We start from the raw sequence: 115343 nt of genomic DNA on the forward strand, positions 1-115343 counted from the left end.
CTGAAAAAACAATGAATTTTCAGACGGCCTTTTCTTAATTTAAATACGCGGAACCCGATTCATGAATCCAGCCTATATCAATCAATAATTATCTTGGCTCAAATCCACTTCTTTCAAAGGCACTTTACGGGTTTTATAGCGCAGTTTGTGATAGAAATAGAATCCCAAAAATACCGGTAAACCCATATAGGTAATAACCAAACGGTCCCAATCGAAACTGCCTTTCAACACCAACTCGGTATCCTGACCGACAATCACCAAAATACACAAAGCCAACGCCAACAAAGGACCGAACGGGAACCACTTGGCACGGTAAACCAAAGCATTCAAATCCTTACCTTGGGCAATATAAGCACGGCGGAAACGATAGTGGCTAACCGCAATACCCAACCAAGCGATAAAGCCGGTCAAGCCGGAAGCGGCCAAAATATATTGATACATCTTATCGCTGGCCAACTGCAATAGGAAAATTGCCAGCACCACCACACCGGTTGCGATCAAAGCAAACACAGGAATACCGTTCACATTGGTACGCGCAAACTGTTTGTAAGCCAAACCCTCTTTCGCCATCGCATACAGCATACGGGTGGAAGCATACATACCGGAGTTTCCGGCCGACAAAATAGAAGTCAGAATCACCGCATTCATCACTGCCGCTGCAAACGCCAAACCGGCCTTTTCAAACACCAGCGTAAACGGAGATTTGGCAATTTCATCCACATCCGCACCCAACAGCTGCGGGCTGGTATAAGGAATCAGCAAACCGATCACCAAAATCGCCAAAATGTAGAAAATCAAAATACGCCAGAAAACCTGTTTTACCGCTTTCGGAATACTCTCTTCCGGGTTTTCGGACTCACCCGCCGTCACACCGATCAACTCGGTACCCTGGAAAGAGAAACCGGCAATCAGGAACACGCCCAACATGGTCAGAAACTTACCGGCCATACCGTCGCCCAAAAACGGCGCATCGCCGACCGTCATATTGGTCATGCCGACATAACCGCTGCCTAAAATACCGAAAATCGTCAGCACGCCGACCGCCAAGAACACAATCACGGTAATCACTTTAATCAGTGCGAACCAGTATTCCGATTCTCCGTAAGCCCTTACCGACAAAGTATTCAACAGGAAAATCACACCGAAAAACAGCAGACTCCACGCCCACGGGTCCAAGAAGCGCATCGGCTCCCAATAAGTAATGACGACGGCGGCAATAATCACGTCGGCCGCAACCGTAATCACCCAGTTGAACCAATAATTCCAACCCAAGGCAAAACCGAGCGACGGGTCAACGAAACGGGTTGCATACGTACTGAACGAACCCGAAGTCGGCAGATAAGTCGCCATTTCACCCAAAGAAGTCATCAAAAAATAAACCATCATACCGATTGCCGCATAGGCTAATAAAGCACCGCCCGGACCTGCATCGCTGATGGCCGAACCGCTGGCCATAAACAAGCCGGTACCGATACAGCCGCCGATCGCAATCATCGACAAGTGCCTCGTTTTCAGATGGCGTTTTACTTGTGTATTGTGTTGATTATTAGACATAATTGAGCAAACCTTTTGCATTAACCGTCAAATATTGGCTTTTTTTTGTTAAAAACGCAAAACAAAACGCAACAAAATAGAAGGTTATCTTTACTTTAATAAATAAATAAAATCGCGATATGATACCAAAAACTATTTAGAATGGGTTGTTTTGTTTACAATAAAGCACCGATTTATATCCGCTTGTCATGAAATTCAGCCTATACGGCATGAAGTACTTGCAAATCCTGCAAAGCACCCCCATAGTTTCAACCAACACTACCAAACACATGAAAGTCCGCCATGCAAACCGTCCATATCAAAATGTATACCGGCCCTTATTGCCCGTATTGCACGATGGCCAAACAGTTTTTGAAATCACAAGGCATCACCGAAATCGAAGAAATCCGTGTTGACCGCAGTCCCGAACTGTTTGCCGAGATGCAGCAGATTACCGGCCAACGGTCCGTACCGCAGATTTTTATCGGTGAAACCCACGTCGGCGGCTTTACCGATCTTTACGCCCTGCATAATCAAGGCAAGCTCGACGAGCTGCTGGGCAAATAATATTTCCATTAACCCGTCCGCTGCATTGGCAGCCAACAATCTGATAAAGAGAGAGCGATTATGAGCGAAGAATTACAACCCGTTTTCAGCATTGAAAAACTGTATGTTAAAGACATGTCTTTGGAAGTGCCGCACGCACCGAAAATTTTCTTGGAGCAAGGCGAGCCTGAAGTGGATATGCGCGTTTCTACCAACAGCACCAAGCTGGAAGAAGATTTTTATGAGGTTGTGGTTACCGTTACCGTAACCGCCAAATTGGGCGAAGAGCGCGTCATGTTCCTGAACGAAGTATCGCAAGGCGGTATCTTCCGTTTGTCCAACATTCCTGAAGAAGATGTTAACCTGTTGCTGGGCGTTGCTTGTCCGAACATTCTGTTCCCATACGCGCGCGAAGCGGTTTCTTCCGAAATCACCCGCGCAGGCTTCCCGCCCGTATTGTTGGCTCCGATCAACTTCGAAGCGATGTATCAGCAAAACCAACAAGGCAATGCCTGATTAATCTGACCGATTCCATGCGGCATTTCCCTGCCGCGTCCGAAACCGGATACTGCAACCGCAGTATCCGGTTTTTTATTCGGCGATACCGGGTTTTCAGGTTTCAGGCCGTCTGAAAGCGCGTTAAAATAACCCTCCATATCCCATACGGTTGGTTTCATCATGTCTGCACCCATTACCCTTGTTTGGTTCCGCAACGACTTGCGCCTTGAAGACAACACGGTTCTGCAATCCGCCCTGACACTCGGTTTACCCGTTGTCGGCGTTTTTGTTTTCGACAACGCCGTCGAACCGCATGCCGCCGCCAACCACCGCCGCCAAAGCTTTATCTACGACAGCGTCTTAAAATTTCAGACGGCCTTATCGCAAAAAAACATTCCGCTCTGGATTCTTCACGGCGATACACTCCGACAGCTCACCGAATTAGCCGGAAAATTAAACGCAGCCCATCTTGTCAGCGGCGAGGATTACCATCCGAACATCACGGCTTTGGGCGAACGGCTTTGGCACGCCCTAAACCACAGCAACCGAACCTATACTCGGATCAGCGATCATGTCGTCCTGCCCAAAGCCGCCGTGATGACACCTCAGGGGCGTCCCTATCACGCCTTCTCGCATTACAAAAAATCTTGGCTGCAAACCTATGCCCAACGCTACCGCAACGGGCAGCCGCGCACCGATTGGCACACGCTGGCCGAACTGCAAAAACGCCTGCCTGAAACGGCAACACAGCTTCCGCCTGTCCCCATGCCGTCTGAAATCGGTTTCCAATACTGCAACTATCCTTTACCGGCCGGCGAAGCGGCAGCCCAAAAACAGCTTGATCACTTTATCGGTCAGATTTCTTCATACCACCTGACCCGCGACTTTCCCGCAAAAAAAGGCACGTCCCAACTGGCCGCCTACTTAAATCAAGGCATGTTGTCGGCACGAAGCCTGGCTCACCGTGTTGCCTCCATCAGCAACGAAGGAGCGGAAAAATGGCTGGAAGAACTGATTTGGCGCGAATTTTACCAACAAATCCTGTACCACAACCCCGATGTCGTCCACCAAAGCTTCCGCCCCGAATACCACCATCTGCATTGGGAAAACCGCGAGGATTGGTTTGAACGCTGGAAAAACGGCGAAACCGGCTACCCGATTGTCGATGCCGCCATGCGCCAATTAAAGGCCTGCGGCATGATGCACAACCGCCTGCGCATGATTACCGCCGGATTTTTGGTCAAAGACCTGCTGATTGATTGGCGTCTCGGCGAAGCCTGGTTTGCAGAACAGCTGCTCGATTACGACTTGGCCGCCAACAACGGCAACTGGCAATGGTCGGCCGGCACGGGTTGCGACGCCCAACCTTATTTCCGCATTTTCAATCCGGTATTGCAGTCGCAAAAATTCGATCCGGACGGCCTGTATATCCGCCGCCATCTGCCCGAACTGGCCCACTTGGGCAAAGACGTCATCCACGCTCCCTGGCTGGCTAAAGACAGTATCGACACCCACGGCTATCCCGCTCCGATGGTTGACCACCGCACCCAACGCGAAAAAGCCTTGGCCATGTTTAAGCTGTCTTAATTGGATTTTCAGACGGCCTTTCTCAACAAAGCACATTAAACCATGCAAAACAAAACCGCTTATTTCAAAACACCTCAACCTTACCGCAACTTATCCGCATTTATTGCCGTTGTCGGCACACTCCTGCTTTGGCGGCACGGGCCGGCGCAAGGCAGCGCGGCCTTTGCCGCCATTCTGCTGCTGTTTGCCGGCGCATTGATTGCCATCGGCACCGTCTTTCTCGCCCTGCGCCGCAAAGACAGTGCAACCGTTATCCAATCCCTGCTGCTGATGTTGTGGCAAATCGGCTTTCCTTTGGTTTGGATGGCCAAGCTGTACCATCAGGCCGTCTGAAAAAACGCAACATCATGTTTTCCAATCCGCATACCCGATAAAGGACATTCCCATGACCCTCCGCACCGCCATTCTCGGCGGCGGCCTTTGCGGCCGGCTGATTGCCTTCCAACTGGCCGAACAAGGCATCGCTGTCGAATTGTTCGACAAAGGCAGCCGCAACGGCGACCAAGCCGCCGCCTATATTGCCGCCGCCATGCTCGCACCTTCCGCAGAATCCGTTGAAGCCACGCCCGAAGTCACCAAGCTGGGCAGACAAAGCACAGCCCTGTGGCAAGACTTAACAGGCCGTCTGAAAACCCACATCTTCAAACAGCAAAACGGCAGCCTGATTGTGTGGCACGGCCAAGACCGCCCCTTAGCCGTACAGTTCGAGCAACATTTACGCCGCGCACATCAAGGCGGGCAGCCTGCCGAACGCTGGCAAGCCGCAGACATTGCCGAACACGAACCGCAACTGCAAGGCCGCTTCGGACAAGCCCTTTATCTTCCCGAAGAAGGCCAACTCGACGGCCGCCAAGTCTTAAACGCGCTGGCCGACGCCTTAGACGAATACCGTGTTCCCTGCCACTGGCACAGCGAAACCGATACCGCCGCTTTGCATCAACAATTCGACTGGGTTATCGATTGTCGCGGCTTCGGTGCCAAATCCGCATGGAACAGGCCGTCTGAAATTCAGACGGCCAGCAAACTGCGCGGCATACGCGGCGAAGTAGCACGGGTTTACGCGCCCGAAATGACTTTGCACCGCCCCGTCCGCCTGCTCCATCCGCGCTATCCGCTTTATATCGCCCCCAAAGAAAACCATATTTTTGTCATCGGCGCGACCCAAATCGAAAGCGAAAGCAACGCTCCGGCAAGCGTACGCTCCGGCTTGGAACTGCTGTCTGCACTCTACGCCGTCCACCCTGCGTTCGGCGAAGCACAGATTTTGGAAATTGCTACCAACCTGCGCCCAACGCTCAACCACCATAACCCGGAAATCCGCTACGACCTTAAACAGCAATTGGTCGAAGTCAACGGCCTGTTCCGGCACGGCTTTATGATTTCCCCGGCCGTTACCGCCGCTGCCGTTCGCCTGATTACCCGATTAATCCGCGGCCAAGCCGTTCCCGAATCCGACGACATCAGCGGCCTGCCCTATCTGCCTTTAAATTAAACAGCCATACGGCAGGCCCATACAAAAAGGCCGTCTGAAAATTCAGACGGCCTTTTATATTTAACATTACCGGCAATCAATAATGCGGCGGAATTTCATCTTTCAAACTGTATTCCTCACGCCCGCCATTCGCAGCCTTATCCTGCATTCTCTGATACAGCAAACGCAGCTGCGCCTGCTGTAAATCCAAAGTCTGCTGCATTTTGGCAACGGTGTCGTTCAAACTGCCGATCAAATCTTCCTGCAAGGCCGTCTGAATTTCCAACTCGGTAATGCGCGCTTCCAATTCGTCCATCTTACAGCACCATCGCCGCAATCCAGCCCGATACCATCAACGGCAAGTTGTAATGCAGGAATGTCGGAATCACGCTGTCGCGCACATGATCATGCTGACCGTCCACATTCAAACCCGACGTCGGGCCCAAAGTCGAATCCGAAGCAGGCGAACCGGCATCACCCAACGCACCGGCCGTACCCACAATCGCCAGCGTCGCCATCGGCGAAAAACCCATGCTGATGCACAACGGCACATAAATCGTCGCAATAATCGGCAAAGTCGAGAACGAGCTGCCGATACCCATCGTAACCAGCAAACCCACCAGCAACATAATCAATGCCGCCATGCCTTTGTTTCCGGCAAACATTTCCGCCGAAGCCTGTACCAACGGCTCGATTTGACCGGTCGCCTTCATCACTTCCGCAAAACCCTGCGCCGCAATCATAATAAAGCCGATCATCGCCATCATTTTTACGCCGTTGTTAAACACGGTATCCGCTTCACCCCAGCGCACCACACCGGCAGCCATAAACACGGCAAAACCGACCATCGCACCCAGCAGCAGCGAATCCGCCCACAACTGCACCACAAACGACACCACAATCGCCAACAACGCCACCGCACTGCGGTAAGTCGAAATTTTCGGCATCGCCGCCGCCTGCTGATGCGCATTCACATCCACAGCCGTATGTTGGTACGCACGCGGACGGCGGTAGCTGACAAACACCGCAATCAGCAAACCCACCACCATACCCAAAGCCGGAATGGTCATCGCCTGCATCACATTGATACCGTCCACATTCAAGCCCGCTTTGGTCAGATTGCCCACCAGAATCTGCTTCAAGAAAATTTCACCGAAGCCCACCGGCAGCCACATATAAGTCGTCACCAAACCGAAAGTCATCACACAGGCCAACAAACGGCGGTCGATCTGCATACGGTTAAACACCAGCAGCAGCGGCGGAATAATCAACGGAATAAACGCAATATGAATCGGAATCAGGTTTTGGCTCATCACACTCATCGCCAACAAACCCAACAGCAAGCCCCACTTCACACCGTTGAAACGGCCCGGCACATTATCCCGAACCTGTTTGCTGTCCAAACGGCGGATAACCGCGTTGGCCAAAGTTTGCGGCAAACCCGAATGCGCAATCGCCACCGCAAACGCACCCAACATCGCATAAGACAAAGCAATCTGCGCACCATTGGCCAAACCGGTTTGGAACACTTCCATGGTTTTCGCCAAACCCAAACCACTCATCAGACCGCCGGCCAACGCGCCCAGCAGCAAACTCAGTACCACGTGCACACGGGCCAGCGACAACACCAACATCACCGAGACCGCAATCACCACTGCGTTCATTCTTCTCTCCCAAACGGCTGCAAAAGCCGCAATAAAATCATTATTTCAGCATCAAAAAAGGAAAATATCATAACCTAACATGATTTTACATGCCAGTTTATTTACACCTTAACAGCCAAAGGCCGTCTGAAAATCCTGATTTTTTCAGACGGCCTCATCATCAAACTATCCAAGCTATACATTATCGGACTCTTCCGCTCCGACCGAAACGGCACGCCCGTGCAGACGCGACCACCCCGCCAAACGCCAAACGCACAAAAACGCAATCAAAGGCTGGCAAAACGCCACCAGCAAATAACGGACATCATCAAACGATACCAAAGGCTTACCGCCCAACAAACCCGCCAACGCCCAAAACCATTCCCAAACCGACGGCACCGAAAACAGCAGCACCGCCAACAAACCCAAAGTACGGAACACGCCCAACGGCAGAATTTCCCCCGCCAACACCGTACGGTTCAGCTTCAACAACACCAGCAGCCCGAAACCGACCACCAAAATCATACCGCCGTTGGCCAATACCTGCAGACCGCCGAATGCAATTTCCGGCGACACCGGCAAACCGTCATTCGGCAAATCCGCCCGCTGCAGATTCAGACTCTGAAAAATATTCAGCACAAACCCGAATACCATGTCCGCCAACACCACCCACACCGGCAAAGAAGTCCAAACCCGTTTCATCACCACTCCGCAAACCGTTTCAAAAACGCATAGCTTAACACCGCAGGCCCTTTCCGGCAGCATTTACATGCGAAGTTCGGAAACGAACCGGAAAAACCCATTTCAAACAAATATATAAGCGGTTTCTTTAAAAAAATTATACAAATTTTCACAAATTATTATAAAATCGAGCCGATATTCTAAAAAGAACATGCCTTTTAGATTAGATACCGTGCAAACCGGCGGCTTTCACCAAGCCGCCTTTCCTTAGAAAACCGTCCGAATTTCAGACGGCCTGTTAGAAACCAAAATAAATTTTTCAATTCAATATCAAAATATTATGAAAAACATTCGTCCCATCACTTTGATTTTGGCTTCGGCATTTGCCGCCAACGCCGCCTACGCTTCAGGCTACCACTTCGGTACACAATCCGTAAGCTCACAAAGCACCGCCAACGCTTCCGCCGCCGAAGCCTCCGATGCCTCCACCATTTTCTACAACCCGGCCGGTCTGACCAAGCTGGAAAACAACGAAATCACCGCCGCCATCAACCTGGTTTCCCCCAGCGTCAAATACCACGACGGCAAAGCCACCTACAACAACAGCCCGCACTACAACGTAATCAACAGCAGCAACAGCGGCAAAATCACCAAAGATCTGGTGGTTGCCCCCCACGTTTACGGCGCTTACAAAATCAATGACAACCTAACCGCAGGCTTGGGCGTTTACGTACCCTTTGCCTCCAGCACCGAATACGCCAAAGACTCCGTTTTGCGTTTCAACCTGAACAAAACCGAGCTGACCACCTTGGCCGTCGAGCCTGTATTGGCCTATAAATTCAACGAACAGCATTCCGTTGCCGTCGGCGCCGTTGCCCAACACAGCGATGCAGGCCTGCGCAAATATGCCGACTGGGCAGCCAGCAAACGTCCCGCCCACCATATTGACCAACTGGGCGGCGTTGAAGGCCATGCCGACGTAAAAGGCAAAGACTGGGGCTTCGGCTACCACTTGGCATGGATGTGGGACATCAACCCGCAAACCCGCGTCGGCATCAACTACCGTTCGCATGTCAAACACAACCTGAAAGGCCATGCCGAATGGTTGCCCGACAGCAAATTGGCCCAAAGACAATACAATGTCAAACCCGATCCGCAAAACAAAGATTTCCCGATCGGCAAACCCATTTCCGAATACGGTGCCGGCTATGTTCCGAATGAAAAAGCCAGCCTGAAAATCGTTACCCCCGAATCCTTATCGGTACACGGCATGTATCAAGCCACACCGAAACTGAACCTGTTCGGCGACGTTACCTGGACGCGCCACTCACGCTTCAACCGCGCGGCATTGAAATTTGAAAACGCCAAAATGACCATCAGTGGCAAGCCGTCCAACGAAACCGTGATTACCCCGAACTGGCGCGACACCTACAAAGTTGCCGTCGGCGCCTCCTACCAATACAGCGAACCGCTGCAGCTGCGCGCCGGTATTGCCTACGACCAATCGCCCGTACGCAACGACAAAGACCGCTTGGTAACCATGCCGGATAACGACCGCATCTGGCTGTCGCTGGGTACAAAATACGACTTCGGCAAAAAGCACACTGTGAATGCCGCTTACAGCTACATCCACATCAAAGATGCCGCTACCGACACCCGAAACAAACCGGCCAACAAAGACGTTACCACTGTGGACAGCAACGTATCGTCTTCGGCACGTTTCAAGAGCCACGCGCACATCTTAGGCTTGCAGTACACCTATAAATTCTAAGCCGTGCCGTTATAAGCAAAGGCCGTCTGAAATTTTCAGACGGCCTTTGTTTTTCAGACGGCCTTAATCATCAGGGCACGCCGGAATCAGCGTACGCGCACGGTTTCCACACCGCCTTTAATCTCACCGTACATCTGCGTGCTTCCGCCCGAACCGCCGGCACAAGCCGCCAGCAGCAATACCGCAGCCAACCCCAAATAACGCATCATCATTCCTTTCACATAAACTTATCTATACCACCCGTGTGCGGATAAAACCTTAGCGCACAACTTTTACCTGCAACGAATCGGTCGAACCCTGCTCGCACATACGCGAACCGCTGGTAATAATATACACGTCGCCGCTATCCAGCAGCTTGCGTTCCATCAGCGTCTTTTCCACTTCCTGCAACGCCGTTTCATGGTCGCAGCTGGGCGTGAAACGCAGCGGACGCACACCGCGGTACATTGCCATTTTCCGCTGCACGGCCTTGCTCGGCGTCAACGCAAAAATCGGCAGCTGGATACTGTGGCGGCTGATTTCAAACGCAGTCGAACCGCTTTCGGTTAATGCCACAATCGCTCTGGCGTTCACTGCTCTGGCTACATGTACCGCACCGCTGGCAATCGCCAAATAAGGTTTGGACACGGCATCGGCATGGCTGGAATCCACGCCGTTGAGCGAATCCTGTTCGGCTTCGGCCGCCGCACAGATAATCGCCATTTGGCGCACGGTTTCAAAAGGATAAGTGCCGATTGCCGTTTCCGCCGAACACATGACCGCATCCGTACCGTCCAACACCGCATTGGCCACATCGCTCACTTCGGCACGGGTCGGCACGGGGTTGGTAATCATGCTTTCCATCATCTGCGTGGCGGTAATGCTGAAACGGCGTAAGGCGCGGGCGCGCTGAATCATGCGTTTCTGCAAAGCAGGCACGGCGGCATTGCCGACTTCCACCGCCAAATCGCCGCGCGCAACCATAATGCCGTCTGAAGCCAAGATGATTTCATCGAGATTGGCAATGGCTTCAACACGCTCGATTTTCGCTACCAAGCCGGGGCGAACCGCACTGCTGCCGGCCATTTCCTGTTCGACCAAACGGCGCGCGGCGTGCATGTCTTCGGCGGATTTCACAAAGCTCACGGCCAAATAATCGCAGCCGATGGCAATCGCGGTTTTCAAATCCTGAAAATCTTTTTCGGTCAACGCGCCTGCCGACAATCCGCCGCCCTGCTTATTGATGCCTTTATTGCTTTTTAAAATGTGGCTGTTGCGTACCGTCGTACGGATTTCGCTGCCGTTCACTTCATCTACCGTCAAGCCCAACAATCCGTCGTCCAATAAAAGAATATCGCCGGCTGCCACGTCTTTCGGCAAATCGCGGTAATCCAAACCGACCCGTTCGCGCGAACCTTCGCCCTGATATTCGGCATCCAGCAGGAGCGTTTCTCCGGCCGTCAATGCCACACTGCCGCCGGCAATCTTTCCGATACGGATTTTCGGCCCTTGCAGATCGGCCATAATCGCCACTTCTTTTTCCGCCCGCTCGGCCGCTTCGCGCACGATACGCGCATTTTCCATGTGGAATTCCGCCGTGCCGTGACTGAAGTTGAAGCGGACGACATTCACGCCGCCGACACGGATCATGTCTTCCAACAGGCGGACATCGTTGCTGCCCGGGCCCAGTGTGGCAATGATTTTGGTATTGTGGCGGATTCGGGTTAAATCCCGTTGCGGCGTATTCATACTGTTTCCCTGTTATCGTTAACTCGTTTAAAAGCGGTAAATTGTACCTGAAAACCCGTTTCTACAATGTCCGTATACAGTAAAACCAAACAGGCCGTCTGAAAATTCAGACGGCCTGTTCGAATATCTATTTATTCTTTTCCGGCCTGCATGGCTTCGGTTTTGCGGTAATTTTCCGACACGCGCATATAGTGCGCCGCCGAATAAACCAAAAACGCTTTTTCTTCGTCGGTTAGCGGACGGACCTGCCTTACCGGCGAACCCACATACAGAAAACCGCTTTCCAAACGCTTGCGCGGCGGAATCAGGCTGCCAGCGCCGATCATCACGTCATCTTCAATCACCACATCGTCCAACACCGTCGTCCCCATACCGACCAACACGCGGTTGCCGATGGTGCAACCGTGCAGCATCACCTTATGGCCGATGGTAACGTCTTCGCCGATGGTCAACGGCGAACCCTGCGGTTTGGCTTCGGTTTTGTGCGACACATGCAGCATACTCAAATCCTGAACATTACTGCGTGCGCCGATAGTAATACTGTTCACATCGCCGCGCAAAACCGCAAACGGCCAAACGGAAACTTTTTCACCCAGCGTCACCTCGCCGATCACCACCGAAGCCGGATCGATATAGCAGCTGGAATCAATAACAGGTGTGTGCTCCAAATAAGGGCGGATATTCATATTCTTCTCCTCTGACAGGGTTTGGCGGCCGAAATATTTTCAGACGGCCTCGAACGGATTGTAGCAGGATAATCGCAGGCCGTCTGAAAGCTTTATAATAGCCGTTCACACACCTTAACGAGTCGCCATGAATACCGTTGACCATCTCAAAACCCTGATTGCCTTCGACACCACCAGCCGCCTTTCCAATCTGGCCTTAATCGAACACGTTGCCGCCTATCTAGAACAACACGGCCTTAAGCCTTGGCTTTCCTATAATGCCGAACGCACCAAAGCCAACCTGTTCGCCACCGTGCCCGCCGCAGACGGCAGCATCAACGGCGGTCTGATATTCAGCGGCCACACCGACGTCGTTCCCACAGACGGCCAAATCTGGCAAAGCGACCCCTACACCGCCGACATCCGCAACGGCCGCCTGTACGGGCGCGGCGCCGCCGACATGAAAGGCTTTATCGCCGCCGTCTTGGCCGCCGTTCCGCACATGAAACAGACCCGGCTCGCCCGCCCGCTGCACATCGCCCTTTCCTACGACGAAGAAGTCGGCTGTCTCGGCGCACCCGTCATGCTCGACCAACTCCGTGCACACGGCCTGTCGCCCGAACACTGCATCGTCGGCGAACCCACCTCCATGAAAATGGTTGTCGCCCACAAAGGCATCCAAACCTACACCTGCCGCATACACGGCAAAGCCGCCCATTCCTCGCTCACACCGCAAGGCGTCAACGCCATCGAATACGCCGCCGAGCTGATTACCTTTATCCGCCAACTCTCAGGCCGTCTGAAAAACCGCAGCGACAACGACCCCGCCTTCGACGTACCGTTTTCCACCCTCAGCGTCAACACCATACACGGCGGCAATGCCGTCAACATCATTCCCCAAAGCTGCGAACTGCAATTCGACTGCCGCAACCTGCCGCACATGAGTGCCGACGAAATCCTCCGCCCCATCGAAGACTACATCCGCCACACCCTCGAACCGCATATGCAGGCACAAGACAGCCGCTGCCGCATCGAACTGCAACAAAACGCCGCCGTCCCCGCCATGCCCGCTGCCGAAGCCGAAACCCTGCACCGCCTGGTCGCCTCACTTACCGACAGCCAAACCGCCGAAAAAGTCGCCTACACCACCGAAGGCGGCCAATTCAAACAAGCCGGCATCCACACCGTCATCTGCGGTCCCGGCAGCATCGAGCAGGCACACAAACCCGACGAATACATCGAATTGGAACAACTGGCACGCTGCGACGCCTTTCTGGAAAAAATGATTGCCGCCCACAGCGTCCGGTAAACATAAAGGCCGAGACCTTTGCAAAATAGCCCCTTTACCCAACAGCCGAAAACCAAACACAGGATTTCGGCTGTTTTCCGTTCTAAATATCCCTTCATTCCCCTCAAATACCCGATAATCGGGTATCTGAGCTGCCTTTCAGACGGCAACAGGCGCACGTAGCCTGTTGGCTGCTTTCAGCAGGTTCAAACACATCGCCTTCAGATGGCTTTGCGCACTCACTTTGCTCAGACCAAAATAAGTTGCCCGGGCATGGCGGAATTTACGGTGCAGCGTACCAAAGCTTTGTTCGACCACATAACGGGTTTTCGATAAGTGTCGGTTACGTTTGGTTTGCGCTTCCGTCAACGGCCGGTTGCGGTGGGATTTGCACATGATGCCGTCCCGCAACTGATGTTCTTCCAGATGTTGCCGGTTTTCCATACTGTCGTAGCCTTTATCGGCATAGACAGTCGTGCCTTTGGCTAGGCCTTCCAACAAAGGCAGCAGGTGTTTGCACTCATGGGCATTGGCGGCAGTGATGTGCAGTTTCTCAATATAGCCTTCCGCATCGGTACGGGTATGTTGTTTGTAACCCAGTCTGTATCGGCCGTCTTTCTTTACCCAACGGGCATCGCTGTCTTTACTCGGTGTGGTTTGGCTGTTGACCCGCCCTTCGTCATCCACTTCTATGGCCTGACGCTGTTTGCCGCCGGCCGTCTGAATAATGGTAGCATCAACGATGGCGGCGGATGCTTTCTCTACTTTTAAGCCCTTGTCAGTCAGTTGGCGGTTAATCAGATCCAGTAGTTCGGCCAAGGTGTTGTCTTGCGCCAGCCAGTTGCGGTAACGGCATAAGGTGCTGTGATCGGGGATGCTCAGTTCGTCAAAACGGCAAAACAGATGGAAATCGATGCGGGTAATGAGGCTGTGTTCGAGTTCGGGATCGGAAAGGCTGTGCCATTGGCCGAGTAAAACGGCTTTGAACATGGACAGCAGGGGATAAGCTGGACGGCCGCGGTGGTCTCGAAGGTAACGGGTTCTTTGATGGTTGAGGTAATGCTCGATCGGTTGCCAATCAATCACCTGCTCCAGCTTCAGTAGAGGAAAGCGGTCGATGTGTTTGGCAATCATGGCTTGTGCGGTTTGCTGAAAGAAGGTGCTCATGAAAAATCCCCTAAATGTCTTGGGAGGGAATTTAGGGGATTGTGGGGAATTTTGCAAAGGTCTCAGATAGATTAAATTTAAATTGCCAAAACAGCCGTGACATCACTCACAGCAGAATAAAAATCTTGCAAATTCAGCCCTGCCCTGACCAATCAAACAATTTCTTATCAATAAATCGACATAATAAAAGCAATCAGAAAAATTGATACAGCAAAGCCAAGCCATAAAGATTAGGTTTAAAATACATAGAAAAACAATATTAATTGGCTTTTAAAAATTTCCGCCTCGAAAAAATAAACCTTTTATTCAAACCCAAACTGTCCACATCAATTTTTAGTAAATTTACTCTATATTAAAACAATCAACCAAGCAACTTAAAATATACGAATCAAGAACCAATATAAAAAAATGTATCGTTTAACCAAAAAAATTTACAATGCACCACTACCCAATCCACTTTAAAAATATACCTATATCATTTAAATGATATAGGCATAACAAATATATTTATCAAAAAAATCTGCAAAATATAACTTTTCCGGCAACAATTCTCTCTATATACCTTCCTGCCAATGCTCGCGTTCGCATCGGGCCATTCAAACCTTGCATCCCAAAGTAATCCTATCCAAACCGGCCAAGTCCTGCAGCGTTACCACGCCCGACCAGCCTTGTCCGGTAAAAATCTGCCGTGCCGCTTCGCCCTGATTGTAGCCGTGCTCCACCAACAGCCAGCCGCCTGCTTTGAGATGTTTTCCGGCTTCCGCCGCCAGAATGCGGATACAGGAGAGGCCGTCTGAAAAATCGGTTAAGGCGGTTTGCGGTTCGAAGCGTAAATCGCCCTGTTGCAAATGTTCGTCTCCGGCTTCGATATAGGGCGGGTTGGACACAATCACATCAAAGGCTTTTTTTTCAGACGGCCTCTCTGCTTCAAACCAAGAGCCTTGCAGAAATTCGACTTTCGCGCCCAGTTGTCGGGCATTTTCTTCGGCCACTGCCAAAGCTTCGCGGCTGATGTCGCTCGCGCGCACCGCCGCATCGGGGCGTTCGCAAGCCAAAGTGACGGCAATGGCGCCGCTGCCGGTTCCCAAATCCCATACCGAGCCGCCTTGCGGCAAGCGTTCCATCACGGCTTCGACCAAATGTTCGGTTTCCGGACGCGGTATCAGCGTGGCCGGTGTGGTTTTAAACCAGCGTCCGTAAAACTCTCTGCCGCCAAGCAGATAAGCCATCGGTTCGCCTGCCGAACGGCGTTGGGCCAATGCGGTCAGTTTTGCCCATATTTCAGACGGCAGCGGGGCATTATCTTGGGTAATCAGTTGGGCGCGACTGAGTCCGGTCAGATGTTGAACCAGCATGCGTGCTTCCAATTTGGGCAGGTCGGTGTGTTTTAGAAATTCGGCGATTGTATTCATTGTATTGTTTGCGGTCATATTGGGAAAGGGGTTGAGGCCGTCTGAAAAATGACGGCGGATGTTGTCGGTTTTAATCTCTGCTGCTTGTTGTTGGTCGGCCGCATCAAGCAAGGAGGCCGTCTGAAAATTTCAGACGGCCTGTTGTGTTTTACAGTAGGAAGATGGTGGCTAATCCTAAGAAAATCAGGAAACCGCCCGAATCGGTAACGGCAGTAATCAAAACGGAACTGCCCAGTGCGGGATCGCGTCCGGCTTTTTCCATAGTAATCGGAATCAGCACGCCGACTGTGGCGGCCAACAGCAGGTTAAGCGTCATCGCTGCCACCATGACCAGTCCGATACCGGGGCTGTCATACAGCAGCCACGACACCATGCCCATCACCGAACCCCAAAGTACGCCGTTTACCAAAGCGACGCCGACTTCTTTTTTCAGCAAACGTCCGGCTTGTCCGCCCGACAATTGCCCCATCGCCATTGCGCGGACAATCATGGTAATGGTTTGGTTGCCGGAATTGCCACCGATACCGGCCACAATCGGCATCAGTGCGGCCAAAGCAACGATTTTGGCAATCGATCCTTCAAACGCGCCGATCACGCGGCTGGCCAAAAAGGCGGTACATAAGTTAATCGCCAACCACATCCAGCGGTTTTTCACCGAATCCAACACCGGAGCAAACAAGTCTTCTTCTTCCTGCAGACCGGCCATGTTTAACATATCGGCTTCGGTTTCTTCACGGATCACGTCTACCATTTCGTCAATGGTGATACGGCCGATCAGTTTTTGGGTTTCGTCCACCACCGGCGCGGTTACCAAGTCGTAACGCTCAAACGCTTGTGCCGCTTCTTCGGCATCGTCTTCAGGGCGGAAACGTACCACTTCGGTAGCCATGACGTTTTCGACCAATTCGTCGGGATCGGCAACCAACAGTTTGCGGATCGGCAATACGCCTTGCAGGATCTCGTTGTCATCCACCACAAAAATTTTATCGGTATGATCAGGCAAACTGTCGAAACGGCGCAAATAACGCAGCACCACTTCACAGGTTACGTCGGCGCGGATACTGACCAATTCGAAATCCATCAAGGCGCCGACTTGGCTGTCTTCATACGACATGGCCGCCTGAACTTGCGCCCGCTCTTCTTCGTCACGCGTTTTCAGGGCTTCGTAAACAACTTGGTTTGGCAGGTCGTCCGCCAATTCGGCCAACTCGTCGGCATCCAAATCTTCAACCGCCGCGAGCAGCTCTTCTTTATCCATCGTTTCGATGAGCGTTTCGCGGACGGCGTCGGAAACTTCCAGTAAGACTTCGCCGTCTTCTTCGGGCGCAGCCAAATGCCACACCAACATCCGTTCTTTTTGCGGCAGGGATTCCAATACGGTTGCTACGTCTGCAGGATGCAGCTCGTGCAGTACCGACATCAGCTCGACAATATCGGCTTTGGCTTGTTCGTCTTCCAGCGGCAAATCGCTGCTGATCTCGGCATGAAACGGCAGCAGGCGTTCCGCCAGCCCGTGGATGCGTTCGATATCGGAAGGCAGGCGTTCCAGATTGACTTCGGTAGTTTTATCTTGTTGTTCGTGTTCGATGCTCATAAATACTCCGCCCGCCTAAGATACGGGAACAGTATTCAGGCAGGATGATTAAGAGAAATTCGGTTTTATTATTTGAGAAGATGAACTGGGAAGGTCCATAATGTTTGCCTGCAAAACACAGGTCTTATTGTTAAAAACGGAAAACATTTTAACACAATTACACTGCTTTCATAAAAAAGGCCGTCTGAAATTTTCAGACGGCCTCCGTATAAATAAGCGTTGTTAATCAAAGCGGACGGTGTATTTCAACTCTCCGCCCCACGACAGAGAACCGACTCTGGCAACCGCTTGCAGCGCGCGGGTGAGCTGGTACACAACCTTCACGGATTGTTGTGCGCTGTTCACACCGTATTCATAGCCCAAATACAATTCGTTGGTCAGCTGCTTGCCTACCGTCAACACTTGTTCGGCGGCATTCAACTCGCCGGTCTGCGCATTGCGGCTGCGCTTGCTGGTAAAGCCGAAATCGTCGACCAAACCGATTTTGTCGTTAATGCTGCCGGCCAAGAATGCGCCTGCGGCTGCCGACAATGCGGCTTCATCGCCGTCGCTGCCGCTGCTGGCACGGTTCAGAATCAGCCAAGACAGTTTGTCTTTCTCGCTCATCGGTTCATTGGCCACCAACGTAATGCGCGGCGAATTCAGATTACCCAACACTTCCACACCGGCTCCTACGGCAGACAGGCGTCTTTCCGCGCGGATATTCAGGTTCGGATTGGCTAACGGGCCGACAAAGGAAATATTGCCTTTGGTAATGTCCAAATCCTGACCATAGGCTTTATAGCGGCCTTTGACCACTTTCACCGTACCGATACCCTGAACATCTTGACCGGGCTTGGCTTTCAGGCTTAACTGTCCACCGAGCGTAACGTCCAAACCGGCTCCGCTGAAGCGGACGTTGTCATTCAAATCGAGCAGCAGATCCATATTGATGGCCAAAGGTGCGGACTTCTCCTTCGGCTTTTCGCCCAACACCACCACATCGTCATCCAAAGTGGGCATCGAAGATTTTTGGAAACCGAAATGTCCGGAATCCGCCCTCAACTTGCCGACCAAGCCGACACCGTTTTTCTCGGTATACACCAAATCGGCATTGCCGCTTAGGGTCAAACGGCGGTTGGCCTGATCCAGCGTTTGATAATGATCGAAAACCGCCGATACGTTGACATCGGGCGTTGCGCCGCTGAAACCGACGCTGCCTTTTAAATCAACCGTTCCGCCACGATGGAAACGCAGGCTGTCAATCAGCCATTTTTGTCCCTGCATTCTGGAGCGCAGTGTACCTTTATCCAAAATCAGGCCGAGATCGCGGTTGCGGTAATACAGGTTATCGCCGTTTAAAGTACCGTTAAGCAAAGGTTGTCCGACACGGCCTCCGATGGTTGCCACGCCCAACAGATTGCCGCGCAAAGTCTGCCCCAACGGCAGGAAGTTGCGGAAACGCTCCAAATCCGGTGCACCGATACTGATTTTGCCGTTAATCGGCGCCAAGCTGATGTCGTTGCCGAACTGCTGGCTGATCACAACATTACCGTCTACATTGCCGTAAGCCGTTACCCCGTTCAATACGCTGTCGATACGGCCGCTTTGGAAGCGGGTATTCAGGCTGAAATTACCCAAGCCCAGCATCTGTTTACGGTGCGGCAACACCACATCGCCGCTCTGGCGGCGGATATTCAAGTATCCGCGCGCATTTTGGCTGTACGACAAATCCCAATCACCGCTTAACACCAAGTTATGCTCGACAGGGGGCGTATAAAAATTGTGCAGTTGCGACACGGCCAGATTCTGCGCGTTGCCTTTGGTCATAATCCCGTTTTTCTTGTCCCACAGGAAGCTGTCCAAATTCAATTGTCCGCCCATCGCCGACCAACGCGCCGCGCTCATGACCACACGCTCCTCACCGGCTTCCAGATTCATGCGGTTTTGCAGTTTCAGATTAAACGCACCACTGATATCCAATATGCCGACCGAGCCTTTCCATTGGTTTTTATCGTTCAAACCGCCGTCTGCGTTGATATCCAGCTTATAAGGCTTACCTGACAGCACCATATTGCCGCCGCCGCGAATGCTGTGACGATAACCGGTTCCGCGCATTTGCATATCCACGGCATCAATCACGGTCGGTGCGGATTTTCCGGGAATTACAATCTTATTGCCTTTAACCGTTACATTCAGCGGTGCAGCATAATCGGGCGATCCCTGTAATTTGAAATCCAATTGGTTGATTTGTACGGCGTTCTGCACACGCAGGTTTTGCGCGCGGCCGTCGATATTGGCTTCTAGTTTTTTCGGCTCGCCCGATATATAGCCTTTGGCGGTAACCAAACCGCTCAAGCCGAAACCGAACCTTGCCAAATCGGGCGCGTTGACATCGATATTCAAACGGTCGCCGCGTTTACCGAAGCTGCCGTTGGTTTTAATACTGTTTTGCCCCAGCAGAATATTGGTCAACGCCCGGCTCAGATGTTGGTTTTCATACAAAACATCGGCCGTTCCACTCAAAGGTACGCCTGAAAGCGTACTTTGCCCGAATTTCATTTTGCCGCCGAAACGCTGATCGGCCAACACGCCGTCTACATCAATCGTACCGTTAATACTGCCGGGCGGAAGCTGCGGATGGAATTTGGAAGGGTTGAAATTTTTACTGTCTACGGCCAGCTTCAGAATCTGCTTTTGGAACAGCTCCAACTTGCCGCGCAGATTCATCTCGCCGCCTTTGTTCGGCAACAGACGGGCTTGGTGCAACAGCAAGGTTTTTTGTCCGTCTTTAACATCGGCCTGAATACCGAGCTTACCGTCGATTTTGGCAAAACCGCTGTCAAGCAGCCAATTGACTTCGGGTTCGTTAAACGTTCCTTTGGCATACACCGTACCGTTCAGACGGCCTTCCAGCTTTTGCTTGGCAATGTCGTTGATCCCGACATCGGCCAACTGCGCGGCCAAATCCAGCTTCTGCCCAGCCGTATCGATATGACCGCTGAGAGAAACGCTGCCCGAACGCATCAATGAAGCGTCCAGCTTGCCGATATGCACGGCACCGTTGTCATCCACCGTAAAACCGCCCAATAGAGTGCGTACGGGAATGCCTTTGTCTTCCACGGGTGCTGCCAACACATTGGCAAGGTCAATCGATCCTTCCAACACTTTACCGCCGCTCATCAGTGGTACAACCGAAGCATCAAACTCCAAACGCGCTTTCGGCAGCGAAGTAATAAAGGCGTGGGGGTTGATATTGAAGCCCTTAATCTGAATCAGATCGATTTTTTCGTTGAGTTTTTCACGGAACGGATGCAGCGCAGTGTTGGCGTTTAAACGCAAATTGTTGCCGTTTAAGGCAACGTCGGCCTGAATGCCGTCCAAGCTGCCCCACATGCTGGCTTTGGTATCGATGGGTTCGCCGTCCAATTCGCCCGAGCCGGTTAACGAGCCGGTTAGCTTAAACGGCGTGGTTACGCCCAATGAAAATTCGCCGCCGGCCGTCGCCCAAGGCAGGCTGATTTCCGGCATGCTCAGGTGGTGAAGCTGGTGGTTATAGCGGTAGGCAGCGGTCAAATGCTGCAAAAATACAGACGGCCTTTCTGCCTTGCCCGTGCTGATGCTGCCCACTTCCAGTTTTTCTACCACTACTTCAAACGGCAGGTTGACGCTCTTAGGTAAACCTTCGGAAGGTTTGCGCTCTTTAGGCGGCGTACTTTTGCCGTCGATATGGATATCGCCCAAAACAATGTGATTGATGTGCAGTTTTTTCTTCAACAACGCTTTGGGCTGCCAAGCAAAGCTTATTCTGCCGATATCCAAATCCGCACCTGCGGTTTCAATACGCCATTTATCGCCGTCAAACCCGTCGAGCAGCGTACCTTTCAGATTTTTGGAAGTAATGTTGACGCCAAACCAAGCAGGCAATTTGTATACGCCGAAACGCAAGCCCGACTCCGTACCGATCAGCCAATACACGAAAAAGGCCAATGCGGAAAAAACGGCGGTCAAAACAACGGCTATACGCAGCCACCAACGGCGGCGCGGTTTCGGAGCAGGCGGTTGTTGTGTAGCGGCATCTTCCTGAGGCGGTATATTTTCAGACGGCCTCTTGTCTTCAAATTCTGTTTGTGTATGTTTCATATATTTTAGAACCGTGTGCCCAAGCTGATGTGCCAGCGCAATTTTTTATCTGAATGTCCGTATGCGATATCGAAAGAAAACGGCGCAACCGGGCTGAACCAGCGGACACCCAAACCCGAACCGTGTTTGATCTTCATACGCTTGAAGTTGGAAGCCACATCGCCCATATCGTGAAACACTGCCGCCGAAAAACTCTTGGTAACCGGATATTGGTATTCCAAACTCGCCACAGCCAAAGCACGATCAGGCAACACCGCCCCGCCTTGCCCCGCCAAACCGATGCTGTCCAACTCATAACCGCGGATCGAAGTAGCACCGCCGGTACGGAATTGCAGGCTCGACGGCACTTCATCATTTTCACGGGCATAAACATAGCCCAAACGTCCGCGCGCGATAAACGTACCGATTTTCTTATTCTCGGGCGTGAAGTAATAACCGGCATTGGCACGGGCACGGGCAATGGTGGTCGAAGACAGCAATTTGCCTAAAGTCGCACCGCCTTTGATGTCGAGATAATAGCCGTTTTCAGGACGCAAAGCCGTTTCGATCGCCTGTCTGCGCCAAGAAGCGGTCAACATGGTGGCATGGCTGCGGCCCAAGTCGTAATCGGTATCGGGAATACGGCGTTTTTCCGTGATGTATTCGATACCGATGCGCGATTCAATGTCGTTGCGGTCGCGCACCCGCCAAATACCGCCGTTTAAAGCCTGTTTTTCCAACTTCTGCGTTGTCGAACGGTTATAGGAAATATTACTGGTCAAGTAATGGCCGTTGCTGTTTCGCGGCTGGCTGACACCGGCGGCTACGGTAGTTTCGTATTTATCCGCATCCACCACCAGCGAGCCGATATATCCGCGCCCGAACAGATTGTAATGGTCGTAGCCGACACGGCCGCCGATGCCGTATTCCGAATCGAATCTCAAACCGGCTTCCAGCTTCTGCCGCTTCACCTCGGATACGGTTACCTTTACCGGCACTCGGTCGCCGGACAGATTATCGAAATCCGCCTGAACCGATGCGCCTGAATAATGCCCGTCCTGCTCCAATGCCTGCTGGTAATCGAGCAGTTTGTCCAAATCATAAGGCGAGCCGGGAGCAAACTGCGCCATGCCGCGAACCACGCTTTCGGGATAGCGCTGTATGCCGCTGATGTGGAAATCGCCGAAATAAATCGGGCGGTTACTCTCGACCACCACGTTCAAATCCGCCGTCTGTGTATTCGGATTAATCGTAGCCTGCGTTTGCACCAGTTTTGCCAACGGATATTTTTTGCGTGTTACCGCCGTCAAAACCGATGTTTTGCTGCTGCTCCAATCGCTTTGGCTGAACGCATCGCCGACAGGCAGCTGCCAATTGTCCAATGCTTCTTTATAGTAGCGGCCCAAGTCGCCGTCCTGCAGAATATCGCCCACAATCGCAACGCCGACATTATCGACTTTGGTTTGCGGCCCCAAAGACACGTCAACCAAATATCCTTCGCCTTTTTGACGCACATCGATACGGCTGTTGAAATAGCCTTTCGTACGCAGCATGGTATTGACCTGTTCCGGCACGTCTTCAATCAGGAAGCCCATCTGCTCTCTATCCAGCTCTTCCTGCTGTTGCTGGGTAATCAGTGGCAAATGCTCTTTCAGCATTTTCTTGACGTCACTGCTGTCTACTTTGATTTCGACAGGATATTTCAACGGCAGCACTTTCTCTTCAAAAGCCGCGCTTTCTTCCGATTTTGCAGCTGCTTTATCCGCCTCGGGCGTATCCGCCCAAGCCTGCATACAGGCAAGCGACAGGCCGGTCAGTAAAAAAGCTGCGGTATGTTTTTTCATGCGTTGTACCATCTAAAATTCTATAAAACAGTCGGGTTGTGCTCTGCAGGGCAAACCGGAAAATACGGCCGTCGGTTTTCAGACGGCCTCTTTGATATGGTTACGTATTACAAACAGGCTTTCTCGTTTTCCAGCTGCTGTTCCAGTGTTTCCCGTTTGCGGATCAACTTGACTTCTCCGTCCGCCACCATCACTTCGGCGGCACGGTTGCGGGTATTATAATTGCTCGCCATGCTCATAGCATATGCCCCTGCGCTCCGTATGGCCAGTAAATCGCCGGCCTCACACGCAATTTTTCGGTCTTTACCCAGAAAATCGCCGGTTTCGCAAATCGGCCCCACCACATCGGCTTCTACCGCTTCACTGCCGCGCGGTTCGACCGCTTCGATATGATGGTAGGCTTCATAGAGCGAAGGGCGCATCAAATCGTTCATTGCGGCATCCACGATAATAAAATTCTTCTCTTCGCCCTGTTTAACAAATTCGACACGCGTCAACAGCGTTCCGGCATTGCCCACCAAGCTGCGACCGGGCTCCAAAATCAATTTCAAACCGCGGCCTGCCAACTGTTTCGCAACATTGTCGGCATAAGCTTTCAAATCCGGCACGTCTTCATCGCGATACACGATACCGATACCGCCGCCCAAGTCGATATGCTGCAAAGCGATACCCTCTTCTGCCAAACGGTCAACCAACAGCAAAATACGTTCGCAAGCCTCGGCCAACGGGCTTAAGTCGGTCAACTGCGAGCCGATATGGCAATCGATGCCGACGATTTTCAGACGGCCTAATGCAGAGGCATAACGGTACGCTTCCAAAGCATCGGTATAAGCAATACCGAATTTATTGGCTTTCAAGCCGGTTGAGATATAAGGATGGGTTTTGGCATCGACATCGGGATTCACGCGCAGCGAAATCGGCGCGGTTTTGCCGAGCCGTTCGGCGACGGCATTGATACGGTCCAATTCGGGCAGGCTTTCCACGTTGAAGCATTTCACACCGGCTTCCAATGCAAACCCGATTTCCGCTTCACTTTTGCCGACGCCGGAAAAAATCGTTTTACCGGCATCGCCGCCGGCCGCCAGCACTCGCGCCAACTCTCCGCCCGACACAATATCAAAACCGCTGCCCAAACCGGCAAAATGCTTGAGGATACTTAGATTGCCGTTGGCCTTCACGGCATAACACACCAGCGTATCCAATTCGGAAAACGCATCGGTATAAGCTTGAAACGCTTCGGTCAGCGCGGCTTGGCTGTACACATAAACAGGCGTGCCGAACTGCTCGGCAATTTGGGAAAAGGGAACGTGTTCGCAGGTCAGGGCTGTCATTATGGCTCTTGAGATGTAGGTTCTTTGGATTCGAATTGCAAACCGGTTTGGATCACGCCGAACCGGGCTTTATCGTTTTCTTTCGGCAGATAGAGATCGCCTTTATAACCGCAGCCGCCGAGAATCGAAACGGCTGCCAGCAGCAAAACATAAGGTTTCATGATTGGCTTTCTTTGCACGGATGTGGCAAGATTCAGTATCTTAAACAAAAACGCAATAATGCACAAAGCCATCATGACCGAAAGTGAATTTTTACAGCATTCCGATGCCTTATTCGCCCACATTGAAGACCAAATAGACGAAGGCGGTTGGGATTTCGACTGCCAATTCAGCGGCAACGTACTTACCATCGAGGCCGACGACGGCACGCAGATCATTGTCAACCGCCACACGCCGAACCAAGAATTGTGGATTGCCGCCAAAAGCGGCGGTTATCACTTTGCCGAACAAAACGGAAGCTGGGTTGCCACCCGCGACGGCAGCGAATTTTTCGCCGTGTTGAACCAAGCACTCAGCGACGCTGCCGGAGAACCGGTCGACATCGCCGCCTATCCGGTCTGAATATCCTGAGGCCGTCTGAAATTTCAGACGGCCTTCTGCATTCCCCGCAGATGCTTTATCATTTCCGAGCATACCGTACGCATTAACCGAACACATGAAAGAACCGCCATGTCCTACCGATACCGCCAAACCCTGCCCGATGCACCTTTAGACATCGTCGGCGACGTACACGGCGAATGGTCGGCACTGCAGGCTCTGCTGCACCATTTGGGCTATCGGGACGACGGTTGTCATCCGCAAGGCCGGCGGCTGGTTTTTGTCGGCGACCTGTGCGACCGCGGCCCCGACAGTCCGCGCGTGTTGAAATGGTTCAAGCAGGCTTACGACAACGGCTATGCCTATATGGTGTTGGGCAACCACGAACTGAACCTGCTGGTACACGACCCCAAAGACGGCTCGGGCTGGTATTTCCCCCAACGCGAATCCAAAGACCTGCCCTCTTACGCACCGTGGCAAACACAGCCCGAACACGAAAAAAGCGGACTGGAACAATGGCTGGCCGAGCAACCTTTGGTTTTGGAACGCGACGACCTGCGCATTGTCCATGCCGCCTGGCTTCCCGACAGCTTGGCCGTATTGGAACAGGCAAACGGCGAAAATCTGGTCGGCCAATACCGCCGTTATGATGCCGAGCTGGTTGAAAAACTTCAGACGGCCTCTTGGTTTCCCAACTATCTCCAAGAGCAGAAACAATACGCCGAAGCCTGTGAAGATGCCCGCACGCCGCCTCCGCCCATGCCTGCAACCACACGATACGAATTCGAACGCAGCCGCCTGCACCCGATACGCGCCTTAACCAGCGGCGTAGAACACATCGCCAAGCAGCCCTTTTACGCCAGCGGACGTTGGCGCTTTACCGCACGTTGCGCCTGGTGGCACGATTATACCGACAACATTCCGCTGTTTATCGGCCATTACTGGCGCACTTGGCAGCCGGTGCCGCCCTCTCCCCACCGCGAAAACCTGATGCCGCCCGAAGGCAATGCCTGGCTCGGCACACACCAAAATGTTTTCTGCCTGGATTATTCCGTCGGCGCACGCTGGCGCGACCGCAAAAACGGCACACCGCCCCACCGTTCGATTTTCCGTCTGGCTGCCCTGCGCTGGCCGGAACAGGTTTTGGTATTCGACAACGGCGACTGCGAACCTTTACAGCAGACATTCCGCCGCTAAAACCGCAACAGAATACAAAATATTTAAGGAGTCTCCCATGAACATCACCCTAAACGGACAAGCCTTCGACTTTCAAGGCCGCACCATAGAAGACTTAATCCGCGAAACCGCACCGCAAAAACCGTTTGCCGTTGCCCTCAACACCGCCTTTGTCGCCAAGTCCGCCTATGCCGACACGCTGATCGGCGACAACGACCAAATCGAAATCGTCCGCCCCGTTGTCGGCGGATAAAAGCAAACCCAAAGGCCGTCTGAAAAAAACGACTTGGAAACATCATGACACAACAAAACCCCGAAATCCGCACCGAACCCAAAGGCAGCCTGCTGCTGCGCACACTGGCCATGCCGTCCGACACCAATCCCAACGGCGACATTTTCGGCGGCTGGATCATGTCGCAAATGGACATCGGCGGCGGCATTCTCGCAGCCGAAATCACACAAGGCCGGGTGGTTACCGTCGGCGTGCAGGAAATGGCGTTTATCAGCCCCGTCAACGTCGGCGACATCGTCTGCTGCTACGGCCGCTGTCTGCGCGTCGGCAACACCTCGCTGCAAATCAAAATCGAAGTGTGGACGAAAAAACTCATGCACGACCGCCAAGAAAGCCTGCGCCAACTGGTAACCGAAGCCGTGTTTACTTATGTTGCCATCGACAATGCCGGCAACAAACGCCCCGTTCCGCAAGACAACAACCCCGATTTGGAACGCGCCCTGAAAGCCTAAACCTGCAACGGCAATAAATCGGGTTGTCATACCGTTTATTGCCGCAACCGTTTTTTTCAGACGGCCTCAGCCGACGCGCCAACCAACCGGTCAAACGAAAGAACCCCATGAGCCTCTTAAGCCTGTACAACCAAACCTTCCCTTCCCGCCTTCTGCTCGGCACCGCCGCCTACCCGACCACCGAAATTCTGCGCCAATCGGTTGAAGCGGCGCAGCCGGCCATGATTACCGTTTCCCTGCGTCGAGCCGGATCGGGTGGAGAAACCCACGGACAAGGCTTTTGGGAGCTGCTGCAAGCCCTAAACCTGCCCATTCTGCCCAATACCGCAGGCTGCCAAAGCGTTCAAGAAGCCGTAACCACCGCGCAAATGGCACGCGAAGTATTTGAAACCGATTGGATCAAACTCGAACTGATCGGCGACGACGACACCCTGCAACCCGACGTTTTCCAACTGGTCGAAGCCGCCGAAATCCTGATTAAAGACGGCTTCAAAGTCCTGCCCTACTGCACCGAAGACCTGATTGCCTGCCGCCGTCTGCTGGATACAGGCTGCGAAGCCTTGATGCCGTGGGCTGCACCCATCGGCACAGGCTTGGGCGTAGTACACGAATACGCCTTAAAAGTATTGCGCGAACGCCTGCCCGACGTACCGCTGATTATCGATGCCGGCCTAGGACTTCCGTCTCAAGCCGCACAAGTCATGGAATGGGGGTTTGACGCCGTACTGCTGAACACCGCCGTTTCCCGTTCCGGCAACCCGATCGACATGGCACGCGCCTTTGCCGCCGCCGCCGAAGCCGGCCGTCTGGCATACGAAGCCGAACCCGTCCAACCGCGCACACAGGCTCAAGCCAGCACACCGACAGTCGGCCAACCGTTTTGGCACAGCTCAGAATACTAATCCCCGATTGTTCACTGAAACAGCAAAAGGCCGTCTGAAAATTTACCGATTTTTCAGACGGCCTTTTACTGTCAAATTTATCCGGCTACCTTATTCACCGGCCAACCGAACTGCCCGCCTCCAACAGCAAACGGATACGCGCCTGCCCGGCCTCGTCCAACCGCCCTGCCGCCAGTTTCAAAGTTTCTTCCGCATATTTGCAGTAGATTTCCCGCTCACGCTCATTCATACAAGCCAAATGCGCCGCCACCGTCGAATCGTCGCCGCGCACAATCGGCCCCGTCAACGCCTGCAAAGGCAGCTTGCCCATCAAATTATCCACACTCTGGCGCATCAATCCGGCCACCAACTCCCGTGCCAACACCCCATCCAACGCCAACGGATTCAGCAGCTCCTGTGCAAACGCCGCCAACGCCACCGTAAAATTAGAAGCCGCCGACAAAGCCGCGTGATAACGCGCCTTATGTTCAGACGGCATATCAAACGCCCGCAAACCCAAATCTTGCGCCAACGCATACAAACGCACCTTTGCCGCCGCATTGGCCGCCTCCGCCGCACACAAACTTCCCGCCAGCGTCCGCACCGACAAATCCACATCCGCAAACGCAAAAACAGGATGCAGACAGCCCGTCAACGCTCCTTTTGCCGCCAAACAATCCAAAACCCCGACCGTTTGCGAGCCGCTGCAATGCAACACCAGCGTTTGCTCCGACAACCACGGCAATCCGGCCAACTGCTCCGCCACACCGGCCAGCGCATTGTCCGACACCGTCAACAACACCAAATCCGCAGGCGGAAGCTCCGGCACCGCCGCAACCGTCCGCCCCGCGCCTGCTTGCGCAACCAGCTGCGCTCCATTGCTGCGGCTGTATACCGACGACAACTGCCAAGCCCCGCCGGCCTGCAATATTCGCGCCAAAGTCTGACCGACTTTACCCGCACCGATAATATGAACGCTTTTTCCCATTTTTCAGACGGCCTGCAAAGATTGAAAGATTGAATCACTCAAGTGAACACGGTAAACTCCCATTATATTGAATTTTCTAACGGTACAGACACAGCATGGAATCTGCATTCGAAGTGAAGTCCGCCCGGCTGGACGTTTTCGCGGTACAACCGAACACCGCCGACACCGCCGCTCTGGAAACTCTTCTCCAACAATACACCAAAAAATATCCGGAACTCGGCGATTCACTTTTCACACTCGATATGCAGAATTTCACCGACCCGGCAGCCGTCAAGCTATCCGAAATCATCAGCCTGTTTGCCCGTTACGGCTGCCGCATCGTCAGCCTGAGGCATCCCGATTCCCGGTGGAATGAACCTGCCCGCCAAAACGGACTCTCATTTACCACACAGTGCGGCACAGCCAAACCGGCCGCCGCCCAAACACAGCCCGCCCCCGAAACCAAACAAAGCGCACCTGCCGAACCGCAAAACGCACGTCCGGCCATACTCATCAACACACCGGTGCGCACAGGTCAGCAAGTTTATGCCGAAAACGCCGACCTCATCGTTACCGGCATGGTCAGCGAGGGCGCGGAACTCATTGCCGACGGCAACATCCATATCTACGCCCCCATGCGCGGGCGGGCTTTGGCAGGTGCGGCAGGTAACCGCAACGCAAGGATTTTCATTCACTCCATGCAGGCGGAATTGGTTTCCGTGGCCGGCATTTACCGCAACTTCGAGCAAAACCTGCCGCCCCACCTGCACAAGCAGCCGGTACAGATAGCGCTCCAAGACGACCGCTTGGTCATCAGCGCCATCAGTACGGAATAAAATCGGTTTATAGTTATCTCTTTCTCAAAATAAGGAAATATCGTGGCAAAAATCATTGTAGTAACATCAGGCAAAGGCGGCGTAGGTAAAACCACCACCAGCGCCAGCATCGCTTCTGGCTTAGCCTTACGCGGCCATAAAACCGCCGTTATCGACTTCGACGTCGGCTTGCGTAATCTGGATTTGATTATGGGCTGCGAGCGCCGTGTCGTATACGACTTCATCAACGTTATTCAAGGCGAAGCCACGCTCAACCAAGCACTGATTAAAGACAAACACTGCGACAATCTCTACGTTCTGCCCGCATCGCAAACCCGCGACAAAGACGCCTTAACCCGCGAAGGCGTAGAAAAAGTCCTAAACGAGCTGACCAACGAATTAGGCTTCGAATACGTTATTTGCGATTCCCCCGCCGGTATCGAACAAGGCGCACTCATGGCCTTGTACTTTGCAGACGAAGCCATTGTTACCACCAATCCCGAAGTATCCAGCGTACGCGACTCAGACCGCATCTTGGGCATTCTGCAAAGCAAATCCCGCAAAGCGGAAACCGGCGAAACCGTTAAAGAACACTTGCTGATCACCCGCTACTCCCCCGAGCGCGTCAACAAAGGCGAAATGCTGTCCGTACAAGACATCTGCGATATCCTGCGCATTCCGCTGCTCGGCGTGATTCCCGAATCCGAAAACGTATTGCAGGCTTCCAACGCCGGCTCTCCCGTCATCCATCAAAACGGCGCGGCGGCAGCCGAAGCCTACAAAGACGTTATCGCACGCCTGTTGGGCGAAAACCGCGAAATGCGCTTCCTGGATGCCGAGAAAAAAGGCTTCTTCCAAAGACTGTTTGGAGGTTAAACCATGTCCCTGATCGATATCTTGTTCGGCAGAAAACAAAAAACCGCCGAAGTGGCGCGCGACCGCCTGCAAATCATCATTGCACAAGAACGCGTCAAAGCCCAGGCTCCCGACTATCTGCCGACTTTGCAAAAAGAGCTGTTGGAAGTATTATCAAAATACGTACACGTTTCCTTGGACGATATCCGCATCTCCCAAGAAACCCAAAACGGTGTTGACGTTTTAGAACTCAACATCACCTTGCCAGAAGCTCAAAAAAAGGTGTAAACAATGACCCTGACCGAACTGCGTTATATCGTTGCCGTGGCGCAAGAGCGCCACTTCGGTCGTGCTGCCCAACGTTGTTTCGTCAGTCAGCCGACGCTCTCCATTGCCATCAAAAAACTGGAAGAAGAGTTGGCTGTTTCACTCTTTGACCGCAGCAGCAACGAAGTTTTGACCACAGAAGCCGGCGAGCGCATCATCGCCCAAGCACGCCGCGTACTTGAAGAGGCCGACCGCATCCGCCTGCTGGCCAACGAAGAGCAAAACGAATTGGAAGGCGCATTCAAACTCGGTCTGATTTTCACCGTTGCCCCCTATCTGCTGCCCAAGCTGATTGTTTCCCTACGCGACACCGCACCCAAAATGCCCCTGATGTTGGACGAAAACTACACCAACACCCTAACGGAAAATCTCAAGCGCGGCGATTTAGACGCCATTATCGTCGCCGAGCCTTATCAAGAACCCGGCGTCGTCACCACACCGCTTTACGACGAATCCTTTTTCGTTATCGTCCCCAAAGGACACCACTTTGAAGAACTCGATGCCGTTACCCCGGCCTGCTTGGCCGAAGAGCAAGTACTGCTGCTCACCGAAGGCAACTGCATGCGCGACCAAGTCTTAGACAGCTGCTCCGAATTGGCATCCAAGCAAAAAATCAGCGGTTTAACCAACACCCTGCAAGGCAGCTCCATCAACACCATCAGACACATGGTCGCCAGCGGCCTCGCCATCAGCATACTGCCCGCCACCGCACTCACCGAAAACGACCACATGCTGTTCAGCATTATCCCCTTTGCCGGCGAAGCACCGAGCCGCAGAGTCGTATTGGCACACCGCCGCAACTTCGTCCGCCCCAAAGCACTGGCCGCCATCCGCACCGCCATTCTCCAATCCAAGCTGAACGGCGTACAATTTATCAACTCATAAACACAGCAAAAACCAAACCGGTTTTTACCCACATACCAAAGGCCGTCTGAATTTTCAGACGGCCTTTCCATCATCGCACAATCAATATCCGCCGATTCGGCAGCACAACTCCCCCCCCGAGCAAACCCCGCTCACAGCCTGCAAAAAGCCGTCTGAAAATTCAGACGGCCTCAACCATATCAACCCGCTATATAAAACATCGACTTAGCCAAAAACACAATCGCCGCCATATGCAGCATAACCGCAATATGGATATATTTAGAAAACCCGGCCGTCATCGTTCCCTTACGCATTTTTCTAACCGCCGCCACAAAATGCCCCAACACACTAAACGCCAACACAATCTTCAAGCCCAGCTGAATACCGAACGCCGAAGCAAAAGGATCCGCCAACACACCACCATAACGGTGCAACATCACCAAGCCCGACAAAAACAACGTCCCCACCACCCACGGCATCACACGGGTCGCACGATACGACAAAGCCCGCTCCACCTCCCGTCTCGACTCACGCGAAACACGCTTGGTATGCAGCACCGACAACACCAACGCCTCAAAAAACACACCGCCCACAAACACCACCGCACAAAACAAATGCACAATGTGCGCCACCGCATAATGTCCCACAATCACCCCTTTAACAATCTTTTCCGGTTTTAACAGTATTTATATCTAAGATATAAACATCTTGCAAATCTTCTGCCATACTATGCCACACATCACATCAAACCACTTCTTATTCTTACAGGAGTATTCACATGAAATCAATTATGTTTAAAACCATCGCCCTGGTATCCGTTGCCGCTTCATTAACCGCATGCAGCAACATGAACACCACCCAGCGCAACGCAGCAACCGGCGCCGTAATCGGCGGCGTAGCCGGCAACTTGTTGGGCGGCGATACCGGTTCGACTCTCGGCGGCGCAGCCTTGGGCGGTGTAATCGGCAGCCAAGTAAAATAACAGTCTGCCACACAACGGCGGCCTAAATTCAAAACACACCGCCGTAACCGCACCCAAAAACATCAATCACGCTTCACAAATAAACACAACAAAGGCCGTCTGAAAATTCAGACGGCCTTTCATCTTCCCCAACTACTCAAACCCAAACAAAAAGCCGGGCAAAACACCCGGCCTTTCCACGCATCACAGTCTGAGCCTATTCAACCGTGAGCTCGCCCAAACCGTCCACCTCGATTTCAACACGGCGGTTCGGCTGCAAACAAGACACCAACTCCGCATGAGACAAATGCTTGCCGCACTGCTTAACCGGCTGACGCTCGCCCAAACCGCGCGCACTCATCACCCCCGCAGGCACACCCTTGCTCACCAAATAACGGCGCACCGTTTCCGCACGGCGCGCAGACAAGCCCGAATTATAGCCCCGCTCGCCCAAACGGTCGGTATGCCCGATAACACGGATAGAATGCACGCGCTCAAAACGCTTCAACTCCTCCGCAAACTTATCCAACTTCTCCTTACCCGTCTTCCGGATATCCCCCAAACCGCTCTTATCGAAAGCAAACAACACATCCGCACCCAACACCACACGCTTCAAACGGTACTTAGGCGAAGCCGGCTCCGGCGGACAAACCGCATCTTGCGGATCCACAGCCTTCCAGAAAAAACTGCGCGTAAACTTATCCTTATCGTACAACACCTTAAACTGACAAGTCGTTACCCCGTCCGTACCCTGGCCCGGCGTATGGAAATGAAACAGATAATCCCATTCCCGCACACCAAACATACCTTCATCATAATGCGGACGGCCAAGCAGCTTATACAGCTCGTCTTTAGTCATTCCCGCTTTCACATTCGCCAGCTCGTCGGCAGTCGGAAACGTCCCCCTATCCTGATTGAAAGTAACCGAATAAGGCTTCGGAAACACCGGCTCATCAGTCGTACCGTCCGCCTTCACCACGCTCTTGGTCGCACAAGCCGACAACAGCGCCGTCGCCAACAAACCCAACGCCCCTTTGGCATAACCTTTATATTTCACAATATCCCCCTATTCAAAAACATAAAAAATATCCGGTCTTATCGCAGACACCATAAACCAAGAATATAACAATATCCTAAGAAATAAACAATTGAATAATAATTATTAAGGGAATTTTAAAAACAGAGTGTATGATGCAAGCAAAAGAAAAGGCAAAGCAGAAAACACAGTAGAAAAACAGACGGCCTAAAACCCGCACAACTGGATTTTAGGCCGTCTGAAAAATCAATATCACAACGAAAAAACCCAAACGGCTTTAATAAAACATAAGATCTATCAAACCGAATGAAAGCGTGCGGAACTAAATAGCAAATTCATTTTTATATTTATTTTTAAATACAAAAAAAGCGGGAAAACCCGCTTTTTTTGTAAAACATTTATTTAATTAAGTAGAAGCTTTAGCAGCATCAGGACGGCAAACAGATGGCAGGAATTTCGTTGGAATACCATTAGTTGTATCCTTTGTAGTATCACATTCCCACTTAAATGAACCGCCGGCTTTTACTGCTTTTAAGGTTAAAGTTTTACCTTTAATATCTTCATTTACACCGCTGCCTTTCATCTTTGCAGTAATGTAGCCTGTGCTATTTGCTGTAGAAACCTCTACAGATTCAACATATTTACCATTAATGTCAGCTTTAGCAGCAACACCTGCCGCTGCATTATCAGCAGGCCATGCACCTTTATCGGCATAATATTCGGTTACCGCAGATTTTTGGCCTTCAGCCAAAGAAAACGCTTCAGAAACTTGTGCACGCGCTGTGTAATCTTGGTAAGCAGGCAGCGCAATCACCGCCAAAATACCGATAATCGCAATAACGATCATCAACTCGATCAAAGTAAAACCTTTTTGTAAAGCTTTCATAGTTTATAAACTCCCAAAGTGAAAAAATTATATTTATTTAATCCGTAATATGTTTGGCTTTGTCTGGTGTAACAAAACATTTAGAGAAGGAATATTCAGCTTGCCCGCCGATACCATCCCCTTTTTATTTAATACAGTACCAAGCGGACAACTTTATACATGCATATACCGTGCCAATTTCAAAAAAAATACAAAAAATCATAACATATTGTTTTCAATAGAATTAAATAAAATAAACGCAGACACTATCACAAACAGAAAAAACTGAATGACATTTTCTGTCATGCCAAGTAACGATTTATGTATGTTACTTCTCTTATAGTTGGAAACTGACTTATTTTGTCATACACAATTTTGGCATAAAACATCAAGAATACAACCAAAAATGATTATTAAATATTCATTTGTCAATTTTAAACACAAAAACCCTAAAATTAATCCAACCAGCATAAATCCACACCACCAACCACCCGAAATCCAAAAACAGAAAAAGAGCACAATTATGCCAAAAAATATCGAATTTAACGTAAATTATCAATTCCGATAAACCAAAATGGAAATAACTGCCCGAAAATAAAAATCCCTAACAAAAACAACCAAAAACCAACCCACCAAACCAGCACACACATCCCAAACCCCACCAATACAGAATAACCAAATCCCCCCTAACAAAAATCGGCACATAACCTTTATCCATATTTCCCATTCCGAATATTACCGTTAAAAACAAGGCCGTCTGAAATTTCAGACGGCCTCTAATCCCAACACATTACCCCTATCTCCAAACACAATAAAAATAACTTCCTTGTTCTAACTAACCCGCCAACCCAACCCGATTCCCCCATACCGATCACCCACCCGCCGTTAACCAGCACCCATATCCGCCAACACCCCCACTATCTTTACCCACCAACGGCAAACGGCAAACCGATATTAATAGATAGACACACTCAAATCTTTTTATAGACGGCCTAACCCTTTTCAGACGGCCCAACCCCATACAAACAAAGCCGCCCCTAAGGACGGCTTCTCCGACAGATACGTACCAACCCGGTACGCCCCCGGACAGACTGCGCGGACCCTCCGTCCGCTTAAGGTTTTTTGCTTCCGTCTTTCTTCGCCAGCGGCTTCGCCTCCTTCTTCTTCACCTCCGCCACCGTCGCCTCATCCTTCAGACGGCCGTACACGCCTTCGCCTATCCCCTTCACCTTCTTCAAGTCCTCCACCGCTTTGAACGGACCGTTCGCACTGCGGTAGGCCACAATCGCCTCCGCCTTCGCCGGACCGATACCCGGCAGCGCCTTCAATTCCTCCGCCGTTGCGGTGTTGATGTTCACCGCCGCCAAGGACAGCGCCGACAGCAGCACTCCGGCCAAACCCAACAGATATCGTTTCATCGTCTTCCCCTTTCTTAAATCCGGTTGGCATCACGGTGCGCTTCCGGCATCGGTATGCAGAAACCGCACCTCAAGCCGTCTATCATAAAGAGATTCCGGTTCGGATTCAACCGTTTTATTCATTTCGGAAACTGTTACTCTAATTATCCAACACCGGACGGGGCTTCCGCCACGTTTTCACCACCTCACGGCCGTTTGCAGCACCCGCCCGCACGATAAGGACGGCACAGCACAGAAGAGAAGGTATGCAAATGAAGAAACCCCTGACGGCAAATGCAGTCAGGGGTTCGGAATGGGTGTCTGGCAGTGACCTACTTTCACATGGGTATCCACACTATCATCGGCGCTGAGTCGTTTCACGGTCCTGTTCGGGATGGGAAGGCGTGGGACCAACTCGCTATGGCCGCCAGACGTAAACTGTACAAATCGGTAAGCCGTCCGAATTACTTGAATTCAGAACCAACAATCAATATTCGGTAATGTTTGTATCGTATCCTGTCAGGATACAGTAAGCTTTCATCTGAAGTTCTTCAAATGATAGAGTCAAGCCTCACGAGCAATTAGTATCGGTTAGCTGCACGCATTACTGCGCTTCCACACCCGACCTATCAACGTCCTGGTCTCGAACGACTCTTTAGTGCGGTTAAACCGCAAGGGAAGTCTCATCTTCAGGCGAGTTTCGCGCTTAGATGCTTTCAGCGCTTATCTCTTCCGAACTTAGCTACCCGGCGATGCGACTGGCGTCACAACCGGTACACCAGAGGTTCGTCCACTCCGGTCCTCTCGTACTAGGAGCAGCCCCCGTCAAACTTCCAACGCCCACTGCAGATAGGGACCAAACTGTCTCACGACGTTTTAAACCCAGCTCACGTACCACTTTAAATGGCGAACAGCCATACCCTTGGGACCGACTACAGCCCCAGGATGTGATGAGCCGACATCGAGGTGCCAAACTCCGCCGTCGATATGAACTCTTGGGCGGAATCAGCCTGTTATCCCCGGAGTACCTTTTATCCGTTGAGCGATGGCCCTTCCATACAGAACCACCGGATCACTATGTCCTGCTTTCGCACCTGCTCGACTTGTCGGTCTCGCAGTTAAGCTACCTTTTGCCATTGCACTATCAGTCCGATTTCCGACCGGACCTAGGTAACCTTCGAACTCCTCCGTTACTCTTTGGGAGGAGACCGCCCCAGTCAAACTGCCTACCATGCACGGTCCCCGATCCGGATGACGGACCTGGGTTAGAACCTCAAAGACACCAGGGTGGTATTTCAAGGACGGCTCCACAGAAACTGGCGTCTCTGCTTCTAAGCCTCCCACCTATCCTACACAAGTGACTTCAAAGTCCAATGCAAAGCTACAGTAAAGGTTCACGGGGTCTTTCCGTCTAGCAGCGGGGAGATTGCATCTTCACAACCATTTCAACTTCGCTGAGTCTCGGGAGGAGACAGTGTGGCCATCGTTACGCCATTCGTGCGGGTCGGAACTTACCCGACAAGGAATTTCGCTACCTTAGGACCGTTATAGTTACGGCCGCCGTTTACTGGGGCTTCGATCCGATGCTTGCACATCTTCAATTAACCTTCCAGCACCGGGCAGGCGTCACACCCTATACGTCCACTTTCGTGTTAGCAGAGTGCTGTGTTTTTAATAAACAGTCGCAGCCACCGATTCTCTGCGACCCTCCAATGCTTACAGAGCAAGTCTTTCACATCGAAGGGCATACCTTCTCCCGAAGTTACGGTATCAATTTGCCGAGTTCCTTCTCCCGAGTTCTCTCAAGCGCCTTAGAATTCTCATCCTGCCCACCTGTGTCGGTTTGCGGTACGGTTCTGATTTAGCTGAAGCTTAGTGGCTTTTCCTGGAAGCGTGGTATCGGTTACTTCATGTCCGTAGACACTCGTCATCACTTCTCGGTGTTAAGAAGACCCGGATTTGCCTAAGTCTTCCACCTACCGGCTTAAACAAGCTATTCCAACAGCTTGCTAACCTAACCTTCTCCGTCCCCACATCGCACTAAATCAAAGTACGGGAATATTAACCCGTTTCCCATCGACTACGCATTTCTGCCTCGCCTTAGGGGCCGACTCACCCTACGCCGATGAACGTTGCGTAGGAAACCTTGGGCTTTCGGCGAGCGGGCTTTTCACCCGCTTTATCGCTACTCATGTCAACATTCGCACTTCTGATACCTCCAGCAACCTTCTCAAGTCACCTTCATCGGCCTACAGAACGCTCCCCTACCATGCACTAGGTGCATCCGCAGCTTCGGTTATAGATTTGAGCCCCGTTACATCTTCCGCGCAGGACGACTCGACCAGTGAGCTATTACGCTTTCTTTAAATGATGGCTGCTTCTAAGCCAACATCCTGGCTGTCTGGGCCTTCCCACTTCGTTTACCACTTAATCTATCATTTGGGACCTTAGCTGGCGGTCTGGGTTGTTTCCCTCTCGACAACGGACGTTAGCACCCGCTGTCTGTCTCCCATGATTGCACTTTCCGGTATTCTTAGTTTGCCATGGGTTGGTAAGTCGCAATGACCCCCTAGCCATAACAGTGCTTTACCCCCGGAAGTGATACATGAGGCACTACCTAAATAGTTTTCGGGGAGAACCAGCTATCTCCGAGTTTGTTTAGCCTTTCACCCCTATCCACAGCTCATCCCCGCATTTTGCAACATGCGTGGGTTCGGACCTCCAGTACCTGTTACGGCACCTTCATCCTGGCCATGGATAGATCACTCGGTTTCGGGTCTACACCCAGCAACTCAGCGCCCTATTAAGACTCGGTTTCCCTACGCCTCCCCTATCCGGTTAAGCTCGCTACTGAATGTAAGTCGTTGACCCATTATACAAAAGGTACGCAGTCACCCAATTAATAGGCTCCCACTGTTTGTATGCATCAGGTTTCAGGTTCTATTTCACTCCCCTCCCGGGGTTCTTTTCGCCTTTCCCTCACGGTACTGGTTCACTATCGGTCGATGATGAGTATTTAGCCTTGGAGGATGGTCCCCCCATCTTCGGACAGGATTCCACGTGTCCCGCCCTACTTTTCGTATACTTAGTACCACCAATTTGCTTTCGAATACGGGGCTGTCACCCACTATGGCCAAGCTTCCCAGCTTGTTCTTCTAGCATATCGGTTATTATATACAGGCTCCTCCGCGTTCGCTCGCCACTACTTACGGAATCTCGGTTGATTTCTTTTCCTCCGGGTACTTAGATGGTTCAGTTCTCCGGGTTCGCTTCGCTTATCCTATGTATTCAGATAAGGATACCGTACAGAATACGGTGGGTTTCCCCATTCGGACATCACCGGATCATAGCTTTATTGCCAGCTCCCCGATGCTTTTCGCAGGCTTACACGTCCTTCGTCGCCTATCATCGCCAAGGCATCCACCTGATGCACTTATTCACTTGACTCTATCATTTCAAGAACCTCTCTGACTTCGTTGTTTCGGCGTTGACTACCTACGCAACTTGAAGTCTCTACTTTGACAAAGCTTACTGCTTGTTGTGTACCGAACTGTGCCTTTTGTATTTCACAGTCCGGTCGATACAATCATCACCCAAATACTGTTCGTTTACTCCCTACTATTTAAAGTAGTAAGTAATCTGTTGCATCAGCTTACTTACAGGGTAAACCAACATTTTCTTTGTTTGTTGATTTCGGCTTTCCAATTTGTTAAAGATCGTATGCTTAGAAGATTTTTTTCTTCACTTCGCAAATCAAAACGAGCTAGCTATTATAGCACTTGACTTGTTAAAGTCAATAAACTTGTTAAGTATACTTTACTTAATATACTTAACCAGCCAACTTGTTTTGATTTGGGAAGTGGTGGAGGCAAACGGGATCGAACCGATGACCCCCTGCTTGCAAAGCAGGTGCTCTACCAACTGAGCTATGCCCCCATTGTAGATGGCTCAACCTAACCTGTCGTTTGGTGGGTCTGGGAGGACTTGAACCTCCGACCCCACGCTTATCAAGCGTGTGCTCTAACCAGCTGAGCTACAAACCCAAGGCCTTTGTTTTCTTCCTTGCTTCTTTAAATACAGTTTACCGATAAGTGTGAGTACAACCAAACCTCTTTTTCTCTAGAAAGGAGGTGATCCAGCCGCAGGTTCCCCTACGGCTACCTTGTTACGACTTCACCCCAGTCATGAAGCATACCGTGGTAAGCGGGCTCCTTGCGGTTACCCTACCTACTTCTGGTATCCCCCACTCCCATGGTGTGACGGGCGGTGTGTACAAGACCCGGGAACGTATTCACCGCAGTATGCTGACCTGCGATTACTAGCGATTCCGACTTCATGCACTCGAGTTGCAGAGTGCAATCCGGACTACGATCGGTTTTGTGAGATTGGCTCCACCTCGCGGCTTGGCTACCCTCTGTACCGACCATTGTATGACGTGTGAAGCCCTGGTCATAAGGGCCATGAGGACTTGACGTCATCCCCACCTTCCTCCGGTTTGTCACCGGCAGTCTCATTAGAGTGCCCAACTTAATGATGGCAACTAATGACAAGGGTTGCGCTCGTTGCGGGACTTAACCCAACATCTCACGACACGAGCTGACGACAGCCATGCAGCACCTGTGTTACGGCTCCCGAAGGCACTCCTCCGTCTCCGGAGGATTCCGTACATGTCAAGACCAGGTAAGGTTCTTCGCGTTGCATCGAATTAATCCACATCATCCACCGCTTGTGCGGGTCCCCGTCAATTCCTTTGAGTTTTAATCTTGCGACCGTACTCCCCAGGCGGTCAATTTCACGCGTTAGCTACGCTACTAAGCAATCAAGTTGCCCAACAGCTAATTGACATCGTTTAGGGCGTGGACTACCAGGGTATCTAATCCTGTTTGCTACCCACGCTTTCGAGCATGAACGTCAGTATTATCCCAGGGGGCTGCCTTCGCCATCGGTATTCCTCCACATCTCTACGCATTTCACTGCTACACGTGGAATTCTACCCCCCTCTGACATACTCTAGTCACCCAGTTCAGAACGCAGTTCCCAGGTTGAGCCCGGGGATTTCACATCCTGCTTAAGTAACCGTCTGCGCTCGCTTTACGCCCAGTAATTCCGATTAACGCTCGCACCCTACGTATTACCGCGGCTGCTGGCACGTAGTTAGCCGGTGCTTATTCTTCAGGTACCGTCATCAGTCATGGATATTAGCCACAACCTTTTCTTCCCTGACAAAAGTCCTTTACAACCCGAAGGCCTTCTTCAGACACGCGGCATGGCTGGATCAGGCTTGCGCCCATTGTCCAAAATTCCCCACTGCTGCCTCCCGTAGGAGTCTGGGCCGTGTCTCAGTCCCAGTGTGGCGGATCATCCTCTCAGACCCGCTACTGATCGTCGCCTTGGTAGGCCTTTACCCCACCAACTAGCTAATCAGATATTGGCCGCTCGAATAACGCAAGGCCCGAAGGTCCCCTGCTTTCCTCCTCAGAGCGTATGCGGTATTAGCTTACCTTTCGGCAAGTTATCCCCCATTACTCGGTACGTTCCAATATATTACTCACCCGTTCGCCACTCGCCACCCAAGAAGCAAGCTTCTCTGTGCTGCCGTCCGACTTGCATGTGTAAAGCATGCCGCCAGCGTTCAATCTGAGCCAGGATCAAACTCTTATGTTCAATCTCTAACTTTTTAACTTCTGGTCTGCTTCAAAGAAACCGACAAAAATTTTATCTTGTCTGTTTTTGTCGCAGTGTGAGGCTCAATTGCACTCACACTTATCGGTAATCTGTTTGTTAAAGAGCGGAGCAGAATTATACACCACCAAAATATCTTGTCAACACCCGGCCTTAAAAAACTTAAAACCAATCATCAACTGTGGTATAATCTTCTGTTCTTTTTGCTTCACCGCGTCAGCAGCGAAGAACCGAACTATACGCCAACAAAAAACAATCGTCAACCAAAAAAACTAACAAAAATACTAAAAATCAGACAAACCCCTATTTATTATCGGTTTTTATTTCAAAAAATTTTACAAAGCTTGTCCAAAACTAAACACAAAACTAAAAAGGCCGCCTGAATTTTCAGACGGCCTTTCTCATCAATCAAATTGATTATTTGTTTTTCTGCGAACGAATGTAATCCAAAGTTTTGAGTTGAGCTATTGCTGCCGCCAGAGCTGCGTGTGCTTTTGCCAAAGATTCATCATCACTAGCCTGAGAAATACTAGCTTCAGCTGCTTTTTTAGCTTCTTCTGCACGAGCTTGATCCATTTCATGCGTACGAACTGCAACATCCGCTAATACTGTCAGTTTATTTGGCTGAACTTCTAACAACCCACCCGATACGGCAACCAAAATTTCATTTGTTTCACCAGGCACAGTCAAACGTAATGCGCCTGGTCTAACTAAACTCATAATCGGCTCATGTCGCGGATAAATACCAAGCTCACCCATTAAGGTTGGCACAACCACAAAGCTAGCCTCACCAGAATAAATATGTTGCTCGTTACTTACCACTTCAACCTGCATGATACTCATGCCAGCCTCCTTAGTTTACGGTTTTCGCTTTCTCTACAGCTTCTTCGATACCACCAACCATATAGAACGCTTGCTCTGGCAAGTGATCATATTCGCCATTTAAAATAGCTTTAAAACCTGCAATGGTATCGCGCAATGAAACATATTTGCCTGGAGAACCTGTAAATACTTCTGCAACGTGGAATGGTTGTGACAAGAAACGCTGAATCTTACGAGCACGCATTACTGTCAGTTTATCTTCATCAGATAACTCATCCATACCCAAAATTGCAATAATATCTCTCAGCTCTTTATATTTTTGCAGAGTAGATTGAACGCCGCGTGCCACATCATAGTGTTCTTGCCCCAAAACCATTGGATCCAATTGACGCGAAGTAGAATCCAACGGGTCAACTGCAGGATAAATACCCAAAGAAGCAATATCACGGCTCAATACTACTGTTGCATCCAAGTGGGCAAAAGTGGTAGCCGGAGACGGGTCAGTCAAGTCATCCGCAGGTACATATACGGCTTGAATAGAAGTAATCGAACCTGTTTGAGTAGAAGTAATACGCTCCTGCAAGCGACCCATTTCTTCTGCCAATGTAGGCTGATAACCTACTGCAGACGGCATACGACCTAACAGTGCAGACACTTCAGTACCGGCCAGAGTATAGCGATAGATATTATCCACAAAGAACAAGACGTCACGACCTTTGCCGTTTTCATCTTTCTCGTCACGGAAATATTCGGCCATAGTCAAACCAGTCAAAGCAACGCGCAAACGGTTACCCGGAGGTTCATTCATCTGGCCATAAACCATGGCTACTTTATCCAATACGTTAGAGTCTTTCATTTCATGGTAGAAGTCGTTACCTTCACGGGTACGCTCACCTACACCGGCGAATACAGACAAACCACTATGTGCCTTCGCGATGTTGTTGATCAACTCCATCATATTTACGGTTTTACCCACGCCGGCACCACCAAACAAACCTACTTTACCACCTTTGGCAAACGGGCACAGCAAGTCAATTACTTTAATGCCTGTTTCCAACAACTCAGTTGCTGAAGACAGTTCGTCAAATTTAGGGGCAGCTTGATGAATAGCGCGAGTTTCTTCTGATACAACAGGACCTGCTTCATCAACCGGATTACCCAACACATCCATAATACGTCCCAAGGTGGCTTTCCCCACCGGAACAGTAATCGGAGCGCCGGTATTGTTAACAGCCATACCACGTTTTAGGCCGTCTGAACTACCCATTGCAATGGTACGAACCACACCATCACCTAAAAGTTGTTGCACTTCCAGGGTCAGATCGTTATCTACCAATTTCAGGGCATCGTATACATGTGGAATAGCATCACGTGGAAACTCCACGTCAACTACCGCACCGATAATTTGTACGATTTTGCCTTGGCTCATTATCGTATCCTATTTACTATGTGCAAGATACGCAGCATTAAACTGCTGCTGCACCTGCGACAATTTCTGACAATTCTGTGGTAATCGCAGCTTGACGCGATTTGTTATATACCAAGCGAAGTTCTTTAATTGCATTACCAGCATTATCAGTAGCTGCTTTCATTGCAACCATTCGGGCTGCCTGCTCTGAAGCCATATTATCACTTAACGCTTGATAAACCACAGACTCTAAATAACGGCGGACTAAGTACTCCAACACAGCGACTGGACTAGGCTCATAATGATAATCCCAATTGTAGTCGCTGCTGCTTCCAGAACTTTCCATCGCATTTTGACCAATCGGCAACAACACTTCCATCCTTGGCTCTTGGCGCATAGTATTGATAAAACCAGAATACACCAAATGAACCATGTCCAGTTTACGGTCTTCAAATCTTTGGAAAATTTCGGTTAACGCACCAATTAACATTTCCATTTTAGGTGTATCACCCAAATTGGTTACGCTAGCTACTACATTTAAACCGATACGTTGGCAAGCAGCCAAACCTTTACTGCCTAGACACACAACTTCTACTTCAACGCCTTGATTTTGATATTCTTGGACTTGAGCTAAAAATTTTTTCAAAACATTAGCGTTCAAACCACCACACAAACCTTTATCTGTTGTGATCAGAATAAAACCAACGCGTTTTACACTTCTATGTGTTTCTAAGAGTTTAATACCATGGTCAGACTGAGTTTGGGCTAAATGCCCCATAACCAAACGCACTTTTTCAGCATATGGGCGGGCTAAACGCATCCGCTCTTGAGTCTTCCGCATTTTAGAGGTTGACACCATTTGCATCGCTTTTGTGATCTTTTGTGTATTTTGAACACTGCGAATTTTGGTGAGAATCTCTTTTCCTACTGCCATATCAGACTCCTTTCATCAAATCTTTAGGCTTTATAGCCGTAAGAAGATTTAAAAGTCTTCATAGCTTGAGTCAATACCTGTTCATTTTCATCAGACATTGCACCAGAAGCGTTAATAGCATTCAATACATCTGGGTGTTGAGTACGAACATAACTCAAAAATTCAGCTTCAAAAGCCAAAGCTTTTGACACTGGGACATCACTATAAGAACCGTTGTTAATAGCCCATAAAGTCAATGCCATTTCTGCGGTATTTAGGGTACTGAATTGTTTTTGCTTCATCAATTCTGTTACCACCTCACCATGCTGCAATTGCTTACGGGTAGCTTCATCCAAATCAGAAGCAAATTGAGAGAACGCAGCCAATTCACGATATTGGGCCAAAGCCAAACGAATACCGCCACCCAGCTTCTTAATAACTTTAGTTTGTGCGGCGCCACCTACACGTGATACAGAAATACCGGCATTAATAGCTGGGCGGATACCTGAGTTAAAAAGATCCGTTTCCAAGAAAATTTGCCCATCTGTAATCGAAATTACGTTGGTCGGTACGAATGCAGACACGTCGCCAGCTTGCGTTTCAATAATTGGCAATGCAGTCAACGAGCCTGTTTTACCTTTAACTTCGCCATTGGTCAGCTTTTCTACTTCATCGGCATTAATACGAGCGGCACGCTCTAATAAACGTGAATGCAAGTAGAATACATCACCAGGATAAGCTTCGCGACCAGGAGGACGACGCAACAGCAGAGAAATTTGACGATATGCAACAGCTTGTTTAGACAAGTCATCGTATACAATCAAAGCATCTTCGCCACGGTCACGGAAAAATTCACCCATAGTACAACCAGAATATGGTGCAATAAATTGCAGTGCAGCAGCTTCAGACGCTGTTGCAGCAACAACAATTGTATGCTCCATCGCACCATGCTCTTCCAATTTTCTAACTACGTTTGCAATAGAAGAAGCTTTTTGACCTACTGCAACATAGATACAGATAACACCCGTGCCTTTTTGGTTTACGATTGCATCCAAAGCAACTGCTGTTTTACCTGTTTGACGGTCGCCAATAATCAACTCACGTTGACCACGACCCACAGGTACCATAGAGTCAATTGCTTTAATACCGGTTTGCATTGGCTGGTCTACCGATTGACGAGCAATTACCCCAGGAGCAATTTTTTCAATCGGTGCAGTTAACGTTGTATTAATCGGTCCTTTACCATCAATAGGACGCCCCAGAGCATCAACAACACGACCTACTAACTCACGACCAATCGGCACTTCTAAAATACGACCAGTACAAGTAACCGTATCACCTTCTTTGATATGCTCGTATTCACCCAATACTACGGCACCAACGGAGTCACGCTCCAAGTTCATTGCCAAGCCGAAAGTATTACCGGGGAACTCCAGCATTTCACCTTGCATTACGTCTGACAAGCCATGAACACGAACAATACCATCTGTCACAGAAATAACGGTACCACGGGTACGCACTTCCGCATTTACAGACAGATTTTCGATTTTGGCTTTAATCAAATCGCTAATTTCAGCAGGATTAAGCTGCATGAAAACTCTCCTAATTTGTCATAGCCGCGTACAAGGCATTTAATTTACCCTGCAACGACAAATCCAACACTTGGTCACCAATCTCAACTTTGACGCCACCGATTAATTCAGGATCGGTTTGAGTACTTACAACCAATTCCGTACCGAAGCGTTTTTGCAAATCAGCAGTCAATTCTGCCAATTGCGTATCAGTCAAAGCATAAGCACTTGTAATCACAGCACGCTTAGTATGATTTAATGCCAAGGTTAAGTCTTGATATTGTGCATAAATCTCGGGCAAAACTTGCAAACGTTTTTGTTCGGCCAAAACAGTAACGAAATTTTTCAAATTTACATCACTTAAGCCAACCAATTCAGCAAGTGCATCAACTTTATCTACAGCACTTTTTTCAGGCTGATCAATTAAAGAAGCCACTTTTTCCTGTTGCACAACTGATGCCAGTTCTTTCAGTCCGCCCAACCAAGACTCAATTTGGTTTTTCTCTTGAGCCAAACCGAATAATGCTTTTGCATACGGTCTAGCAATCGTTGCGAACTCTGCCATAAAATTACAGCTCCTGTTTTAGAGTACTGAGCATTTGTGCGTGTTTTTCAGCATTTACTTCGCTGCGCAAAATGGACTCAGCACCTTTAACTGCCAATGAAGCCACCTGTTCGCGCAATGCTTCACGTGCGCGGTTGGTCTCTTGCTCAACATCAGCTTTAGCCTGTGCTGTAATACGGGCAGCCTCTGCAGAAGCTTGCTCTTTGGCTTCCTCTACAATTTGAGCTGCACGTTTTTCGGCGTTGGCTACCATTTCGGCAACCTGATTACGCCCTTCAGCCAAGAGTTCTGCAACTTTCTTTTCTGCTTGTTCAAAATCGCTTTTACCTCGCTCGGCAGCAGCCAAACCTTCAGCAATTTTGTCAGCACGCTCGTCTAACGCTTTTGCGATTGGCGGCCATACAAATTTCATTGTAAACCATACCAAACCGAAAAAGACGATTAACTGCGCAAATAAGGTTGCATTAATATTCACTTTACTTAACCTTCGTATTAGGGTTAATCAAACAAACGGTGTTTCGTTTGTATCGAAACAATTCTGTTCGGATTAGCCTGCAAACGGGTTAACGAAGGCGAACAGCAGGGCAATAGCCACACCGATCAAGAAAGCCGCATCAATCAAACCAGCAATCAAGAACAGTTTAGTTTGCAATGGGCCGATCAACTCAGGTTGACGAGCAGAAGACTCAAGATATTTAGAACCTACCATTGCGATACCGATAGAAGCACCCAGAGCACCCAGAGCTACGATCAAACCACATGCGATAGCAATTAAACCCATTTTAAAACTCCTTAAATAAAAACAAAGGTTAAAACTACGTTGAAAAAAACTACTTAAATTTAAATAAAAGAACTACTTAAAACTTTAGTGTGCGTCATGCGCTTGACCGATATACACAAAAGCCAAAGCCATGAAAATAAAGGCTTGCAGGGTAATTACCAAAATATGGAAAATAGCCCAAATTAAACCAGCAATAATGTGGAACACGAACATAATCGGATCCATAATGCCAACACTTCCTGAGGCAGCCCAAGCACCGCCCAATAAGGCAATCAGCAAGAACACCAACTCACCCGCATACATGTTACCAAACAACCGCATGCCGTGTGATACTGTTTTGGACAGAAACTCTACAATATTCAAAATAAAGTTTGCAGGTGCAAGCTTGGAACCAAAAGGAGCGCTGAACATTTCGTGCATCCAGCCGCCAAAGCCTTTAATCTTGATATTGTAGAAAATACATACAATCAACACACCCAAGGCCATTGCCAAAGTAGTATTCAAGTCAGCCGTAGGAACAACGCGTAACAAAGCATGATGCTCGCCTGTGGCGGCCTGCCAGGTCAAAGGCAGCAAATCAACCGGCAACAAGTCCATTGCATTCATCAGAAAAATCCAAACAAACAAAGTCAAACCCAAAGGGGCAACAACTTTGCGGGACTGTTCATTGTGAATAATGCTTTTACACATATCATCCACAAATTCAAATAGGATTTCTACCGCAGCCTGGAAGCGTCCCGGCACACCGGCCGTGGCTTTTTTCGCACCTCGCCATAAGAAAAAGCTGCCCAAAATACCCAATACGATTGCGAAGAAAATCGCATCGATATTGATAAATGAGAAATCAGCAATATTTTTCAGGCCTTGGCCTTGGGTTACGTCCTGCAGACTCGTCAAGCTTTGCAAGTGGTGCTTGATGTAGTCGGCAGCAGTCATTGATTCACCTGCCATAATCTTTAACTCTCAAAAATGCTAAAAAAACCAAATGGCTGACGGCAAGCAGCCCTAAAAGGAAAGGGATAAATGCCAGTGTTTCATGAAAGAAATAAAAAATTACCAACATAAACACTAAAGACAGCACTACTTTTAAACCTTCTCCTAGCAAAAACACTTTACCTGCAAGATGAGGGTAAGGTTTGAAAATTTTTAAAAGCAATACCGTAGCCAAAGAAGGAATCAGATAAGCAAATCCTCCCAAAAGGGCTGACTGAAATCCATTATAGCCGGCAAACATTGAGCAAACAGCCGCCGTCATTAACAAGGCAGCAAACTGCAGCCAAACTATCTTTTTCATAGGTTTAACAGGCCAATATAAAGCGCAGCTACTATAATAAATATGTGTTTATACGTCAAGAAAATTGTTAACATTTGTGAATCAATTTCTTGTTAACAATAATCTCTCTAGATTCAATTGACTACATATTACTACACTATTGAAAAAATTAAACAGCAATTATTAGCAGTTCCACTCTATAATTTGCCTATTTTTGATTAAACTTTACCGCTTTATACCAAAAGCAGATATGCCGTCCGCATTCATCTTTTCGGATTTTCAGACGGCTTATTGCAAACCTCTTCAAACATCCGGGTTAATAATCGTATTTAATGCCCAGCTGCTTCAATAAACTTTCCAGCATTTCCGGATTGTCGAAGTGTAGAACAATTTTGCCTTTTTTCTGATTGGTCGTCTGAATTTCTGCATTAACACCTAATTTTTCCGTCAACATATCGTTCAGACGCTGAATGTCGGGATTGCTTTTCTTGGGTACATCTACTTTTTTCGTTTGCTGTGCGGCTTGGCTGCGGCGTTCTACTTCCCGTACAGACCAACCGTTTTTCACCGCTTTTTGCGCCAATTCGAGCTGTTCGACCACCGGGAGCGATAAAAGTGCCCTTGCATGTCCCATTTCCAATTTTTTCTGGAACAGCATATCCTGCACAGGTTCAGGCAAGGAAAGCAAACGAAGGCTGTTGGAAATACTGCTGCGGCTGCGGCCAACCGCTTTGGCTACGGTTTCATGCGTTAAACCGAACTCTTCCACCAAGCGCTTTAAACCTTGTGCTTCTTCGATAGGATTCAGGTTTTCCCTTTGGATATTTTCAATCAAACCGATGGCCAATGCTGCTTCATCATTAATGCTTTTGATGACGGCTGGAACTTCGGTCAAACCGGCTAATCGTGCGGCACGCCAACGTCGTTCACCTGCAATCAGCTCATATTGCGACAAACCGCGCTCGCGCACGATAACCGGTTGAATAATGCCTTGCGCACGAATCGATTCCGCCAATTCTTGTAGCGCATCATCATCCATCTGTACGCGCGGCTGCAAACGTCCCGGACGGATATCGGAGATTGCAATGGTTTTCAAACGGTCACCGCTACCGTCGTCAATATTGTTCGAAATCAGGGAATCTAAGCCGCGGCCTAAGCCGCCTTTGGGTTTTGCCATATTTGCTGTCCTTTTTATCTTTTGAAGTCCGGCCGTTTTGCTTTTTTGATGCGGCCTTATTTTATCGGATATTGTTACACACCGCATTGTTTGGTTTCAGACGGCATAAATACTTTACAATAGGCGTTTTACTCTTATCAGGCTTGTATCTATGAAGTCTAAATTTATTTACGATGCAGTCGTTATCGGTGCGGGCGCGGCCGGTATGATGTGCGCGGCACGAATCGGTCAAAACCGCTTATCGGTTGCACTGCTCGATCATGCGGCGAAAATCGGGGAGAAAATACGGATTTCAGGCGGAGGAAGATGTAATTTTACCAACCGCCATTTAGACGGTCGTGACGGCTCGGCATACTTTGTTTCCCAAAACCCGAGATTTGTCCGCCATGCCCTGTCGCGTTATTCAAGCACGGATTTTATCAAGCTGGTTGAGCAATACGGCATTGCCTATCATGAAAAACATAAAGGTCAAATGTTTTGCTCCGAAAGTGCCAAAGACATTATCGATATGTTGAAAAACGAGTGCGGAAAAGGCAAAGTGGCTTGGCATACCGAATGCAGTATCCATCAGGTTCGGCCGTCTGACGATAAATCCTACCGCTTCACTGTCCACACCGGCCAAGGTACGTTCCATTGCCGTTATTTGGTTGTGGCCACGGGCGGTTTGGCTGCGCCGGCTGTCGGAGCGACACCGTTCGGCTACGAGCTTGCCAAGCAGTTCGGCCACAATATCGTTACACCGGAAGCCGCCTTAGTTCCTCTGCGCTTCGAGCATTGGGTACAACTCGGTTTCGACCGCTTATCAGGCATTGCCTTGCCGGTCTCCGTGGCAACCGGCTCCGGTAAAAACAATATTGTATTTTATGAAGACTTGCTGTTCCGTCATAAAGGCTTGAGCGGCCCGGCAATTCTGCAGATTTCCAGCTACTGGCATGCCGGAAACACCATCACCATCAATCTGTATCCGCATACCGATTTGTCCGCAGCCTTATGTAACGGCAAAACCGGTCAGAAAATACAGTTAAACACCGCTTTAAAACAACTCTGCCCCACCCTGCCCGAGCGTTTGCTGGACTTTTGGCTCTCGCAAGCCGAATTTGCCGATTACGCCAATCAAAAATGGGCGGATATTCCCAATCAGATACTACACAATCTGGGTAACAGCCTGAATGCTTGGGTATTGCTGCCCAGCGGTTCAGACGGCCATAAGAAAGCCGAAGTCACACGCGGCGGCGTCAGCGTTAAGGAAATCGATCCGAAAACCATGCAGAGCAAATTACAGGAAGGCTTATATTTCATCGGGGAAGTGATGGACATTACCGGCTGGTTGGGCGGCTATAATTTCCAATGGGCTTGGTCGTCGGCGGTTTGCGCTGCCGAAGCAGTTTGCGCTTCATAAGTTTCGAAACGAAATAATGAGGCCGTCTGAATTTTCAGACGGCCTCATGCTTAATCATAGTTAAAAAGAATAAGCTTAGCGGCTTTGCAATACCTGCACACCTGCTTTAGCGATGGCCTCATCTTCATCTACCGTACCGCCGCTCACGCCGATACCGCCGATAATCATACCGGTTTTATCGGTCAACAGTTCGCCGCCGGCAAAAATCACCAAGCCGCCGTTGGTTGTTTCAATGCCGTACAAAGGCTGGCCCGGCTGCGAAGCTTTGCCCAACACACGGGTAGACATATTGAAATAACGCGCCGTACGCGCTTTGCGTTCGGCAATGTCGATACTGCCGATAAACGCATCATCCATACGCGCAAACGCTTTCAAATTGCCGCCTGCATCCACCACAGCCACATTAACCGGCACTTTCATCACCCGGGCTTTTTCCACCGCCGCCTGAACCGCTGCTTGAGCTTGGTTCAGCGTCATATCTCCGGGTAGAGTTTTCGTCAGCCCGTCGGCAACGGCAGGCATACCGGTCATCAACGAGAGCAACAATACCGCTGTTTTCATGTAACGCATATTTTTCTCCTCGAAAACGGACAACAGTGTCCTTTTTTGATTTAAGAATTTTTATACAAACAAGTCAAGGATTTATATCAAAAATTCCGCTCAAACCAAACAACAGAAGGCCGTCTGAAAATTTTCAGACGGCCTTGATTTTTATTTTTAACGCAATCTTTATTTAGCTCTGGCCAGCAACTCTACGGCCAAGTCCATATAAGCCAGCGTGCCTTTTGCTTTGGCATCATAAGCCAGAGCCGGCATACCGTGGCTTGGCGCCTCCGCCAGACGCACATTGCGCGGAATGGTCGTTTCAAACAACTGGTCGCCGAAATGCGCCTGAAGCTGCTCGGATACTTCTTGCGACAAACGGCTGCGGCTGTCATACAGCGTGCGGACAATCCCGACAATATCCAAGCCCGGGTTAATGGCCTGACGGATTTTGCGGATGGTTGCCACCAAATCCGAAATGCCTTCCAACGCATAATACTCACACACCATCGGCACAATCACGCCGTTGGCCGCCACCAAACCGTTTAAGGTCAGCAGCGTTAATGTGGGCGGACAATCGATCAAGACGAAATCATAATCGTCGGCCACCTGAACCAGCGCGTTTTTCAAACGCATTTCACGCGCGATTTCCTGCACCAACTCCACTTCCGCACCGGCCAAATCGCGGTTGGCCGCCAATACGTCGTAGCCGCCGTTTTCACTGCGGATAACCGCTTCCTTCACATCGGCATCGCCCAGCAAAACCTGATACACGCCCGAACGGATGCCGTTTTTTTCAATTCCGCTGCCCGTTGTCGCATTGCCTTGGGGATCCAAATCGACAACCAGAACACGTTTGCCGCGCCCGGCCAACGAAGCCGCCAGATTCACCGCCGTCGTGGTTTTGCCCACGCCGCCTTTCTGATTGGCAACCGCAATAATGTTTATCGTCATAAACTTAAGCCGTATAGAAAATAGAATGAATCGGATTGTACCGTTATTCGTTTGAAAATGGTATCGGACCAAACCATAAGGCCGTCTGAATTTTCAGACGGCCTCAAGAGTTAAATTACAAAATAGGGAACATAATTTCTGGGGCGCATAATCACCATATGGCGGTCGGCTTCCAACATCGGTACCGTCAGCTTTTCCACCTTTTCTACTTCGACTTCGGCGGGAACGTGTTCCAATTCTTCATAAGGATACACGCCTTTCATCGCCGCCCAATAACCGCTGTCGTTCAACAAATGCTTGGTCAGGGCAATAAAGTCGGCCAACTCGGCAAAAGCGCGGCTGGTGACTACATCGACTTTTTTATCGTGCATGGCTTCAACGCGGCCGCTGGCTACGGTGACATTGTTCAAGCCCAACTCAATCACTACTTGCTGCAGGAAAGTGGTTTTTTTCGTATTTGAATCCAATAACGTAATCTGCAGGTCGGGACGGCAAATCGCCGTGGGAATACCGGGCATACCGCCGCCGGAGCCGACATCCATCAAGGTTTTCGCATCTTTCACATAAGGCAGCAGGGTCAAGCTGTCTAAAATGTGGTGGCTGATCATGGTTGATTCGTCGCGTAAAGCCGTCAGATTATAAGTGCTGTTCCATTTTTTCAGCAGGGCAACATATTCCAACAACAGCAACTGCTGTGCGGTAGAAAGCTCCAGCCCTAATTTTTGCAGGCCCTCTTGCAATTTTGATTTGTTGTCCATGAATGATTGTCCTTCAAAACCTTCTTAATCGGATGTAATCTTATCTGAAAACCCCCTTTTATAGGATGAATTATTTAACAGGCCGTCTGAAAAAGCGTTCATACATGGCGGATAAAACGGCTTGTACGCCCAATCGGAATCAGGAACAGAATATGTCTTTCGGACACTTGATCATCACACCGCAACCCTGCCCGGTCTTAACCCAAACCAGAGGGGAAACCTTTTCTTTGATTCAATCCCAAAACGGACAACATATTTATTTCCGCTTTTGCGAAGGCACGTCTTACACGGAGCGGTTAAACGAACAAGAAGCCGTGCTAACGGAACAAGGCGCGGATTTTCTGCGGAAAATCGGTTCCCACTGCGGCAACGGCGTGATATTTGCCGATGTCTTGCTGCTCAACCGCGAAAGCGTGGAAGACTTTGCCGCAACCGTTTTAAAACAGCTCGCCGCCGACAACACCGCCGCCATACAGGCAGAACCGGCGCGGACAATCAAGCTGCGTCAGGCTTATCGGCTAAACACCGGCCTTTCACGCCGCAACAGATAACCCATTTACACCACTGAGGCCGTCTGAAAATTTTCAGACGGCCTCATACTTATGTAACCTCAATCAATATCCCAAGCGGAAAATTAGCGGCTGCTAAAAAATACCCATTATCAAAAGTCTGGCCAGAAAAATATAAACAACTGTTATAAAACAATATTTTTTAATAATTGCAGTAATCACTTAACAAAACATGGCTTTTCCCTAGCACAATTAAACAGCAACTTTATTCAATTTAAATCTGGGCTAATTCTGCCATAACTTTACCTTCCTATAATGAGCCCATATCCGTAAAGAAGTAAGAATTATCCACCGTAGGACTAAGATGAGCTTTTGACAAACCGTACAGTTTTGGATGTCAGTTTGTACAAGCAGCTTTCTCTATGTCCATCACTTAGAAGGAGTTCGCGATGAACATGAAAAAAACTGCCCTGGCTTTGATGACTGCATTGGTATGTACAGGTGCTTATGCCGGTTCCAACTATTACCACCCCGACGCATATTGGGTTCCTGCCAAGAAAGTAAAATGGGGCAAAGCCGCTTCTGAAGAAGTAGGCGAAAAAGTATTGAAAAACGCGGCTAAAAAATCGCACGTTCACTACAAATACCTGAACCACTACAATGTTGCCGCCGATGCGAACAACGTGAAAACCATCCACGCCTACAACCAAAAACGCGGCAACTACATGGGCAACTTCGCATTCAGCACCATCAAGAGCGGCGGTTCCGAAGTTTACTACGGCGAATGGAACGGTACCGAGTATGTTAAAGGCAAAAACCGCGCCGTATACTACTCCGGCGACAAACGTGCTGTAAACATGCCGATGGCCGGTAATGCAACTTACAACGTACAAGGTATCAACCACTACAACGGCAACAACGCCATGACCGGCCAACTGCACGCCGACTTCGGCAAACGCACCTTAACCGGCTCTATGCAAAATGCCGCTGTGAAAATGGACGTATACTCAAACATCAACCCATACAAAGCGTCGTTTAAAGGCCACGCAGTTGCCAACGGTCACTTCGGTAAAACCGAAGGCCACTTCTTCGGCGACGGCGCAACCAGCCTGGCCGGTGTAGCCAAGTTCAAAACCAACCGCGCTTTGGATACGGCTTTCGGCGGTACCAAACAATAATCTGACGGAACTTTAATTCGTAAAGAAGGCCTGCTGAATGTAGGCCTTTTTTCTACACCGGCTTACTCATCACCATTTATCAAACACATCATTATTCATTATGCTGAAAAAATCCATGTATCTGTGTCTGACGGTTTCACTGCCTGCCGTTGCGGCAGACGACACGGCCCAACGCCTGTGGCAGACCACCCGTCAGGCAGTCCAAATCCAAGAGCGGAAAAGTGTCGAAGACAACACCCTGAACACCGGCATGGAAAGTCCGCAAGCCCGCCGTCAAGACACCGCACAAGAAGACAACGGCGAAGCCCTGTTTATGGCTGTCAACCGCAGCGACTGGCCGCAAGTCCGCCGCCTGCTCAACCAATACCGCCAACAAGCCCATTACGATCAGGACATTGCCCTATTTGCCGAAGCGGCACTCAACAAATCAGACGGCCGCATGAAAGAAGCGCGGCAAAAATACGAACAACTATTGCAACGCCAACCCGATTTCACACGAGGCCGGCTCGACTTGGCACGCCTGCTGTTCGACGACCACCTGAACCGCGAATCCGCAGCCGAATTTGCCAAAGCCAAGCAAGAACCCCTGCCCGAACCCGTATTAAACAATATTCAAGCTTTTCAGACGGCCATCGACCGACGCCGCAGCTGGCAGGGTTCGGTCAATGTCGGCGGCATTTGGAACAGCAACGTCAACCAAGGCAGCAACGGCATCCACTGCACCCATGAATTCGAAGGCAAATGTATCGGCAACTATTGGACGGCCGACAAACCCGAAACCGCCGCCGGTCTCAAATACGAAACCGCCGTCTCACGCCACTGGCAAGTGAAAGGGCATCACGGGGTCAATGTCCGCGCTTTGGCCTACGGCCGCGTTTACCGCAACCACCAAAAACACAACGAACATACCGCCAACTTAAGCGCAGGCTACCAATTTACCAACGCCCGCCGCACCGTCACCGCCGCACCGTTATGGGAATGGAGTGCAGAAGGCAAACACGCCTCACACCGCGCTTACGGCCTACGTACCGAATGGGACGAAAATCTCGGCAACTGGTCTTGGAACACTGAAGCCGAATGGAAAAAACTCAAATACTTCGATGAAGAATCGGCGCACAACAACGGCACGTCGCTGGCCGTATACAACACCGTTTCCTACAGCCCCCGCGCCGACTGGGCCGTCTTCGGAGGCTTGGATTGGCTGCAACGCAAAACTTCAGACGGCCAAGGCGATTACCGCCAGCCAAGCCTGCGTTTGGGCATAGGCAAACAATTCGAGCAGGGTTTTGACGCTTCCGCACACGCCGTTTTCCAACAGCGCACCTACAAAAGCGAAGACCGCATTCTGGAAAAACGCCGCCGCGACCACGAACAAACCTATATTCTCAACATCGGCGCAGAACGCTGGCGGTTTGCCGGTATGAAACCTACGCTGACCTTCAAACACCGCAGGGTTAACAGCAATATCCAATGGCTGTACCAATACCGGCAAAACGAAGTCGGCGTTTCGCTGATGAAAGTGTTTTAACGTCCGATTGCATAACAATGAGGCCGTCTGAAAATTTCAGACGGCCTTAGGGTATCCCTTTGCCATCACGGCACTTCAAACGTTTGAACGCCCTTTGCAACAACACGGCCGGCTTTACCGTCCACCACCAGCGTCATATCGCCGCCACGGTTCGGCAAGCGGTCGAAATCAATACTGAAAGCCGCAATACGCGAAGTTTCAACCACCAATTTACCGCCTTGCAAAGTTGCCCGTATTTTTCCCGATACCGGCTGCTTTTCGAAGACTTCATATTGATATCCGGGATTAAACCGCCCTTTCAACACCAACTCGCGCCCTTGACGGGCTACCGTCAGCTCGGTTTCATCTCCCGCCTTCTTGCCCGCCAAATACCGATACGGCGCATAGGCATGGTTCATCACCGTATCACCCATTTTCAAGATGATGTCGCCCGGCTGAACGCCCATCTTTGCCGCCGTACCTTTGGCGGTCGTTTCGGCTACTTTCAAGCCGTTTTTATAGGCTGGATCAAATTTCATGCCGAACGAGGCTTTGCCGTTAAACATTTTCAGGCTGTTTTTACCATGCCACGGTTTTGCCGCTTTGTCGGGCGCCAAACGGACGATACGCAGCCAATCCGTACCGGACGGCGCCACACTGCTTTCCCATACCAACGATTCGGTAATATGACGGCTGTTTTGCTCGACAAACTGCCGAAGCTCGGGCAGCACTTGCTCCAAATACGCCATATTGTGGTTGCCCTCCGGCTCTTGAAACGCCAAACGGCTGTGCCGCTGCCGCAGAAAATCCACAACGGGGCGCATCATCGCCGCAGGGTAAAGCATATCGCCTTGAGTGTTGATCATATACAGCGGTTTGTGGTTGATATTTTCAGGATAAACCGGCGATTCGCCCAAATGCGCCGCCACCGGCAACGAACCGTTTAAGGCGATAAATCCGGCAAACCGCTCCGGATGTGTCGCCGCCAAATACAGCGTACCGGATGCGCCGTCTGAAAAACCGCTCATAAACACTTTGTCCGCATCAACGGCAAACTGTTTTTCCACTTCGTTTATCTGTTTGAACACCATATCGGTGCCGACGGAATCAAACCATGCCGCCCCTTTTTGCCCGAAAGGAAACAGCACCAAATACCGTCCGGCATCAGCCAGCTTCAAAAAGCTCGAACGCCGCACTTTGTCCAACGGTTCGGCCGGAATATCGGGCGAAGAAACCGCGCCGTGCAGATACACCAGCAACGGCCGTTTTTCATCCGCCGCCACGCCTGCCGGCGTATAAACGATATAAGGCCTGTCTTTTCCGTCCGACGCCGTCAGCGAAAACCGGTGAAACTGCGCCTCTGCGGCAAACAACGACCCCGACAATACCAATGCAACGGCACACAGCCCTATTTTGGCAGCCTGTTTCAACATCAAATTTCTCCACAAACAGTTACGGATAAACGTCAGGCAGCGGTTATGCAGCCTGACGGCAACTCATCAGAACTTCACATTCAAGCCCACGGAGAAATTGCGCCCCGGCTGGGTATAGCGGTCTACCAAAAGGTTGTTTTTCACCCCTATCACATCGGCAGAACGCCAGTATTTACGGTTGCCGATGTTGTACACGCCGACATTCAGCTCGGCATGTTTCGACGGATGGAAGGAAGCGGTCATGTCCCACACTCCGTAGCCCGGTGCTTTGAAGTGGGTATCGTCGGCAACTCGGGTCTGTTTCTTCGACCAGCGGAAGCGTGTACCGACACTCCATTTTTCTTTACCGTAATCCAAACCCAATACACCGTTGAGCGGATAAGCGCTACCCAAAGGTTTGCCGTCCGATTCGTTTTTGCCCCTCATCCAAGCCATAGAACCGCTTAATTTCCAGGCATCCGTCAATTTCCAATCGGCCGCAATCTCCGCACCGTAGGTTTTGGCCTTGTCTAAGTTGCTGTATAAAACGTCAAACTTATAACCGGGCGAATAATTGGTTTTCATTTCCGTATTGATAAAGTCTTTAAAACGGGCATAAAAACCGGTTAACTGAACATTCAATTTACCGCCGCGATAGCGCAGCCCGACATCAAAATTATCCGATTTTTCCGGTTTTAAATCGGGATTCGGCCGCACCCGGTATGTGCCCCTGTCCATGCCCGCACCTTGGGCATCGACACCCGGCGAACGGAAACCGCGCTTATACGATGCCGATGCCGTCCATGCATCCGCCAGCGGAACACTCAAATATACAGACGGCAATAAGGCATGGGTTTTCATCGGTTTATCGATCAACGATTTGTTTAACACAGACCCCAAATATGCCGCATCGACATCAAATTCGGTTTTTTCACGCTCATAGCGCAAGCCGAAGCCCAAAGTGGTCTTACCCGGCCATACCAAATCGTTTTTCGCATACAGGCTGACTGTTTTGCGCTCGGACGGCGGGAAATAGCGGTTTTCGGTTCGGGGGTTGGTAATCGTACCCGGACCGGTGCCAATCATTTCCTGATCCAGCAAGCGGCTGGTTTCGGTTTGGCGGTATTCCGTTCCCAAAGCAAACTGTTGGGTAATGTTGCCGGTCAGTACGCTGCCTTTCATATCGGCGCGAATGCCTTTGAATTTCTGCAGGTAATCGTTGCGGTAATAAGTCGTCTGCTTGCCCAAACTGTCCGTATCGTTGGCAACGCTCAAATTTTGACGGTATGCGCGTACCGCAGCTTCACCCAACCAAGAATCGGACGGCAGGTAACGGTAAGCTACCGACAAACGGCGGCGTACATAATCATCATCGGTTGTCGAGCTGTCCAAATGCGGGCGCATACGGTCCAAACGGCGGGTATGCGTATCGCGGCTCATGCGCTCGAATGTGGTTTCCAGGCGGTGATGTTCGCCTGATACATTGGCTTTAAACAAAATATTGTTTTGACCGACATCCTGCTTGTTGGAAATGGTACGTCTTGCCCCTGCATCGTCATTTTCGGCATAGTTTTCCGCCTCATGGCTGTTGCGCCGCGTCAAAATCAACATACCGGCAAACGGCCCGTTCATCATCGCGGTTGTCGCCGATACGCCGTGGCTCTTGTATGTGCTTCTGTATCCGTATTTCACGCCCAAATGCCACGGCTTTTCCGGAGAAACCAAATCTTCGGGCGAATAAGTGCTCATATTGACCGAACCGCCCAAAGCACCGTTGCCCTGTTCCACACCGTCTCCGCTCTTACGGATTTCCACTGTTTTGAGCGTATCCATTTCAACCAAATCGCGGTTGACAGAAGGCGTCGGCGCCGAATTCGGCCTCGCCATATCCGCGTGCAGTTCCGGCAAAGGCACGCCGTCGATGGTCATGGCAATGCGGTTGTCGCCCATGCCGCGAATCACATAACCGCGGTGGCCGACCTGCATATTATCCGAGCGCACATCCACACCCGGCGTATATAAAACCGTATCATCAATATTTTGGGCGGCCGTACGTTTCAACTCTTCCGCCCCGATTTTAACCGCCTCCGGCTTGCTCTGGCTTTGTCCCACCACCACAACCGGCTCCAAAACAGACGTACCGGCAGCATGGGCATAACCTGCATACATCAAAGCCAACGCCTTAACTATCGTTAAATGTTTCACCTTCATATTTACACTCCGATAAAATTGATAATAATTATTATTTATATTTTATTTTAAATTAAATATTTTTACAAACCATATTCTAAAAAATAAAAATATTTATCAAATTTGATAAACATGAAGTGAGGCCATCAAAACCCAAGATTTATAATCAACCCGTCACAAACATTTGCAACAATAGATGAGGCCGTCTGAAAATTTTCAGACGGCCTCATCCAACCCAAAACGAAATATCGGTTTGCTAATCCTCTCTTGCTGTTTTAACACTTTTTTGTTTCAAACATTCTTCACGATAAGCACCGCCCCAACGGTGCATCGCTTCAATCACAGGCATCAGGGTCAAACCGAATTCCGTTAACGAATATTCGACTTTCGGCGGCACCTGCGGATAAACCTTGCGGCTGACAATGCCGTCTGCCTCCAACTCTCTTAATTGCAAAGTCAGCATTCTCTGCGTCACACCGTCCAGCAAGCGCTGCAACTCATTAAAACGGCGGGTTTCCCTATCCAAATGATACAGAATCAGCACTTTCCATTTACCGCCGATTACATCCAACGTCGTACGCACCGGGCAGCAAAGCCCGTTTCCTTCTTCCCTATCCATACCCAAACCTTCCATCAAAAACACCGGTTCAACGCCCATTTATTTTCACAATGTATGCGATATAACAGTATAAAAAATGTGCGTACTTGTCAATCTGATTGTACCCACTATAATAACCGGCAACAAGCAACATTTTCCAAGGAGGCAACCATGCGTATTGAAGAATTGAACCGCATCAACGAACTGGCCCGCAAAGCAAAAACCGAAGGATTAACCCATGAAGAATCGGCCGAGCGTACCCGACTCCGCCAAGCATACATCCGCAAAGTATGCGGCCAGCTTACCAATATGCTCTCCACCGTAACCGTGATCGACACGGAAGGCAATGATGTCACACCGGCCAAACTGCGCGCCGCACAAGCCGCCGGAATGCGTGCGGACATCCGATAAAACAACACGGCGCATCAACAAGCCGAAAAAGTCAAAAGAAAGGAAACACCATGCGTCACGTACGCCGAATCTACCGCGCCGACAGCCAACACTGGGTAGGAGACGGTTTTCTCGTACAACCCCTGTTTTCCCACATGGGCGAAAACCGCGGCACCGACCCGTTTTTAATGCTGGACTACGCCGCACCGCACGAATTCAGCCCCAACCGCCGAAGCAGACGCGGAGTCGGCCAACATCCGCACAAAGGATTCGAAACTGTTACCATCGCCTATCACGGCGAAGTGGCACACCGCGATTCGACAGGCGGAGGCGGCGTCATCAAAGAAGGCGACGTACAATGGATGACCGCCGGCGCCGGCATCATCCACGAAGAATTCCACTCCGAAGCCTTCAGCGAACAAGGCGGCCTGTTTGAAATGGTACAACTGTGGGTAAACCTGCCCGCCAAAGACAAAAACACTCCGGCACGTTACCAACATCTCGCCAAGGAAAATATCCCGGTGATACGGCTGCCCGACAACGCCGGCCACCTGCGCCTGATTGCAGGCGAACACAACGGCACCAAAGGCGCAGCCGAAACCTTTACCGAAATGAACGTCTGGGACATAGTGGTCAACAAAGGCAGCGAAGCCATTATCGACATACCGGCCAGCCACAATCTGTGCATGGTCGTATTGCGCGGCCAAGCCGTATTTAACGGCAAAGACCGTGCAGGTGCCGGACAGTTGGTCGGCTTCGAAAACGGCGGCGGCAGCATAACCGTGAAAGCAGACGGGGAAGAAGTCAAAATCCTGCTGCTCTCCGGCGTACCGATTAACGAACCTGTAGTCGGCTACGGCCCGTTTGTCATGAACACCGAAGCGGAAATCCACCAAGCCGTCCGCGATTTCCAAAGCGGACGTTTCGGACACATCGGTTAAACCGTTAAACGTCTTTCAACAGCAAGAGGCCGTCTGAAAATTTTCAGACGGCCTCTTTCATAAGCCATGCTTTATTTTCTCAATTTCAGCTTACTTCGCATCTTTAAATCCGCGTTTCAAATGCACCATCAGCAAGGCGACGGCAGCGGGGGTTACGCCGGAAATGCGCGAGGCTTGGCCTACGGTTTCGGGGCGGTGCTGGTTGAGTTTCTGCTGCACTTCGGCGGATAAGCCTTTGACTTTGCCGTAATCGATTTCAGACGGCAGTTTCAGGGTTTCGATATCGCGGCGGCCTTCGATTTCTTCGTTTTGGCGGTCGATATAGCCTTGGTATTTCACTTGGATTTCTACTTGTTCGACCACGCTTTCGGGCAGGTTTTCAGACGGCCCTGCATCGGGCAGGGTCATCAGGGCGGCGTAGTCGATATTGGGGCGGCGCAAGAGGTCGTGCAGGTTGGCTTCGCGCGACAGTTTTTGGCCGAATACGCGGGTTTGCTCGCTTTCGGGCAGTTTGGCTGGGGTGTACCAAGTGGATTTCAGGCGTTGGATTTCGCGTTCGATCTGCTCGCGTTTTTGCTCGAAAGCCTGCCATTGCGGTTCGGTAACGAGGCCGATTTTGTAGCCGTCTTCGGTAAGGCGCATGTCGGCGTTGTCTTCGCGCAGTTGCAGGCGGTATTCGGCGCGGCTGGTAAACATGCGGTAAGGCTCGTTTACGCCTTTGGTGATTAAGTCGTCTACCAAAACGCCGAGATAGGCTTGTTCGCGGCGCAGCAGCAGCGGGTCGCGTTCGCGCACATACTGTACGGCGTTGGCTCCGGCCAACAGGCCTTGTGCGGCGGCTTCTTCGTAGCCGGTGGTGCCGTTGATTTGTCCGGCGAAAAACAGGCCGGCGATGCTTTTGGTTTCAAGGCTGGCTTTGAGGTTGCACGGGTCGAAATAGTCGTATTCGATGGCGTAGCCGGGGCGCAGGATGTGGGCGTTTTCCAAGCCTTTCATGGAGCGCACGAGGGCGAGTTGGATGTCGAACGGCAGGCTGGTGGAAATGCCGTTGGGGTAGTATTCGTTGGTGGTCAGACCTTCGGGTTCGAGAAAAATCTGATGGCTGTCTTTGTCGGCGAAGCGGTTGATTTTGTCTTCAATCGAGGGGCAGTAGCGCGGGCCGACACCTTCGATCTTGCCGGTAAACATGGGGCTGCGGTCGAAACCGGAGCGGATGATGTCGTGCGTTTGCAGGTTGGTGTGGGTAATCCAGCACGACACTTGGCGCGGGTGCAGTGCGGCATGTCCGCGCACGGAAAACACGGGCACGGGGGTGTCTCCGGGCTGCTCGGTAAGCTGCGAGAAATCGATGGTGCGGCCGTCGATGCGCGGCGGGGTGCCGGTTTTGAGGCGGGCGACAGGCAGCGCCAGTTCTTTCAGACGGCCCGACAAGCCTTGTGCGGCGGGGTCGCCTGCGCGTCCGCCGGCATAATTTTCCAAGCCGATGTGGATTTTGCCGGCAAGGAATGTGCCTGCGGTGAGCACAACGGCACGGCCTTTGAATTCGACGCCCATGGCGGTTTTCACGCCGCTTGCGCGTTCGCCTTCGAGCGTGATGTCTTCAACCGACTGCTGGAAAATTTCCAGATTGGGCTGGTTTTCAAGCATTTCGCGGATGGCGGCTTTATACAGAATGCGGTCGGCCTGTGCGCGGGTGGCGCGTACTGCGGGGCCTTTGCTGGCGTTTAGGCGGCGGAACTGAATACCCGACATATCGGTGGCCAAGGCCATGGCTCCGCCGAGTGCATCGACTTCGCGCACGAGATGGCCTTTGCCGATGCCGCCGATGGAAGGGTTGCACGACATTTGGCCGAGGGTTTCGATATTGTGTGTGAGTAAAAGCGTTTGCGCGCCCATGCGTGCGGCGGCGAGGGCGGCTTCGGTGCCGGCATGGCCGCCGCCGACCACGATGACATCATAGGTTTTGGGGTAAATCATAATTGGACGTAAATATTTTCGATTGAGCGGTTTTTTATGTAAAAACAGTAGGATAGATTATAAAAACCGCAACTTTAAATGGTTGGAAAAATAGGTGGGATTGTACGCTTTTTTGCAGAATCAGTACACTTCAAATCCATACGGAGGCCGTCTGAAAACAAAACGGCATTTTTTCAGACGGCCTCAAGGGTTGCGGCTTGCGCGGCAAACGCCCACAACTGCTTTTTTTGACACGGTTTGAGCTTCTTAACCGACGGTTCCAAAACCGCCGCTTGGGAGCGGCACAAACCGCGGTACAGCAAACGCATTTCCACCGGCTTGTGCATACGGGTAAACTTAGCGCCTTTTCCGGCCGCATGGCTGGCAAAACGCTCGGCCGGGCGGTTGCTGATACCGCAATAAAGCGAACCGTTGCCGCATAAAATCAGATAAACACACCAGCCACCGTCCGTCTGCACTTCGGGAAAAACCGGCAAACCGTATTGTGCCAGCAAGTCGGCAAGGCTCATTTTTCAGACGGCCTCATACCTACATTATGAAAGCAGTTGCGCCACAAAGCGGACAACCGTGGTAACCGAACCGATTACCGCATAAATAAACGGCTGCATAACCGTACCCAACAAGCCTGTTACCAGCAGAAACAGTAAAATCCACATGCCGTAAGGTTCGATTTTATGGAACTGCATCGATGCGCGCGCAGGCAGGAAGCTGTCGACAAAACGCCCGCCGTCCAAAGGCAGAATCGGGATCATGTTCAGCACAAACAACACCGCGTTAATCATCACGCCGTATTTCGACATCTCCGACAAGGGGTATTGAAACGATTCCGGCACATAAGCCGCCAAAGCAAAGCTCAAGCCCCAGCCGAATGCCATCACCAAATTCGACAGCGGCCCGGCAATCGCCACCATCCGCAGCCCCATGCGCATATTGCGGAAATTGCGCGGCACAATCGGCACGGGTTTTGCCCAGCCAAACAAAAACGGCGTAAACATAAACATCAGCAGCGGTACCAGAATCGTTCCGACCGGATCAATATGCGCAACCGGGTTCAGCGTCAACCGCCCCAACTGCTCGGCCGTGCGGTCGCCCCAGTAACGCGCCGCATAGCCGTGCGCCGCCTCATGCACGGTAATCGCCAGCAGCACCGGCAGCAATGCCAATAAAAATACGCCTAAATCAAAGTTTTGAAACATGCTTTTCCTTTTTCAGTGTGTGAGGCCGTCTGAAAATTTCAGACGGCCTGAATATTCATTTCAGGCTTGCTGCCTTGTATCAATAATGCTTGGGAATTGGTGAGCGGACGCAACGGCAAATGTGCATATTTTTCCTTGATGGCTCGCGTGATTTCCGCAAAAGGCGCTTCCCCATCGTGCGGCAACGGGCAAACCTTCAATATGCCCAAGCCGTGCTGCGTATCGTATTCGGCTTGAGCAACTTCGTCCATTTCATGCACATAAGACAAATCCTCCGCCAAAATCATGCTGCCCGCCGATTCGCCGATATAAGGTTTGCCGGCAGCAATCAAATCCGCCAACACCTTATCCGCCTGCTTCGCGCGAAGCTGTGCCAACAGATAAAAAGTGTTGCCGCCGCTGACATAAATGTAGTCGTTATCACGCAATTTGCGCGCAATATTTTCCACATCCAACGCAGCCACATCCACTTCATCTATTTTCACACCCCAAGCCTGCCAAACTTGGCGGGCTTCTTCCACATAAAAATCGACGGTTTCCACATCGGCTGCCGTTGAAATAAAGCTGACTGTTTTTCCCTGCATCGGTTCGTTGAGAAACGGCGGCAGCAGGGAAAAGGTTTGTGCAAAATAAGAGTTTAGAAACAATTTCATCGTCGGCTTTTCTCACTAATAAATTTTCAGACGGCCTCGTTACAAGCCAAACAAAGCCACATCGCCCTTGCCTTCGCGAATCAACTCCACACCGTCGGTCATGTCAATCACCGTGGTTGGCTCGACACCACACCAGCCGCCGTCGATGACCAAATCTACGGAATGCTCCAAACGATCGCGGATTTCGTACGGATCGGTCAGCGGCTCTTCGTCTTCCGGCAGCATCAACGTACAACTCAACAGCGGTTCGCCCAATTCGGCCAGCAAAGCCAAAGCGATTTTATTATCGGGCACGCGCAGGCCGATGGTTTTGCGTTTGGGGTGCAAAGTGCGATTCGGCACTTCTTTTGTAGCCTGCAAAATAAACGTATAGCTGCCCGGCGTGGCGGCTTTCAGCTGGCGGAACTGGCTGTTGTCCACTTTGGCATAAGTACCCAGTTCGCTCAAATCGGCGCACATCAAAGTCAGATGATGCTTCAAATCGATTTGGCGGATGCGCAAAATGCGTTCCATCGCATCTTTATCGCCCAAATGGCAGCCGAGCGCATAGCAGGAATCGGTGGGGTAAGCCACCACACCGCCTTTTCTGATGATTTCCACCGCTTGCTTGATTAGGCGCTCCTGCGGATTATCGGGGTGGATGGCGAAAAACTGTGCCATATTGTGTTCCTTATTATTCGTTGTTGTATCAAATATTTTTTACGGCTTGAATTATATAATGAATAAAGGCCGTCTGAAATTTTCAGACGGCCTTTATCAGCGATCAGCCCGAATATTAACGGCGGGGTTTACAGCCTTTGAAAACAATCTCTTGACCCGGAGAAGTAATCATAATGGCTTTAGAACGGTGGTTTGCACGGTTCATATAGTCGGTGCTCAGTTTGAAGTTGTCTTCATCACCGAAAATGGTTTCTACGTTGTCAGAACGGTTCAGGTTAACCGGCATGTAGCGGGTTTTGCCGTTTACATAAGCCGAAGCGTATACAGGTAGGTTTTGTTTGTTGAAGCCGTAAGTAACTTTAACTTTTTTACCTTGTTGGCAAGAATAGTTTACTGAGCTTTTGCGGACCGCTTGGCCTGCATCTGCGTGTGCAACACCGGCAGTCAATGTCGCTGCGGCAACCACTACCAAAGTAGATAAAATTTTCTTCATGGTTTTCTCTCAATATCCATTTAAAATCGAAATACCCGATAACGATATGCGTAAACTTCTGCGGACACCGTGTCGGTTTGAAACGGATTATACGGTCGTTCCTATTTACGAAAAGACGGGTGAGTGTAATTTCAGGTAAACCGGAAAGGGTGTTCTGCAGAGTAATGTAAAACATACCGCCAAGCGGACTGCCAAGCAGTCTTTCTGTCTGTTTCGCGCAACGAAAAAGGCCGTCTGAAATTTTCAGACGGCCTCTGTCATCAACCATACCTATTCATGGAAACATTATTTGCCTACCGCTTCTTTTACGGCGCGGTAAGCCTGATCAACAGCGTCCTGCAAATACGGCATCCACGCCACATCGCTGCCTGCCATAAAAATATTGCCGACAGCCTGCTGCATGGTTTCGGTGGCCGCTTCCATCGTTTGGTCGCTGTCCCACAAACCTACCTGCTCATAACTGTAACCGTGTGCCCAACGGTTGAACGTGATATCCAGCAGCGTTTCGTCAAAATTCTCGTCTGCCAAGCTGTAAATGCTGCGCATTTGTTCGAACAGCTGCGCTTTCAATGCCACCAAATCCTGTTCCAACAGCTTACGGCGGCCGCTGCGGTATTTGTCGCGTGCGGTTTTGCCTTCGAAATCGGTGGCAATACGGACGGCATGCAGAATAACCGGCTCGGACGGGCTTTGCGCCACGCGGTAGTCGCCGATATTGACGGGATCGTCCAGCTGCATGAAGCAATAGGCCGACTGCGGCGCATAGAGTGAATACACCCCCAGTTTTTTGAATGCTTCCGCATTTCTCATCAGCATTTTGGCATAGACCATCGGCACTTTAACGTTGGTCATGGCTGCGGTTTTCTGCGGTTCGGCCATTTCGGGAATAACCCGCGCCGCCAATGCGCTGTGACCGGCAAAAATACATTGTTTGGCCTGCACCTGAACCAACTGCTTGTCACCGTGTTTCAAATAAGCAACGGCAACACCGGCGTCGTTGTTTTGTGCCAAGAGTGCCGTGCTGTTCAAACGGATACGGACATCGTGTTCAGGCAGATCCAGTTTGGCATAGTCGAATGCGGCGGTAACGATGTCTTCCATCGTGCTGCCTGCTGCGGCCGCCGGAATCAGTTTGCGCACCAACAAACGGGCGATGGAAGCGTTACCGTCGGGGAAATGGTAGATATAAGGTTCTTCCTCGCTCTCCTCGCCTTCGGGCAAACCTAAATTCTGCACGCCCGGATAGCCTTCTTCAAACGCTTCCGCCACGGAAATCGCGCTGATGGGGTGTCCCCAATATTCGGAGCTGATGTCCTTCAGATAATTGAGCGCACCTTCGGGCAGCTGCACTTTGTCTTTCAGAAAATCGTAGTAACTGGTCGAATCGGCATACTCGATACGCGCGCGCTTCTGTTTGTCTTTCAAATAATCTTCCGGCTCGGTATATAAGGCAACCAATGCCGCTTTGTCGGCATCCGCCAACGGAAAACCGGCAATAATCCCGGCTGCACCGTCTTCTCCTGCTTCAGGCAAACCGGCCACTACCGCCGCCTTTCCGAATACTTCTTCATTGAAAAACGAGCCTTCTTGCAGCTTCCAGGTATTCTCATACAAATCCTGATCGAAATACTGCTCGAATTTGGTGTAATCCACGCCCAATTCTTTCAACAGGGCATGGGCATCTTCGGAAAACGAAGTTTTCGGCGAATCCAGCGATTCACTGCCGCCGTAAGTGATATAGGTTTTACCGTTGTATTGAAATTCGTTGCGCTTGGCATGACCGCCGAAATCGTCGTGATTGTCCAAAATCAAGACTTTGGCCTGCGGACGGGCTTTGCGGTAAAGATAAGCAGCCGTCAAACCGCTGATGCCTGCACCGATCACAACCAAATCATAATTTTCCGAAGCCTTATCCGGAAAAGTAAGCTTCTCGCCTTTCAACGCCAATCTGTGTGCGGCGGACTGGCTGCCGTCATGGTCGCCGCGCAAGCCGGTTAAGGCGGGCGGGTAATAAACGGCCGCAGCTTCAGCCGGGCTGACTAATTTATATAAATCGCTGCAACCGGCCAACACCAGCGAGCCGGTCAACGCGGCCGAACCTTGCAGGAAACGGCGGCGGGTCAAAGGATATTTCATAAGAAGTGTTCCCTCGTTGTGTTTGTTTATTAAAGTGATAAAAAGGCCGTCTGAAATTTTCAGGCGGCCTGGAATGAATGCCAAACCGGCTTGCATATATCGGGCAGTTCGGGGCAAGCGCCCAACGTACCGCCGCTGTAATCGTTCGGACGGTGGAAATCGCTGCCCAAACTGGCCGACAAACCGTAGCGTTCGGCCAACAAGGCATAGTTCAGGCGGTCGTTTTTATCGCAGTTGCCGCTGTGCACTTCGATGGCCTGCCCGCCCAAGGCTTTGAATTCTTCAAACAGATTGCGCTTGGCGGTAGCGGAAAAGCCGTAGCGCATGGGGTGAGCAATCACCGCCACGCCTCCTGCGCCGCAAATGGCGGAAACGGCTTGCTCTAAAGTTGCCCATTCGTGTTTGACGGACGCAGGTTTGCCGTCGCCCAAATATTTGGCAAATGCCTGCTGTTTGTTGCGGACGTGCCCTTGGTTGATTAAAAACTCGGCAATGTGGGTGCGGCTGACCATTTCCTGATTGACGGCCAACGCCAATGCGCCTTCATAAGCACCGGAAATTCCTTTTTTTTCTAGCTTGGCGGCAATCTCTGCCAAGCGTTTCAGACGGCCTTTGCGTACCTCGACCAACAAATTTTGCAGTGCTTCGTTTTGTTCGTCAAAATCCAAGCCGACGATATGCACGGTCCGGTGCCGCCAAGTAACGGAAATTTCCACGCCGCTTACCAAGCGCATACCCAAGCTTCCGGCTTCGGCACGCGCTTCGGCCAATCCGCCGGTATGGTCGTGATCGGTCAAAGCCAACATGGTACAGCCGTTGGCGTGCGCCAGCCTGACAACTTCTGCCGGGCTTAACCGGCCGTCTGAAACGGTAGAGTGGCAATGTAAATCAATCATCGGTATTTTTCCAGACGGCCTCAGGCCTGTTCCTGCCCGCCGTTTTCCGCTGCCTGCTGCTCGCGCCAACGCTTTTGCTGTTCATCGTATTTGGCTTTGTCGTTCCAATAAATCGTCTGGATACAGGCATCGCCGCAGTCGCTGCCGCAGCACTCCCACAATTCAGGTTTGACCGGCTCGGGCAGCAAGTCTTCTTCTTTAAGCTTCGGGGTCGTATCCATCTACCACCTCCAACACCACACCGTCAAACTCGACCACTTCGCCGCCGCGTATTTTTGCTGTTTTTCGGGTTTCGGTTTCACCGTTACGCAACACCAGCCCTTCTGCAATAAACGCTTTGGCCTGCCCGCCGCTTTCAGCCAGCCCGGCCAGCTTCAGCAAATCGCAAAGCGCTATGTATTCATGGTCTTCCAAATATACGGTGGCGTTCATATTCCAACTCTGGGTTTACTGTAAATCGGCTTATTTTACGCGAGTTTTTCAAAAAATTCCGCCTGTCGGACGGAAAACTGTTTGACAGCAAGCGCCTATTTACATAATATTAAACATATATAATATTTATATTATATGAAAACATAGCGTAAACAGTCCGTTTTAAGGAGTAAACAAAATGAAAAACGTAGGCGGCATTGATAAAGCCCTCCGCATTATTGTAGGCGCAGTATTGATGATTCTGGCAGCAACCGGCGTAATCGGCTGGTGGGGTTGGCTCGGCATTATTCCGTTGATCACCGGCCTGACTTCTTTCTGTATGCTGTACAAGCTGTTCGGCATCAACACTGCTTGCTCTTCCTGCAAAAAATAATACAGCCGACACATTGATTTTTGCTGCCGGGCGGCGTACCGCCCGGTGCACATTAGGATAAAACATGGCCGATATCACTACCCTTTCCGCACGGGAAATCCAAACCAAACTGCAAAACGGTGCCGTTCTGATCGACATCCGTTCACCCGACGAATACCGCCGCGAACATATCGAAGGGGCGGTTTGTCTGTCTCCCGCCCAACTGCCTTCGTCAACCGATGCAAAAATCCAACAGGCGTCCTGCTTGGTGTTTCACTGCAAATCAGGCATGCGTACCCAACACGCCGCCGCGCAACTGGCGCAATACTGCGCCGAAAACGGTAAAGAAGGCTTCATCATGCAAAAAGGCTTGGACGGCTGGAAAACGGCAGGTTTCCAAACCCGCATCAACAAGTCCCAACCCTTGGAAATGATGCGTCAGGTACAGATTGCCGCCGGTTTGCTGATTTTAACCGGAGCGGTTTTGGGCTGGTTGGTATCGCCGCTGTTTTATCTGCTTTGCGCCTTTGTCGGCTGCGGTTTACTGCTGGCGGGCGTAACCGGTTTCTGCGGCATGGCAAGACTGCTTGCCCTGATGCCTTGGAACAAACCGGCATAAATATAACCAAGAGGCCGTCTGAATTTTCAGACGGCCTCTTCTCTTAAGAAACAGACAACCGGCTCGGCCTCGTGTATGATTAGCGCCCGTTTATTCATAAACGCAACAATAAAAATGTCGTATAAATATCAATGCGGCAACAAAATTTTAATTTACCACACAAACCTTTAATACCCATGATGGAAGATTCCAAACCGTACCAACCCTACTCCGACGCCAGCGCGTTCCTGAAACTGCTGGCCAATCCGAACCGTTTGGCCGTATTGTGCAGCCTGAACGAAAAACGCCGCAACGTTACCGAATTGGCGGAAATCACCGGCCTGCCGCAAGCCGCCATGTCCAGCCAACTGGCACTGCTGCGCGAAGCCGGCTTAGTCGCCTGCGAACCCAACCACAGAGAACGCCTTTACTATATCGCCGATCCTCGGGTCATCGAAACCATCCGGCTGCTGCACACTTTTTTCTGCGCACCGGCAACCGATAACGCCTAAACGCCCAAGCAGCCATTCATACCAAGGCCGTCTGAAAAAAAGCCATCAATTTCAGACGGCCTTCCCTATCGCAAAACCCTGCTACAATACGTTTCTTCCCGAAACATTAACGCTTCAGCCATGACCAATCCGACCTACATCCCGCTTCGCCTGCATACCGAATATTCGATTTCAGACGGCACCGTCCGCATCAAGCAAGCCATCAAGCAAGCCCAAGCCTACGGCCTGCCCGCGCTGGGCGTGAGCGACCTGATGAATACTTTCGGCTTGGTGAAATTCTACAAAGCCTGCCGCGGCGCGGGCATCAAGCCGGTGGCGGCGGCGGACGTGTGGATTGAAAACCCCGCCGCGCCCGACAAACCTTTCCGCGCCATGCTGATCGTGAAAAACGACAGCGGCTACCTGCGCCTGAGCGAGCTGCTTACCGCCGCCTATGTGGGCAAAGACCGCAACGTCGATCATGCCGAGCTGCGGCAGACGTGGCTGGCAGAAGGCGACAACAGCGGCCTTATCTGCTTATCGGGCGCGCACTACGGCGAAGTGGGCGCAAACCTGATGAACGGCCATGCCGACGCAGCCAAAGCGGCGGCGCAGAAATACGCGGCGTGGTTTCCCAATGCGTTTTACCTCGAACTGCAACGCCTACCCGAACGCCCGCAATGGGAGGCTTCGGTATCCGGCAGCTTAGAAATCGCTGCGGAATTGGATTTACCCGTAGTCGCCACCCATCCGACCCAGTTTCTCAACCAAGAAGACTTCAGCGCCCACGAAGCACGGGTGTGCATTGCCGGCGGCTGGGTGCTGGCCGACAAAAAACGCCCGCACGAATTCACGCCGAGCCAATATTTCGCCTCGTCAGAGCAGATGGTGGAGCGGTTCGCCGACCTGCCCGAAGCGCTGCAAAACACGGTGGAAATCGCCAAACGCTGCAATCTCACGCTCACGCTGGGCAAAAACTTTTTGCCGCTGTTCCCCACGCCCGACGGCATGTCGCTCGACGATTATCTGACCCAACTTTCCAACGAGGGTCTGCAAGAGCGCATGGTGCAGCTTTACCCCGACGAAGCGGAACGCGCCGAAAAAATGCCCGAATATCAGGCGCGCTTGGATTTTGAATTGGGCATCATCATCCAAATGGGCTTTCCGGGCTACTTCCTCATCGTACAAGACTTCATCAACTGGGCGAAAAACAACGGCTGCCCGGTGGGGCCGGGGCGCGGTTCGGGCGCAGGCTCGCTGGTGGCCTACGCGCTGAAAATCACCGACCTCGACCCGTTGAAATACGCACTGCTGTTCGAGCGGTTCTTAAACCCCGAACGCGTTTCCATGCCCGACTTCGATATTGACTTCTGCCAAAGCAACCGCGGCCGCGTGATTGAATATGTGCGCGAAAAATACGGTGCCGATGCCGTGAGCCAAATCGTTACCTTCGGCACCATGTCGTCCAAAGCCGTTATCCGCGACGTGGGCCGTGTGTTGGAATTGCCGTTCGGCCTGTGCGACCGCTTGTCGAAACTGATTCCGCTCGAAGCCAACCGCCCCGTGAGCCTTGAAAAAGCGATGGAAATGGAGCCGGAAATCCGCCAGCTGATCGAAGAAGAAGGCGCGGAAGAGTTGATGACGCTGGCGCAAAAGCTGGAAGACCTCACGCGCGGCTTGGGCATGCACGCAGGCGGCGTGTTGATTGCGCCGGGCAAAATTTCCGACTTCAGCCCCGTGTATCAGGCCGACGAATCGGCCTCGCCCGTGTCGATGTACGACAAAGGCGACGTGGAAGACGTGGGCTTGGTGAAATTCGACTTCTTGGGCTTGCGCAACCTCACCATTATCGAAATGGCACAGGAAAACATTAAAAACACCGTCGGCGAAGAAATCGACGTAAACACCATTCCGCTCGACGACCAAGCCGCCTACAAAATTTTCCGCGATGCCAACACCACCGCCGTCTTCCAGTTTGAATCGACCGGCATGAAAAAAATGCTGAAAACGGCGCACACCACCAAATTTGAAGAGTTGATCGCCTTCGTATCGCTCTACCGCCCCGGCCCGATGGACAACATTCCCGATTTCGTCGCCCGCATGAAGGGGCAGGCGTTTGAATACATCCACCCGCTGCTGGAGCCGGTGTTGGAGCCGACTTACGGCATCATGGTTTACCAAGAGCAGGTGATGCAGGCGGCGCAGGTGATCGGCGGCTACTCGCTCGGCGGTGCAGACTTGCTGCGCCGCGCCATGGGTAAGAAAAAACCCGAAGAAATGGTGAAACACCGCGAAATCTTCGCCAAAGGTGCGGAAGAAAAAAACATTTCCCGCAAAAAAGCCGACGAAATTTTCGACTACATGGAAAAATTCGCCGGCTACGGCTTCAACAAATCGCACGCCGCCGCCTACGCGCTGATTTCCTACCAAACCGCATGGCTGAAAGCGCATTATCCCGCCGAATTCATGGCCGCCACCATGTCGAGCGAGTTGGATAATGCAGACCAGCTCAAGCATTTTTACGATGATTCCCGAGCCAATGGCGTTACCTTTCTGCCTCCGGACATCAACCTATCCGATTATCTGTTTACCCCGAATAACCAAAAACAAATCCGTTACGCGCTCGGTGCCATTAAAGGCACGGGCGAGGCTGCCGTTGAAGCCATTATTGCCGCACGAAACAGCGGCGGAGCATTTACCGATCTTTTGGATTTTTGCGAACGCGTCGACAAAGCCCATCTAAACAAACGGACAATCGAAGCCCTCATCCGCGCCGGCGCATTCGACAACCTCAACCCCAACCGCGCCATGCTGATCGCCAATATCGACTTAGCCATCAGCAACGCCGAACAAAAAGCCGCCAACGCCAATCAGGGCGGGCTGTTCGACTTCGTAGAAGATGCCATCGACCCCGTGCAGATGGAAGCGGCCCCTGCGTGGAGCGAATCAGAAAAACTCGCCGAAGAAAAACAAGTGCTCGGCTTCTACCTTTCCGGCCATCCTTTCAGCCCCTATGCCAAAGAAGCAAAACAAATTGCCCCTATTCATTTAGGCCGTCTGAAACCGCAAGACAACATCCGCATCGCCGGATTCGCCACCGACATACGCAGCATTATGGGCAAACGCGGCAAGATCGTATTCCTGACTCTGGAAGACCAACACGGCCAGGCCGAAATCATGGTCAGCGGCAACGTCTTAGAAGAAAGCGCCGGCTGCCTAAAAACCGACCAAGCACTGATTGTAGAATGCAAAATCAGCCGCGACGACTACAACGGCGGCGACGCCCTGCGCATTATGGCCAATCAAGTCATGACCCTGCAAACCGCCCGCGAACGCTATGCCCGCAGCCTGCATCTTTACTTAACGCCCCAAAACAACATCACCGAATTGGCGGAATTATTACAGCCCTACCGCAGCAGCTCTCCCGGTAACGGCATTCCGATAAAAATCACCTATACCAATCCGGCCGCCACCGGAGATTTACAAGCCTCATCAAAATGGCTCATCAAACCCGACAAAACGCTTTTTACTCAATTGGAAAACATATTGGGCGAACGCGGCCTTAAAGTAGCGTTTTAAGCAAATGCCTTTAAGCAACACAACCATCTTAATAAAACAATAGACCCAAGGAAAAAGGCCGTCTGAAATTCAGACGGCCTTTTTCCTAAATCAACCCCAACTATACTTCTCAATTCTTACCAGCTACCATAAAAACAGCATCCAGAGACACTACCCGCACCTTCGCTTTGCAGGCATTCCAAATAAAGCAAAAACTTCCAACCATCTACCGATTCGTAATCAGCCCGCTGAAAAGATTAAAAAAGCAAAGTTTGAAAAACAGCGGGCAAAAAAAATAGCCGCTTGAAGCGGTATTTTTGGTGGCCAGAGGCGGGATCGAACCGCCGACACACGGATTTTCAATCCGTTGCTCTACCAACTGAGCTATCTGGCCGAAAACGCTATTAAACCAAAATCAGAGAAACATTGCAAGTGATATTTCCAAAATAATCCGAACATAAAAATTAACACATTAATTTTAATTGAAATTTAATTATTACTTCCAATAACGGCCTGTCTGCTAATTTGGAGTATTTCCGACATTATCTTAATTTCCATTCCGTCTATGTTATGAATCGGATTTCACAGTAGCACGTCAATAGCCAAAAATATTCACCTGCTTATTTGATTGAACAATTAAAACGCTCGGATTAAACACCGTCACACAGCATGAGGCCGTCTGAAAAAGCCATCAATTTCAGACGGCATGCCAGGGTTCCCAATAAATAAACAGTTATGCACCCAAGCTACTTTCCTGCCCATGATGGTACTAACGGCGTTAAAACAAAACACCCTGCCGCTTTTCCAACAGCAGGGTGCCTCACGCAAACAAACCGGCGGATTACGCGCCCAAGAACCAGAATTTTGCCGCCCACAACACGGCAACGATCCAAACCATAGGCGGTACGTCTTTTGCACGGTTGCACAGTAATTTAATTACGGCATAGCTGATAAAGCCCATCGCGATACCGTCAGCAATCGAGTAAGAGAAAGGCATGAAAACAATAGTCAGGAAAGCCGGAGCGGCCTCAGTCAAATCATTCCAATCGATTTCCACCGCGCTGCGCATCATCTGCACGCCCACATACAGCAAAGCCGGAGCCGTTGCAAAAGCAGGCACGCTTTGAGCCAATGGCGAGAACCACAAGCAGGCCAACATTAACACACCCACCGTCACCGCAGTCAAACCGGTACGGCCGCCTGCAGACACACCGGCCGCACTTTCAACATAAGGCGTAATCGAAGAAGTTCCCAACGTCGCACCGGCCACAATCGCAGTCGAATCGGCAAACAGAGCACGTTTCAAGCGGGGTAATTTACCGTCCTGCAACAAACCTGCACGGTGCGATACGCCGACCAGCGTACCGGTACTGTCGAACAAATCCACCAGAAAGAAAACGAAAATCACACTGATCATGCTGGCAGTAAACAAGCCGTTAAAGTCCATCTGCATAAAGGTCGGCGCCACACTCGGCACACTGCCGACCACGCCTTTAAACTCGGCCAAACCCATAGCAATCGCGATAACGGTAATTGCCAAAATACTCAAAATAATGGCACCACGAACACGGTAATAATCCAACATCACAATCATCACGAAGCCCAGCATGGCCAACAAAGCAGCCGGGTTGTGCACATCGCCCATACTCACCAAAGTAGCCGGATTGGCAACGATAACTCCCGCTCCTTTCAAAGCAATCAACGCCAAAAACAAGCCGACACCGGCAGCAATCGACATTTTCAAAGACATCGGCAACGCATTGACAATCGCCTCGCGCACTTTGAAAAAGCTAAACAGGATAAAAATCAAACCGGACATAAATACGGCGCCCAATGCAATCTGCCAAGGCACGCCCATGCCTTTAACAACAGCATAAGTGAAATAAGCATTCAAGCCCATGCCGGGAGCCAAAGCAATCGGATAATTGGCAAACAGCCCCATAATAAAGCAGCCGATGGCCGCAGAAATACAGGTGGCCACGAATACCGCACCGATATCCATGCCTGTTTCAGACAAAATCAGCGGGTTGACAATGACGATATAGCACATTGTCAGGAAGGTAGTCAGACCGGCCAGCAGCTCGGTACGGACACTGGTGCCATGCTCACTCAATTTGAATAAGCGTTCGAACAAATTCGGATTAGACGGGTTGCTCATAATCGATTTTCAAATACAAAAGATAAAAAAGGATACCGATTATAACGAATTTTAACATTCCCCATACCGGCATTGCGCCGATTCCTAAGCAAATATCGGCTAAAACCCGACGCATCCGATAAAAACAGCAAACAAGTGTTGTATTTTTATTTCAAAACCACCGGACGTATTCGACCATTTAATTCAGCCATTTATAAATAAATTTACATACACATCTGTATTTTTACATGCAAAGGCCGTTTGAAAATTGCCCCTATCCACATAACTCATTAAAATAAAAAAATTTTCAAGAACCGCCTATTCGGTATGACAACTCCATTTATCGAAATGAAAGATGTGGCATTCGCCTACGGCGACCGCCCGATACTGAAAAACATCAGCTTTCACATCCAACAAGGCCACTTTGCCGCCATCATGGGTGGCTCCGGCAGCGGCAAGACCACCTTAATGCGTCTGATAACCGGACAAATCCACCCGCAGCAAGGCCAAGTGCTGATTGAAGGCCGTGACTTGGCCAAGTTCGGCGCAGACGAACTTTACGAGCACCGCCGCCGTATGGGCGTACTGTTCCAACACGGCGCACTGTTTACCGACTTGTCGGTTTACGACAATATCGCTTTTCCCATGCGAGAATTGACCAAGCTGCCGGAAGAAATCATCCGCGATTTTGTCATCTTGAAACTAAATGCCGTCGGCTTGCGCGGCGTAGAAAAACTGATGCCGTCTGAACTATCAGGCGGCATGGCCAGACGCGTGGCTTTGGCCAGAACCATTGCGCTAGACCCCGAGTTGATGCTGTTTGACGAACCGTTTACCGGCCTGGATCCGATTTCATTAGGCGTCATCGCACATTTAATCAGCCGCATTAACAAGGCGTTGCGCTCTACCAGCGTGATGGTTTCGCACGACATCGAGCAATCGCTGGCAGTTGTCGACCAAATAATTTTTCTGGCACACGGTGAAATCGTGTTCAGCGGCAGCCCGGAAGAAATGCGCCGACAAGATTCGCCATGGGTCAAACAGTTTATCGGTGGTTTGGCAGACGGGCCGGTTGCCTATCGCTATCCGGCACAAACCAGCCTGCAACAGGATTTGTTGAGGTAAAAAACGGCACACGCACAAATCACTCAAGCGGAATATGCAGTCATTGATGCTTTTCAGGTCGGCAAACCATCAAACTATAAAGTTGTCCAACCTATCGACGCAGCAAAACAAACAGTTAAACGGCCGTCTAAACTGCAACATCAACATATAGAGGCCGTATGAAAATTGAAAGACTTTTAAAAACCATATGAACTTCATTCAAAACATCGGGCGTAACACGCTCAGTTTTATTCAGGCACTCGGCAGCGTGTTTCTGTTTTTCATACAGATACTCGCCAAGTCGGGAACCGCACTGACACGGTTCCGCCTAAGCATCCGCCAAGTTTATTTCGCCGGCGTACTGTCGGTTTTGATTATTGCCGTCTCCGGCCTTTTTGTCGGCATGGTACTCGGCCTGCAGGGCTACACCCAATTGGCCAAGTTTAAATCTGCCGACGTATTGGGCTATATGGTTGCCGCTTCACTGTTGCGCGAACTGGGGCCGGTATTGGCCGCCATCTTGTTTGCCAGCAGCGCAGGAGGAGCCATGACCAGCGAAATCGGTTTGATGAAAACCACCGAACAACTCGAAGCAATGAATGTGATGGCGGTCAATCCCGTTGCACGCGTTGTTGTTCCGCGATTTTGGGCAGGCGTGATTTCCATGCCTTTACTGGCTTCTATTTTTAACGTGGCCGGTATTTTCGGTGCCTATTTGATCGGCGTGAAATATTTAGGCTTGGACGGCGGTATTTTCTGGTCGCAAATGCAAAGCAATATTTCTTTTCAATACGATGTTATGAACGGCTTAATCAAGTCGGCGGTATTCGGTGTAGCCGTTACCCTGATTGCTGTTCACCAAGGTTTTCACAGCGTGCCCACATCCGAAGGCATCTTGAGGGCCAGCACCAGAACCGTCGTTTCTTCCGCCCTGACCGTATTGGCGATTGATTTTATTTTAACTGCTTTAATGTTTACCGAGTAATAACGATGAAAAAGAGTGTTTTGGAATTTTGGGTAGGTTTGTTTGTCTTACTGGGTGTGGTTGCAATCGGTTTTTTATCGTTCCGAGTTGCAGGCGGCAACCTGGTCGGTGGCAGTTCGGGCAAAGCCTACACCGTTTATGCAAACTTCACCGACATCGGCGGATTAAAAGTCAATGCACCGGTTAAAGCTGCCGGCGTATTGGTCGGCCGCGTGGGCAGCATCCAGCTGGATCCGCAAAGTTACGAAGCCAAAGTCAGCTTGAATTTGGACAGCAAATACCAATTTAGCAGCGATGTTTCCGCCCAAATCCTGACTTCGGGCTTATTGGGCGAACAATATATCGGGCTTCTGCAAGGCGGCGACGAAGCCAATCTTGCCGCAGGCGACACCATTTCCCTCACCAACTCCGCCATGGTTCTGGAAAATCTGATCGGCAAATTTATGACCAATTTTACCGAAAAAAATGCCGACACCAGCCCATCAGCAACCGAATAACACAACACATATCTCTATTCGAACAGGAAACAAACAATGAAAAAAACCGCTTTTATCACTGCATTAAGCATCGGTGTATTGAGTATCGGCCTGGCTGCGGCAGCGCCGTCCGATGCCGTTAACCAAATCCGCGAAAACTCAGTACAGGTACTGGGTATTTTGAAAAACGCCAACGGCAGCAACGACAACGCAGTCCGCCGCAAAGCCGAAAACTATGCATTGCCGTACTTCGACTTTGAGCGCATGACCGCATTGGCCATCGGCAATCCGTGGAGAAAAGCCACCGCCGAACAAAAGCAGGCTTTGACCAAAGAATTCCAAACCCTGCTGATCCGTACTTATTCCGGCACAATGTTGAAATTCAAAAATGCCAAAGTCGTGATCAAAGACCAGCCTGTGGTAAAAAACAACGGTAAAGAAGTCGTTGTATCCGTAGAAATCACCAACCCGGGCAGCAAACCCGTCAACATGGCCTTTACGACCTACCAAGACGGCAGCCGTTACCGCGTCTACAATGTTGCCGTAGAAGGCGGAAGCCTGGTCACCGTTTACCGCAACCAATTCAACCAAACCATCAGCCAAAAAGGCATTAACGGTTTGGTAGACGAATTGAAAGCAAAAAACGGCAGCAAATAAACCATGAACAGTGAAATCCGGGACGGCATTCTCTATATTCAAGGCGAGGTAACGGTCAAAACCGTCACCACGCCTGCCTATACGCAATTCGAACAGCAATGCCGTCTGAAAAATATCAATATGATCGACGGTTCCGGGGTAACGCGTGCGGACTCAACCTGTATCTCACTCTTGCTGACGGCCTTGCGCCTGAAATCCGACATGCGCTTTCGCAATATACCCGAATCCGTAGCCGCACTGGCCGATCTCTACGAAATCAAAGACTGGGTAAAACAATGAAAGCAACCAAAGCCTGCCTGACCGCCTTGATAATGGCCGCCGCATCTTCCGCTTGGGCCAACGGCACCACGCCCGACCCCTACGAGCCATATAACCGTGTTATGTTCAATATCAACGACACGGCCGACCGCTATGTTTTAGAACCTGTTGCCCGCGGATACCGTGCCGTCACACCGCGTCCGGTACGTACCGGAGTAAGCAACTTCTTCAACAACCTGCGCGATGTAGTGAGCATGGGCAGCAACCTGCTTCGCCTTGACATCAAGCGTGCCAGTGAAGACTTGGTTCGTGTCGGCATCAACACCACTTTCGGCTTGGGCGGTCTGATCGACATTGCCGGAGCAGGCGGCGTACCCGACAATAAAAGCACGCTGGGCGACACATTCGCCTCTTGGGGCTGGAAAAACAGCAACTACTTCGTCTATCCTCTGGCCGGCCCGTCAACCGTACGCGACAGCGTAGGCAGAACCATCATTTCGGCCTACCCCGTTCAAAACACCTTCTTGGAAACACCGGCAAGCCGTGTCGGTACAACCGTATTGGGTGCGGTCGATACGCGCGAAAAGCTGCTGGATTTAACTTCCGGCCTGAATGATGCCGCTCTCGACAAATATACCTACACACGCGATTTGTTTATGCAGGTACGCGCCAGACAACTCGGCATCCCGCCCCAAGAAGAAACCGAAGAAATCAATATCGATGATTTAGTCGGTGATACGGCAAGCGAAGCAACAAGCCCGACACCAGCCGCAAAACCTGAAACAGAATTGCAGACTTCAATCACTGAAGCCGCTTTACCGTCTGAAGAATATACGGCTTTTCCGTCCGAAAACACTTCCGAATCGTTAAACACTTCAGAAACTTTACAGTAAACAGGCAGCCTTAACCCGAGAGGCCGTCTGAAAATTTTCAGACGGCCTCAAAGCTTGCCGAATATACTGTTTACGGCAATCGGTAGCTTTTCCGATTTCATTGCGCTATCATTTATTTCACTTGTATGCAGGAGTAAAACCATGTTTGAAGTCAACCGCAGCGTATTTTTACTGGTTCCCCTCGATCCGTTTTGGAACTGGTTGCAATCACTTCCCGGCATCGACCTGGACAATCTGACTCTGGAAGACCTGCAGGCTGATGCCAATGCTTATCTGGTTAAACCCTGCGATGACGCAGACGAAGTGTGGGATGAAATCGAAGCGCGCTTTGCCGAAATTTTCGCCGCCGAATTATCCGACTGGTGTGAAGACGAAAGCTACTGGCCGGATCTGCACCCCGATATCTTCAACGAATGGTTCGACATCCAGCTCTCGACCATCGTAACCGACTTAGAACAGGCATCGCTGGAACGCGAAACTTTCCAACCGTTCGATTTAAACTGATCCGACCGTATGACCGTCATCACCGTACGCAGCTACCACCTTGACGGCTACGGCCACGTCAACAACGCGCGCTACCTTGAATTTCTCGAGGAAGCGCGTTGGGCGTTTTTCGGGCAACACGATTTATTGCCCAAGCTCGGCAATATTCTGCTGGTGGTCAGCCGCATCGATATCCGCTATCTTCGCGCAGCAACGGAACATCAGGTTTTACACATCCGCACCCAAATCCCAAACATGGCGGAAAAAGCCATCTTGCTCCGGCAAACCATCACCCGCGGCGATACCGGCAAAACCGTTGCCGAAGCGGATGTCACACTCAAACCGGTCAACCCGCAAACAGGCCGCACAACCGCCCTCCCCGACGAATTAATCCGCACATTAAACCTACTTGGCGAATCTCTATGAAAAAAATCCTTCTTCCCGTAATCGGCCTGCTGACCGCAGCTTTACTGGCCTTTATCCTTTGGCCGAAAGCCCAATCCGCTCCCGCTTTCGCCTTACCCGATCTTCACGGCAAAACCGTCAGCAATGCAGACCTGAAAGGCAAAGTTACCCTAATTAATTTCTGGTATCCCTCCTGCCCCGGCTGCGTAAGCGAAATGCCCAAGCTGATACAAACCGCCAAAGACTATCAAGGCAAAGATTTTCAGATTTTAGCTATTTCCCTGCCTTACGACCCCTTGGAAAGCGTCATCAATTACACCGAAGAACGCCAATTGCCTTTTACCGTCATGTATGACGGTAAAAACGAAACGGGGAACGCTTTCGGTGTCAAAGTGGCACCTACCTCCTTTTTCATCAACAAACAGGGAGAGTTGTTGAAAACCTTTGTCGGCGAACCGGATTTCAACGCACTCTATCAAGATATCAATGCCGAACTGGCAAAATAAGCATTTACCATCATGAAAGGCCGCCTGAAAATTCAGACGGCCTCAATGCAATTTAAATAGAATTAAATTTCAAATAAATTAAAAATTAGAAATTTAAATCCCAATAAAAAATATATTGATAAATTTACGCAATAAAATGCTTAAATAAAATCATCAAGCCTTGTCTTCACCCTTTAAAAGCGTTAAGCTGTCAAACATCCAAATAACATGAAACAAAGCATAAAACCATGACCCAACATAAAATTGACGACGTAAGAATCAAAGAAATCAACGAATTACTCCCGCCCATCGCCCACCTGTACGAATTACCGATTACCGATACCGCTTCCGAGCTGGTTCACCGTACCCGTCAGGAAATCGCCCGACTGGTACACGGTCAAGACAACCGCCTGCTGGTCATTATCGGCCCCTGTTCCATCCACGACCCCAAAGCTGCCATCGAATACGCACAACGCCTGCTGCCCCTGCGCAAAAAATATGAAAAAGAGCTGCTGATTGTCATGCGTGTTTACTTTGAAAAACCGCGTACCACAGTCGGCTGGAAAGGTCTGATCAACGATCCGCACCTCGACGGCACCTTCGACATCAATTTCGGCCTGCGTCAGGCGCGCAAACTGCTGTTGGAACTCAACAATATGGGCATGCCGGCTTCAACCGAGTTTCTCGACATGATCACACCTCAATACTATGCCGATCTGATTTCATGGGGCGCAATCGGTGCGCGCACGACCGAGAGCCAAGTTCACCGCGAGCTGGCCTCCGGCCTGTCTTGCCCCGTCGGGTTCAAAAACGGCACCGACGGCAACCTGAAAATCGCTATTGACGCCATCGGTGCGGCTTCCCATCCGCACCACTTCTTATCGGTAACCAAAGCCGGACATTCCGCCATCGTCCGCACCGGCGGCAACCCGGACTGCCATGTTATCCTGCGCGGCGGTAAAGAACCGAATTACAGCAGCGAACACGTCCAAGCCGCTTCGGCCGAACTGGTTAAAGCAGGCGTAACGCCCAAGCTGATGGTCGATTTCAGCCATGCAAACAGCCGCAAAGACTACAAACGCCAAATGGAAGTGGCCGAAGATGTGGCACAGCAAATCCGCAACGGTGAAAACAACATCATGGGCGTAATGGTTGAAAGCCACTTGGTCGAAGGCCGTCAAGACAAGCCCGAAGTGTACGGCCAAAGCATTACCGACGCCTGCATCGGTTGGGGCTCTACCGAAACCCTGCTGGATCTTTTGGCTGAAGCCAACCGCAACCGCATATAACATTTGCGGAATATGCAGAGGCCGTCTGAAATTTCAGACGGCCTCCCGTATTTTCCAGCCCGCATTTCTGTTTTACCAATCAAATATCTTTTTACTGCCACATTCTATAAGTAAGGCCGCCCGAACCATGCTGGACATCCTCTTCCGCCACCCCGATTTTGCCGCCGTACACAAACCGGCCGGTATTTCCGTACATCAAGAAGGAGAAGCCGAAAACTTCTGCCGAGCCGTTGCCCGCCAACTCGGCGTAAAGCGGGTGTGGATGCTGCACCGTCTCGACAAACCCACCAGCGGCGTTTTATTGTTTGCCCTCAATGCCCAAGCCGCTTCCGCACTCGCCCGAATGTTTGCCGAACGCACCGTACGCAAAACCTATCTGGCCCTCAGCGACCACAAACCCCACAAAAAACAAGGCTGGATTAAAGGCGACATGGAAAAATCACGGCGGGGCGCATGGAAACTCTGCCGCACCATGTCCAACCCTGCCATTACCCGGTTTTACAGCACTTCCATTGCCCCCAACCTGCGCCTGTTCGTTTTACAGCCTCATACCGGCAAAACCCACCAATTGCGCGTTGCCATGAAAAGTCTCGGCAGCCCCATACTCGGCGACACGCTTTACAGTGGCAATCCCGCCGACCGGCTATTTCTCCATGCCTGGCAACTGGTATTTACATATCATGAAACCGAATACTGCATTACCGCCGAGCCTGACAACAATTGGCCGTCTGAAATTTCAGACGGCCTCCGCAGCATTTTGGCAGAAACACATTGATTAACAAAGCAGCGGAAATGCATTTCCTTTTTCAGTCGAAAACAAACCCGCATAACGCATCACACATTCAAAATCTTAACAACAACGTCCGCCCCCTTGCCATTGACATCTGCCCCACGCACCATCACAATCAAAATATACAGAATAACCCTACTCTCTCATGAAACAGACACTTACCGCTTTATCCCTTCTCTGTACCGCTTTACTCAGCCACCAAGCTGCGGCTGCCGAAACCTACATTTGCGAATCAGACGGACGCGCCGTCTTCAGCCCGACCAAAATCAACAAAAACTGCCACATATCCTACATGAGCGGCAGCAACACCGAAGACCGGCTGGAAACCATATTCGATATTTCCGCATCCGACATCGCCGCACATAAAAAACCCGATTGGATGACTCAAGACGATGACATCAAAATCCTACCGACAACGCGCGATACCAGCGTAACCAATACCGCATTGGCCGCCTCTCCCCGCATGAATATCAGACTGCGCAACCAACCTTTACCGAAAACACGCATCAGCAAACCGGTATCCGCCCCTGTCATTGCTCCGCCGCCCGCCAAACCTCAGTTAACCCGCAAACAGATTCTGCAAAGCGAAATCCGCAACGAGCAAGCCGCATTGGTACGCGCCCAAGCCCAGCTCAATGTCGCCCGTAAAAAAGGCAACAAGGCCACCATCATCCAACTCGAACAAGCCATTAAAGACAGACAGGCCAATATCCGCGCCATCCAAAGCGAAATGAGCCGTTAAGCCCGAATTTTCAGACGGCCTCACAGTAAAGCAAACCGTCTTTTCCACACCCGGCAAGGCGCAGCACAACCCAAACGTACTGCGCCATATTTTTGCCTGAAAATCCACTAAATACCGTTATAATAAGCGCATTGCCAACCCTCAACTCGGGATTCAATCATGACCTATAAAACCGATGCAGAAATTGCCCAATCTTCCACCATGCGCCCGATTGGCGAAATCGCCGCCAAACTCGGCCTAACCGAAAAACAATTCGAGCCTTACGGCCACTATAAAGCCAAAATCAACCCGGCCGACGCATTCGCACTGCCGAAGAAACAAGGCCGTCTGATTTTAGTAACCGCCATCAACCCAACCCCGGCCGGCGAAGGCAAAACCACCGTTACCATCGGCTTGGCCGATGCATTGCGCTACATCGGCAAAGACTCCGTGATTGCCTTACGCGAACCCTCACTCGGCCCCGTATTCGGCGTCAAAGGCGGTGCGGCAGGCGGCGGTTATTCGCAAGTTTTGCCGATGGAAGACATCAACCTGCACTTCACCGGCGACTTTCATGCCATCGGCGCTGCCAACAACTTATTGGCAGCCATGTTGGACAACCATATTTATCAAGGCAACGCCCTAAATATCGATCCCAAACGCGTATTATGGCGCCGTGTTGTCGATATGAACGACCGCCAACTGCGCAACATCATCGACGGCATGGGCAAACCCACCGACGGCGTGATGCGCCCCGACGGCTTCGATATTACCGTTGCATCCGAAGTAATGGCCGTATTCTGCTTGGCCAAAGACTTAATCGACCTGAAAGAACGCCTGGGCAATATTTTGGTTGCCTATTCCAAAGACGGCAGCCCGGTTTACGCCCGCGACCTGAAAGCCAATGGTGCTATGGCGGCTCTATTGAAAGACGCCATCAAACCCAATTTGGTACAAACCATCGCCGGCACGCCCGCATTGGTACACGGCGGACCGTTTGCCAACATCGCCCACGGCTGTAATTCCGTTACCGCCACCCGTTTGGCACGCCATTTAGGCGATTATGCCGTTACCGAAGCCGGATTCGGCGCAGACTTAGGTGCGGAAAAATTCTGCGACATCAAATGCCGTCTGGCCGAAATGAAACCAGATGCCGCCGTCGTGGTCGCTACCGTACGGGCTTTAAAATACAACGGCGGCGTAGAGCGCACCAATCTGGGCGAAGAAAATCTAGAAGCATTGAAAAAAGGTCTGCCCAACTTGCTCAAACACATCAGCAACCTGAAAAACGTATTCGGTCTGCCTGTTGTGGTTGCACTAAACCGCTTCGTTTCCGATACCGATGCCGAACTGTCTCTGATTCAGACGGCCTGTGCCGAACACGGCGTAGAAGTATCACTGGCCGAAGTTTGGGGCAAAGGCGGTGCCGGCGGCGCGGATTTAGCACACAAAGTAGTCAACGCCATTGAAAACCAACCCAACAATTTCCAATTTGCTTACGAAACCGATCAAAGCATTCCCGAAAAAATCCGTGCCATTGCCCAAAAAATCTACGGTGCAGAAGATGTCGATTTCAGCTCTGAAGCTTTGGCCGAAATTGCCTCCCTTGAAAAACTGGGCTTAGACAAACTGCCAATCTGTATGGCGAAAACCCAATATTCATTGAGCGACGATGCCAAACTGTTAGGCTGTCCGCAAGGCTTCCGCATTACCGTACGTGGCATTACCGTATCCGCCGGCGCAGGCTTTATCGTGGCACTGTGCGGAAACATGATGAAAATGCCCGGCCTACCGAAAGTACCGGCAGCAGAGAAAATCGATGTCGATGCCAACGGTGTCATCCGCGGATTATTCTAAGTATTTCTGGTTTTTAATATTTCTTTTACAAACAAGGCCGTCTGAAATTTCAGACGGCCTCTAATCCCAACACATTACCCCTATCTCCAAACACAATAAAAATAACTTCCTTGTTCTAACTAACCCGCCAACCCAACCCGATTCCCCCATACCGATCACCCACCCGCCGTTAACCAGCACCCATATCCGCCAACACCCCCACTATCTTTACCCACCAACGGCAAACGGCAAACCGATATTAATAGATAGACACACTCAAATCTTTTTATAGACGGCCTAACCCTTTTCAGACGGCCCAACCCCATACAAACAAAGCCGCCCCTAAGGACGGCTTCTCCGACAGATACGTACCAACCCGGTACGCCCCCGGACAGACTGCGCGGACCCTCCGTCCGCTTAAGGTTTTTTGCTTCCGTCTTTCTTCGCCAGCGGCTTCGCCTCCTTCTTCTTCACCTCCGCCACCGTCGCCTCATCCTTCAGACGGCCGTACACGCCTTCGCCTATCCCCTTCACCTTCTTCAAGTCCTCCACCGCTTTGAACGGACCGTTCGCACTGCGGTAGGCCACAATCGCCTCCGCCTTCGCCGGACCGATACCCGGCAGCGCCTTCAATTCCTCCGCCGTTGCGGTGTTGATGTTCACCGCCGCCAAGGACAGCGCCGACAGCAGCACTCCGGCCAAACCCAACAGATATCGTTTCATCGTCTTCCCCTTTCTTAAATCCGGTTGGCATCACGGTGCGCTTCCGGCATCGGTATGCAGAAACCGCACCTCAAGCCGTCTATCATAAAGAGATTCCGGTTCGGATTCAACCGTTTTATTCATTTCGGAAACTGTTACTCTAATTATCCAACACCGGACGGGGCTTCCGCCACGTTTTCACCACCTCACGGCCGTTTGCAGCACCCGCCCGCACGATAAGGACGGCACAGCACAGAAGAGAAGGTATGCAAATGAAGAAACCCCTGACGGCAAATGCAGTCAGGGGTTCGGAATGGGTGTCTGGCAGTGACCTACTTTCACATGGGTATCCACACTATCATCGGCGCTGAGTCGTTTCACGGTCCTGTTCGGGATGGGAAGGCGTGGGACCAACTCGCTATGGCCGCCAGACGTAAACTGTACAAATCGGTAAGCCGTCCGAATTACTTGAATTCAGAACCAACAATCAATATTCGGTAATGTTTGTATCGTATCCTGTCAGGATACAGTAAGCTTTCATCTGAAGTTCTTCAAATGATAGAGTCAAGCCTCACGAGCAATTAGTATCGGTTAGCTGCACGCATTACTGCGCTTCCACACCCGACCTATCAACGTCCTGGTCTCGAACGACTCTTTAGTGCGGTTAAACCGCAAGGGAAGTCTCATCTTCAGGCGAGTTTCGCGCTTAGATGCTTTCAGCGCTTATCTCTTCCGAACTTAGCTACCCGGCGATGCGACTGGCGTCACAACCGGTACACCAGAGGTTCGTCCACTCCGGTCCTCTCGTACTAGGAGCAGCCCCCGTCAAACTTCCAACGCCCACTGCAGATAGGGACCAAACTGTCTCACGACGTTTTAAACCCAGCTCACGTACCACTTTAAATGGCGAACAGCCATACCCTTGGGACCGACTACAGCCCCAGGATGTGATGAGCCGACATCGAGGTGCCAAACTCCGCCGTCGATATGAACTCTTGGGCGGAATCAGCCTGTTATCCCCGGAGTACCTTTTATCCGTTGAGCGATGGCCCTTCCATACAGAACCACCGGATCACTATGTCCTGCTTTCGCACCTGCTCGACTTGTCGGTCTCGCAGTTAAGCTACCTTTTGCCATTGCACTATCAGTCCGATTTCCGACCGGACCTAGGTAACCTTCGAACTCCTCCGTTACTCTTTGGGAGGAGACCGCCCCAGTCAAACTGCCTACCATGCACGGTCCCCGATCCGGATGACGGACCTGGGTTAGAACCTCAAAGACACCAGGGTGGTATTTCAAGGACGGCTCCACAGAAACTGGCGTCTCTGCTTCTAAGCCTCCCACCTATCCTACACAAGTGACTTCAAAGTCCAATGCAAAGCTACAGTAAAGGTTCACGGGGTCTTTCCGTCTAGCAGCGGGGAGATTGCATCTTCACAACCATTTCAACTTCGCTGAGTCTCGGGAGGAGACAGTGTGGCCATCGTTACGCCATTCGTGCGGGTCGGAACTTACCCGACAAGGAATTTCGCTACCTTAGGACCGTTATAGTTACGGCCGCCGTTTACTGGGGCTTCGATCCGATGCTTGCACATCTTCAATTAACCTTCCAGCACCGGGCAGGCGTCACACCCTATACGTCCACTTTCGTGTTAGCAGAGTGCTGTGTTTTTAATAAACAGTCGCAGCCACCGATTCTCTGCGACCCTCCAATGCTTACAGAGCAAGTCTTTCACATCGAAGGGCATACCTTCTCCCGAAGTTACGGTATCAATTTGCCGAGTTCCTTCTCCCGAGTTCTCTCAAGCGCCTTAGAATTCTCATCCTGCCCACCTGTGTCGGTTTGCGGTACGGTTCTGATTTAGCTGAAGCTTAGTGGCTTTTCCTGGAAGCGTGGTATCGGTTACTTCATGTCCGTAGACACTCGTCATCACTTCTCGGTGTTAAGAAGACCCGGATTTGCCTAAGTCTTCCACCTACCGGCTTAAACAAGCTATTCCAACAGCTTGCTAACCTAACCTTCTCCGTCCCCACATCGCACTAAATCAAAGTACGGGAATATTAACCCGTTTCCCATCGACTACGCATTTCTGCCTCGCCTTAGGGGCCGACTCACCCTACGCCGATGAACGTTGCGTAGGAAACCTTGGGCTTTCGGCGAGCGGGCTTTTCACCCGCTTTATCGCTACTCATGTCAACATTCGCACTTCTGATACCTCCAGCAACCTTCTCAAGTCACCTTCATCGGCCTACAGAACGCTCCCCTACCATGCACTAGGTGCATCCGCAGCTTCGGTTATAGATTTGAGCCCCGTTACATCTTCCGCGCAGGACGACTCGACCAGTGAGCTATTACGCTTTCTTTAAATGATGGCTGCTTCTAAGCCAACATCCTGGCTGTCTGGGCCTTCCCACTTCGTTTACCACTTAATCTATCATTTGGGACCTTAGCTGGCGGTCTGGGTTGTTTCCCTCTCGACAACGGACGTTAGCACCCGCTGTCTGTCTCCCATGATTGCACTTTCCGGTATTCTTAGTTTGCCATGGGTTGGTAAGTCGCAATGACCCCCTAGCCATAACAGTGCTTTACCCCCGGAAGTGATACATGAGGCACTACCTAAATAGTTTTCGGGGAGAACCAGCTATCTCCGAGTTTGTTTAGCCTTTCACCCCTATCCACAGCTCATCCCCGCATTTTGCAACATGCGTGGGTTCGGACCTCCAGTACCTGTTACGGCACCTTCATCCTGGCCATGGATAGATCACTCGGTTTCGGGTCTACACCCAGCAACTCAGCGCCCTATTAAGACTCGGTTTCCCTACGCCTCCCCTATCCGGTTAAGCTCGCTACTGAATGTAAGTCGTTGACCCATTATACAAAAGGTACGCAGTCACCCAATTAATAGGCTCCCACTGTTTGTATGCATCAGGTTTCAGGTTCTATTTCACTCCCCTCCCGGGGTTCTTTTCGCCTTTCCCTCACGGTACTGGTTCACTATCGGTCGATGATGAGTATTTAGCCTTGGAGGATGGTCCCCCCATCTTCGGACAGGATTCCACGTGTCCCGCCCTACTTTTCGTATACTTAGTACCACCAATTTGCTTTCGAATACGGGGCTGTCACCCACTATGGCCAAGCTTCCCAGCTTGTTCTTCTAGCATATCGGTTATTATATACAGGCTCCTCCGCGTTCGCTCGCCACTACTTACGGAATCTCGGTTGATTTCTTTTCCTCCGGGTACTTAGATGGTTCAGTTCTCCGGGTTCGCTTCGCTTATCCTATGTATTCAGATAAGGATACCGTACAGAATACGGTGGGTTTCCCCATTCGGACATCACCGGATCATAGCTTTATTGCCAGCTCCCCGATGCTTTTCGCAGGCTTACACGTCCTTCGTCGCCTATCATCGCCAAGGCATCCACCTGATGCACTTATTCACTTGACTCTATCATTTCAAGAACCTCTCTGACTTCGTTGTTTCGGCGTTGACTACCTACGCAACTTGAAGTCTCTACTTTGACAAAGCTTACTGCTTGTTGTGTACCGAACTGTGCCTTTTGTATTTCACAGTCCGGTCGATACAATCATCACCCAAATACTGTTCGTTTACTCCCTACTATTTAAAGTAGTAAGTAATCTGTTGCATCAGCTTACTTACAGGGTAAACCAACATTTTCTTTGTTTGTTGATTTCGGCTTTCCAATTTGTTAAAGATCGTATGCTTAGAAGATTTTTTTCTTCACTTCGCAAATCAAAACGAGCTAGCTATTATAGCACTTGACTTGTTAAAGTCAATAAACTTGTTAAGTATACTTTACTTAATATACTTAACCAGCCAACTTGTTTTGATTTGGGAAGTGGTGGAGGCAAACGGGATCGAACCGATGACCCCCTGCTTGCAAAGCAGGTGCTCTACCAACTGAGCTATGCCCCCATTGTAGATGGCTCAACCTAACCTGTCGTTTGGTGGGTCTGGGAGGACTTGAACCTCCGACCCCACGCTTATCAAGCGTGTGCTCTAACCAGCTGAGCTACAAACCCAAGGCCTTTGTTTTCTTCCTTGCTTCTTTAAATACAGTTTACCGATAAGTGTGAGTACAACCAAACCTCTTTTTCTCTAGAAAGGAGGTGATCCAGCCGCAGGTTCCCCTACGGCTACCTTGTTACGACTTCACCCCAGTCATGAAGCATACCGTGGTAAGCGGGCTCCTTGCGGTTACCCTACCTACTTCTGGTATCCCCCACTCCCATGGTGTGACGGGCGGTGTGTACAAGACCCGGGAACGTATTCACCGCAGTATGCTGACCTGCGATTACTAGCGATTCCGACTTCATGCACTCGAGTTGCAGAGTGCAATCCGGACTACGATCGGTTTTGTGAGATTGGCTCCACCTCGCGGCTTGGCTACCCTCTGTACCGACCATTGTATGACGTGTGAAGCCCTGGTCATAAGGGCCATGAGGACTTGACGTCATCCCCACCTTCCTCCGGTTTGTCACCGGCAGTCTCATTAGAGTGCCCAACTTAATGATGGCAACTAATGACAAGGGTTGCGCTCGTTGCGGGACTTAACCCAACATCTCACGACACGAGCTGACGACAGCCATGCAGCACCTGTGTTACGGCTCCCGAAGGCACTCCTCCGTCTCCGGAGGATTCCGTACATGTCAAGACCAGGTAAGGTTCTTCGCGTTGCATCGAATTAATCCACATCATCCACCGCTTGTGCGGGTCCCCGTCAATTCCTTTGAGTTTTAATCTTGCGACCGTACTCCCCAGGCGGTCAATTTCACGCGTTAGCTACGCTACTAAGCAATCAAGTTGCCCAACAGCTAATTGACATCGTTTAGGGCGTGGACTACCAGGGTATCTAATCCTGTTTGCTACCCACGCTTTCGAGCATGAACGTCAGTATTATCCCAGGGGGCTGCCTTCGCCATCGGTATTCCTCCACATCTCTACGCATTTCACTGCTACACGTGGAATTCTACCCCCCTCTGACATACTCTAGTCACCCAGTTCAGAACGCAGTTCCCAGGTTGAGCCCGGGGATTTCACATCCTGCTTAAGTAACCGTCTGCGCTCGCTTTACGCCCAGTAATTCCGATTAACGCTCGCACCCTACGTATTACCGCGGCTGCTGGCACGTAGTTAGCCGGTGCTTATTCTTCAGGTACCGTCATCAGTCATGGATATTAGCCACAACCTTTTCTTCCCTGACAAAAGTCCTTTACAACCCGAAGGCCTTCTTCAGACACGCGGCATGGCTGGATCAGGCTTGCGCCCATTGTCCAAAATTCCCCACTGCTGCCTCCCGTAGGAGTCTGGGCCGTGTCTCAGTCCCAGTGTGGCGGATCATCCTCTCAGACCCGCTACTGATCGTCGCCTTGGTAGGCCTTTACCCCACCAACTAGCTAATCAGATATTGGCCGCTCGAATAACGCAAGGCCCGAAGGTCCCCTGCTTTCCTCCTCAGAGCGTATGCGGTATTAGCTTACCTTTCGGCAAGTTATCCCCCATTACTCGGTACGTTCCAATATATTACTCACCCGTTCGCCACTCGCCACCCAAGAAGCAAGCTTCTCTGTGCTGCCGTCCGACTTGCATGTGTAAAGCATGCCGCCAGCGTTCAATCTGAGCCAGGATCAAACTCTTATGTTCAATCTCTAACTTTTTAACTTCTGGTCTGCTTCAAAGAAACCGACAAAAATTTTATCTTGTCTGTTTTTGTCGCAGTGTGAGGCTCAATTGCACTCACACTTATCGGTAATCTGTTTGTTAAAGAGCGGAGCAGAATTATACACCACCAAAACATCTTGTCAATACCCGGCCTCAAAAAACTTAAAACCAATCATCAACTGTGGTATAATCTTCTGTTCTTTTTGCTTCACCGCGTCAGCAGCGAAGAACCGAACTATACGCCAACAAAAAACAATCGTCAACCAAAAAAACTAACAAAAATACTAAAAATCAGACAAACCCCTATTTATTATCGGTTTTTATTTTTAACAAACAGAAAAACTTCATCAAAACAGAAGTAGGAAACTTGTATCGCTAACAATAGCAATCTGTGTTCCATACGGACAATTCTATAATTCTTGCCGTACGCAGAGACTCCAAGCTTTGCCTGACACTTCTAATTTACACAATCAGTCTATCTATGCCTTGTGACTTGACTGCGGTGTTATTTCATCAAATTTTTCAATGCCAATCGAACACCTTCTCCTACTTCAGTGCCCGCCGGAATGTCTTTTACAGCACCTTTTGCTTCGCGCTCACTATAACCCAAAGCCAAAAGCGTACTGATAATATCGTCAGTTTCATCGTTCGGTACTGCCTGGGCAAATAAACCGGCATCTAGGTTTGCCGTAATCAATTTACCTCTCAGCTCCAATACCATGCGTTCAGCGGTTTTTTTACCGATTCCCGGTACAGCCGACAATCTTTTTAAATCTTCTTGAGCTACAGCTTGTGCCAGTTCTTCCGAGTTCATTGCGGATAAAATACCCAACGCTGTTTTTGCTCCGATACCGCTGACTTTAATCAGTTGCCGAAATGTGGCTCTTTCAGTTGAAGTTGCAAACCCAAACAATAAATGTGCATCTTCGCGCACAATCAGTTGCGTATAAACCTGTACGGATTCATTGAGGGCAGGTAAGGTATAAAATGTCTGCATGGAAACATCGACTTCATAGCCTACTCCGTTAACATCTATAACGATTTGAGGAGGTATTTTTTCAATCAGTTTGCCGGATAATCTGCTAATCATTTGTATTCCATTGCTGGGTATTGTTGTGTTGAGTAAAGTGCTTATTATACTTAGGGCAAAGAGAGATTGAAATTCAGACGGCCTGCGTATTCACAGGCCGTCTGAAAATATTCACGATGCTTTGATTAAATTGCCGTCTGAACTTGGTTTTTCATTGCATCTGCTTGGGTTTGTTTGTTAAACGGTCCCATGCGTACTACATATTGATTCTTCTGTTTAACCATAATTACTTTGTGGTTACTGTCGGCAGATTTCAAATGGTTTTGGGTTTTGCCGAGATAGCTTTTGGCTTCTTTTTCGCTGGCGAAACTTTTCAGGCTGACGTAAATATTGCGTGAGCCGTTTTTAGCCACATTTTCTTGTATTCCTTTTTGCAAATGTTCTTTAGCACCCGGAATAATTTGCTCTACGCGTACATTTGCCGTGCCTTGGCTGAGAAAGCCGAGTTTGTGTGCAGCAGCTTTGGAAACGTCGATAATGCGGTTGCCGTGGAAGGGGCCACGGTCGTTAATGCGCACGATAACGGTTTTTCCGTTAGATAAATTGGTTACTTTAGCGTAACTGGGGATGGGAAGGGTTTTGTGTGCGGCGGTCATCATGTTCATGTCGAACCGCTCGCCGTTAGAGGTTTTACGGCCATGGAATTGGCTGCCATACCAAGATGCTCTGCCCGTTTGATTAAAGCTGGCTACTTTTTGAATAGGGTAATAGCGTTTACCTGCCACTTTATAGCTGAGATTGGCGCTTTTATGCAGTTTTTCCGCCTTTACTGCAGCGTTGGGAACCAATGCCGCATCGGCTTTAGTTTTGCCTACGGCTGTTCGGATACCGTCGGAGCCGGCAGATGCTGGGTTGAGGAAAAACGTACCGAGTGCCAATGCGGCAAACGTACCTGTGAAGAAAGTATTTTTGGCTTTAGTCAAAACGGGTTCCAATTCTTGAGTTAATAACGCAGTGTTCCGGTTGTTATTATTATGATATGGAACAAACATCCCGAGAACGAATGCAAGGTTTCATCCAGCTGCTGTCAAAATCGGGACGTTTTTTTTCAGACGGCCTTTTAAATAAAGCGGTTTATTACCGGCAATATATTTTAAAGTCCGCCTTGAAAATCGTTTTGCCGCCATGCTTCAAACAGCATTACGGCCACTGTATTCGACAGATTCATGCTGCGGCTTTCCGGCAGCATAGGCAGCCGCAATTTTTGTTCTTGCGGCAGACTGTCGAGTATTTCTGCGGGTAATCCGCGTGTTTCCGGACCGAATAAAAACACATCGCCTTTTTGAAAGGCTGCTTGATCCGGACGGGCTTTCCCTTTGGTTGTTAAGGCAAAGATTCGCCTGCCGGACAACGCCTTCAGGCAATCTTCAAAATTCTCGTGTACCGTCAGTTTTGCAAACTCGTGATAATCCAGTCCGGCTCTTTTCATTTTGGTCGAATCCAGCGGGAAACCGAGAGGTTTGACCAAGTGCAAATCGGCACCGGTATTGGCGCAAAGGCGGATGATATTACCGGTATTCGGCGGGATTTCAGGTTGGTATAAAACGACAGTAAACATATCAAATCAATTATTTAAGGTTCACACTATGCCGTAAAACGGCAGTATCAGTCAAAAAGTTTTTTCTATTTTTTCCATTGCGGTCGCGCCAACGTCCAACAGAAAATCTGTTCCGCGCCCGACTTTTTCAGCGTTTGCGCCAATTCGGTTAATGTTGCGCCGGTGGTCACAACATCGTCAATTAACAATATCTTACGTCTTTCGACAACTTTATTTGCAACTTGAAAGGCTTTCACGATATTACGCTGCCGTTCGCTGCTTTTCAGCGTACTTTGCGGCGGCCTGTGCAGACGGGTAACCGTATTATGCGGTAAAACCGGAAGCCGGTAATGTCTGCCCAACAGCCTTGCCAGTTCATCGCATTGGTTGAATCCTCTGAACAAACGCCTCTCCTTGCTCAAGGGCATGGCTAAAATGCAGTCTATCAGGCCGTCTGAAAGCCAATCGGGCGGATGGCTCTTCATCAGCGCGGCCAAAGGCGGCAACATACTTAAATCGGCTTTATGCTTGAACGCCTGAATCATGTTGCTTAACGGGGGCTCATAATACACGCTTGCCCATAAGCGCTCAAACGGCGGAGGACGGTTTTGGCATTGGCCGCATACCGCTCCGCCCGTGCTGTGTCCCGCACAACGCGGACAGCTGTTGCCGCTATCGGTGTATAAGTCCGACAGATCCTCTGCGCAAAACCGGCAGAGGCCGTCTGAATGATCCGAATCATGGCATAATACACATCGTTTTGCGGACAACAGTTTCCGCCACCAAGAGAGAATGTTCATGCAGCAATCCGCGAAAAAAGTTTATCTGATACACGGCTGGGCGGCTAATCGTCATGTATTTGACGACTTGGTTCTGCGCCTGCCCGACAACTGGGATATAGAGACTTTAAACCTGCCCGGCCACGGTGACGCTCCGTTTGACGGACTGTTTGACGTTACGGCCACAGCCGACCTGCTGGCAGGGCAAATCAGCGAACCTGCCTACATTTTGGGCTGGTCGCTGGGCGGGTTGGTTGCGCTGCACATCGCCGCGCGGCATCCGGCCAAAACCAAAGCACTGTGCCTGACTGCCAGCTTTGCCAAATTCCAAGCCGCACCGGATTATCCCGAAGGATTGAACAATCCTGCTTTGGCCAAAATGATCGAGCTGTTCCGGCAAGACTATCATAAATATATGAAACAGTTTCTACAGTTGCAATTTCTTTATGCAAAAGAACAGCAGTCGATATTGGAAAAAGTGCTGCCCGACATTGTCCGGCACGGTACGCCTTCGGCCTTGCAGGCCGCTTTAGATGCGTTAGCCGAAGCAGATGCACGCGGATTTCTGCCCGAAATACAGATACCCGTACAGCTGATTTTCGGCAACAAAGACAGCATCACGCCGCTTCGCATGGGCGAATACCTGCACCGCCATCTGCCGGCGAGCGAGCTGCACGTTATCGACAAAGCCGCACATGCACCGTTCCTGACACAGGCCGATACCTTTGCCGAGCTGCTGACACGCTTTGTAGAATCCCATTAATCCGTTATTTTTCAGACGGCCTGACTGCCGGAAAAGGCCGTCTGAAAAAATGACCTAGCCCACATAAGCCCGATAATGAAAACAACCGACCGCTGGTTTATCCACCGCCGCCTGGCCGAAGACACCGACGAACGCCTGCTGCTTGTCCGCCGTACCCCGCAACATATTCTCTTGGTCGGTGCAGATGCCGACATCAGCCGTGTGTTACTGGCCGCACGTTACCCCAAAGCCACGTTCAGCGAATACGACCACCGCGCCGATTTCCTGCAAGCCGCCGCTGCCGAACGCAAAACCGGCTTTTTGGCCAAACTGACCGGCAAAGCCGTTCCCCAATTTTGCCAAAGCCTGACCGCACCGCTGCCCGAAGCGGCCGCAGATATGCTGTGGGCCAATTTAAGCCTGATTAACGCCGAAGAGCCGTTGGCCGTATTTGAAAATTGGGCGCGGGCCTTAAAAACAGACGGCCTGCTGTTTTTTACCCATTTCGGCGCAGACAGCCTGCCCGAACTGTTGCAGGGCTTGAAAGAAAAAGGCATTACCGTTGAAACGCCCATGCTGTTCGATATGCACGACATCGGCGATATGCTGTTTCATCACGGCTTTTACGATCCCGTGATGGATACCGCCAAATTGCAGCTCAACTACCGCAACCCGTCCACACTCTGGCAGGATTTGGAAACACTCGGCCTGTGGCAGTCGCTCAAATTCGACAACGAAGCCGCCGCACGCCGTGCCGTAAACGAAATGTTTGAACAAGGCCGGTTAAACACGCTGACCTTAGAAATCCTATACGGCCACGCCGTGAAAAAACTGGTTTTGCCGGAAGGCGAAAGTCCGGTGCAGTTTTTCCCCAAACGCCCCTAACCCGATTCCTCCTCCGCCAAAGGCCGTCTGAAATTTTCAGACGGCCTGATTATCGGCATTCTCCCTTTTAATTACACAGCACGCCGCAAAAGAAGTCCGGCTTATTTGCGCTATAATCGCCTTATTATTCATACTCTGATACGGATACCGCATGTCTGCACCCAGCCCCACCATAGCCGCCATTGCCACCGCCCCCGGGCGCGGCGGTGTCGGCGTTGTCCGCATTTCCGGTAAAAACCTGCTGCCGTTGGCGCAGCAGATCAGCGGCGGTAAAACCCCCAAGCCGCGCGTTGCCCTTTACACCGACTTTTTGGATTCAGACGGCCAAGCCATCGACAACGGCCTGCTGCTCTATTTCTCCGCCCCCGCCAGCTTCACCGGCGAAGACGTGATCGAACTGCAAGGCCACGGCGGGCCGGTGGTGATGGATATGCTGCTGCAACGCTGCCTGCAACTGGGCGCGCGCATGGCCGAGCCGGGCGAGTTTACCAAACGCGCTTTTCTCAACAACAAACTCGATTTGGCACAGGCCGAAAGCGTGGCCGACTTAATCGACGCTTCCAGCCGTTCCGCTGCCCGCATGGCCGTGCGCTCGCTCAAAGGTGCGTTTTCGCAGCACATTCACGCGCTGGTGGACGAATTGATTACCTTGCGGATGCTGGTGGAAGCCACGCTCGATTTTCCCGAAGAAGACATCGATTTTCTCGAAGCCGCCGACGCACGCGGCAAGCTGGCGGAGCTGCAAGGCCGTCTGAAAACCGTGTTGGTCAGTGCCGAACAAGGCGCGATTTTGCGCGAAGGCATGAACGTGGTGCTGGTGGGCGCACCCAACGTCGGCAAATCCAGCCTGCTTAATGCTTTGGCGGGCGACGACATCGCCATCGTTACCGACATCGCCGGCACCACCCGCGATACCGTGCGCGAACAAATCACCTTAGACGGTGTGCCCGTTCACATCATCGACACCGCCGGCCTGCGCGAAACTGACGACGTGGTAGAAAAAATCGGCATCGAACGCAGCCAAAAAGCCGTGCAGGAAGCCGATGTTGCATTGATTCTGATTGACCCGCGCGAAGGCATCAACGCCAAAACCCAAACCATTCTCGACAGCCTGCCCGAAAATCTGAAAAAAATCGAAATCCACAATAAAACCGACCTCACCGGCGAAACCGTAGAAATGCTTTCAGACGGCCTGAACACTGCCAGCGGTGCCGATACTTTAATCAGGTTATCTGCCAAAACCGGCGAAGGCTTAGACTTGTTGAAACAGGCATTATTGAAAGAAATCGGCTGGCAAGGCGAAAGCGAAAGCCTGTTCCTCGCCCGCAGCCGCCACCTCACCGCACTGCATGCCGCTGAAGCCGAATTGGAAAACGCCGCTCTGTGCGGCAACAACCAAATCGAGCTGCTGGCCGAACACCTGCGGCTGGCCCAAACCGCCTGCAACGAAATCACCGGAGAATTCACGGCGGACGATTTGTTGGGCGTGATTTTTTCGAGATTCTGTATCGGTAAGTGAGGCAGGATGATGAAGGGTTGGAGGCCGTCTGAACATTTCAGACGGCCTTTGTTTTCAGATAGGCACATCTAAGAAAAACTACTCCATTCTACGAAGCAAACCGTGTTACACTTGCCCGTATATGTATCTACAAGGAGTATCTATCATGGCTCAAGCGACTCTTTTTAAAAGCAATCAAACCCAAGCCGTGCGTCTGCCTAAAGCCGTAGCTTTTCCCGATGATGTGAAAAAAGTGGAGGTGGTCGTATTGGGAAAATCGCGCCTGCTCACGCCCAGTGAAAACTTATGGGACGATTGGTTTGCACAATTGCCGCAAGCCGACTTTCCCGACCGCGAGCCTAGTTTTCAAGCCGAGCGGGAGAGTTTCTAACCATGCTTCGCTATATGCTTGATATCAATATCTGCATTTACACGATTAAAAACAATCCCGCAGCAGTGCGCGAAAAGTTCCAACAACATCAGCATCATATGTGTATCAGCAGCATTGTGCTGACCGAGCTGCTGTATGGTGCTGAAAAATCAAGCAATCCGGCCAAATCTCTAGCCTTAATTGAAGGTATGGCGGCACGATTGGAAGTATTGAATTTTGATGAAACTGCTGCTGCCCATGCTGCTGAAATCCGTGCTGATCTTGCCCGGAAAGGCACGCCAATCGGACACTATGATGTTCTGATTGCCGGCCATGCCCGCAGCCGCGGTTTGATATTGGTCAGCAATAATCTGCGGGAATTTGAGCGGGTAGCGGGGTTAAGGTTGGAGAACTGGGCAGTTTGAAAGCAGCCGTGTATATGAATCGATAAACGGGCGCAGCCTGTAATGATGTCGGATCCAAGAATCTGGCCTGTATGTATCTTGAAGGCCGTCTGAAAAAGTCTTTTCAGACGGCCTTGTTGTTGTAGCGTAGGTAAAGTATGCAGCGTGAGTCATGTATGCGGATCACGGATTAAGAGCTTCAGACAACAGGTGCGTGCCGATGGTACACATCCTGCGTTTGCTTTTTGTGCTTAAGGCCGTCTGAAAGCAAACTCACCGAGCCTCGCTAACATCATTCCCCTGCTCGCTATTGGGCAAAGGCAGCGGCTTATGTTAATGTTATAGCCCTTTCCGTCAACCATCACACCGACACATCATGCCCCGTTTTTCTGATTTTACTGCCGCCCACCTTTCCGCCGCGCTGGCGGCATTGCTGGTTTCTTACGGCAGCGCTGCGGTGATTATTTATCAGGCGGCGTTGGCTTTTGGTGCGTCGCAGAATCAGATTGTTTCGTGGTTCACTTCTTTGAGCTTGATGTGCGGCATACTCACTATTGTTTTGAGTATCCGTTATAAAGCGCCGGTAATGATTGCGTGGTGTACGCCGGGCGCGGCGGTGTTGGCCGGTGTGTCGGGGATTCCGATGCAGGATGCGGTGGCCGGTTTTATCGCGGCGGCGGCGGCGATGTGGATGGTGTCGGCTACGGGCTGGTTTGACCGTTTGGTCAGAATGATTCCGGCCTCGCTGGTGGCGGCGATGCTGGCGGGGATTTTGATTAATTTCGGCAGCAAGGTGTTTGGGGCGATGGAGCATCAAACCGTGCTGGTGTTGATGATGTTGGCGGTGTATTTTTTGAGCAAAATCCGCTTGCCGCGTTACAGTATTTTGCTGATGTTGGTTACCGGTTTCGGCTATGCGGCTTGGGCGGGGTTGCTTGCTACCGACAAACTGGTGTGGCAAAACCCGGTGCTTGAATGGGTGTGGCCGGGCTGGCATGTGGGGCACATTATCAGCGTGAGCGTACCGCTGTTTATCGCTTCGCTGGCCACGCAAAACGTGCCGGGTATGGCGGTGCTGCGTGCTTACGGATACCAAACGCCTGCCCGCCCGCTGGTGGAAAGCAGCGCTGCGGCCACGGTGTTCACCGCTCCTTTGGGCGCGTTTATGATCAATCTTGCGGCCATCAGCTCCGCCATCTGTATGGGCAGCGATGTCGATAAAAATCCCGACAAGCGTTATTTGTCTACCGTGCTTTTGGGCGTGCTTTATCTGCTGATTGCGGCGGCGGGCGGGATGACGGTAGCGCTGTTCAACGTGTTGCCGCCCGAATTGCTGGCGGCGCTGGCGGGCATTGCGATTTTCAGTACGCTGCAAGCCAATCTCAGCGGTGCGTGGCAAGACGATACTGCCCGTGAGGCGGCGTTGGTTACGCTGTTGGCTTCCGCTTCGGGGATGACGCTTTTCGGCATCGGCAGTGCATTTTGGGGCTTGGTGCTGGGCTTGGCGGTGTATCAGCTTCATAAGAGAACGCATTCCCGCGCTTAAACGGTGAAACATCGTTTTGAGGCCGTCTGAAAAAATTCAGACGGCCTTTTTTATTACCCTGTTCAAGACAACGGGAACTAAGCATTTTCGGTTTTATCTTATTGAGATACAGATAATGTCTTAACATTTTCATGAAGTATTTTTGTAAATTAATTACAAATTTTACATTCGATAGATTAAAATTCCGCCTCTTGGCAGCCTGATTTACGTTGAAAATACAAGCTGGAACTCCAGCGATGAGAGGAAAAAAATGGTTGATACGATTCACAAACTCGTCAACGATATTAACGGCCCTTTGTGGCAATTATTGGTTTACCTTTTGTTGGGTGTAGGCCTGTTTTTTACATTCAGCACGGGTTTCGTACAATTCCGCCTGTTCGGCCGCAGTATCAAGGCGATGATGGGCGGCAGAAAATGCGATGATGCTTCACAAGGCATTACGCCGTTTCAAGCATTCGTAACCGGCTTGGCCAGCCGCGTGGGCGTCGGCAACGTTGCCGGCGTAGCGATTGCCGTTTCTGTCGGCGGTCCGGGCGCGGTGTTTTGGATGTGGCTGACGGCGCTGTTGGGCATGAGCTCCGCCTTTGCCGAATCTTCTTTGGCACAATTGTTCAAAATCCGCGACCCGCAAAGCGGCCAATTCCGCGGTGGCCCTGCATACTACATCACACAGGGCTTGAAACAGCATTGGCTGGGCATTTTGTTTGCCTTGAGCCTGATTTTGGCATTCGGTTTCGTATTTAATGCCGTTCAGGCCAACTCCATCGTGGCTGCCACCCAAACCGCTTGGGGCTGGAAACCCGAAATAGTCGGCGTGGCTTTGGTCATCATGACGGCACCGATTATTTTCGGCGGTATCCGCCGCGTTTCCAAGCTGGCCGAAGGCATTGTGCCGATTATGGCCGTGCTGTATTTGCTGATGGCCATGTATGTTTTGCTGACCAACCTGTCTGCCGTACCTGCGGTTTTCTCGCTGATTTTCCGCGAAGCGTTTAATTTTGAAGCGGCAGCGGGCGGTTTCTTCGGCGGTATGGCCGCACAAGCCATGATGTTGGGTATCAAACGCGGCCTGTTCTCCAATGAGGCCGGTATGGGTTCTGCGCCGAATGCCGCCGCCGCCGCCGATGTCAAACACCCGGTTTCCCAAGGTATGATTCAAATGCTGGGCGTGTTTGTCGATACAATGGTGGTGTGCTCGTGTACCGCATTTATCCTGTTGTTGTCGCATGTCAGCACCAATCCGGGCGAAATGACCGGCGTACAGCTGACCCAAGCCGCAATCGAAAGCCATGTCGGCTCTTGGGGCGCGGATTTCTTGGCCGTGTTACTGTTTATGCTGGCCTATTCTTCCATTATCGGCAACTACGCTTATGCCGAATCCAACGTACAGTTTATTAAAAACAGCCGCGTATCCTTAACCGTATTCCGCATGATTGTCTTGTGTTTCGTGTACTTCGGCTCGGTAACCAGCGTACCGGTAGTATGGGATATGGCCGACCTGTCTATGGGTATGATGGCCTTAATCAACCTGATCGCCATTCTGGCTCTGTCGCCGCTGGTGTTCGTGATGTTGAAAGACTACAAAGCCAAGCTGAAAATGGGACGCGATCCCGAATTCAAACTGTCCGAACATCCCGTATTGAAACGCCGCATCAAATCCGATATCTGGTAATTTTCAGACGGCCTCAAAACCCAAAAACCGCTTTCACTAAAGAAAGCGGTTTTTTTATACGGCAATCGACACGGCAAACCCGGCGTAAATTTTCAGACGGCCTAAACCAAAATCTCCAAAATAAACTTACTGCCCGAATAAGCCAACATCAACACCACAAATGCAATAATCGTCCACACTGCCGCTTTTTTACCGCGCCATGAAATCATACTGCGCTTCAACAGCAGACTGCCGTAAATAAACCAAGACAAAATCCCGAAAACAGTTTTGTGCGTAAACGTCAGCGGCCTGCCGAAAATACTTTCCGCAAAAAACGTACCGCTGATTACCGAATACGTCAGCAGCAGGAAACCGAGCCACATACCCTGAAACATCAGCTTTTCCAAGCTCAACAAAGGCGGCAGAAACGATACGAACGGCGAAAACTTCCGCTTATGCAGCTCATGGTTCAACAACAAAATCAATACTGCAATCAGCGTTACAATCCCAAACAGACTGTACGACAGCAAAGACGAACCGATATGCAGCATAAACGGCCAATCGTGAATCTGATAGCCGGCAAACTTGCCCGGAAAAACCGCCCCCAGCAGCAAAGCCAAAGTAACACAAGGATACAGCAGCAGCTGCAAACCTCTCAAACAATAAAAAAAGCTGCCCGTCCAATACATCATCAGCATCAGCCACACAATCACACTGACCGAATAACCGAAGCCCATCACCACCACTTTGTCCTGCAATACCGGCAACAACAACACCGCACCGTGCACCAACATAGCCGCCGCCAATATCGACATTTCGACTTTCAACGGATACTCCTCACGGTTGCGCTTTTGATGGTACACCCACACAAATGCAGACAAACCCGCATAAACAAGCGTCAGACAAATCAATATAATCGGCATAACAAACTTTCTTCGGCCTGCATATTCATAAAGGCACGCGTAGTGTAAAATAAGCCAATTTTATCAAAGAACCCCACTGTCGGGGGAGCTATTCTCATTATCAAGGAACCGTATGTTAGATAACTTAACCAACCGTTTCAGCAATGTTTTTAAAAACATTCGCGGCCAATCTAAATTAACGGAAGACAATATCAAAGACGCCCTGCGCGAAGTCCGCCTGGCTCTGCTGGAAGCCGACGTCGCCCTGCCGGTTGTCAAAGAATTCATCAATAACGTCAAAGAAAAAGCCCTGGGTCACGAAATTGCCGACAGCCTGACCCCCGACCAAGCCTTTATCGGCGTAGTCAACGAAGCACTGGTCGAATTGATGGGCAAAGAAAACAGCACCCTCAATCTCGCCGTCAGCCCGCCAGCCGTTATCCTGATGGCCGGTCTGCAAGGTGCCGGTAAAACCACCACCGTCGGCAAACTGGCGCGTCTGCTCAAAAACGAACACAAGAAAAAAATCCTTGCCGTTTCCGCCGACGTTTACCGCCCCGCCGCCATTGAACAGCTAAAACTGCTGACAGAACAAGTCGGTGTCGACTTTTTCCCGTCCGACACCAGCCAAAAACCCGTTGAGATTGCCCGTGCCGCCATCGATTACGCCAAAAAACACTTCTACGACGTATTGATGGTCGATACCGCAGGCCGCCTGGCCATCGACGAAGAAATGATGGAAGAAATCAAGGCTCTGCATGCCGCCACCAACCCCATCGAAACCCTGTTTGTGGTAGACGCCATGCTCGGCCAAGATGCCGTCAACACCGCCAAAGCTTTCAACGAAGCCCTGCCGCTGACCGGTGTGATTCTCACCAAAATGGACGGCGACTCTCGCGGCGGTGCGGCTTTATCCGTGCGCCAAGTAACCGGCAAACCGATTAAATTTATCGGTATCGGCGAAAAAGTAACCGGCCTCGAACCTTTCCACCCGGACCGTATCGCCAGCCGCATTTTGGGCATGGGCGACGTGCTCAGCCTGATCGAAGACGTTCAAAAAGGCATCGACGAAGAAGTTGCCGCCAAAATGGCGAAAAAGCTGCACAAAGGCAAAGGCTTCGATCTCAACGACTTCAAAGAACAAATCCAACAAATGCGCAATATGGGCGGTTTGGAAAACCTGATGTCGAAAATGCCCGGCGAATTGGGGCAGCTTTCCAAACAAATTCCCGAAGGCTCGGCCGAAAAAGCAATGGGCCACGTTGAAGCCATCATCAATTCCATGACCCCGAAAGAACGCGCCAATCCTGCACTGATTAAAGCCAGCCGCAAACGCCGCATTGCCGCCGGCTCCGGCACATCGGTTCAGGAAGTGAACAAAATGCTCAAACAGTTCGAACAATCCCAACAAATGATGAAAATGTTCAGCGGCAAAGGCTTGGGTAAGCTGATGAAGCTCGCAAAAGGCATGAAGGGAATGAAAGGCATGTTCCCGGGGATGTAAGCGTTTTGAGTGCTTAAAAGCGAGAGAACGAGGCCGTCTGAAAATTCAGACGGCCTTTATATTATAAAGAATATAGATAGTTATAAATTTCGTTACTAGTTAAGTAATAAGTTAGACATATAGGTCAATAACGTCGACGTCCTATAAACTTGCGACTTAAAACTTTCATATCCGATAAGCGAATCTGATTCATATACACCTTACTCGCACAACAGTTAGGATCATTGTTTGCAAATTCATTATTCGTGAAAGTCCATATACCATTATTAACTTTCATACCTTCTGTATTAATGAATCTAGTGTTAATATTTAGATTTTCTAATAAACTAGAGTCAACAATACGAAGTTCACCATTAATATATTCCAATTTTGCAAGATGGCTTATATATGTTCCACTCCCCCCACTACAAGGTTGCCCGCCATATTCTTTATAATGCGGATCATACGTACCACTAGTACCATAAAGAACATATGTATTTCCACCTGATCGAATAATACGAGCCTCTTCCTTATCAATACCGCAATATTCTGATGGAGTTCTTTCAATTATACGTAGAATTTCTGCCCTACTTTCTGCATATAAAGGAGCAGAAAAAGCCGATAACATAGCTACCAAAGTAAATACTGTTTTTTTCATTAAGTATCCTTGAGTAATTAAAATATTTTTTAGGAAGATAACAAAATTTATAAATTAATAAACAAGCCCGTCTGAAAAAGTTTTCAGACGGACTTTTTCGAATTCAATAGCATTTACATTACTTATTAATATTAATAAATGCCTTCTTCTCCACTTTGGGGAGCTTTACCTCTTTGTAAAAAAGCATTATTGACATAACCAGTCATACCATTAACTTGTACTTTTACCCAACATCCTTTAGGTGTACAAGCATTGGTCTCGCCTACCACCATTACTTGATCGCCATCACTTAGCTCAGTAATGCTTACTGCATCTTTAGTTGGCGCCCCCCTCAGGTTTAACCTGCCTATGCCCGATTCTGAAATAACAAAAGCTGGATACCGAGCCAATTTTTCAGAAACTTTCGGTTTACTCACTTTTACTTCAGCAGCTTTTGCTTCGGCTTGAAGCTTCTTTTGTTCATTTTCTAACATTTGTTTGTACTCAATCTCTTCTTGAGCTGCTTGATAAGCTTCTTCTCGAGCTGCCTCAATTTGACGAGCTTGCTCTTCCGCCATTTCTTTTGCATTCCGCTCAGCCTCACGCTGCTGCTGCTGAGCTAACTGCTCTTTCAACATTGCTAATTCTTTTTTGGTATCATCATTTTCAGGTTTACATCCTGCAAGAAAAACTAAACCAAAAAATAAAGCAACAGATATCTGTTTTAAATTTCTAGTCATAATATTTATCCTTACATAAACATAAAAATATAAAATTAGCGTATTAAAAATATCCAATCGCGTGTGAATTATATCTATCCTTAAACTATCTTTACAATACAGATAATTGGTTATTTATACCAATGACTGGTTATATGTTGCAAATAATTAAATTAAGAAGCGAGATATATGACAATTTCTTAAAAAATAAAAAGGCCGTCTGAAAACTTTTTCAGACGGCCTCACTTCTCTATTTCACAGACTTGGCTTTATTTGGCAGCTAACTCGCTACGCAGTTTTTTGGTTACTTCCATCATCACTTCAAGCTGCTCGATGGTTTCTTTCCAGCCGCGGGTTTTCAGGCCGCAGTCGGGGTTAACCCACAAGCGCTCGACCGGTACCACTTCCATGGCTTTGCGCAGCAGTTTTTCTACTTCGGCGGCAGTCGGTACGCGCGGGCTGTGGATGTCGTACACGCCGGGGCCGATGTCGTTCGGGTATTTGAAGTCGCCGAACGCGGTGAGCAATTCCATGTCGGAGCGTGATGTTTCGATGGTAATTACGTCGGCATCCATAGAGGCGATGGCGGGCAGGATGTCGTTAAACTCGGAATAGCACATGTGGGTGTGGATTTGGGTGCTGTCTTCCGCGCCGGTGCTGCTCAAACGGAAGGCTTCGCACGCCCAAGCCAAAAATTCGTCCCATTGGGCTTTTTTCAGCGGCATGGCTTCGCGGATGGCCGGTTCGTCGATCTGAATCACTTTGATGCCGGCTTTTTCCAAGTCCAACACTTCGTCGTTCAAGGCCAAGGCGATTTGTTTGGCGACTTCGCTCAGAGGGATGTCGTCGCGCACGAACGACCATTTGTACATGGTTACGGGGCCGGTGAGCATGCCTTTCATCGGGCGTTTGGTCAGGGTTTGCGCGTAGGCAGACCAGTAAACGGTCATCGGTTCGGGGCGCGATACGTCGCCGAAGATGATGGGCGGTTTCACGCAGCGTGAACCGTAGCTTTGTACCCAACCGAATTGGGTGAAGCAGTAGCCGGCCAGTTGTTCGCCGAAGTATTCCACCATGTCGTTACGCTCGGCTTCGCCGTGTACCGGTACGTCCAGCTCCAATTTTTCCTGTACTTCCACGCAGTAGGCGATTTCTTTTTTCATCGCGGCATCGTAATCGGCAGCGGAGAGTTCGCCTTTTTTGAAGGCGGCGCGCGCTTGGCGGATTTCGGTGGTTTGCGGGAACGAGCCGATGGTGGTGGTGGGCAATACGGGCAGGTTCATCCAAGCCTGTTGCGCTTTGATGCGCTCGGCAAACGGTGATTTGCGTTGGTCGGCACCTTCGGGCAGATTGGCCACACGGGCTTTAACGGCATCGTTGTGGATTTTTTTGTTGGTGGCGCGGTCGGCAGCAGCTGCATCGGAAGCGGCAATGGCTTCTTTTACGCTGTCTTTGCCGTGTGCCAAGGCTTGTTTCACTACGCCCAATTCAACCAGTTTTTGGGCGGCGAAAGCCATCCAGTTTTTGATTTCGGCATCGAGTTTTTCTTCTACGGCCAAGTCTTGCGGGCTGTGCAGCAGCGAGCAGCTCGGTGCGATCCACAGGTTGTTGCCCAGTTTGTCTTGAACGGGTTTCAGGGTGTCGATCACTTTGCTCAAGTTGGCGCGCCATACGTTGCGGCCGTCGATCAGGCCGACCGACAATACTTTGTTTTCCGGCCATGCGTCGGCAAACACGGAGAGTTGCTCGGGTGCGCGCACGCAGTCGATGTGTACGCCGTGAACGGGCAGGGCTTTGAGCAGGTTGAGATGTTCGGCGGCAGAGGCGAAGTAGGTGCCGATGATGATGCGCACGCCGGTGTTGGCAAATTCTTTGTAAGCGGTTTCAACGGCTTTGATCCAGTTGGCATCGGCGTCGGCAGAGAGAATCGGCTCGTCGATCTGAATCCAATCTACGCCTTCTGCGGCCAGTTCGCGCAGCAGTTGTGCGTAAGCGGACAGCAGCTTGGGCAGCAGGCTGATGCGTTTGAAGTTGTCGTCTTTGGCTTTGCCCAACCACAGCAGGGTAACGGGGCCGACCAGCGTGGGCTTGATGTCGTGGCCTTGTGCTTTGGCTTCTTTGATTTGGGCAATCAGGTTTTTGGCGTTGACTTTAAATTCGGTGTCGGCGTGCCATTCGGGTACGATGTAGTGGTAGTTGGTGTCGAACCACTTGGTCATTTCCATCGCAAATTGGGTGGCGTTACCGCGCGCCAGTTGGAAGTATTCGGGCAGGCTAAGGTTGGCCGCGTCGAAACCGAAACGTTTGGGAATCGCGCCCAAAGTGCAGAGCAGGTCTAAAACGTGGTCGTAAAAAGAAAAATCGCCCACGGGCAGCAAATCGGCACCGGCGGCTTTTTGGGTCGCCCAGTTCAGGCGGCGGATTTCGGCGGCAACTTCTTGCAGCTCGGCTTCGCTTTTCGCGCCTTTCCAAAAGGCTTCAACGGCAAATTTCAGCTCGCGCTTCGCACCGATGCGCGGGTAGCCGGACAGATGAAATGTGTTCATGTTCCATTACTCCGAATAAAAAGGGGTTATTGATTTCGATGCTCCTATCATGCCCAAGTTTTTACACCGAAGCAAACAAGTAATTTGCATGGATACATGAATGAATTTAATGAAGCAGTATGATTTAAATGAATAGGCCGTCTGAAATTTTCAGACGGCCTCATAGGAAAAATAAAGTGAAAACAATCGGCTTAAACGGCAGAAAGGCTGATCAAACCTTGCTTTCCAAACTCGGCCAAGGCTTCGGTACCGCGGATATCGGCAGCCTGCAAACCGTATTCATAAATTTGCAACCCGGCAAAATCCTGACGGATTTTTAATAATATTTCCTGCTGCCTTTCATAACGCTGCTGCCAAAAAGGCTGGTTTTGCTCCGGCTCGGGCATCAGCTGGTTCACAATCAAATGGCCGCAAGGCAAATTGAAATGGTGAAGCTGGGCAACTGCACGGCGGGTTTCCGCCAGCGGCAGTATTTCAGCCGTCATCACCAAAATAATGCCGGTCTGCGCGGCATCGCCGAGACATTTTCCAGCTTCGGCAAACAACTGTTGGCGTTTCTGCAAAACCTGCAAAGCCTTTTGCCAACGTTCGCTTTTGGCTTCGGAAAGCACGGTATTTTCTTTTTCGCTTTTTTGCCAAAAAGGCAAAGCCGCTTCCCGCAGTTTCTGCTGCCGGCCTTGCTGTGCCAGCAGACTTTCCGTCCATGCACTCATCATTTGCGGCAATTCGAGCAAACGCAACGTATGGCCCGTGGGTGCGGTATCGAATACAACCTGCTCAAATCCCATCAAACGATGATGTACGACATAACGGCACAGCGCTTCAAGCATTGCCGCTTCCTCCGCACCGGGCGAAGACTTCGACGCTTCCAAATGCTGCTTGAGCTGCGGCAGCATTTCAGGCTTGGCATAGCCCGACAAAGTAGCTTCCACTTGGGCAAAATGCTGTTCGACAATCTTATGGGGATTAAGCTCCAATGCCGACAAATTATCGGTTAATTGCCGGATGGTGCCTGACAAAGATGTCTGTAATACATCACCCAAACTGTGAGCCGGATCGGTAGAAACCAGCAAGACTTTACGGCCGGATTCCGCCAAACGGCAGGCGATGCTGGCGGCATGAGTGGTTTTGCCCACGCCGCCTTTGCCGCCGACAAACAAAACCGGCTTGTTTTGCACGGATTGTAATAATTTATCCATCAGCAACACCCGAAACGCTCTAACGGCGAATGCGTCATACCCATGCGCTTATGCCAATCGTGAAATTCTTCCATCAGCAGCGGTTGCAGCTCCAAAGTATAGAAAGTCATCGGATTAGGCACGCCCAAGCTTTCCGCAAACACCAGCAGCATAAACAAATCGGCTTCATCACGGTATGCCGCCGTCAACGTGCGGCGGTAGGGCGCATGGTAAAACTCATGCAACCCCGCCGCAATCGCTTTCAAACGCTTACGCCACTCCATTACGACTGCTTCTTAGGCCAAGCGCGTTTTAAGACGGCCACGCATTCCAGCGCCACCAATACGGAGCACACCAAAATAACAAGATCCAACACCACCAACAGCCATTTTTCGGCATCGTAGAACGATTTGAGCTGCAAAAGCAAAGCCAAAATGCTGACAATCAGCAAGAAAGCCATCGGAAGCAGGGTATACCATACTTTGCGGCCTTTTTTCAGCAGCAATACGGTAATCACCAACAAAGTCAAACCGGCCATCAATTGGTTGGTCGTACCGAACAGCGGCCAAATCAGCATACCGCCGTCACCTTTCAAACCGCCCGCGCCAAACGCCAGCAATACACAAGTGCCGACGGCCAGCATAGTGGCCACCCAACCTTTTTGGAAGGATTTGATTTGGTAGATTTCACCCCATTCTTGGAAGATATAGCGCTGCAACCGCACGCCCGTATCCATGGTCGTGCCGGCAAACAAAGCCGCCATTACCGTCAGCATGGTTGCCGACAAAGTCGGATCCAAACCGATACCGTTGTGCATAATTGAAGCACCGCCGTCGATAAAGGCATTGATGCCGCCTTTGCCGAATGCGGTGTATACCGCCTGCCAATCGGCCAAGGTCGCAAAACCGGCAGTTGCCGCCAAAATAGCCGCCAATGCCAACATACCTTCGCCCATAGCACCGAAGTAGCCGACAAAACGGCTGTCGGTTTCTTTATCAACTTGTTTGGAAGTCGTACCGCTGGATACCAAACCGTGGAAGCCTGAAATGGCACCGCAAGCAATGGTAACGAACAGCAACGGCATAATCGGCGGCGTACCCACCGGCATATCCTGATTCACCGCAGGAGCAACCACTTCCGGGTTAACCAAGAAAATCGCCGCATACAATACAAACAAGCCCACAAACAGCTGCAAACCGTTGATATAGTCACGCGGCTGTAACAGCATCCATACCGGCAGCAGCGAAGCAACGGCGGCATAAACAAACAGCAAAATAATCCATACCGCATTGGCAGGCAGACCCATCACCGTTTCAGGGAAAGACAACGGGAACAGCGGACCCAGATAAATCAGGCCGTACAGCGCAACCACACCCAACACCGACACCCAAACCAAATTCATCTTATAACGATAAATACATTGGCCGATAACAAATGCCACCGCCAACGCACCCCATACCGGCAATACCGAAGACGGCGTTTTAATCATCATGCCTGCAATCACCACGGCAAACACTGCATTCACCATCAGCAGCAGCAGGAAAATCACAATCATAAACAGACTGCGCGTCCGCGCATTCACAGCCGTACCGGCAATCGTACCGATAGATTGGCCTTTATTGCGCACGCTCGCCCATACCGCCGACATATCATGCACACCGGCCAGAAAAACCGTACCCAATATCACCCAAACAAAAGCAGGCAGCCAACCCCAAAACACGGCGATGGCCGGGCCGACAATCGGCGCGGCACCGGCCACCGAAGTGAAGTGGTGGCCCCACAGCACATATTTGTTGGTCGGCACAAAATCCACACCGTCGTTGATTTCATGGGCAGGCGTTTTAAAGTCGGGATCCAATTTCAGGATTTTTTGCGCGACAAAACGCGAATAGAAGAAATAACCGGCAGCCATACAGGCCAAACCGGCAATCAGCAGGAAAACTGCACTCATACCGCTCCTCCGAGATCGTATTTTCTAATCATCAACAAACACTTAAATGTTTTGCCTTCCCCGTTCCGGAGCAAAACGGCTGCGGACGGTTAAAACGCTTGCATTATGGCAAAATTTGTAAATCTTTTGTATGAATTTACAAAGACATCAAGGCCGTCTGAATTTTTCTGCATACCGTTTCCACCATCAAAAAACACCCGGTACGCAAGGCATATTAATAAAAA

Annotated in this window: 107 protein-coding genes, 5 tRNA genes, 6 rRNA genes and 1 pseudogene; 48 read left to right on the top strand and 71 right to left on the bottom strand. The window is 50.6% G+C overall.

From position 1 onward, the window contains the following. Window positions 1–81 precede the first annotated feature (81 nt). On the bottom strand, window positions 82–1494 hold the full coding sequence (locus tag EL309_RS05075; RefSeq protein ID WP_004283262.1) for an amino acid permease: 1413 nt from the start codon (window positions 1492–1494) through the stop codon (window positions 82–84). Between the two features lie 342 nt (window positions 1495–1836). Between EL309_RS05075 and grxC the strand changes: the two genes are divergently transcribed. Both grxC and secB read left to right on the top strand, forming a co-directional pair. Beyond that, the gene (grxC, locus tag EL309_RS05080) at window positions 1837–2100 is read left to right on the top strand and encodes a glutaredoxin 3 (RefSeq protein ID WP_004285944.1); all 264 of its coding nucleotides are present in this window, start codon (window positions 1837–1839) and stop codon (window positions 2098–2100) included. Between the two features lie 60 nt (window positions 2101–2160). Next, window positions 2161–2595: a protein-export chaperone SecB gene (secB, locus tag EL309_RS05085; protein WP_004283264.1), complete on the top strand. Its 435-nt coding sequence runs from the start codon at window positions 2161–2163 to the stop codon at window positions 2593–2595. Here the strand turns inward: secB and EL309_RS05090 are convergent. Next, window positions 2568–2759, bottom strand: coding sequence for a hypothetical protein (locus EL309_RS05090; protein ID WP_036494700.1), 192 nt, complete (start codon window positions 2757–2759; stop codon window positions 2568–2570). The genes secB and EL309_RS05090 overlap by 28 nt on opposite strands. Between EL309_RS05090 and EL309_RS05095 the strand changes: the two genes are divergently transcribed. The 3 genes from EL309_RS05095 to EL309_RS05105 are packed head-to-tail and all read left to right on the top strand — an operon-like array spanning window position 2758 to window position 5656. Then, window positions 2758–4164 carry a cryptochrome/photolyase family protein gene (locus tag EL309_RS05095; RefSeq protein WP_004283265.1) on the top strand — a complete coding sequence of 469 codons (1407 nt, stop codon included), beginning with the start codon at window positions 2758–2760 and terminating at the stop codon, window positions 4162–4164. The genes EL309_RS05090 and EL309_RS05095 overlap by 2 nt on opposite strands. 42 nt (window positions 4165–4206) lie before the next feature. Then, complete coding sequence (locus EL309_RS05100; protein WP_004283266.1) at window positions 4207–4497, top strand: hypothetical protein; 291 nt, start codon at window positions 4207–4209, stop codon at window positions 4495–4497. Window positions 4498–4549: 52 nt separating this feature from the next. Then, window positions 4550–5656, top strand: a complete 1107-nt coding sequence (locus EL309_RS05105; protein WP_004283267.1) for an FAD-dependent oxidoreductase — start codon at window positions 4550–4552, stop codon at window positions 5654–5656. Window positions 5657–5732: 76 nt separating this feature from the next. Here the strand turns inward: EL309_RS05105 and EL309_RS05110 are convergent, their stop codons facing one another. The 3 genes from EL309_RS05110 to EL309_RS05120 all read right to left on the bottom strand — a co-directional run bounded on the left by EL309_RS05110 (window position 5733) and on the right by EL309_RS05120 (window position 7980). Continuing rightward, window positions 5733–5951: a SlyX family protein gene (locus EL309_RS05110; protein ID WP_004283268.1), complete on the bottom strand. Its 219-nt coding sequence runs from the start codon at window positions 5949–5951 to the stop codon at window positions 5733–5735. Between the two features lies 1 nt (window position 5952). Beyond that, window positions 5953–7299 carry a Na+/H+ antiporter family protein gene (locus EL309_RS05115; protein WP_004283269.1) on the bottom strand — a complete coding sequence of 449 codons (1347 nt, stop codon included), beginning with the start codon at window positions 7297–7299 and terminating at the stop codon, window positions 5953–5955. A 174-nt stretch (window positions 7300–7473) separates the two neighbouring features. Beyond that, complete coding sequence (locus EL309_RS05120; protein WP_004283270.1) at window positions 7474–7980, bottom strand: hypothetical protein; 507 nt, start codon at window positions 7978–7980, stop codon at window positions 7474–7476. Between the two features lie 319 nt (window positions 7981–8299). Between EL309_RS05120 and EL309_RS05125 the strand changes: the two genes are divergently transcribed. Next, entirely contained in the window at window positions 8300–9730 is a 1431-nt protein-coding gene (locus EL309_RS05125) for an OmpP1/FadL family transporter (RefSeq protein ID WP_004283272.1), read from the top strand. An 86-nt stretch (window positions 9731–9816) separates the two neighbouring features. Here the strand turns inward: EL309_RS05125 and EL309_RS10810 are convergent, their stop codons facing one another. The 3 genes from EL309_RS10810 to EL309_RS05135 all read right to left on the bottom strand — a co-directional run bounded on the left by EL309_RS10810 (window position 9817) and on the right by EL309_RS05135 (window position 12144). After that, the gene (locus tag EL309_RS10810) at window positions 9817–9942 is read right to left on the bottom strand and encodes a hypothetical protein (RefSeq protein WP_267894473.1); all 126 of its coding nucleotides are present in this window, start codon (window positions 9940–9942) and stop codon (window positions 9817–9819) included. Window positions 9943–9988: 46 nt separating this feature from the next. After that, the gene (pyk, locus tag EL309_RS05130) at window positions 9989–11458 is read right to left on the bottom strand and encodes a pyruvate kinase (RefSeq protein WP_004283274.1); all 1470 of its coding nucleotides are present in this window, start codon (window positions 11456–11458) and stop codon (window positions 9989–9991) included. A 131-nt stretch (window positions 11459–11589) separates the two neighbouring features. Continuing rightward, entirely contained in the window at window positions 11590–12144 is a 555-nt protein-coding gene (locus EL309_RS05135) for a gamma carbonic anhydrase family protein (protein WP_004283275.1), read from the bottom strand. A 127-nt stretch (window positions 12145–12271) separates the two neighbouring features. Between EL309_RS05135 and argE the strand changes: the two genes are divergently transcribed. Then, the gene (argE, locus tag EL309_RS05140; protein WP_004283276.1) at window positions 12272–13432 is read left to right on the top strand and encodes an acetylornithine deacetylase; all 1161 of its coding nucleotides are present in this window, start codon (window positions 12272–12274) and stop codon (window positions 13430–13432) included. A 138-nt stretch (window positions 13433–13570) separates the two neighbouring features. On the opposite strand, the gene EL309_RS05150 is transcribed toward argE, so the two are convergent. From EL309_RS05150 to lptM, 7 genes are all read right to left on the bottom strand, one after another. Beyond that, window positions 13571–14578, bottom strand: a complete 1008-nt coding sequence (locus EL309_RS05150) for an IS5 family transposase (RefSeq protein ID WP_126382087.1) — start codon at window positions 14576–14578, stop codon at window positions 13571–13573. Between the two features lie 596 nt (window positions 14579–15174). Continuing rightward, a complete protein-coding gene (prmC, locus tag EL309_RS05155; protein WP_004285235.1) occupies window positions 15175–16101 on the bottom strand; it encodes a peptide chain release factor N(5)-glutamine methyltransferase in 927 nt (308 codons plus the stop codon). 37 nt (window positions 16102–16138) lie between these two features. After that, window positions 16139–17584 (bottom strand): magnesium transporter, encoded by a 1446-nt coding sequence (gene mgtE, locus EL309_RS05160; protein WP_004285234.1) that lies wholly within the window; start codon window positions 17582–17584, stop codon window positions 16139–16141. Between the two features lie 222 nt (window positions 17585–17806). After that, window positions 17807–21706, bottom strand: a complete 3900-nt coding sequence (locus EL309_RS05165; RefSeq protein ID WP_004285232.1) for a translocation/assembly module TamB domain-containing protein — start codon at window positions 21704–21706, stop codon at window positions 17807–17809. A 5-nt stretch (window positions 21707–21711) separates the two neighbouring features. Further along, a complete protein-coding gene (locus tag EL309_RS05170; protein ID WP_372513011.1) occupies window positions 21712–23478 on the bottom strand; it encodes an autotransporter assembly complex protein TamA in 1767 nt (588 codons plus the stop codon). Window positions 23479–23636: 158 nt separating this feature from the next. Then, window positions 23637–24860, bottom strand: coding sequence for a diaminopimelate decarboxylase (gene lysA / locus EL309_RS05175; RefSeq protein WP_004285230.1), 1224 nt, complete (start codon window positions 24858–24860; stop codon window positions 23637–23639). Next, entirely contained in the window at window positions 24860–25021 is a 162-nt protein-coding gene (gene lptM / locus EL309_RS05180) for an LPS translocon maturation chaperone LptM (protein ID WP_004285229.1), read from the bottom strand. The genes lysA and lptM overlap by 1 nt, the downstream gene beginning before the upstream one ends. 70 nt (window positions 25022–25091) lie before the next feature. Here lptM and cyaY point away from each other — a divergent pair, with 70 nt between their 5' ends. The 5 genes from cyaY to EL309_RS05205 all read left to right on the top strand — a co-directional run bounded on the left by cyaY (window position 25092) and on the right by EL309_RS05205 (window position 28219). Further along, entirely contained in the window at window positions 25092–25421 is a 330-nt protein-coding gene (gene cyaY / locus EL309_RS05185) for an iron donor protein CyaY (protein ID WP_036494259.1), read from the top strand. A gap of 108 nt (window positions 25422–25529) precedes the next feature. Beyond that, the gene (locus EL309_RS05190) at window positions 25530–26594 is read left to right on the top strand and encodes a metallophosphoesterase (protein ID WP_004285227.1); all 1065 of its coding nucleotides are present in this window, start codon (window positions 25530–25532) and stop codon (window positions 26592–26594) included. A gap of 37 nt (window positions 26595–26631) precedes the next feature. Continuing rightward, window positions 26632–26826 (top strand): sulfur carrier protein ThiS, encoded by a 195-nt coding sequence (gene thiS / locus EL309_RS05195; RefSeq protein ID WP_004285226.1) that lies wholly within the window; start codon window positions 26632–26634, stop codon window positions 26824–26826. 44 nt (window positions 26827–26870) lie between these two features. After that, window positions 26871–27317: an acyl-CoA thioester hydrolase YciA gene (gene yciA / locus EL309_RS05200; RefSeq protein WP_004285225.1), complete on the top strand. Its 447-nt coding sequence runs from the start codon at window positions 26871–26873 to the stop codon at window positions 27315–27317. Between the two features lie 107 nt (window positions 27318–27424). Further along, window positions 27425–28219 carry a thiazole synthase gene (locus EL309_RS05205; protein ID WP_004285224.1) on the top strand — a complete coding sequence of 265 codons (795 nt, stop codon included), beginning with the start codon at window positions 27425–27427 and terminating at the stop codon, window positions 28217–28219. A gap of 94 nt (window positions 28220–28313) precedes the next feature. Here the strand turns inward: EL309_RS05205 and EL309_RS05210 are convergent, their stop codons facing one another. After that, a complete protein-coding gene (locus tag EL309_RS05210; protein ID WP_004285223.1) occupies window positions 28314–29186 on the bottom strand; it encodes a Rossmann-like and DUF2520 domain-containing protein in 873 nt (290 codons plus the stop codon). A gap of 95 nt (window positions 29187–29281) precedes the next feature. Between EL309_RS05210 and minC the strand changes: the two genes are divergently transcribed. The 4 genes from minC to EL309_RS05230 are packed head-to-tail and all read left to right on the top strand — an operon-like array spanning window position 29282 to window position 32047. After that, window positions 29282–30001, top strand: coding sequence for a septum site-determining protein MinC (minC, locus tag EL309_RS05215; protein WP_004285222.1), 720 nt, complete (start codon window positions 29282–29284; stop codon window positions 29999–30001). 42 nt (window positions 30002–30043) lie between these two features. Beyond that, on the top strand, window positions 30044–30856 hold the full coding sequence (minD, locus tag EL309_RS05220; protein WP_004285221.1) for a septum site-determining protein MinD: 813 nt from the start codon (window positions 30044–30046) through the stop codon (window positions 30854–30856). Window positions 30857–30859: 3 nt separating this feature from the next. Then, a complete protein-coding gene (minE, locus tag EL309_RS05225) occupies window positions 30860–31123 on the top strand; it encodes a cell division topological specificity factor MinE (protein ID WP_004285220.1) in 264 nt (87 codons plus the stop codon). A 3-nt stretch (window positions 31124–31126) separates the two neighbouring features. Further along, window positions 31127–32047, top strand: a complete 921-nt coding sequence (locus tag EL309_RS05230; protein ID WP_004285219.1) for a hydrogen peroxide-inducible genes activator — start codon at window positions 31127–31129, stop codon at window positions 32045–32047. Between the two features lie 179 nt (window positions 32048–32226). Here the strand turns inward: EL309_RS05230 and EL309_RS05235 are convergent, their stop codons facing one another. Further along, window positions 32227–32673: a CopD family copper resistance protein gene (locus EL309_RS05235; protein WP_004285397.1), complete on the bottom strand. Its 447-nt coding sequence runs from the start codon at window positions 32671–32673 to the stop codon at window positions 32227–32229. A gap of 131 nt (window positions 32674–32804) precedes the next feature. Between EL309_RS05235 and EL309_RS05240 the strand changes: the two genes are divergently transcribed. After that, on the top strand, window positions 32805–33008 hold the full coding sequence (locus tag EL309_RS05240) for a glycine zipper 2TM domain-containing protein (protein ID WP_004285217.1): 204 nt from the start codon (window positions 32805–32807) through the stop codon (window positions 33006–33008). Between the two features lie 196 nt (window positions 33009–33204). Here EL309_RS05240 and EL309_RS10780 read toward each other — a convergent pair whose 3' ends face one another. The 19 genes and pseudogenes from EL309_RS10780 to EL309_RS05330 form a co-directional block, all read right to left on the bottom strand. Continuing rightward, window positions 33205–33594: an OmpA family protein gene (locus EL309_RS10780; RefSeq protein WP_232014437.1), complete on the bottom strand. Its 390-nt coding sequence runs from the start codon at window positions 33592–33594 to the stop codon at window positions 33205–33207. Then, window positions 33589–34044 (bottom strand): annotated as a pseudogene (locus tag EL309_RS10785) (outer membrane protein assembly factor BamE); the annotation flags it as partial. The gene EL309_RS10780 and the pseudogene EL309_RS10785, both read right to left, overlap by 6 nt. A 385-nt stretch (window positions 34045–34429) precedes the next feature. Continuing rightward, a complete protein-coding gene (locus EL309_RS05250) occupies window positions 34430–34909 on the bottom strand; it encodes a pilin (protein ID WP_004285215.1) in 480 nt (159 codons plus the stop codon). A 1091-nt stretch (window positions 34910–36000) separates the two neighbouring features. Next, window positions 36001–36306 carry a ComEA family DNA-binding protein gene (locus EL309_RS05255; protein ID WP_004284769.1) on the bottom strand — a complete coding sequence of 102 codons (306 nt, stop codon included), beginning with the start codon at window positions 36304–36306 and terminating at the stop codon, window positions 36001–36003. Between the two features lie 298 nt (window positions 36307–36604). Beyond that, window positions 36605–36717: ribosomal RNA gene (gene rrf / locus EL309_RS05260) — 5S ribosomal RNA — on the bottom strand. Between the two features lie 128 nt (window positions 36718–36845). After that, window positions 36846–39732: ribosomal RNA gene (locus tag EL309_RS05265) — 23S ribosomal RNA — on the bottom strand. Between the two features lie 413 nt (window positions 39733–40145). Further along, window positions 40146–40221, bottom strand: a tRNA-Ala gene (locus EL309_RS05270). Between the two features lie 30 nt (window positions 40222–40251). Then, window positions 40252–40328, bottom strand: a tRNA-Ile gene (locus EL309_RS05275). An 80-nt stretch (window positions 40329–40408) separates the two neighbouring features. After that, window positions 40409–41949 (bottom strand): 16S ribosomal RNA (locus EL309_RS05280). Together the 16S, 23S and 5S rRNA genes with 2 tRNA genes alongside form the textbook arrangement of a ribosomal RNA operon. 435 nt (window positions 41950–42384) lie before the next feature. Continuing rightward, on the bottom strand, window positions 42385–42810 hold the full coding sequence (locus EL309_RS05285; protein ID WP_036494352.1) for a F0F1 ATP synthase subunit epsilon: 426 nt from the start codon (window positions 42808–42810) through the stop codon (window positions 42385–42387). Between the two features lie 10 nt (window positions 42811–42820). Further along, on the bottom strand, window positions 42821–44218 hold the full coding sequence (gene atpD / locus EL309_RS05290; RefSeq protein ID WP_004284431.1) for a F0F1 ATP synthase subunit beta: 1398 nt from the start codon (window positions 44216–44218) through the stop codon (window positions 42821–42823). A 37-nt stretch (window positions 44219–44255) separates the two neighbouring features. After that, entirely contained in the window at window positions 44256–45131 is an 876-nt protein-coding gene (atpG, locus tag EL309_RS05295; protein WP_004285504.1) for a F0F1 ATP synthase subunit gamma, read from the bottom strand. A gap of 23 nt (window positions 45132–45154) precedes the next feature. Continuing rightward, a complete protein-coding gene (atpA, locus tag EL309_RS05300; RefSeq protein WP_004284428.1) occupies window positions 45155–46702 on the bottom strand; it encodes a F0F1 ATP synthase subunit alpha in 1548 nt (515 codons plus the stop codon). A 10-nt stretch (window positions 46703–46712) separates the two neighbouring features. Continuing rightward, window positions 46713–47246: a F0F1 ATP synthase subunit delta gene (locus EL309_RS05305; RefSeq protein ID WP_004284427.1), complete on the bottom strand. Its 534-nt coding sequence runs from the start codon at window positions 47244–47246 to the stop codon at window positions 46713–46715. 4 nt (window positions 47247–47250) lie between these two features. After that, window positions 47251–47721: a F0F1 ATP synthase subunit B gene (locus EL309_RS05310; protein WP_004284426.1), complete on the bottom strand. Its 471-nt coding sequence runs from the start codon at window positions 47719–47721 to the stop codon at window positions 47251–47253. Window positions 47722–47793: 72 nt separating this feature from the next. After that, window positions 47794–48027 (bottom strand): F0F1 ATP synthase subunit C, encoded by a 234-nt coding sequence (gene atpE, locus EL309_RS05315; RefSeq protein WP_004284425.1) that lies wholly within the window; start codon window positions 48025–48027, stop codon window positions 47794–47796. 84 nt (window positions 48028–48111) lie between these two features. Continuing rightward, window positions 48112–48978 (bottom strand): F0F1 ATP synthase subunit A, encoded by an 867-nt coding sequence (atpB, locus tag EL309_RS05320; protein ID WP_004284424.1) that lies wholly within the window; start codon window positions 48976–48978, stop codon window positions 48112–48114. Further along, the gene (locus EL309_RS05325) at window positions 48968–49321 is read right to left on the bottom strand and encodes an ATP synthase subunit I (protein WP_004284423.1); all 354 of its coding nucleotides are present in this window, start codon (window positions 49319–49321) and stop codon (window positions 48968–48970) included. Before EL309_RS05325 ends, atpB begins: the two co-directional genes overlap by 11 nt. A gap of 295 nt (window positions 49322–49616) precedes the next feature. Next, window positions 49617–50477 carry a ParB/RepB/Spo0J family partition protein gene (locus tag EL309_RS05330; protein WP_004284422.1) on the bottom strand — a complete coding sequence of 287 codons (861 nt, stop codon included), beginning with the start codon at window positions 50475–50477 and terminating at the stop codon, window positions 49617–49619. Window positions 50478–50628: 151 nt separating this feature from the next. Between EL309_RS05330 and EL309_RS05335 the strand changes: the two genes are divergently transcribed. Next, entirely contained in the window at window positions 50629–51876 is a 1248-nt protein-coding gene (locus EL309_RS05335; RefSeq protein ID WP_004284421.1) for a BaiN/RdsA family NAD(P)/FAD-dependent oxidoreductase, read from the top strand. Window positions 51877–51951: 75 nt separating this feature from the next. On the opposite strand, the gene EL309_RS05340 is transcribed toward EL309_RS05335, so the two are convergent. From EL309_RS05340 to rsmG, 3 genes are all read right to left on the bottom strand, one after another. Next, the gene (locus EL309_RS05340) at window positions 51952–52437 is read right to left on the bottom strand and encodes a GlcG/HbpS family heme-binding protein (protein WP_004284420.1); all 486 of its coding nucleotides are present in this window, start codon (window positions 52435–52437) and stop codon (window positions 51952–51954) included. Between the two features lie 168 nt (window positions 52438–52605). After that, window positions 52606–53373, bottom strand: a complete 768-nt coding sequence (locus EL309_RS05345) for a ParA family protein (protein ID WP_004284419.1) — start codon at window positions 53371–53373, stop codon at window positions 52606–52608. A gap of 110 nt (window positions 53374–53483) precedes the next feature. After that, window positions 53484–54131 (bottom strand): 16S rRNA (guanine(527)-N(7))-methyltransferase RsmG, encoded by a 648-nt coding sequence (gene rsmG, locus EL309_RS05350; protein ID WP_004284417.1) that lies wholly within the window; start codon window positions 54129–54131, stop codon window positions 53484–53486. Between the two features lie 152 nt (window positions 54132–54283). Between rsmG and EL309_RS05355 the strand changes: the two genes are divergently transcribed. The 3 genes from EL309_RS05355 (at window position 54284) to EL309_RS05365 (ending at window position 57346) form a co-directional block, all read left to right on the top strand. Then, window positions 54284–54682 carry a hypothetical protein gene (locus EL309_RS05355; protein WP_231987919.1) on the top strand — a complete coding sequence of 133 codons (399 nt, stop codon included), beginning with the start codon at window positions 54284–54286 and terminating at the stop codon, window positions 54680–54682. A gap of 407 nt (window positions 54683–55089) precedes the next feature. Further along, window positions 55090–55818, top strand: a complete 729-nt coding sequence (locus EL309_RS05360; protein ID WP_004284415.1) for a Slam-dependent surface lipoprotein — start codon at window positions 55090–55092, stop codon at window positions 55816–55818. Between the two features lie 100 nt (window positions 55819–55918). Next, on the top strand, window positions 55919–57346 hold the full coding sequence (locus EL309_RS05365) for a surface lipoprotein assembly modifier (RefSeq protein ID WP_004284414.1): 1428 nt from the start codon (window positions 55919–55921) through the stop codon (window positions 57344–57346). Between the two features lie 65 nt (window positions 57347–57411). Here the strand turns inward: EL309_RS05365 and EL309_RS05370 are convergent, their stop codons facing one another. The 3 genes from EL309_RS05370 to EL309_RS05380 form a co-directional block, all read right to left on the bottom strand. Further along, entirely contained in the window at window positions 57412–58758 is a 1347-nt protein-coding gene (locus EL309_RS05370; RefSeq protein WP_004284413.1) for a PDZ domain-containing protein, read from the bottom strand. 66 nt (window positions 58759–58824) lie between these two features. Continuing rightward, window positions 58825–60948 carry a TonB-dependent hemoglobin/transferrin/lactoferrin family receptor gene (locus tag EL309_RS05375; protein WP_004284412.1) on the bottom strand — a complete coding sequence of 708 codons (2124 nt, stop codon included), beginning with the start codon at window positions 60946–60948 and terminating at the stop codon, window positions 58825–58827. A 235-nt stretch (window positions 60949–61183) separates the two neighbouring features. Then, window positions 61184–61585 carry a winged helix-turn-helix transcriptional regulator gene (locus tag EL309_RS05380; protein ID WP_004284411.1) on the bottom strand — a complete coding sequence of 134 codons (402 nt, stop codon included), beginning with the start codon at window positions 61583–61585 and terminating at the stop codon, window positions 61184–61186. A 111-nt stretch (window positions 61586–61696) separates the two neighbouring features. Between EL309_RS05380 and EL309_RS05385 the strand changes: the two genes are divergently transcribed. Together EL309_RS05385 and EL309_RS05390 are read left to right on the top strand one after the other, a co-directional pair. After that, entirely contained in the window at window positions 61697–61936 is a 240-nt protein-coding gene (locus tag EL309_RS05385; RefSeq protein WP_004284410.1) for a DUF896 domain-containing protein, read from the top strand. A gap of 50 nt (window positions 61937–61986) precedes the next feature. Then, window positions 61987–62856, top strand: a complete 870-nt coding sequence (locus EL309_RS05390; RefSeq protein WP_193777299.1) for a pirin family protein — start codon at window positions 61987–61989, stop codon at window positions 62854–62856. A gap of 90 nt (window positions 62857–62946) precedes the next feature. Here the strand turns inward: EL309_RS05390 and mnmG are convergent, their stop codons facing one another. The 10 genes from mnmG to EL309_RS05440 form a co-directional block, all read right to left on the bottom strand. After that, the gene (gene mnmG, locus EL309_RS05395; RefSeq protein WP_004284405.1) at window positions 62947–64833 is read right to left on the bottom strand and encodes a tRNA uridine-5-carboxymethylaminomethyl(34) synthesis enzyme MnmG; all 1887 of its coding nucleotides are present in this window, start codon (window positions 64831–64833) and stop codon (window positions 62947–62949) included. 173 nt (window positions 64834–65006) lie between these two features. Next, entirely contained in the window at window positions 65007–65342 is a 336-nt protein-coding gene (locus EL309_RS05400; protein WP_004284403.1) for a GIY-YIG nuclease family protein, read from the bottom strand. A 24-nt stretch (window positions 65343–65366) separates the two neighbouring features. Then, a complete protein-coding gene (locus EL309_RS05405) occupies window positions 65367–66029 on the bottom strand; it encodes a site-2 protease family protein (protein WP_004284401.1) in 663 nt (220 codons plus the stop codon). A 38-nt stretch (window positions 66030–66067) separates the two neighbouring features. Further along, a complete protein-coding gene (locus tag EL309_RS05410; protein WP_004284400.1) occupies window positions 66068–66682 on the bottom strand; it encodes a Type 1 glutamine amidotransferase-like domain-containing protein in 615 nt (204 codons plus the stop codon). A gap of 39 nt (window positions 66683–66721) precedes the next feature. After that, window positions 66722–67342: an L-threonylcarbamoyladenylate synthase gene (locus EL309_RS05415; protein ID WP_004284399.1), complete on the bottom strand. Its 621-nt coding sequence runs from the start codon at window positions 67340–67342 to the stop codon at window positions 66722–66724. A gap of 115 nt (window positions 67343–67457) precedes the next feature. Further along, entirely contained in the window at window positions 67458–67835 is a 378-nt protein-coding gene (locus tag EL309_RS05420; RefSeq protein WP_004284398.1) for an ACP-like domain-containing protein, read from the bottom strand. Window positions 67836–68120: 285 nt separating this feature from the next. Next, on the bottom strand, window positions 68121–69971 hold the full coding sequence (locus tag EL309_RS05425; protein ID WP_004284397.1) for an NAD(P)-binding protein: 1851 nt from the start codon (window positions 69969–69971) through the stop codon (window positions 68121–68123). Between the two features lie 59 nt (window positions 69972–70030). Then, the gene (locus tag EL309_RS05430) at window positions 70031–70867 is read right to left on the bottom strand and encodes a PHP domain-containing protein (RefSeq protein WP_004285490.1); all 837 of its coding nucleotides are present in this window, start codon (window positions 70865–70867) and stop codon (window positions 70031–70033) included. 20 nt (window positions 70868–70887) lie between these two features. Next, window positions 70888–71088 carry an oxidoreductase-like domain-containing protein gene (locus EL309_RS05435; RefSeq protein ID WP_004284394.1) on the bottom strand — a complete coding sequence of 67 codons (201 nt, stop codon included), beginning with the start codon at window positions 71086–71088 and terminating at the stop codon, window positions 70888–70890. Next, a complete protein-coding gene (locus EL309_RS05440) occupies window positions 71066–71299 on the bottom strand; it encodes an RNA-binding S4 domain-containing protein (RefSeq protein ID WP_004284392.1) in 234 nt (77 codons plus the stop codon). The genes EL309_RS05435 and EL309_RS05440 overlap by 23 nt, the downstream gene beginning before the upstream one ends. 178 nt (window positions 71300–71477) lie before the next feature. Between EL309_RS05440 and EL309_RS05445 the strand changes: the two genes are divergently transcribed. The 4 genes from EL309_RS05445 to dnaE all read left to right on the top strand — a co-directional run bounded on the left by EL309_RS05445 (window position 71478) and on the right by dnaE (window position 76319). Continuing rightward, a complete protein-coding gene (locus EL309_RS05445) occupies window positions 71478–71672 on the top strand; it encodes a YgaP family membrane protein (RefSeq protein WP_004284390.1) in 195 nt (64 codons plus the stop codon). A gap of 64 nt (window positions 71673–71736) precedes the next feature. Then, on the top strand, window positions 71737–72270 hold the full coding sequence (locus EL309_RS05450; RefSeq protein ID WP_004284387.1) for a rhodanese family protein: 534 nt from the start codon (window positions 71737–71739) through the stop codon (window positions 72268–72270). Between the two features lie 176 nt (window positions 72271–72446). Then, window positions 72447–72761, top strand: a complete 315-nt coding sequence (locus EL309_RS05455) for an ArsR/SmtB family transcription factor (RefSeq protein WP_004284385.1) — start codon at window positions 72447–72449, stop codon at window positions 72759–72761. Between the two features lie 120 nt (window positions 72762–72881). Next, window positions 72882–76319 (top strand): DNA polymerase III subunit alpha, encoded by a 3438-nt coding sequence (dnaE, locus tag EL309_RS05460; RefSeq protein ID WP_004284384.1) that lies wholly within the window; start codon window positions 72882–72884, stop codon window positions 76317–76319. 297 nt (window positions 76320–76616) lie between these two features. On the opposite strand, the gene EL309_RS05465 is transcribed toward dnaE, so the two are convergent. Together EL309_RS05465 and EL309_RS05470 are read right to left on the bottom strand one after the other, a co-directional pair. Beyond that, window positions 76617–76692, bottom strand: a tRNA-Phe gene (locus EL309_RS05465). 447 nt (window positions 76693–77139) lie between these two features. Next, window positions 77140–78456 carry an NCS2 family permease gene (locus EL309_RS05470; RefSeq protein ID WP_004284383.1) on the bottom strand — a complete coding sequence of 439 codons (1317 nt, stop codon included), beginning with the start codon at window positions 78454–78456 and terminating at the stop codon, window positions 77140–77142. Window positions 78457–78762: 306 nt separating this feature from the next. On the opposite strand from EL309_RS05470, the gene EL309_RS05475 reads away from it, so the two are divergent. The 13 genes from EL309_RS05475 to EL309_RS05535 all read left to right on the top strand — a co-directional run bounded on the left by EL309_RS05475 (window position 78763) and on the right by EL309_RS05535 (window position 88838). Next, window positions 78763–79560 carry an ABC transporter ATP-binding protein gene (locus EL309_RS05475; RefSeq protein ID WP_004284378.1) on the top strand — a complete coding sequence of 266 codons (798 nt, stop codon included), beginning with the start codon at window positions 78763–78765 and terminating at the stop codon, window positions 79558–79560. 187 nt (window positions 79561–79747) lie between these two features. Further along, on the top strand, window positions 79748–80524 hold the full coding sequence (gene mlaE, locus EL309_RS05480) for a lipid asymmetry maintenance ABC transporter permease subunit MlaE (RefSeq protein ID WP_004284377.1): 777 nt from the start codon (window positions 79748–79750) through the stop codon (window positions 80522–80524). 5 nt (window positions 80525–80529) lie between these two features. Beyond that, entirely contained in the window at window positions 80530–81021 is a 492-nt protein-coding gene (gene mlaD / locus EL309_RS05485) for an outer membrane lipid asymmetry maintenance protein MlaD (protein WP_004284375.1), read from the top strand. A 36-nt stretch (window positions 81022–81057) separates the two neighbouring features. Then, window positions 81058–81657, top strand: a complete 600-nt coding sequence (locus tag EL309_RS05490; RefSeq protein WP_004284374.1) for an MlaC/ttg2D family ABC transporter substrate-binding protein — start codon at window positions 81058–81060, stop codon at window positions 81655–81657. Between the two features lie 3 nt (window positions 81658–81660). After that, window positions 81661–81936 carry an STAS domain-containing protein gene (locus EL309_RS05495; protein ID WP_004284373.1) on the top strand — a complete coding sequence of 92 codons (276 nt, stop codon included), beginning with the start codon at window positions 81661–81663 and terminating at the stop codon, window positions 81934–81936. Next, window positions 81933–82808 (top strand): MlaA family lipoprotein, encoded by an 876-nt coding sequence (locus tag EL309_RS05500; RefSeq protein ID WP_004284372.1) that lies wholly within the window; start codon window positions 81933–81935, stop codon window positions 82806–82808. Before EL309_RS05495 ends, EL309_RS05500 begins: the two co-directional genes overlap by 4 nt. A gap of 141 nt (window positions 82809–82949) precedes the next feature. After that, window positions 82950–83312: a hypothetical protein gene (locus EL309_RS05505; protein WP_004284371.1), complete on the top strand. Its 363-nt coding sequence runs from the start codon at window positions 82950–82952 to the stop codon at window positions 83310–83312. A 9-nt stretch (window positions 83313–83321) separates the two neighbouring features. Next, window positions 83322–83717 carry an acyl-CoA thioesterase gene (locus tag EL309_RS05510; RefSeq protein ID WP_004284370.1) on the top strand — a complete coding sequence of 132 codons (396 nt, stop codon included), beginning with the start codon at window positions 83322–83324 and terminating at the stop codon, window positions 83715–83717. Continuing rightward, window positions 83714–84202 carry a peroxiredoxin family protein gene (locus EL309_RS05515; RefSeq protein ID WP_004284369.1) on the top strand — a complete coding sequence of 163 codons (489 nt, stop codon included), beginning with the start codon at window positions 83714–83716 and terminating at the stop codon, window positions 84200–84202. Before EL309_RS05510 ends, EL309_RS05515 begins: the two co-directional genes overlap by 4 nt. A 227-nt stretch (window positions 84203–84429) precedes the next feature. Continuing rightward, entirely contained in the window at window positions 84430–85470 is a 1041-nt protein-coding gene (aroG, locus tag EL309_RS05520) for a 3-deoxy-7-phosphoheptulonate synthase AroG (RefSeq protein WP_004284368.1), read from the top strand. 127 nt (window positions 85471–85597) lie between these two features. Next, window positions 85598–86245, top strand: coding sequence for a TIGR01621 family pseudouridine synthase (locus EL309_RS05525; RefSeq protein WP_040669903.1), 648 nt, complete (start codon window positions 85598–85600; stop codon window positions 86243–86245). A 160-nt stretch (window positions 86246–86405) separates the two neighbouring features. Then, entirely contained in the window at window positions 86406–87002 is a 597-nt protein-coding gene (locus EL309_RS05530; protein WP_231987920.1) for a hypothetical protein, read from the top strand. A gap of 159 nt (window positions 87003–87161) precedes the next feature. Next, window positions 87162–88838: a formate--tetrahydrofolate ligase gene (locus tag EL309_RS05535; RefSeq protein ID WP_004284363.1), complete on the top strand. Its 1677-nt coding sequence runs from the start codon at window positions 87162–87164 to the stop codon at window positions 88836–88838. A gap of 396 nt (window positions 88839–89234) precedes the next feature. Here the strand turns inward: EL309_RS05535 and EL309_RS05540 are convergent, their stop codons facing one another. The 10 genes from EL309_RS05540 to EL309_RS10730 all read right to left on the bottom strand — a co-directional run bounded on the left by EL309_RS05540 (window position 89235) and on the right by EL309_RS10730 (window position 98628). Continuing rightward, window positions 89235–89540 carry a ComEA family DNA-binding protein gene (locus EL309_RS05540; RefSeq protein WP_004284769.1) on the bottom strand — a complete coding sequence of 102 codons (306 nt, stop codon included), beginning with the start codon at window positions 89538–89540 and terminating at the stop codon, window positions 89235–89237. A 298-nt stretch (window positions 89541–89838) separates the two neighbouring features. Continuing rightward, a 5S ribosomal RNA gene (gene rrf / locus EL309_RS05545) occupies window positions 89839–89951 on the bottom strand. A 128-nt stretch (window positions 89952–90079) separates the two neighbouring features. Then, a 23S ribosomal RNA gene (locus tag EL309_RS05550) occupies window positions 90080–92966 on the bottom strand. Window positions 92967–93379: 413 nt separating this feature from the next. Further along, window positions 93380–93455: transfer RNA gene (locus EL309_RS05555), tRNA-Ala, on the bottom strand. A 30-nt stretch (window positions 93456–93485) separates the two neighbouring features. Then, a tRNA-Ile gene (locus EL309_RS05560) sits at window positions 93486–93562 on the bottom strand. An 80-nt stretch (window positions 93563–93642) separates the two neighbouring features. Next, window positions 93643–95183 (bottom strand): 16S ribosomal RNA (locus tag EL309_RS05565). A gap of 523 nt (window positions 95184–95706) precedes the next feature. Beyond that, window positions 95707–96291 (bottom strand): Holliday junction branch migration protein RuvA, encoded by a 585-nt coding sequence (gene ruvA, locus EL309_RS05570; protein ID WP_004284438.1) that lies wholly within the window; start codon window positions 96289–96291, stop codon window positions 95707–95709. 125 nt (window positions 96292–96416) lie between these two features. Then, entirely contained in the window at window positions 96417–97214 is a 798-nt protein-coding gene (locus EL309_RS05575) for a septal ring lytic transglycosylase RlpA family protein (protein ID WP_050793682.1), read from the bottom strand. Window positions 97215–97384: 170 nt separating this feature from the next. Beyond that, complete coding sequence (gene trmL / locus EL309_RS05580; RefSeq protein WP_004284441.1) at window positions 97385–97849, bottom strand: tRNA (uridine(34)/cytosine(34)/5-carboxymethylaminomethyluridine(34)-2'-O)-methyltransferase TrmL; 465 nt, start codon at window positions 97847–97849, stop codon at window positions 97385–97387. A 65-nt stretch (window positions 97850–97914) separates the two neighbouring features. Beyond that, window positions 97915–98628 carry a ComF family protein gene (locus EL309_RS10730; RefSeq protein WP_193777301.1) on the bottom strand — a complete coding sequence of 238 codons (714 nt, stop codon included), beginning with the start codon at window positions 98626–98628 and terminating at the stop codon, window positions 97915–97917. On the opposite strand from EL309_RS10730, the gene bioH reads away from it, so the two are divergent. The 7 genes from bioH to EL309_RS05620 all read left to right on the top strand — a co-directional run bounded on the left by bioH (window position 98627) and on the right by EL309_RS05620 (window position 105724). Beyond that, a complete protein-coding gene (gene bioH, locus EL309_RS05590; RefSeq protein ID WP_004284444.1) occupies window positions 98627–99370 on the top strand; it encodes a pimeloyl-ACP methyl ester esterase BioH in 744 nt (247 codons plus the stop codon). The genes EL309_RS10730 and bioH overlap by 2 nt on opposite strands. Window positions 99371–99445: 75 nt before the next feature. Further along, window positions 99446–100234 carry a methyltransferase domain-containing protein gene (locus EL309_RS05595; protein WP_004284445.1) on the top strand — a complete coding sequence of 263 codons (789 nt, stop codon included), beginning with the start codon at window positions 99446–99448 and terminating at the stop codon, window positions 100232–100234. A gap of 151 nt (window positions 100235–100385) precedes the next feature. Further along, window positions 100386–101753, top strand: a complete 1368-nt coding sequence (gene mnmE, locus EL309_RS05600) for a tRNA uridine-5-carboxymethylaminomethyl(34) synthesis GTPase MnmE (protein WP_004284446.1) — start codon at window positions 100386–100388, stop codon at window positions 101751–101753. A gap of 145 nt (window positions 101754–101898) precedes the next feature. Then, entirely contained in the window at window positions 101899–102123 is a 225-nt protein-coding gene (vapB, locus tag EL309_RS05605) for a type II toxin-antitoxin system VapB family antitoxin (RefSeq protein ID WP_004284447.1), read from the top strand. A gap of 2 nt (window positions 102124–102125) precedes the next feature. Next, entirely contained in the window at window positions 102126–102527 is a 402-nt protein-coding gene (vapC, locus tag EL309_RS05610; RefSeq protein ID WP_040669919.1) for a type II toxin-antitoxin system tRNA(fMet)-specific endonuclease VapC, read from the top strand. 355 nt (window positions 102528–102882) lie between these two features. Beyond that, entirely contained in the window at window positions 102883–104052 is a 1170-nt protein-coding gene (locus EL309_RS05615; RefSeq protein WP_004284449.1) for a benzoate/H(+) symporter BenE family transporter, read from the top strand. 250 nt (window positions 104053–104302) lie between these two features. Then, window positions 104303–105724 carry an alanine/glycine:cation symporter family protein gene (locus EL309_RS05620; RefSeq protein ID WP_004284450.1) on the top strand — a complete coding sequence of 474 codons (1422 nt, stop codon included), beginning with the start codon at window positions 104303–104305 and terminating at the stop codon, window positions 105722–105724. A 101-nt stretch (window positions 105725–105825) separates the two neighbouring features. Here EL309_RS05620 and EL309_RS05625 read toward each other — a convergent pair whose 3' ends face one another. Continuing rightward, on the bottom strand, window positions 105826–106626 hold the full coding sequence (locus tag EL309_RS05625) for a cytochrome C assembly family protein (protein ID WP_004284451.1): 801 nt from the start codon (window positions 106624–106626) through the stop codon (window positions 105826–105828). 112 nt (window positions 106627–106738) lie between these two features. On the opposite strand from EL309_RS05625, the gene ffh reads away from it, so the two are divergent. Next, window positions 106739–108109 carry a signal recognition particle protein gene (gene ffh / locus EL309_RS05630; RefSeq protein WP_004284452.1) on the top strand — a complete coding sequence of 457 codons (1371 nt, stop codon included), beginning with the start codon at window positions 106739–106741 and terminating at the stop codon, window positions 108107–108109. A 124-nt stretch (window positions 108110–108233) separates the two neighbouring features. Here the strand turns inward: ffh and EL309_RS05635 are convergent, their stop codons facing one another. The 6 genes from EL309_RS05635 to EL309_RS05660 form a co-directional block, all read right to left on the bottom strand. Beyond that, window positions 108234–108746 (bottom strand): hypothetical protein, encoded by a 513-nt coding sequence (locus EL309_RS05635; RefSeq protein WP_040669923.1) that lies wholly within the window; start codon window positions 108744–108746, stop codon window positions 108234–108236. A gap of 131 nt (window positions 108747–108877) precedes the next feature. Further along, window positions 108878–109465 (bottom strand): SH3 domain-containing protein, encoded by a 588-nt coding sequence (locus EL309_RS05640; RefSeq protein WP_040669925.1) that lies wholly within the window; start codon window positions 109463–109465, stop codon window positions 108878–108880. 248 nt (window positions 109466–109713) lie between these two features. Then, a complete protein-coding gene (gene metE, locus EL309_RS05645) occupies window positions 109714–111990 on the bottom strand; it encodes a 5-methyltetrahydropteroyltriglutamate--homocysteine S-methyltransferase (RefSeq protein ID WP_004284454.1) in 2277 nt (758 codons plus the stop codon). Window positions 111991–112181: 191 nt separating this feature from the next. Next, complete coding sequence (locus EL309_RS05650) at window positions 112182–113189, bottom strand: ArsA family ATPase (protein WP_172795949.1); 1008 nt, start codon at window positions 113187–113189, stop codon at window positions 112182–112184. Then, window positions 113189–113452 (bottom strand): cory-CC-star protein, encoded by a 264-nt coding sequence (locus tag EL309_RS05655; RefSeq protein ID WP_004284456.1) that lies wholly within the window; start codon window positions 113450–113452, stop codon window positions 113189–113191. The genes EL309_RS05650 and EL309_RS05655 overlap by 1 nt, the downstream gene beginning before the upstream one ends. Continuing rightward, entirely contained in the window at window positions 113452–115119 is a 1668-nt protein-coding gene (locus EL309_RS05660) for a carbon starvation CstA family protein (RefSeq protein ID WP_004284457.1), read from the bottom strand. Before EL309_RS05660 ends, EL309_RS05655 begins: the two co-directional genes overlap by 1 nt. Window positions 115120–115343: the final 224 nt, after the last annotated feature.

The organism is Neisseria weaveri (assembly GCF_900638685.1).
Taxonomy (GTDB): domain Bacteria; phylum Pseudomonadota; class Gammaproteobacteria; order Burkholderiales; family Neisseriaceae; genus Neisseria; species Neisseria weaveri.

What these genes read in the sequence shown, in the direction of transcription:
- EL309_RS05620 (WP_004284450.1), top strand. Translation starts at nt 104,303, where the DNA reads ATGGTTGATACGATTCACAAACTCGTCAACGATATTAACGGCCCTTTG.
- mnmE (WP_004284446.1), top strand. Translation starts at nt 100,386, where the DNA reads ATGTCTGCACCCAGCCCCACCATAGCCGCCATTGCCACCGCCCCCGGG.
- EL309_RS05355 (WP_231987919.1), top strand. Translation starts at nt 54,284, where the DNA reads ATGTCTTTCGGACACTTGATCATCACACCGCAACCCTGCCCGGTCTTA.
- EL309_RS05530 (WP_231987920.1), top strand. Translation starts at nt 86,406, where the DNA reads ATGAAACAGACACTTACCGCTTTATCCCTTCTCTGTACCGCTTTACTC.
- EL309_RS05335 (WP_004284421.1), top strand. Translation starts at nt 50,629, where the DNA reads ATGAAGTCTAAATTTATTTACGATGCAGTCGTTATCGGTGCGGGCGCG.
- vapC (WP_040669919.1), top strand. Translation starts at nt 102,126, where the DNA reads ATGCTTCGCTATATGCTTGATATCAATATCTGCATTTACACGATTAAA.
- EL309_RS05110 (WP_004283268.1), bottom strand. Translation starts at nt 5,951, where the DNA reads ATGGACGAATTGGAAGCGCGCATTACCGAGTTGGAAATTCAGACGGCC.
- EL309_RS05635 (WP_040669923.1), bottom strand. Translation starts at nt 108,746, where the DNA reads ATGAAAAAAACAGTATTTACTTTGGTAGCTATGTTATCGGCTTTTTCT.
- EL309_RS05205 (WP_004285224.1), top strand. Translation starts at nt 27,425, where the DNA reads ATGAGCCTCTTAAGCCTGTACAACCAAACCTTCCCTTCCCGCCTTCTG.
- EL309_RS05440 (WP_004284392.1), bottom strand. Translation starts at nt 71,299, where the DNA reads ATGAACGCCACCGTATATTTGGAAGACCATGAATACATAGCGCTTTGC.
- mgtE (WP_004285234.1), bottom strand. Translation starts at nt 17,584, where the DNA reads ATGAGCATCGAACACGAACAACAAGATAAAACTACCGAAGTCAATCTG.
- yciA (WP_004285225.1), top strand. Translation starts at nt 26,871, where the DNA reads ATGACACAACAAAACCCCGAAATCCGCACCGAACCCAAAGGCAGCCTG.
- EL309_RS05510 (WP_004284370.1), top strand. Translation starts at nt 83,322, where the DNA reads ATGACCGTCATCACCGTACGCAGCTACCACCTTGACGGCTACGGCCAC.
- EL309_RS05505 (WP_004284371.1), top strand. Translation starts at nt 82,950, where the DNA reads ATGTTTGAAGTCAACCGCAGCGTATTTTTACTGGTTCCCCTCGATCCG.
- EL309_RS05210 (WP_004285223.1), bottom strand. Translation starts at nt 29,186, where the DNA reads ATGGGAAAAAGCGTTCATATTATCGGTGCGGGTAAAGTCGGTCAGACT.
- EL309_RS05445 (WP_004284390.1), top strand. Translation starts at nt 71,478, where the DNA reads ATGAAAAACGTAGGCGGCATTGATAAAGCCCTCCGCATTATTGTAGGC.
- minC (WP_004285222.1), top strand. Translation starts at nt 29,282, where the DNA reads ATGGAATCTGCATTCGAAGTGAAGTCCGCCCGGCTGGACGTTTTCGCG.
- EL309_RS05370 (WP_004284413.1), bottom strand. Translation starts at nt 58,758, where the DNA reads ATGTTGAAACAGGCTGCCAAAATAGGGCTGTGTGCCGTTGCATTGGTA.
- EL309_RS05115 (WP_004283269.1), bottom strand. Translation starts at nt 7,299, where the DNA reads ATGAACGCAGTGGTGATTGCGGTCTCGGTGATGTTGGTGTTGTCGCTG.
- atpG (WP_004285504.1), bottom strand. Translation starts at nt 45,131, where the DNA reads ATGGCAGTAGGAAAAGAGATTCTCACCAAAATTCGCAGTGTTCAAAAT.
- EL309_RS05360 (WP_004284415.1), top strand. Translation starts at nt 55,090, where the DNA reads ATGAACATGAAAAAAACTGCCCTGGCTTTGATGACTGCATTGGTATGT.
- EL309_RS10810 (WP_267894473.1), bottom strand. Translation starts at nt 9,942, where the DNA reads ATGATGATGCGTTATTTGGGGTTGGCTGCGGTATTGCTGCTGGCGGCT.
- EL309_RS05385 (WP_004284410.1), top strand. Translation starts at nt 61,697, where the DNA reads ATGCGTATTGAAGAATTGAACCGCATCAACGAACTGGCCCGCAAAGCA.
- mlaE (WP_004284377.1), top strand. Translation starts at nt 79,748, where the DNA reads ATGAACTTCATTCAAAACATCGGGCGTAACACGCTCAGTTTTATTCAG.
- EL309_RS05340 (WP_004284420.1), bottom strand. Translation starts at nt 52,437, where the DNA reads ATGAAAACAGCGGTATTGTTGCTCTCGTTGATGACCGGTATGCCTGCC.
- vapB (WP_004284447.1), top strand. Translation starts at nt 101,899, where the DNA reads ATGGCTCAAGCGACTCTTTTTAAAAGCAATCAAACCCAAGCCGTGCGT.
- trmL (WP_004284441.1), bottom strand. Translation starts at nt 97,849, where the DNA reads ATGTTTACTGTCGTTTTATACCAACCTGAAATCCCGCCGAATACCGGT.
- EL309_RS05455 (WP_004284385.1), top strand. Translation starts at nt 72,447, where the DNA reads ATGATGGAAGATTCCAAACCGTACCAACCCTACTCCGACGCCAGCGCG.
- EL309_RS05170 (WP_372513011.1), bottom strand. Translation starts at nt 23,478, where the DNA reads ATGCAGGCTTGGGCGGATACGCCCGAGGCGGATAAAGCAGCTGCAAAA.
- EL309_RS05420 (WP_004284398.1), bottom strand. Translation starts at nt 67,835, where the DNA reads ATGAAGAAAATTTTATCTACTTTGGTAGTGGTTGCCGCAGCGACATTG.
- EL309_RS05515 (WP_004284369.1), top strand. Translation starts at nt 83,714, where the DNA reads ATGAAAAAAATCCTTCTTCCCGTAATCGGCCTGCTGACCGCAGCTTTA.
- EL309_RS05540 (WP_004284769.1), bottom strand. Translation starts at nt 89,540, where the DNA reads ATGAAACGATATCTGTTGGGTTTGGCCGGAGTGCTGCTGTCGGCGCTG.
- EL309_RS05450 (WP_004284387.1), top strand. Translation starts at nt 71,737, where the DNA reads ATGGCCGATATCACTACCCTTTCCGCACGGGAAATCCAAACCAAACTG.
- EL309_RS05100 (WP_004283266.1), top strand. Translation starts at nt 4,207, where the DNA reads ATGCAAAACAAAACCGCTTATTTCAAAACACCTCAACCTTACCGCAAC.
- lptM (WP_004285229.1), bottom strand. Translation starts at nt 25,021, where the DNA reads ATGAAACCTTATGTTTTGCTGCTGGCAGCCGTTTCGATTCTCGGCGGC.
- EL309_RS05655 (WP_004284456.1), bottom strand. Translation starts at nt 113,452, where the DNA reads ATGGAGTGGCGTAAGCGTTTGAAAGCGATTGCGGCGGGGTTGCATGAG.
- atpA (WP_004284428.1), bottom strand. Translation starts at nt 46,702, where the DNA reads ATGCAGCTTAATCCTGCTGAAATTAGCGATTTGATTAAAGCCAAAATC.
- EL309_RS05430 (WP_004285490.1), bottom strand. Translation starts at nt 70,867, where the DNA reads ATGATTGATTTACATTGCCACTCTACCGTTTCAGACGGCCGGTTAAGC.
- EL309_RS05190 (WP_004285227.1), top strand. Translation starts at nt 25,530, where the DNA reads ATGTCCTACCGATACCGCCAAACCCTGCCCGATGCACCTTTAGACATC.
- EL309_RS05400 (WP_004284403.1), bottom strand. Translation starts at nt 65,342, where the DNA reads ATGAGCCTTGCCGACTTGCTGGCACAATACGGTTTGCCGGTTTTTCCC.
- EL309_RS05285 (WP_036494352.1), bottom strand. Translation starts at nt 42,810, where the DNA reads ATGAGTATCATGCAGGTTGAAGTGGTAAGTAACGAGCAACATATTTAT.
- metE (WP_004284454.1), bottom strand. Translation starts at nt 111,990, where the DNA reads ATGAACACATTTCATCTGTCCGGCTACCCGCGCATCGGTGCGAAGCGC.
- EL309_RS05125 (WP_004283272.1), top strand. Translation starts at nt 8,300, where the DNA reads ATGAAAAACATTCGTCCCATCACTTTGATTTTGGCTTCGGCATTTGCC.
- atpE (WP_004284425.1), bottom strand. Translation starts at nt 48,027, where the DNA reads ATGGGTTTAATTGCTATCGCATGTGGTTTGATCGTAGCTCTGGGTGCT.
- grxC (WP_004285944.1), top strand. Translation starts at nt 1,837, where the DNA reads ATGCAAACCGTCCATATCAAAATGTATACCGGCCCTTATTGCCCGTAT.
- EL309_RS05075 (WP_004283262.1), bottom strand. Translation starts at nt 1,494, where the DNA reads ATGATTGCGATCGGCGGCTGTATCGGTACCGGCTTGTTTATGGCCAGC.
- mnmG (WP_004284405.1), bottom strand. Translation starts at nt 64,833, where the DNA reads ATGATTTACCCCAAAACCTATGATGTCATCGTGGTCGGCGGCGGCCAT.
- EL309_RS05415 (WP_004284399.1), bottom strand. Translation starts at nt 67,342, where the DNA reads ATGGCACAGTTTTTCGCCATCCACCCCGATAATCCGCAGGAGCGCCTA.
- EL309_RS05255 (WP_004284769.1), bottom strand. Translation starts at nt 36,306, where the DNA reads ATGAAACGATATCTGTTGGGTTTGGCCGGAGTGCTGCTGTCGGCGCTG.
- EL309_RS05425 (WP_004284397.1), bottom strand. Translation starts at nt 69,971, where the DNA reads ATGAAATATCCTTTGACCCGCCGCCGTTTCCTGCAAGGTTCGGCCGCG.
- EL309_RS05330 (WP_004284422.1), bottom strand. Translation starts at nt 50,477, where the DNA reads ATGGCAAAACCCAAAGGCGGCTTAGGCCGCGGCTTAGATTCCCTGATT.
- EL309_RS05375 (WP_004284412.1), bottom strand. Translation starts at nt 60,948, where the DNA reads ATGAAGGTGAAACATTTAACGATAGTTAAGGCGTTGGCTTTGATGTAT.
- EL309_RS05380 (WP_004284411.1), bottom strand. Translation starts at nt 61,585, where the DNA reads ATGGGCGTTGAACCGGTGTTTTTGATGGAAGGTTTGGGTATGGATAGG.
- EL309_RS05615 (WP_004284449.1), top strand. Translation starts at nt 102,883, where the DNA reads ATGCCCCGTTTTTCTGATTTTACTGCCGCCCACCTTTCCGCCGCGCTG.
- EL309_RS05660 (WP_004284457.1), bottom strand. Translation starts at nt 115,119, where the DNA reads ATGAGTGCAGTTTTCCTGCTGATTGCCGGTTTGGCCTGTATGGCTGCC.
- EL309_RS05135 (WP_004283275.1), bottom strand. Translation starts at nt 12,144, where the DNA reads ATGAATATCCGCCCTTATTTGGAGCACACACCTGTTATTGATTCCAGC.
- thiS (WP_004285226.1), top strand. Translation starts at nt 26,632, where the DNA reads ATGAACATCACCCTAAACGGACAAGCCTTCGACTTTCAAGGCCGCACC.
- EL309_RS05475 (WP_004284378.1), top strand. Translation starts at nt 78,763, where the DNA reads ATGACAACTCCATTTATCGAAATGAAAGATGTGGCATTCGCCTACGGC.
- EL309_RS05595 (WP_004284445.1), top strand. Translation starts at nt 99,446, where the DNA reads ATGAAAACAACCGACCGCTGGTTTATCCACCGCCGCCTGGCCGAAGAC.
- atpD (WP_004284431.1), bottom strand. Translation starts at nt 44,218, where the DNA reads ATGAGCCAAGGCAAAATCGTACAAATTATCGGTGCGGTAGTTGACGTG.
- mlaD (WP_004284375.1), top strand. Translation starts at nt 80,530, where the DNA reads ATGAAAAAGAGTGTTTTGGAATTTTGGGTAGGTTTGTTTGTCTTACTG.
- EL309_RS05120 (WP_004283270.1), bottom strand. Translation starts at nt 7,980, where the DNA reads ATGAAACGGGTTTGGACTTCTTTGCCGGTGTGGGTGGTGTTGGCGGAC.
- EL309_RS05345 (WP_004284419.1), bottom strand. Translation starts at nt 53,373, where the DNA reads ATGACGATAAACATTATTGCGGTTGCCAATCAGAAAGGCGGCGTGGGC.
- EL309_RS05500 (WP_004284372.1), top strand. Translation starts at nt 81,933, where the DNA reads ATGAAAGCAACCAAAGCCTGCCTGACCGCCTTGATAATGGCCGCCGCA.
- pyk (WP_004283274.1), bottom strand. Translation starts at nt 11,458, where the DNA reads ATGAATACGCCGCAACGGGATTTAACCCGAATCCGCCACAATACCAAA.
- ruvA (WP_004284438.1), bottom strand. Translation starts at nt 96,291, where the DNA reads ATGATTAGCAGATTATCCGGCAAACTGATTGAAAAAATACCTCCTCAA.
- EL309_RS05150 (WP_126382087.1), bottom strand. Translation starts at nt 14,578, where the DNA reads ATGAGCACCTTCTTTCAGCAAACCGCACAAGCCATGATTGCCAAACAC.
- EL309_RS05535 (WP_004284363.1), top strand. Translation starts at nt 87,162, where the DNA reads ATGACCTATAAAACCGATGCAGAAATTGCCCAATCTTCCACCATGCGC.
- EL309_RS05470 (WP_004284383.1), bottom strand. Translation starts at nt 78,456, where the DNA reads ATGAGCAACCCGTCTAATCCGAATTTGTTCGAACGCTTATTCAAATTG.
- EL309_RS05305 (WP_004284427.1), bottom strand. Translation starts at nt 47,246, where the DNA reads ATGGCAGAGTTCGCAACGATTGCTAGACCGTATGCAAAAGCATTATTC.
- EL309_RS05495 (WP_004284373.1), top strand. Translation starts at nt 81,661, where the DNA reads ATGAACAGTGAAATCCGGGACGGCATTCTCTATATTCAAGGCGAGGTA.
- EL309_RS05525 (WP_040669903.1), top strand. Translation starts at nt 85,598, where the DNA reads ATGCTGGACATCCTCTTCCGCCACCCCGATTTTGCCGCCGTACACAAA.
- EL309_RS05250 (WP_004285215.1), bottom strand. Translation starts at nt 34,909, where the DNA reads ATGAAAGCTTTACAAAAAGGTTTTACTTTGATCGAGTTGATGATCGTT.
- EL309_RS05230 (WP_004285219.1), top strand. Translation starts at nt 31,127, where the DNA reads ATGACCCTGACCGAACTGCGTTATATCGTTGCCGTGGCGCAAGAGCGC.
- rsmG (WP_004284417.1), bottom strand. Translation starts at nt 54,131, where the DNA reads ATGGACAACAAATCAAAATTGCAAGAGGGCCTGCAAAAATTAGGGCTG.
- EL309_RS05435 (WP_004284394.1), bottom strand. Translation starts at nt 71,088, where the DNA reads ATGGATACGACCCCGAAGCTTAAAGAAGAAGACTTGCTGCCCGAGCCG.
- EL309_RS05650 (WP_172795949.1), bottom strand. Translation starts at nt 113,189, where the DNA reads ATGGATAAATTATTACAATCCGTGCAAAACAAGCCGGTTTTGTTTGTC.
- aroG (WP_004284368.1), top strand. Translation starts at nt 84,430, where the DNA reads ATGACCCAACATAAAATTGACGACGTAAGAATCAAAGAAATCAACGAA.
- EL309_RS05240 (WP_004285217.1), top strand. Translation starts at nt 32,805, where the DNA reads ATGAAATCAATTATGTTTAAAACCATCGCCCTGGTATCCGTTGCCGCT.
- EL309_RS05090 (WP_036494700.1), bottom strand. Translation starts at nt 2,759, where the DNA reads ATGATGAAACCAACCGTATGGGATATGGAGGGTTATTTTAACGCGCTT.
- ffh (WP_004284452.1), top strand. Translation starts at nt 106,739, where the DNA reads ATGTTAGATAACTTAACCAACCGTTTCAGCAATGTTTTTAAAAACATT.
- lysA (WP_004285230.1), bottom strand. Translation starts at nt 24,860, where the DNA reads ATGACAGCCCTGACCTGCGAACACGTTCCCTTTTCCCAAATTGCCGAG.
- bioH (WP_004284444.1), top strand. Translation starts at nt 98,627, where the DNA reads ATGCAGCAATCCGCGAAAAAAGTTTATCTGATACACGGCTGGGCGGCT.
- EL309_RS05640 (WP_040669925.1), bottom strand. Translation starts at nt 109,465, where the DNA reads ATGACTAGAAATTTAAAACAGATATCTGTTGCTTTATTTTTTGGTTTA.
- EL309_RS05325 (WP_004284423.1), bottom strand. Translation starts at nt 49,321, where the DNA reads ATGAAAAAGATAGTTTGGCTGCAGTTTGCTGCCTTGTTAATGACGGCG.
- EL309_RS10730 (WP_193777301.1), bottom strand. Translation starts at nt 98,628, where the DNA reads ATGAACATTCTCTCTTGGTGGCGGAAACTGTTGTCCGCAAAACGATGT.
- EL309_RS05625 (WP_004284451.1), bottom strand. Translation starts at nt 106,626, where the DNA reads ATGCCGATTATATTGATTTGTCTGACGCTTGTTTATGCGGGTTTGTCT.
- EL309_RS05390 (WP_193777299.1), top strand. Translation starts at nt 61,987, where the DNA reads ATGCGTCACGTACGCCGAATCTACCGCGCCGACAGCCAACACTGGGTA.
- EL309_RS05165 (WP_004285232.1), bottom strand. Translation starts at nt 21,706, where the DNA reads ATGAAACATACACAAACAGAATTTGAAGACAAGAGGCCGTCTGAAAAT.
- atpB (WP_004284424.1), bottom strand. Translation starts at nt 48,978, where the DNA reads ATGGCAGGTGAATCAATGACTGCTGCCGACTACATCAAGCACCACTTG.
- secB (WP_004283264.1), top strand. Translation starts at nt 2,161, where the DNA reads ATGAGCGAAGAATTACAACCCGTTTTCAGCATTGAAAAACTGTATGTT.
- EL309_RS05095 (WP_004283265.1), top strand. Translation starts at nt 2,758, where the DNA reads ATGTCTGCACCCATTACCCTTGTTTGGTTCCGCAACGACTTGCGCCTT.
- dnaE (WP_004284384.1), top strand. Translation starts at nt 72,882, where the DNA reads ATGACCAATCCGACCTACATCCCGCTTCGCCTGCATACCGAATATTCG.
- EL309_RS05410 (WP_004284400.1), bottom strand. Translation starts at nt 66,682, where the DNA reads ATGAAATTGTTTCTAAACTCTTATTTTGCACAAACCTTTTCCCTGCTG.
- EL309_RS05105 (WP_004283267.1), top strand. Translation starts at nt 4,550, where the DNA reads ATGACCCTCCGCACCGCCATTCTCGGCGGCGGCCTTTGCGGCCGGCTG.
- EL309_RS05490 (WP_004284374.1), top strand. Translation starts at nt 81,058, where the DNA reads ATGAAAAAAACCGCTTTTATCACTGCATTAAGCATCGGTGTATTGAGT.
- argE (WP_004283276.1), top strand. Translation starts at nt 12,272, where the DNA reads ATGAATACCGTTGACCATCTCAAAACCCTGATTGCCTTCGACACCACC.
- minE (WP_004285220.1), top strand. Translation starts at nt 30,860, where the DNA reads ATGTCCCTGATCGATATCTTGTTCGGCAGAAAACAAAAAACCGCCGAA.
- EL309_RS05405 (WP_004284401.1), bottom strand. Translation starts at nt 66,029, where the DNA reads ATGTTTCAAAACTTTGATTTAGGCGTATTTTTATTGGCATTGCTGCCG.
- EL309_RS05365 (WP_004284414.1), top strand. Translation starts at nt 55,919, where the DNA reads ATGCTGAAAAAATCCATGTATCTGTGTCTGACGGTTTCACTGCCTGCC.